We start from the raw sequence: 81,650 nt of genomic DNA, 5'->3' as shown, positions 1-81,650 counted from the left end.
GGCCCCCGTCAATTCCTTTGAGTTTCAACCTTGCGGCCGTACTTCCCAGGCGGGATACTTAATGCGTTAGCTGCGGCACCGGCGGTAACCCGCCGACACTTAGTATCCATCGTTTAAGGCGTGGACTACCAGGGTATCTAATCCTGTTTGCTCCCCACGCTTTCGAGCCTCAGCGTCAGAAATGTTCCAGAGCGCCGCCTTCGCCACCGGCCTTCCTCCCGATCTCTACGCATTTCACCGCTACACCGGGAATTCCGCGCTCCTCTCCCATCCTCTAGCCGAGCAGTCCCCTCCGCACTTTCCGGGTTAGGCCCGGAGATTTCACGGAGGGCTTACCCAACCGCCTACGCTCCCTGTACGCCCAGTGAATCCGAACAACGCTTGCCACCTTCGTATTACCGCGGCTGCTGGCACGAAGTTAGCCGTGGCTGCTTCTGCAGGTACCGTCCGAACGGTTACCCGTTCCATCTTCCCTGCCGAAAGGGGTTTACAATCCGAAGACCTTCATCCCCCACGCGGCGTCGCTGCGTCAGGCTGTCGCCCATTGCGCAATATTCCTTACTGCTGCCTCCCGTAGGAGTCTGGCCCGTGTCGCAGTGCCAGTGTGGCTGATCGTCCTCTCAGACCAGCTACCCGTCGAAGCCTTGGTGAGCCGTTACCTCACCAACAAGCTGATAGGACATGAGCCCATCCAAGAGCGCGATACCCACGGTATCGCTTTCTCTCCCGATCCGCAGACCAGGAGTCGTATGCGGTATTAGCTAACCTTTCGGCTAGTTATTCCCCACTCGAGGGTAGGTTACCCATGTATTCCTCACCCGTTCGCCGCTTTACAAACGTATTGCTACGTCTTCTCGCTCGACTTGCATGTATTAGGCGCGCCGCCAGCGTTCGTTCTGAGCCAGGATCAAACTCTCAAAAATAGGTGTTCATTAAATTTGGACCAAGGGCCACCACTTCAATACACCTTACACCTTACTCAACGTCCTCTATTCAGTTTTCAAAGAACATCCGCGTTCCTCACGCGAGCCGCGCACTATACATTGTGCATCGTCTCGTGTCAAGGGACCCGCTCGAAATAATTTCGCGTAGTTTCCCTTTGGCACCGCACCGTGACTCGCATCTGGCGCGGTCATCAGGCAGGAACACAGTCGCAATCAACGAGTGGGAAGATAACAAGGTATTTCTCAAGAGTCAAGAGGGTGATCCGTGTATAATTTCAAAATTATGACACAAGCGAAAAATAATTGGCCGATGCATCGTCGAACGCTGCTCAAAGCCTTGGGATTGGGAACATTAGTCGGAAGTACCGGCGGCTGTGATGCCGTCGGCGGAATATTCGGACGAATGTTTGCCGTCCCGCCGCGTGAGACGACCTATTTCACCCCAAACGCCAAATTCTATGTAGTCAATTATGCTGATGGCGCCGTTTCCGCCTCCCGCGAGCTGAATATCGAGCAGTGGAAGGTCCACATCACGGGTGCCGTGCAAAAGCCGATGTCGCTCGGCTGGCGCGATATCTTAAACCGTGATTCGTACGATCAGATTTCCACTCTCATGTGCATCGATACCTTGCCCGGTGGCGACAGCCTGGGCACCGCGACATGGCGCGGCATCTCGCTGAAGAAATTGCTCCTCGATTGCGGCGCTGATACCGAGACGGCGCGTGACGTCGTCTTTCGCGGCATCGACGGTTACGACGACAGCATTCCATTCACACGCGCCATGCAGGACGACGTGATGCTCGCGTTTCTCATGAACGGCGAGAAGCTCCCCAAAGAGCACGGCTTTCCGCTCCGTCTCCTGGTGCCGGGTCTCTATGGCATCAAGAATGTGAAGTGGATCGTCGAAATTGAAGTCTATCCTGGCGACTACAAGGGCTACTGGCAGCGCAAAGGCTGGACCGACGACGGAACAATTAAGGTATTTTCACGGATCGATTCGCCCGGACATTATCAAACGCTACGCGGGCCGGAACAGACGTTCCGCGGCATTGCCTTCGGCGGACCGAACAGCATCAGCAAAGTGGAGTTGAGCTTCGACGCCGGCCGCACATGGAACGACTGCAAGATCGAACCACCCATGTCGCCCTATTCTTGGGTGATCTGGACCTACACCTGGCGGCCATCAAAGCCTGGTAAATATCAAACCGTCGTACGGGCAACCGACACGAAGGGCCAACTTCAGATCGCCGAGATCGTCCGCCCTCAACCAGCCGGCGCGAGCGGGTACCACACGATCATTTCGGAAATCAGTGAAATCTAAAGCCCCATGGAGTTGACTCAGGTCTCAAGGCTGGGTCATGTTGGTTCTCAGCAGCTCAGCCGCCGCACGCACAGCAGAAGGAGACGAGAGGGCACTTTCATAAATGCCGTTCGTATCGGTCACGACGACGAGCCGCCATTGCCCTTTATAGGCCGGCTCTTCCCGCACATCCATCACCTCGATAAAGGGAAGAACAACCTCCTGCCCTGTCCACCGATACTGAATCGTGAGATGACCTTCCTGAAGCGTTAGCCGAGCAAATCCGCTCAGCGAGGTGAGTGCCAGCATCGCGAAGACACTTCCACCCACGACGACTCCCAGGACGACGCCCCCACGTCGGCTCACCGTACCGGACTGACCCAGCGAACCCATGGTGCGCAGCTGTGAGAACAGACCGTATACAACCCAACCAATTCCACTCGAAAGCAATGCGAAGAAACTGGCGGCCATCATCCAGCCAGCCTGATCACCAAAGGCCCAACTCAATGACACATGGTCGACCATGCTTCAAGTCTAGCAGAGCACCTTTCGTTGCTACCCGGCCGTCATCACTAAAACAGTTTCTCTAGGAAATGACCCCACTCATTATGAAGCCAAAAGATTGTGCCGCTCGTAACTCGTCAGAGTCGAATGAGTCCCAGACCAGCACCACTTAATGCCGTCGTGTCTAGTCGGCCAGCCGCACCGAACATCAACGGCGGATCGCAGATGTCCCGTTCGAGGAGTAACGTCCCAAACGCGCCTTCTTGCGCGATCACAATACCCCGATAGCTATTTGCGATCGTCAACGCCGCTCGCGTCAAGATACTCGTTTCCCCTACCTGGGCGCCGATGATGACGGGGATGCCGATCTCCTTGGCTCGTTTGGCGACTGCCAGCGCGCGGAGAATGCCCCCCATCTTCGACACACGAATGTTGATGATCCAGGTCGAAGGAGGATCACTCTGAATCAATGCAAACTGATCCACCCTCAGAAAGCTCTCATCAAGAATGATGGGAACCTTCATCTCTCGCGCCAACCAACGACAGCCATCGTAATCCCCGACCTTCAGCGGCTCTTCAATCGCAGTGATCCGGCCAGGAAGTTGCTTGAGGTACGACCAGGCTCTTTCGGCGTCACCCCACAGATTATTGGCATCGAGCCGGACCCGTAGCTTTGAATCTTTGAATGAATGCAATCGGCCCAGTTTGTCGATATCATCCTGCAACCGCCCTGTCACCTTCACTTTGAAATCGGTAAAACCAACCGAACGATATCGTTGGAGCTGCTTTTCAAATGATTGGAGATTATCTGTTCCCAATACCGCCGAATACTGAAACCGACCGTTGAGAGACGGAAGCCCTAACAACGTTTCAATCGGCAGTCCTGCCTCTTTGCCAAACAGATCGAGACAGGCGTTTTCAACCGCACACCAGGCAGCAGGGTTTTGATCGATGATGGAGACATGTTCAGCCACCCACTGCTTCACGTCCTGAACTGATCTGAATGTCATGCACTGTTCGCAATGGGTTTCAATAAAGTCCCGGATCGAGTCGATCGTTTCCCCCGTCACATAGCGGCGGGGACATCCCTCCCCTATTCCTGCTATGCCATCGCCGTTTGTCACCGTAACCAGCACCGCCTCAGTCATGGCACGAACCGCCGATGCATGGACGAAGGCTTGCTTAAAGGGAATATTCAGTGATTGAACGTCGAGCCTCTTTATAGCCATTACGCCCTCTCTCGGATGTGCTGCGAGAAATCGAATGAACAGTCCTGGTTATATTGCAATCGAATCAACTTGAACTGCGCGTCCCGTTGCCCCTTGGCCACACAATGAGCACGGTAGGCGTCTGCAGTATCAGGACGAAGCGGCACAGTGCGAAGCGGCTGCAGCCGACCGCTCTCCCGCTTGGCCTTGTATTCTATATTCATGCGGGCCAGCTGTTCATCGACCTCGCAACCGAACGAACTGGGTACTGCAGCATGTTCAAGATAGAGCGTATATCCCGCAGTGTGAACGTCGGCCAACATCACGTAGAACTCACAGGCGAAACCTGAAGCCCTTAGAGCGGCTTCAACCGCTTCTACCACATGATGCTCATACAGCTTTTCTCCCGTGATATTCGTAACGCCTTTGCCTTTTTGGACAAACCGAATGGTCGGGACCCGATTGAACCAGCCAGTCACTTCCACGATGTCGTTCATGGCGTAACGATACAGGCCGCTCCGTGTCGTCACACAAACCTGGTATTTCTTGCCCTGCTGCAGATCTCCGAGCAGAATAGGAGCGGTCATTTGGTCATCACCATCAGCGACTTCAATGAACTCAAAAACATGCTCCTGAAATGTGGGAATGCATCGATTCTCATGCACATCTACATTCAGACTTCCCAAACATTCGCTGGACAGATAGCCCATCTCGATCACGGCCGTGTCGTTCTGCACGAGGGTGCGTAATTTGGGAATCAGGGCCCCGCAGTTACCACCAGTCCAGGTAATGACCGCTCGAAGTTCCGGCCAAAGTACCGCGAGTGTCAATATTGATGGTGTACCAAGCAACGTTCGAAGATAGGCAAGACGATCAGCCTGGATGGGAATCGGTTCAGTCCAGGCGGTCCCCTGTGACAGGATCGGATGCCGTGGTCCGACTGCCAGCGCTTCCACCAGGAGCGGGAATTCCGAACGGATGATGCCCAATAATTTCAGAAGGGTCGATGGATTGGGCGTGGCAAGCACAGATAATGTTCCCCCCGCCAAGGCACAGGCCGCCATTCGCAGGTATTTGAGCCGATAGTCGGCCACACGAAGGATTCCATCCGGCAGCACGCTCTTTCCCCGAATCGCTTGAGGCACCCCCTCGTTCATCAACCCTGACATCGACCCGTATGGAGCGCCACCGGGCAACCGCCCTTCAACCGGCTGGCCCGCAATGACCAGGACCTGTCCATCATAGATTCCCGGGACACCGACCCATTGTGCGTAAGAAAAGAGCCGTTGATACCGACCGATCCAATCAATCGCCGATTGGGTCAGCGGCACATATTTTGGCTTGCCTGTCGTTCCGCTGGTTTGGACATAGTGGACCGGCTGTTCGGCATTCAGAAGCAGTTCCCCGCTCTGCTCCTGTCCCTCGATGTCCTGCCGAAGATCCTCATACTCGAGCACTGGAACGGCTTGAATAAACTCCTCATAAGAGCGAATCGAGGCAAACCTGTACCGTCGCCCAAACTGCGTATCCCGTTGTGAGGAGAGAATGGTCGACAACAGCCGGCGTTGAACGGTATCCGGTTGCTCGGTGTACCTCAGCAAGGGGAGCCAGTCACGATCCCGAATGAGGCGCATGGTCGACTGGATCGTGGCCTGGTCGATGTGGTCAGCCATACAGAATCACGCTGCCGTCTTGTCCAACTCAGGATGAAACGGGGCCGCCATCTGTTGCATGAACCCAGTGGGGTACCGGCGGTTGACAAGCCCCAGGGCCTCGACCTCACGATCCGAAGGCAGATAGCGAGTCCCGAAGAACCAATCCCAGATAATGAGATGATTGCCGTAATTATTATTGGATTCCTGTGCCCACATCGAGTGGTGCCAACGATGCAACTCGGGACCACTCATCAGATAGTTGAGCCAGCCCAGTTTGACGTCGACATTGGAGTGTTGAAAGAACCCATTCACCGCGTAGAACACGAAATACAGACTGAGGACAGTCGGCGACACCCCCATGAGAATGAACGGCAGCGAGTCGAGCAAAAATTGCAGTCCTTTATCGACGGGATGAAAACGGCCGACGTTCAGCGTGTAGAGCCGGTGCGGTGAATGGTGCACAGCGTGAAAGCGCCACAGGGGTCCCCATTCATGACTAAGACGATGCAACCAATACCGCGTGCTGTCAACCATGAGTGCCATCATGATGGCTTGCATCGGGACAGGCCATTCGCGAGGCCACCATGCAAACGTAGACCAGTCTTGCCCGTTCCAGATGTCGAACAACAGGAAGGCGACCCCCACCGCGAGCAGTTTCGGCCACAGAACATGCACCAGGGCGAGAAATGCCGAATCTTCCACCACGTCCTTCCCGGACGGTTTCCAGGAAGCGCGATAGGGCAACTGCAACTCAAGCCACATGATCAGTAATGAACCAAGAGTAACAGGCAGATAGGTCGAGAGCAGAAATCCCGCTCCTGCCTCCATGAGACGCAGATTGCCCCACACACTACCGAGCAGGATGACAGGATAGGCCCCATATTGAACGATCCGTTTCATGCCGTCTGCTCCAAGTGTCGCGGACCTATCGCAACGGAAGCCCTGTAGTGAAACCAGCCATAGATGAGCACGAATCCCGCGAGCACAAAGTGAAACGCCGTGGGCAGTCTGGCACTGAACCAGAAGTGATCAGTCGCCACCGTCAGGCCGAGAATGAGCCGGACACACATGAGCCCTCCATAAATCCCACCGAGCACAAGGAGGACTTTCCCGGCTTTCATCGACGGCACCACCACCCCTGTGTGCAGTCGCCAGATCACCCTGACACAGACCACAATAATCATGATCTGAGAGGCCACCAACAGCCCGTATGGTAGCGTCCCGCTTGCCCAGGCCTCGAACGGTGGAAGCCATGCCATAGGAGACCAGGCTTGAAGCAGTTGCGCAAACACTCGGCAGCAGAACAGTAACAACAGAATCGTCAGGACCACGACATACCTACGGCGGAAGAATGGCGGAAGTGTCGATTCAGAAACCACGTGATCAATTGTAGGGAAAAGCTGAAGAACGGGCGAGGAAACTCAATAATTTGGCCTAGAAACGGCCCACCAGGTGATTAACTGCGTGAAAGAGAATCCACAGATAAGGGCTTGGCCCAAATAGCTTGGAGGAGCAGCACCAGGAATCCGATCGTAATACACACATCCGCCACATTGAAGATGCCGGTACGGAGGCTACCGATGCCGAGGTTCATGAAATCGATCACACGGCCGTCGTTCATGATGCGGTCGACAAGATTGCTTAGCCCGCCGCTCAGTATCAGACTCCAAGCAACCACACTAGCGAGTGACATCGGTTGAAGGAAGAGAACCATCGCTAAGGCGAGGAGACACAGCGCAGGGAATACTTGAAAGAGAAGGACTCGTGCCCCATCAGAAAAATCTCCCCCGAAACTCAGGAACGCCCCGGCGTTCTCAGCATATTGGAGGCGGATCGTATCGTGAAACCACGAGTGCAGCGGCTGAAGAACCAGATACTGGTGAGCTGCATCTTTCGTGAGTTGATCACATCCTACACAGAGGATGAGCAGGAGAAAAACCAACACACTTCGGGGCTCCCGAAGCGGTCCCCTCCCCAAATCTTCGCGAATCGAGATGTCCTCAATCAAGGACTGCCGTGAGGACGATTAATTTTTGCGTGGGCGTCCGACCGGGAGTTTCCCCTTTCGCTTCTTGAAGCGTTTCCCCTTTTCAAGTTTTGCGAGCGAGGCTTGGATCGCAGATTCGACGACACCGGTCAGCGTCAACTTCGGACTCCAATACACGACGGTTCGCAACCGTTCGACCATGTGGGCCGAGAGAGATAGCGTAACCCTCTCCTTACGTTTTGTCACTTGCTGTTCCCGCTTCATTGGACCATCTCCCTCCCGATGTACTCATCCATACCGTCTTCCCATATACTTGCATAACATGCACTATTCCGCACACGCAAGGGGTATTGGCGGCACCCCAACATGATTGTTTCCTCAAGATACGCATATCTTCTTCCAAACAAGAGGCACGAGTCAAACAGTCGCGACTGATTGACGCCGGTTGTCTCATGATAGAACAATCACGTTCCACGAGCCTACCCCCTCCACGAATCAAACACCTCCCGTACAGTAGAAGAAACATCGACGGGGTCAGTCTGGAGCAGGCGGGTGACAACGGCCCCCAGCTACGTACGGGAAGCGGGCTCAGAGTCTCGACGTGCGGCACAGAGTCCGACTCGCCTCTTCGGGCGGGCAGCCTTGCCGGACGGACTTTCGGAACAGCCTGCGAGAAACCCCGATCAGGGCGGACACCATGCGCCGATCCATTTGGAAAACAGCACGAGGTTGATCAATCCACCGGCAGCCATCACTTTCATTGTATTCCTAATTTGTTCGTACTCAATGCCACGTACAACACGACTTCTCGCAGTACCGTCTTTTTACTAAGCCTTGTTTATTGTGGGTCATTCCCATTAAAAGACATCTCCTGGCGTTTACAAAGCCTCGCCTGCCTCGTCAAAGGGGAGGCAGTCTAGGAACGCCAAGAAACCTCTGCCGGTTCGAAGGAGTGGGTGATGGTCAAACAGAATATGACCCTGTCAGGGAACATCGTCTTAGCCGCATTCCTGGCACTCTTGAGCCTGCCATCTTGCAAGTCGCGACCCGATCTTGTGATTCATCAATCCGACACACTCTCAGTCGTGATCTGCGAACTCCCCGCAGGGTACCCATTGATCATGCCGGCTCACCACCCCTACACAATCCCACCTGAAGCGGTCATCGATATCCTGGAGTCTCTCACCTATGATGCGGGCACGTTGTTGCCGTTTGCCAATGCTCGCCCTCGGAGAGTGTTCACAAAGCCTCAAGCAGAGCGGTTGGCACCAGAATTGTCCAAAGCGTTGAGCCTTGCCCCTCCAGAACGCGTCTCTGCCTTCACCATTGCCGATGTGGAGAAGCCGGATCGGCTGACGACGGGTTTCGTGTTTGTGCTCGACGGTGAGGTGCATCTTATTATCGAACACTTACAACGGCCTCGATATGAAGGAGAACAAACCTCGTATCAACAACCGGTGTCCAACTGGAAACTTCGGCCAACCGGCAATCAACGCCTGTATGCACGCCACCTCAATGGGAAAGGCGAGATGACGAACTGGATCATCTCTCCCCTCCGGTAAAGGATCGGGAGAGACCATGACACAATACCGACCAAAGTTTCAGCGATCCTCTGCTCGCCACAACCCCCTACGAAGTATCGTGGGATTGGTCACGCTCCTTCTCTGTGCACTGGTCCCAAACCTGCTCCTCGCCCAAACCACCCACGTGCCGTCCAAGAGTGAGAGAGACGATACGGTCGAACAGCTGAAAAAGCAGCTCCACCAGATAGAAGAGCACCACCGTAAGGAACTCGCTGATCTGAAGGACCGTCTTGGAGTCGTGGAACAACGACAGAGCAGCCTATCGGATGAACTGGCTCAGAACATCCGAGTCGGTGCCTACGGAGCCGTGATATTTGAAAGTTTTCAGGATCGACGGTCGACCCATGACGGCAACTTCGAAGTCTTGATTTCAGGGCAGTTTCACGACCGGATTCGCGTCTACACCGAAATTGATCTGGGACTTCCCAATGGAACCGCGGATGCGGAACAGGCCTACGTCGATCTTCTCCTGACTCAGGCCTTCAATGTTCGTGCTGGAGTGCTATTGATCCCGTTCGGCAAATTTAATCTTGATCACTTTGACCCACGCAGGGATCTCATACGCCCGCCTTCGGTGGCACGCCTCGTGACCCCTACCACCTGGGGCGATTTGGGATTCAGCGCCTTTGGACTCATACCGATCTCAGATAACGTCAAAGCGACCTACGAAGTTCAGGTGATCAACGGACTCACGGATAAGTTTATGGCCACACCAGGCAACATTCCTGACCCAGGCCTGCAGAGTGCGCGAACAGGATTACGCTCAGACAATAACGGCGACAAGGCCGTCGTCGGACGCGCAACCCTAAAATTCTTTGATCAGTATGAAGTAGGACTTTCAGGATACCGTGGAGACTACAAGACCGGTTCCCAGGACCTGATCACTGGCATCGCCTTCGACACCGAATTCAAGCCTCGCAATGTGAAGATATGGGAAAACTTTCAGCTCAGGAGCGAATTCGCACGGTTTGATATTCAAGGTTCACCGACACTCTCAAGCCTCTGGGGATATTATATTCAGCTGACGTATCGGTTCTGGCCTTCCGCGCTGAACTCCACCATCCTGGGACGCCACTTCAACAATCCGACACTCGCGCTCGTCGGACTCTACGGTCGAACCAAGATGAATACGGTAGCAAGCCCGACCGGGAGTCTGACCGGAGAGCAAATGATCATTGGATTTAACTATCGTCCGGTGGAAGATTACGTATTCAAGATGGAGTATCAGTTTAACAACGGCCAATTCAATCAGTTCCCATCCGACGGATTTCTGACATCCATCGCGTGGATCTTCTGACGGCTATCCCATGAACCGCCCATCCCGTACAGGAACGCGCCCGCAACCGGCGCTGGCAATGACGCTCGCGCTTTGGCTCTACACCGCCCTCGCACATGCTGAGCCCCTCGCCGTTATTGCCAATAAGAATAATCCCAACACCTCACTGAGTACGACCACCGTCGCCAGCATGTACCGAGGAGAGACGCTCCACTGGCCGGGGGGCGACCGAATTAAGCTGGTCAATCGTGAAATCTCCGCCGAAGAGAGGAAGACGTTCTATCTGCGTGTCCTGAATGCAAAGCCGGATCAAGTCTTCTATCGACAAAGTACGCCCGTTCCCGTCCAGAGCGTGATTGAACGGTCGGACGAAGCCATCGTGCGCTTTGTCGGCGTCATTGAAGGAGCCATCGGATACGTCAACCTCTCTGCAGTCAAGGCAATGAAAGATAGTCAGATCAAGATCATGCTTATCATCGAGAGTCGATAGCGTCATCACTATGATGATCCGACGGTGGTTGACACGTTCCCTGACACACAAGCTGATGGCCTTGTTTTTTGCCGTCTTCTTCGGCGCGGTCTGTGGCCTGACCTTCTTCGCCTATACCTCAAGCCGCAATGCCATGTATCAAGAGTTCAAGATCCGCGGAGAGACGCTCGCCAAGACTATTGCATCACAAGCGCGCACGCACTACAGGGAACAGGACATTGAGGGACTGACCACACTTCTCCATTCTCTTGGCGAAGGCGAAGATGTTGTCGCCATTCTTGCGTATCGCCCCTCGAAGGACGTGTGGCTCGAATTTTCCGGAATTCAACTTACCACCGAAGACCTCATCTTGCCGGACCTTGGGGACGTCTGGCAAAGAGATGTGGCCCTCCGGAAGGGATACCGTATCTCAGAGTTCGGACGACTCATCGTCGACGTTCCCAACCAAGGAGAACGGGACAACCTCCTCGCTGCTTCATCGATCGGCTCGGTCAGAATCTTGTTGGATCGGGATGCGCTTGAGCAACGACTCAGCAAATTAGTGAGCCAAACCGTGGGAGCCAGCATGTTCACGCTTCTGCTCGGAGGCGGACTCTTCATCATCCTGCTCAGACAATCCTTGCAGGTCATCGCTCCCCTCACCGAGGCCACGAAGAAAGTGGCCGAAGGCGACCTGTACGCGACCGTGCCCGTGTCCAGCGCCGATGAGTTGGGCGAATTGGCCAAATGCTTCAACAGCATGACCGAGCAGCTCTTGCATACGACCGTGTCGAAAAACTATGTCGACAACGTCATTCGCTCCATGACCGACCTCCTGATCGTGTTTAGTCCGGACGGCACCATACGAAGCGTCAACCATGCGACGCTCAATCTACTCGGATATGAAGAACAGGAACTGCTCGGCCAAGGCGGGGCAATCCTGTTCCCACCCCATGACAACCCACTGGATGGAGAGACCTATCAGAACATGCTGCGGCAAGGCTCGATTCACCAAATGGCGATCACCTGTCTCGCGAAGAACGGGCGGACCTTCTCGCTGTCCTGGTCGGCGGCCGTGATGCGGGGAGAGGATGGTCTCATCGAGGGGATCGCCTGTATCGCCAAGGACAGAACGGAACAGGACCAGGAGGAAGAGCAAATACGACTGCAAGGGACGGCACTCGAATCCGCCGCGAATGCCGTGATGATCATGGACCGCATCGGACGGATTACCTGGGTCAATCCCTCCTTCACGTCATTGACCGGGTATACGGCTGACGACGTGCTCGGCCGGAACATCCGCAGTCTGACCGCTGAGCAACAGGCCCAGCCCTTCTATCAGAACCAGTGGCAAACGATCATGCGCGGCAAGGTCTGGCATGGCGAAAGCACCAATCGTAGAAAAGACGGCAGTCTCTACACGGAAGAGGAAACGATCACTCCCGTCCGTGACCGGAAGGGCGAGATCAGTCACTTCATCAGCATCAGACAAGACGTCACGAAACGAAAGCAGGCGGTGGAGACGATTCAAGATGCCCATCAGAAGTTGAAAGCGCTCGATCAATTACGGTCGCAATTTTTCGCCGACATCAGTCATGAACTCAGGACCCCCTTGACCGTGATCAGGGGAGAAGCTGAGGTAACCCTCAGAGGAAAGGAGAAACCGATCTCCGAATATCGGGCCACGTTGGAACGGATCGTCCAACTATCGAGTCAAATGAATAAGTTGGTCGGCGATATTCTGTTTTTAGCTCGGTCGGAATCGGGCACGTTGCAGATGGATCTCAAGCCGACCTTGCTGGGGCCGATGCTTGAAGAGGTACGCCGAGAAACGGCCATTCTTGCGCGCTCACAGAACATCGCCGTGACGCTGCAAGGGGTGTCGCGCGAGGCGACGGTTCAAGGAGATCCAGAACGGCTCATGCAACTCTTCATGATTCTCACGGACAATGCCGTCAAATACGGACGGAAAGACGGCTCGATTGTCATTCGACAGAACACCTCGGAGCATGAGGTGCAGGTCATGGTCTCCGACAACGGGCTGGGAATTCCCGAAGCGGATCTTCCGCATGTCGTCAAGCGAGCCTATCGTGTTTGGCGGGGCCGTCCATCGGCAGTGGGTGGGGCCGGACTTGGCCTGCCGATCGCCAAGTGGATTGCAGAAGCGCACCACGGGGACATCTCGATCACCAGTACTCTCCACCAGGGCACGACGGTGACCGTTCGACTTCCCCTTCATCCGGTTCCCTCCCCGCAATGTACTCACGAACCTGATCACGCGTCACGCACACCGGAAAGGGTCTAGCCCATGGCAGCCATACATATCCTCGTAGTGGAAGACGACGAGCGGATTTCGACATTCATCAAACGTGGGCTGGAAGCGGAAGGCTACCTGGTGGATGTCGCTCAAGATGGGCAAGAAGGAGTACAGCGAGGCCTCACACCGTACGACCTGATCATTCTTGACCTTGTATTACCGGACACACATGGCCACCAAGTCTGTCAATCCTTGCGCCGTGAGCAGATCGAGACCCCGATCCTCATTTTGACGGCCAAAGATGCCCTGGAGGACAAATTGAGCGGATTCGACCATGGCGCGGACGACTATCTCACAAAACCTTTTGCCTTCGAGGAACTGCTTGCGCGCATTAAGGCCTTGCTCCGACGGCGACCATCACACAACGAAGAAACGGCCCAGGTATTGTGCGTAGCCGATCTCTCGCTCAACCGAAGCTCACGCGAGGTGCGCCGAGGCGACGCGATCATCCCCTTGACTCGGAAAGAATTTGACCTGTTGGCATTTCTTATGTCCCATCCTAATAAAGCGCTCAGTCGCACCTCCATTCTCGAACAAGTCTGGGGCTATCATCACGACACCCTGACCAATACCGTCGATGTCTATATCGGATACCTGCGAAAAAAAATCGAAGGCGGCTCGCAAACAAAACTGATTCAGACCGTGCGAGATTTCGGATACAAGATCTCAGACAATCAATCTTCCTGACCGACCTGCTGAGATACTTCCTACACAACACACATCTTAGTTCTTATCAATTTCTCATCTCGCTCTCAGCCGCCTCTCATCTCGTTCGCGTACGGTAGCCCCTGACGATATTGCGCGTCACGATACTCAGATAGGGAGCGGCTGTGCACATTCTGATCGTGGAAGATGATGAGCGGATTGTCGGTTTCATGAAGCGCGGGCTTGAAGCCGAAGAGCACCGCGTAGAGGTTTCCTCAGGAAAGTCGCAGACATTGGCCCTGACCAGGGCCAATGTCTACGACGTCATCATCCTCGATATTTTTCTGGGGCCTGATGACGGGCTCGACATCTGCCGGACCCTCAGGCAGCGAGGGGTGGAATCGTCCATCCTCCTCATGACGGCGAAAGGGACGGCGGAAATGGAAAAAATGAGTAGGCAGGCCGGCGCGAATGCCTATCTTTCGAAACCATTTTCATTCGATGACCTTCTCGAGACGCTTACACGCTTTGGTGCGTCCGGCATCGTTTCCAACCGTCCGGCGGCGATGATCGAGCAGAACCTGTAACGAATGTGTTTACGAAATCCAATCAGTCTCGTCCAACAAACATGACTGTATCTGAGATGCACATGAGAGGCTGTTTCAACACGAACATGAGCAAACGACGGAAGTGGTCATGAACCGACCGCGCATACCTGGGCGACAAGGAAGAATGAGGCTGAACCGATGTTGATCATGCTCTACTCACACGATAGTTACGGCCTCGGCCACATCCGCCGGAGCCTGGAAATTGCGCAGCATCTGTCTGAACGTATCCCGCATGCCTCTCTGATCATGCTGACCGGATCCATGCAGGCTCACGCCTATGCGTTACCTGAACGTATGGAGTACATTAAGTTGCCAGCGCTCACCAAGGACGCCGACGGACAGTATTGCTCGCGACTGCTTCCACATACAATCGACATCACGCTCAAGCTTCGCCAACGCATCATTCTCGAGAGCGTCCGCAATTTGCGACCCGACATCCTCTTAGTCGACAAGGCCCCGGCCGGCATACGAGGGGAACTCTTACCGGCCCTCCAATTCCTCAAGACCAAGTCGCCCTCAACCAGAATTATCTTGGGGATGCGCGATATCGAGGATCATCCCGATCACGTTCAAACTGAATGGACCAAGTCCGGCATCATCCCCTTGCTGAAGAACACGTATCACGCCATTTTCCTTTACGGCTCACGCACGATCTATGATCCAGTCAAAGAATATGGACTTCCGCGGAGCATTGAGCAGAAGGTTGTCTCGTGCGGCTATGTGGGCAGAACACAACCGGACGTTTCTCGAGAGGACACTCGCCGAGACTTAGCTCTACGGAGCGATCGCTTGGTTCTGGTCACCCCCGGTGGCGGGAACGATGGCTATCCCCTCGTGAAGGCATACGTCACGATGCTCAGAAAACGATTTGCTTCTCGACGGCCCAATTTTGACACCCTCATCGTGACCGGCCCGTTGATGGGCCCTGAGCAACACCGTCGCCTCCAGCAAGCCGCCTCTCCGGAGCTGGCATTAACCGTCCTAGATTTCACCCCACGACTGTACGAGTATCTTGCAGCAGCTGATCTCGTTGTGTCCATGGGCGGCTATAACACCGTCGTTGAAATTCTGACCGCCAACCAACGGGGGATTATCGTGCCGCGAGTCCGTCCGAGACTTGAACAATACATCAGAGCAGAACGCCTAGCAGCGCATGGTCTGATCGACATGATGCACCCGGATCAATTGACCCCTACGAGCCTATTCAAAGCCATCACACAGTCGTTGCAACAGCCTCGGCCCCCTCGCCCGGAGGATATCGGGATACCTCTGAACGGTGGCGCCAACGTCTCCAGGGCCGTGACTCAGTTGTTTATGGAAACACAGCACATGAGGACAAGCACCGCTCTCATCAGTCCCCCATCGGACATTCTCTCGCGGGCGACACTGAGGGCGCACCACTCCACGGTGTAGACCATGCCGACACAATCCACGCCAAGAATCGGATACCTCCTCAAAGTGTTTCCAAAAGTGTCGGAGACATTCATCCTGCAAGAGGTGTTGGACCTGGAAGCGCTGGGACTGGACTTGTCGGTCTTCGCCCTTGAGCCGCCGACCGACCCTATCACCCACGATATGGTCGGCCAAGTCCGCGCATCGGTTACCTATCTGCCCCGCTCGCTCGGCACCTTACACCACAATCCGTTCTGGGCCCATCTTCGGCTCTTCATCAGCTCCCCTCGGCGGTATGTCTCGACCATTCAATTTTGGCGTCGATCCACCGAGCAGCCTTCGTGGCCGAAATTTATCCAGGCCGGTTCACTCGCTGCGGCGCTTCTCAACCAACGCATCGGTCACCTCCACGTCCACTTTGCGAATGCCCCCACGAGCGTCGCTGAACTCGCTCACCGGCTGACAGACATTCCGTACAGCATGACCTGCCACGCAAAGGATATCTTCCTCACACCACCAGCCATACTACAAAGGAAAATGCACCATGCGGAATTCGTCGTCACCTGCACCGAGGATAATCGGCAGTACCTCCAGCGTCTGTCGGACAACGGCACCCCGCTCCTTCGTCTCTACCACGGCCTGAATCTGGCCCGATTCGACCGGCTACGGCACGATCATCCTACTGCACCGTCAGCGACCCCCACAATCGTAAGCGTCGCACGCTTTCGAGAAAAGAAAGGGTTACTCACGCTCCTCCACGCCTGCCATTTGCTGAACGTCCGTGGCTACCGGTTTCACTGCTGCATCGTCGGATTCGGCCCCTTGCAATCCGCCATGGAAGCGCTGATTCAAGAGTTCCATCTCGAACATCTCGTCCTGTTGATGGGACAACAACCACTCGAAGAAGTCGTGGGGCTCTACCAACGTGCCGACATCTTTGCCCTTCCCTGTCAGGTCGCTCAGGACGGCGATCGCGACGGGATTCCGAACGTCCTCATGGAAGCCATGGCATGCCGACTCCCCGTCGTCACGACTGGAGTTTCAGGCATTCCGGAACTTGTCCGACACGATCACAACGGTCTTCTTGTTCCCCAGCGAGACCCTGAAGCGTTAGCGCTGGCCCTCGCTCATCTTCTGGATCATCCGGCAATCCGTCAACGCTTAGGACAAGCCGGGCGTGAGACCATTGAGCAGCAATTTACGTCCAGCCATGCGAGCCATCAACTCAAGACGCTCTTTCTCACGGGAACGGTACCGATAGAAGCAGCCCCATTGCAGACGGCAGACACCTTTCCCCATCCAGACAGAAACAAGACAGAGACCCGCTCGTCCGACGGCAGCATCGGTTATATTATGAAAGGATTCCCCCGTCGATCAGAAGCCTTCATCACCAACGAAGTTATGCTCCTGGAGCAGATGGGGCTTCAGCTGCACCTCTTCTCTGCGTTTCAAGGCGAAGCGAACTGTACCGGACCGCATGGAAAGGCCCTCATTTCACCGCTCACCTATCTGCCCGAAGACAGCGAGAAAACAGACAGCGGATTTCTGTCCTGGCTGATCGCAAACCTTCCACGATATTGTTCGAGTCATGTTCGACTCCTTCGCACCGTTCCGCTCCGATATCTGCATGCTGCATGGGAAGCCTGGACATTGAGCCTGAGCTGTCGGAGCAGCGTCTTCACGTGGCCCAAGAAAGTGTTCTACAAAGATTTTCTTCGTGCCGGGGCGATTGCCGACTCCGTTCTCAAGTCAGGAAACATCCGTCATCTGCACGCCCACTTTTGCCATGGCGCAACAACCATGGCCATGTTCGCAAGCATGCTGAGCGACCTGCCCTTCAGCTTTACCGCCCACGCCAAGGACATTTATCTGCCAAAACTGAACCCCGGCGATCTGCTGTCGCTTAAACTACGTCGAGCGAAGTTCGTCGTGACCTGCACAGGAGCCAACCATCATCACTTGCAGGACGTCTCCTCACAGAGTGCCCCGATCCACACCATCTATCATGGAGTCGATACGACGCGTTTCGCTCCGGCCATTGACCGAGAGACGCCGGCAATCCCAACAATCCTGTCAGTCGGACGCTTCGTCGAAAAGAAAGGGTTTCCCTTTTTGATCGAGGCCTGTCGGCTCATTCATGAGCACGGAATCCCGTTCCGTTGCCGGATCGTCGGTGAACCTGATGAACAGACTGATGTAGTAATGGGCCTGATTCACCGGTATGGTCTTGAGGAAAACATTGCAATCGAACCAGGTGTGACACAAGAGGAGCTCCGCACTATCTATCAGAGCGCCACGGTGTTTGTGCTCCCCTGTCACGTGGTGGACAACGGTGATCGAGACGGCATTCCGAACGTCCTCGCCGAAGCCATGGCCTCTGGAGTCCCGGTGATTTCCACATCGGTCTCCGGCATTCCGGAAATCATTAAAGATCGACGCAACGGCCTGTTGGTCGCACCGCGCGACCCGTTGGCCCTTGCCAAAGCCATCGAAGAACTGCTGGTTGACTCCGACTTCAGGAACAGTCTTGCTCATGCCGGGCGTGAGACGATGTGCCGAATCTTTGACTCGAGTCAGACTACGAAACAGCTGTTCAACCTTTTTCATATGGAAACTGTTGGGACCACCACTGATCACCAGGAAACCCATGCGGCTTGCCACTAGTCAGCACCCTTCGAGTGAACAGATGGACTCCCGGCATCTCTTTGCGGAACCCTTCCAGCGCTTGACCGCTGACGCCTTGCTGAACCATTTCCAGACCAGGACGACGATCCACTATTTCCCGGTCCTGGATGCGGTTGAAACGGCACGCCCGAAGATTGACGACATACTGATGAATCAGTTTGAGTTCAACGGCGAACGTCACATCTTTTCCGGCTCCCCGCTCTGGCTCACCAATCTCAGCAGCGACCAGGAATGGCTGATCCTGCTCCATAAATTCTATTACGCCGTCGGGCTCGGCATGGCCTATCACGAGACGAATGATCCTCGATACGCCAAGGCATGGGTTGACATCACCGGCTCCTGGATTCGAACCGTTCCGCTCGATTTCCTCCCCAGCGACGTCGCAGGACGGCGCATCCAGAATTGGATCTTCGCTCATTACTATTTCGTGAACACGACCCGGGCAAGCTGCGTTACCCCAGACTTCTACCGTTCCTTTCTGTCCTCGCTACACCACCAGGTCTCATATTTACGAGACCATGTCACGCCGGCCAGAAATCATCGGACATTGGAACTCTGTGCGATCTTCCTGGCCGCCGTCGTCTTTCCAGAATTCACCGAGGCTCGCGAATGGCTCGCCTGGTCCAGAACCGAGCTGGTGAGGAACATTCAGTCTGATCTCCAGCCCGACGGAGTCCACTGCGAACAATCCACCGATTACCATCACCTGGTGCTCAAGAACTATCTCTGGATCACCAAGCTTGCGCGCCTCAACCAGATCGAGATGCCGGAGCCGTTTGATCAATTAGTGAAGAAGGCTTTGGAATTTTCACTCTATGCCCACAGACCTGATGGCCTGATCCCCGCTCTCAGCGACGGCGATAGCCGCTGCTTCCTGGACCTCTTGCAGCAAGGCTACGATCTCTACGGAGGGGAAGCTCTCTTGTATGTCGCGTCACGAGGCGCACAGGGACAGCCTCCGACTGTGCGATCAAAAGGATTTCCCCATAGCGGCTATTATGCATTGCGGAGCGGTTGGGGTGATCGGGATCAAACCTATCAGGACGAACGCTACCTGATCTTCGACTGCGGCCCGTTGGGTGCTGGGAATCATGGGCATTTGGATCTGCTCAGTTTCGAAGCCTATGCCTACGGCACACCGCTCATCATGGATCCAGGCCGTTACACCTATGATGAATCAGGACCAGTCAATTGGCGTGTCCGTTTTCGCAACACGGCTGCTCACAACACCGTGCTGGTGGATGGGCGAAATCAAACTCGGTACGAGTGGAAAAAGAGTCGGTTCAAGATTTCAGGTCCCGAACCTGATCGATCGATGGTCGCATTTGTCAGCAAGCCCGGGCTTGACTATCTGCATGGTATAGCTCGTAGCTATGAGTATCCGGTGATTCATGAGCGGAAGGTGCTGTTCATCAACGGAGAATACTGGGTCATTTTCGATCTCCTGCGTGCAGACGAATCCCACCGGTATGACCTTCACTTCCATCTCGCACCACCCGCACAAGGGGAGGTTTCGCTCTCCGTGTCGCACGACACGCTGTCAGTCTATTCACCCAAGCTGGTCCTTGCACAGCCGCTTGTGCCGACCGTACGCCCCTCCATCGAGGAAGGGTTTGTCTCCACATCGTACGGTACGAAAGAGCGGGCGCCGATCGTCCGCCTGACGCAAGATGCCTCGATCACGTGCTTTCTGACCGTCGTGTACCCCTATAAGCACGAGACACCGAAGATTTCCATCGCTGCTCAACAGATCCCAGACCTGGTCAGGCCTGTGGGAGGAAAACATCGGGCAACTGTGTCTATCACCATCACTCACACGAATAGCGATCAGTATTGCGATGAACTGGTCTTTCTCGAGCATCAAATCCATGAGAATGACTCCCTCGTGCCTTCCTGTACCGATCATGTGTGCATCACGCGCACAGGCCGCGATGGTCGACCACTATTCAAACATCACGCCTAGCCATGATGAATACCGCTGTGATCCCAACAACAAAAACATCTCGACCTTCTCAGCGTGATGGACGCGACGACATTCCAATGGATGTCCAGCTTCCACAGCTTTCGATGATCTTAGACGCAGAAGCCATGAGAAAGACGTTGTGGAATGGCATGTTCGAGTCGACCAGTGTTCGAGACCGCTTCCTGATCCGGCAGTGCGACATTATCCAGGTCCGGTACAAGCCGACATCGTCCTGCATGATCAGCTATCGGCTGGACGTCGAGAACGTCGAAACGAGAGAGAGCGGAGAACAGATTCTCTGCGGCCGTGCGTTCCCGAACGGCCGCTCGCTGCCACAATGGGAAAAGGCCTCAACGCAGGCCCTCGTGCAGCCGAGATTCGGGAAACCACTGATCCATCTTCCCGAGATCGAGATGGTCCTCTGGAGCTTTCCAAACGATCGCAAGATACACACGCTGCCGGCCTCCAGCCACGCAGCCTTGAGCACATCGAGCATTCCACCCAACTGGGTCCTGGCGCATGTAGGCACAGGCTGGCAAGTGGCCGACACCAAATCCCGCGTGATGCACTATGTCGGGGAACACACCTGCACGGTGCAGACATCATTTGAACTGATTCATTCATCCCGGGATACGAGGCAGACACTGACGATCTTCGGTAAGACCTATTACAACGAAGAAGGAGCTCAGACAGATCTGGTGATGCAGCAACTCTGGAACAGTGAGGCCCGACGCAGTGGGCGGCTCGGAGTCGCGCGGCCGCTGAGATATGACACGCGCCTCAAAACTCTCTGGCAAGAGGGTATTCAGGGCACCACACTGGAGAACCACTCCATTGAAACCCCAGCAAGCATTCCCCTTCTGGAGAAAGCCGCCCACACCATCGCCACGTTCCATACAACCCCTTTGTCGAATATTCCGCAGATCACCATGGCGGAGCAGCTCAGCAAGCTTGAATCCGTTGCTTCCGTCTTGATGCAGTGCCGGCCAACTTGCCGACCCATACTAGTTCCATTACGGGATCGGTTAATCGAACATGCCAAAATCATTCCGCTTGGGCCTACCGCGACGCTTCACGGTGATCTCCATATGAAGAATCTGTTCCTGACGCAAGACAGGATCGCTTTGATCGATCTCGACAATGTCTGTGAGGGACATCCCGGTCTGGATCTCGGCAGTTTTGTTGCCGGGTTACTCACGGGGGCGTTAGCGAAGCGAGTACCGTTGTCCCAGATGGCAGTTCCGGTACAGAGATTTCTCAACCACTACAATCAGTCCACGCCATGGAAGATCGATCAACGCACGCTCACCTGGTTTACCGCCGTGGCCTTGGTGGTCGAGCGTTCGCACCGATGCATCACTCGCCTGAAACACAATCAGCGAGAGCACCTAAAGGCTCTTTTGAGCCTTGCGGACCGAATTTCGGAATCCCTTTCATTGGAATCACTGGCTGACGGATTGGCCGAAACCCATGACAGGAGCAGGCAACCATGATGAGCCGGACAACATCTCGACCAACCACGATCTACCTGGTTCGCCACGGCGAAAGTCAGTTGAACTTGGAAAAACGAGTCTCTGGCCAATTCGATACGCCGCTGTCACAAGAGGGGATCCGCCACAGTCAGATGCTGGCAGTACGGCTCCTCGGGGTGCCTTTGACCGGGATCTATACCAGTGCCCTCGGACGAACAGTCGAAACGGCCAGACCCACTGCTGCGATGCATGGCCTCCTGATCCAGAGCCACGCCGACTTGAATGAGCAGCATTTTGGAGTACTGGAAGGCCGCTTTCGTGATGATCGGGATCCAGAAGCCCGTGCCTTGTGGGATGCGCGAAAGCACGATAAGCGCACCCATCGGATTCCAGGCGGAGAACGCTTCATTGATCTGGCAGAACGGGTGCAACAGGTACTGAAAGACATTCTTGTTCATGAAGCCGGTGGGACGATCCTCATCGTGGGGCATCGCAACACCAACCGAGTACTGTTCGGCATGTTGATGCGCCAATCGGAAGAGCGCTGGCCGCACCTGACGCTCAAGAGTCAGTGCGTTTATCAAATTACAACCGGCGATCAGCCACAACTGATCACCTACCTACTCAGGGGGGAGCCGTTGGAACTGGCCATGGGTCGAGTCGACTATAGAGATGCAGAAACAGCATCACCTGAGGTCGCATGAACCGTCACTACACGGCTCGCGACATCGCTGAAAGCTATTTCGATGCGGATCGCGTACTCACGAACATCCTGGCACGCGTGAGGCATGCATGATGTCGACCACCCATACACCACTCAACATCGGTCCTGTCTCTAAGCCCATGGTAACACCAGATTGGGGGACTCTACGCCGAACCTTTCAGCGGTTCGCAACTCTCGTGGACGCTGTTCCCATCCTTCGATCATGTGTTCCAGAACTTTCCACCGGCTCTTTCGAAATCAGGGACTGCGTCATTCTGGACGCAAAGCTGAAGACGTACCTCAAGCCGACCAGCAAGAGTAAGTCCACGCTGTCCGCCTGCTATCAGCTCACACTGAGAGAAGAAGCAGCTGGCCCAGGCTGCCAGCGTATCGTTTACTTGAAGGTGTTTCTTGGCGGTCGCAGTAGAGAGGCCTTTCGCCTACTCATTCAGAATGGAATGTCTGACCGGGAATTTCCTAATTCTGTGATCCATGTCCCAGAGCAGGATCTCATCCTGTGGAGATTCCCCCATGACCCAGCACTTCCACATTTGCACCACCTTGTTGATCTCGTGGCAATCGAGCAACATCTCCCGCTAGATGGGCTGAAGCAGATTGGCATACAAGGCACGCCTCAGGTCCTGGCACGACACCTGGTCAATTATCGACCGGAGATTCGTTGTACCAATCGGTATACCCTCTATGATTCTACCCAGGGTCGGATCGACGAACTGTTTGGGAAAACGTTCTGCGACTCACAGGGACGACCGCTCTATGAGCGCCTACAGTTTTTCTGGGACCGGTCCCTGGCCGATCCACAAGCGATGGCCATTGCTCAGCCTCTCGGCTACAGCGCTGCGATCAACACCCTGTGGCAACGCGGCGTTCCTGGGACGCCCCTTATCCAAGTCCTCAATCCATCGAACCATGAACACTACATCACAGAAATCGCACGAGGTTTGGTATCACTTCATACAAGTCAGGTCCCCGGTCTCACCATCCATTCGACAACGGACCATGTCACTGAGGCCCACAAAAAACTGGCCAAACTTTCAGATGCCGTTCCAACTCTCGCGGAAACGTGTATGGCCATGGCCAATGATCTCGAACAGATCCCGCCTCCGGCATCAACCATTCCCCCTTGTCCGATCCATTGGGACTTTCACATTCAACAGCTGCTCACCCATCAGGGACGGCTCGTGTTCTGCGACCTAGATGAGCTGGTGATCGGAGACCCCCTTCAGGACCTGGCCAATTTTATGGTCGATCTGCATTTCCGTGAGCTAGACCAGCAATTTGTGCAAGACCTATCGACTCGGCTGTACCGCACATACCAGCGAGAGGTGGAATGGGAGGTCCCGCTCGAACGATTGGCCTGGCATGCCCGTCTCCAATTCATCAATAAGGCTTACCGGCATTACTTACGATTCGCACCGGGATTCGAGCGCACCGTCGAGCAGATTCTTCAGCTGGCCCAGAAAGGATTCAGGCTATGAGCAACGAGTCGGCTTCCACAACAGATTGTGACAACAAGCCACGCGTCCTCATCTATTGTCAGCACGTCCTGGGGATGGGGCACCTCATCCGAAGCATGGCCATTGCCCGAGCCCTGCGGAATTGCTCCGTCGTTTTCGTGAACGGAGGTGAATCCCTTTCCGGCGTGGATACGCCATCGTGGGTGACGATCGTCAATCTACCTCCGATCACAACTGACAGTGAATTTCAGAGTCTGAACGTCCACGGTGAGAGCACCAGCCTTGAACAGGTTCAACAAGCCAGAAAGCGCACGTTATTCGAGCTCGTCGGTCATGTTCGTCCAGACGTCGTGATCATCGAGCTTTTCCCGTTTGGGAGAAAGCGGTTTGCCTTTGAGCTGTTGCCCTTACTGGCACATATCCGCTTATCAGCACCATCAACCAAAGTCGTCTGCAGCCTGCGGGATATTCTAGTGACCAAACCGGATCACGTTCGTCATGAAGACTGGGTTGTGAGTCTGATGAATCGGTATTTCGACCTACTACTGATCCATTCGGATCCGACCTTCCAGACATTAGATGAGACCTTTTCACGCTGCCACGATCTCCGATGCGAAGTTCAGTACACCGGGTTTGTGACGCAGGGCTCAGATCTGTCGGCGGATGTTCAAACAACAGACGACCAATCAGTTTCCGATGGCAGGCCGCTGATTCTTGCCAGTGTCGGTGGCGGGCGTGTGGGCTACGAACTGCTCGACAGTAGTATTCGGGCCTCCACACTGCTGATTCAAAAACTCCCCCATCGGATGCTCGTGTTCACAGGCCCCTATATGCCCGAGCAGCAGTATGTGGAGCTCCATGAACTTGCAGCCCAGTGCTCACATATCCAAGTCCGACGTTTCACCTCATCGTTTGAATCACTCATGCATCAAGCCACCCTCTCCATCTCAATGGCCGGCTACAACACCTGTATGAATCTGTTGAATACCGGCACACGCGCACTGGTGTGGCCCTTTACCGGTCATAAAAATGACGAGCAAACCATTCGAGCCAAGAAACTTGAGCAGCGTGGGCTCCTCACCCTACTACGGCCTACTGACCTCACCCCTGAACAGCTCGCAGAAAAGATCCTCGCCTCTCTGAGTGCTTCGCACGCTCGCACTCCACATTCCATCAATACTAACGGTGGACGAGAAACGGCTCTGTCGATTGAACGGCTCGCCCAACAGTCGGATAATCGGACCACTCGCTCCGCGTGGGGATCGGTCTCCATGCCTCAACCTGGACAATGGCAAACCGCACTAAGACAGTTCCTGGACGAAAAACAGACCGAAGGTCGAGAACTCCATCTTTTTCTTCGAGACGACGATGTCGATGAAGACGAGGAATCACTGAAGCATCTGCTCGACCTTGCGCTGGCCAGAGGCGTGCCAATGAATCTAGAAATTATCCCCGGTCGGCTGACACCCGCCTGTACGGCCACTCTGAAGAATGTCCTTCGAGCCGACCGTGCGCTGTTAAGCCTGGACCAACATGGGTGGATACATTCGAATCATGAGCCGGAGGGGCGGAAATACGAGTTCGGCCCTTCCCGTTCATTCACGCAACAACTGAATGACATCGCACAGGGGAAAGCGATTCTTGAATCCACGTTTGAGGAGTTGTTTTTCCCGGCCTTCACCCCGCCATGGAATCGCTGCACCACAGACACCTATCGGGCGCTGGATGAACTCGGCTTTCGGGTCTTGTCCAAAGATCGTGGGAAGGACGGCATCACTGGGTACCGGTTCTCCGAGATTTCCACGACGCTGGATCTCTACACCTGGAAAGGCGGGGCCCGCATGAAGGCTCCGCATGAGATTGTCCAGGTCCTGATATCGCAGATGGACATGCTGCCGATGGTAGGACTCCTGCTCCATCACAAGGTGATGGAGCGCGAGGCCTTCGTATTTCTAGACCAGCTCATGGCTGAGCTCACGCGATCCGCAGCAGTACGACTCCATACCTTTCAAACCTTGCTGCCGCTCACACGGGAGTCACAAACGGTGCCACGATGAGACAGACGGAGATCACGCGTCGAGGGCAGGCTCGATTTCGAACCATCATCGCCTCGCACTTACGCTCAGCCTGGCCACATCTGGCTCTCGCGACTGGGTGCCTCCTCGGCGTCACGCTCATGCAACTGATGGCGCCCTGGCCGCTCAAACTTATTTTTGATTACATCCTGCTGCAAAAGTCCTTGCCGCCGTCATTGACCTTCCTCGATCCGTTCATACAGTCATGGCCATTGGCCTTGTTGGGCAGTCTAGCGGCATCGATCGCCGTCATTGCCGCCATGAACGGTGCCTTGTCGTATGCCCAATCATTTGTGACGAGCAAGATCGGCCATCGCTTGGTCTTCACCATCCGGCAACACCTCTTCGCTCATGTCCAGAGGCTTTCACTGTCCTTTCACTCGCAGACCCGTTCTGGTGAGCTCTTGACAAAGCTCGCGGGTGATACCCAAACGTTGAAGAACGCCTTCACGGATATTCCATTGGCCGTGTCCGGCCACATCCTCACGTTCATCGGCATGTTCGTGGTCATGTTTGCCCTCAACTGGGAGCTGAGCCTCATTATCCTCGCCACGATGCCGATCCTTGTCACAGCACTCTTCATCTTAAATCGAAACATTCTTGCAACCACGCGTGATCAGCGGGAGCGGGACAGTCACATGACCTCACGGCTGAATGAATGGCTGTCGTCCATCTCTGTCGTGCAGACCTTCGGGCGGGAACGGGTCGAGCAAGACCGGTTCAACCAGGAAAGTACGAAACACCTTCACACCGGACTTCGTACGGCCAGAACAACTGCCGCAGTGGCGCGGGTGGTGTCGATCATCGGCGCAATCAGTACCGCCGTCACCGTCTTTTTGGGGGCCTGGCAAGTACTGAAGGCCCGCATAACCCCTGGCGACCTGTTGGTCTTCGTCAGCTACATGAAGAATATCTACGGTCCGATCAAGGATATGTCCAAGCTCTCATCCCAATTTTCCCAGGCAATGGTCAGCGCACAACGCATCGCTGATTTGCTCGGCAACGAACCGGACATTCAAGACCGCCCGGACGCCGTTAAGGTCAATCACTTGATCGGCGACATTCGATTGGAGCACATCTCATTCAGCTATCTGGAGGGATGTCCTGTACTGCGTGACCTCACCCTTCAGATTGCACCTGGTCAACGAGTGGCGTTCGTCGGTCCATCCGGAGCCGGCAAGTCAACGCTGGTCAGCCTGCTGCTGCGTCTCTATCAACCGTCCCAAGGAACGATCTTGCTCGATGACAGAAGCCTTGCCGACTACGAGCGCGAATCGCTCCGCCACTCGATCGGCGTGGTGCTCCAAGATACGCTCCTGTTCCAAGCCAGTATCGCAGACAACATTGCATACGGAGTCGAACAGGCAACACGCGAGCAGATTGTCAAAGCGGCTCAAGAGGCCAATGCCCACGAGTTCATCGCAGAGCTACCTGATGGGTATGACACCATTGTGGGAGAGCGTGGCGGCACCTTGTCCGGTGGGCAACGGCAACGGATTTGCCTCGCACGCGCCCTCGTCAAGCAGCCATCGATTCTGATGCTTGATGAACCTACCGCCTCGCTGGACCACCGATCGGCCACCTATGTCCGTGAAACCATCACACGGATCCAGGCCGATCGGACCACGATCGTCATTACCCATCACTTAGTCGGAATGGATCTGTTCGATCGCATTTTTGTTTTAGACCAAGGCCGCTTAGTCGAACAGGGCACACACCGGGAACTGCTAAGCCAGCATGGGCTCTATGCCGGCCTCTACGTGCAGCAGTCAGACCATCTAGTCCATCCTCGATCAAACAATCTGACATAGCACCAAATTATTTTTTCACTGATGTGCGCCAATACCGTCACGTTCACTCGGGCAATCCGTCTAAGATACATGAACCGCAACACTCCAATACGACTCATAATGCTGGTGGCAGTATTGACGCTCTGGCTTGCCAACATCGTACAAGCCGAGACGAAACCCGTCGAAGAGACTAGAAGTCCATTACCATCCTCATCGAACGAGCCTCCCCCAACGAATGGTCTGCTCCTTCCGACGTACAGCCACGCGAACGGTCTATCGAGCAGTCCTCTCGTGGAGCCGTTCGATCCAAACGCACCACCACGAGCGACCATCCCCATCGGTCCCGATTTATTCGTCGGCGGCTATACCTCGCTCGAAGGAGAAACCAATCGTCACTATGACCTCTCCTCGACTTTCGGCAAGGCCGACAGCACCTTGACGCCGATCTTCGCTCCCGCATTCGCGTATGAGCCCAATCAATATTTGCAACTCTATGTGAATCCAGTGCTTGAAATACCGATTGCCGTCGAGGAAATCGAGGACAGGTCACAGACCACCGAGTTGAACATGAATCTCGCCTTTCTTACCGTGAAAAACGTGGTCCCTGGCACACGGCTTCAAGTTGGACGACAACGGTTCATCGACTCCAGACGGTGGTTGTTCAATGAGAACATGGACGCAATCAGGCTGGGCTACCAGTATGAACAATTTTCAGTGGAGCTATCGGTCAGCCAATTGAACCTCGTTCAGCGGAATCTCCTAAGACGGGAAGCTGAAGAGGACGAGGAGGGGTTTGTCAATTATTACGCCTATGCCGACTACAAGTTCGGCAAAAAAAACCACATCGGACTGTTCGCCCTCTATCAGGATCAGCAACGGCTCGGTACAGCTCAACCGATCACAGTCGGTCTCCAGACGAGTGGGCGGCTTTTCGACAACCTAAAATACTGGTTACAAACGGCTGCGGTCCGCGGCTCAGACGGAGGTCAGCGCATACGAGGTGAGGCAATCGACGTCGGGCTCACGCAGGTATTCGACAGGGCTTGGGAACCTTCCCTCACCATCGGCTACGCCTATGGAACAGGAGACAGTAACCCCAACGACAACGTCGATGCGCGATTTCGACAGACTGGGTTTCAGGGTAATTCGGACAAACTGAACGGCGTGGCACGCTTTAAATACTATGGCGAGGTCTTGGATCCCAGACTGACCAACCTCATGGTCTTTACGGGAGGCGTAGGGATCAAACCGCTCTCCAAGACCTCCTTCGACCTGGTCTATCACTATTACCTCCAAGACCATGCCTCGAAACGCATTGGTGGATCCGACCTTGATACGGACCCGACAGGACTCAGCAAGCATATCGGCAGCGAGGTTGACCTCGTCGTGGGATACCAAGGGATCCCGCATCTGCAAACCAAGTTCGTCCTTGGGTACTTTTTCCCCGGTAAAGCGTTTAACGACACCTGGCACGATGGAGCATTTCTGGCCAGTTTCCTCCTCCGATACAACTTCTACTGACCTGAGGAGACCGCAAAAGCCACCCCGCAGCGTTCTCACTTCATTCAAAATCCAATGGCGAATCCCCCACCTCCACCAACGCCGACTCCTGTCCCGCCTCCAAGCCCAATCGAGAATCTAGGCCGTGGTTGCATGTTGCCATACGACGGAGCCGGCCATGGATGGATGTGCTTTATCGTCACAACCGGATACTGATATTCCACGTCATCGAGATAGTCGGTCTTGGCTCCGGACACGTCTCCGACAATGGTCATGGCTGATCCCTCAACAATCGTCGCAGGATCCAGAAAGTCTTGTCGAATTGCCAGAAATCGCCCCTGTGATTGTTGGCGGTTGAGAATTGGTCTTTCGCGTTTATCGAGCGGCAATTGCAGAAGCTCGATCTGTGTACCGTCTTTCAATCGCTTTGCCTTGAGGACCACTCCGCCGAGCACCACGACCTTTCCCTGGTAGGACTCTGGCGCACTCAGTATTTCTGGGAATGTGACGGTTCGGTCGACGAGAGGTTCGAGCGACTCTGGGACCACCCGCTGAGAAGAACAGGCTGCGGCCAAAATGAACGCCGCTACCCACCACAACCTGAAAGAGGCAAGCCCCATAGGCCCACTATAGCGTGAAGCTGATGCCGTTTCTACGTGTCATTGTCCGCGATTAGGGGTTTTCTCTCGATACGTTCTTCAGTTATGATGCAGTGTCGAGCCTGAGCGTTCAGACAGACGCGCATCGTTGATGCACATCCCAAGGGAGAGAGGTGAAGATGTTACGGTTCCTCCTAGCTGCTATCGTGTCAGTTCTGCCGTTGAGCCTCTCCTCCTGCGATAAGGCCTATATGGCCACCATGGAGAAGATGGGCTATGCCAAACGAGATATCCTGAGCACTCGTGTCAAATCAGCGCGGGATGCACAAGAAGACGCCAAGCAAGAAATTCAGACCACACTCGAGCAGTTCGGCAAAGTCGTCGCCTATGAAGGTGGCGACCTCGAAGCCACCTACAAGAAGCTCAATGGTGAACTTGAGAACAGCGAGGACAGTGCCGAAGCGGTCCGAAAGAAAATCTCCGACGTCGAGAGCGTAGCCGATGCCCTCTTTTCCGAATGGGAAACGGAACTCGGACAATACTCCAGCGCCGACCTCCGCCGGAAGAGCCAGGCCAAACTCACCCAGACCAAGAGCCGCTATCGAGAGATGCTGGGTGCCATGAAGCGGGCGGAGCAACGAATCGAACCGGTCCTCAAACCGCTGCGCGATCAGGTCCTCTACCTGAAACACAATCTGAATGCGCGGGCACTCTCCGCCATCAAAGGTGAGCTCGTAAAAGTCGATGCGCAGGTTGATCAACTGGTGAAAGATATGAACCGTTCCATTGCCGAAGCCGACAAGTTCATCCAAACGATGGAAAAGGACTCAGATTGACAGACTGCAGGGAAACCCTTGCTAGCCGTCACACAATGTGACAAAGGGAATCCTCTGGTCAAGCCATAAGAGCCAGCAGGATGGTCAAAAAGGCTGTCCAGCAAGGCCGCAGCGAGCGAAAGGCTGAGGCGTACGCGGTTGGTACGTTGAAGCCTTGAGCGATGCGAGAACGACGCTGGCGGTCTTTTTCAACATCCTGCTCGAGGAGGGCGCTCATGCGGATCGACGACCAACGCGAAAGCGACAATATTGAAGATCGCCGCGGGATGGGGCCTGCCCGCATCGGAGGACGAGGCGGGTTGGGGATCGGCACGATCGTGCTGGCTCTGGCCGTCAGTTATTTCACCGGCATGAATCCACTGACCGTCCTGAATCTCCTGACGGGCGTCCAAAGCGTGACCGAGTCGATCACACCCTCGGCCCCATCGCAGCCAGGGGCGGTCGGAGCGCCAAAAGATCAACTCGGCCGGTTTGCATCCGTCGTCCTCGCCGACACGGAAACAACCTGGCGGGAACTCCTTGGTTCACGATATGAAGACCCACGGATGGTGCTCTTTAGCGGCGCAGTGCAGTCCGCCTGCGGCACCACCTCCTCGGCAGTCGGTCCGTTCTACTGTCCCGGCGACCGTCGGGTCTATCTCGATCTTGCCTTCTTTAATCAGATGGAATATCAACTGGGCGCAGCGGGTGACTTCGCCCAGGCCTATGTCATCGCACACGAAGTCGGCCACCATGTACAAAACGTGCTCGGCGTTGCGGAAAAAGTACACCGCCTTCAGCAGCGGGCCTCTGAAGCAGAAGGCAATGCGCTGTCGGTTCGTATGGAACTCCAGGCCGATTGTTATGCCGGTGTGTGGGGCTACCATGCCAGACGTGGGAGGAACTTGATCGAGCCCGGAGATTTCGAAGAGGGGCTCCGCGCCGCAGCAGCGATTGGCGATGACCGGCTACAAAAAAAATCGCGAGGGCACGTTCAACCGGAAAGTTGGACTCACGGTTCGTCCGAACAGCGGATGACCTGGCTCAAGAGAGGCCTGGAGTCCGGCGACCCAGCAGTTTGCAACACCTTTGGGAACACTCGTCTATGAGCAATCCAGCTCCCGCGGCAAAAAGCAGCTTTCTGGCGAAAACACTCGGCCCTCTGCTGTCCGACCCACCATGGGCAGCCAAATCGTTTATGGCCGCAAGTGCCACAACCGTCGCCGGAGTCGGTGCCTGGCTTAGCGATATGATGTCGCCGGCGCTCGCCCGCGGTGGCGCCAGCTTCATCGGCGGGTTCTTGGTCGGGTGGGCCTTTCGGAAAACGCTCAAAATTGCGCTGTTGATCACCCTCTCCTTGGCGGCGCTCGTGGCCATCCTCAAAACGACCGGCTGGATCCACCTGGAGTGGAACCTGATTCAGAGCGATGTGAATCGCACGCTCGATTGGGCGCGAGGCCAAGCCCAGAGCCTCAAAGAAGTAGCGGTCGGCTACCTCCCCTCTGCCGGCGCCGGTGTGGCCGGCGCGCTTTTCGGATTTCGAAATAAATAGTGACACACTCACCTCTTCACAGCACGCAGACTTTTTCAGTTCTTCTTCACCGATTTCACATCCAACGTCCCTAAATAGTGCCCTTCGACCGTAACCTGATCGCCGTCTTTGAGAAGAACCGGTCCCATCTGACAGAGTGCCGCGTAGCTCGCCTCAATCGCTCCACTGCCATCATCAACCAGAAAACTCTGGACGCACTTCTCCAACTTCGAGCTGGTTCCAATAAAATGATGCATCTCATACCCACTGACCATCCCCGTCACTTGCACGACTTTCATCTTGTACGCTTCGGGATAGGCCTGTAAGGAACTGATCGTGACCGGATCCGCTGCCCAGGTGACAGATACGAGGCACAGCAAGCTGATCGTCGCCAACTCTATCAAGCGTAGGATGCTGTTCATCACGGGACCTCCTCTTCGTACAAGACGTGGATCTTAAGCATGGTGAAATCCTTCGGTCCTACGGAACCTGGCGCAACGCTTGCCCGGTGGCAGCACTGTAGGCTTCAGCCAGGGTATGCACTTCGATGACCTGAATCGATCGCTCTGCGCCGGAGAAACTCAGGTGACTGTTATCCAAAGCATCAGGCACAATCATCGTGGTCTTTCTCAGTTCTCGGCAGCCATTCATCTTGTCGACGAGTCGCCCCACAGCTTGGATTTCTTCGTCCAATTCGATTGTCCCCGACATACAGATGTCCGGGCGGATCGAATCGCCGAGCAGGGCTGCCGCGACACCCACGGCAAAAATCCCGCCGGCACTGGACCCATCCAATCGCGTGGGGACCAAGATACGCACCGTGAGATATCGAGGATCATAGCCCACCGCCTCCGTGGCCACGGCAACCGCAGTCTGAAAGGAAAGGGCGGATCCGAGCATCAAGTTCGAATCACCGAGAATCTCCGGCCCTCGTCCATCGGCTTTGTACCCGACCGTGAGTTGCGCCACGAGTCCCCTCCATGAACCGGTAATGGAACCAACCTTGTCTTGCCCGACACTCAACAACGGCAAGGACAGCGTGACGTCTGAAAACGGCACAGGCTTTCTATGGGATGGCTGTGGTGGACTGTATGAAAGACTGGCATGAGGCACGGATGGCACAGGAGTCACAGACTGTTGGCGAGGCGTTGGTGATATTTCCAATGGTGAATAGGTCTTGGCCTCACCGAGTTGCCGACAGCCTGGGTATTCGCGGTCCGTATACAGATCCGCTCGCCCCGGCATTGAACAGACCCAGGTCTCAGCCCATACGGAGCTGAAACCGAACGAGGCGATAACGCAGAGGTGTAGAAGAACAAAGGACGTAACCTGAATTTGTCGACGGATGGCTTGTGAGTGGGATTGACACATGCCTGACTGCTGAAATGAGCAACATTTGAAGCCTATCGTTCAAACGGGATTTCGTCAAAAAGAAGCGAGACTACTGCGACAGGAAATGGTAAAGATCCATCTAAGCAGACCATGGGAGACCTAACCTAGTCTCCAAATCTCAAAGACCTGGACGAGCACAAAGCGCCTCCCATCTCCCACAGGATGTTCAAAATGACCTTCCAGCGAGGCCGCAGCAAATGAAGGGGCGAGGAGGTACATACCAAGCTTCGCTTGACCCGCTCGCTTCGATCACATGCGAGCGGATAGGTTTTTTGCCATCGTTTTTCGTACGTTGAGGCCTTGAGTGACGTGAGAACGAAGTTGGAGGGCATTTTCAATATCCTACCCCGGCAAGGCCTGATACCAGCCATTGGCTTGTACAAGAGAAATCTTGCTGTCAAAGAGTCCGCTGATCTGATCGCTCGTGAGCAAGGTTGACTTGGAACCATCAGCCACGATATTGCCCGCCTTGAGGAAAATCACGCGATCGATCTCCGGTGGGATTTCATGCAGGTGATGCGTGACCAGCAGCACGGTTTTGCCCTTGGCCATCTGAGCGCGCAACAGATCCAGATATTGGAAGCAGGCCTTGAGATCAAGACCGCTGGTTGGCTCATCAAACACCAAGACCGGGGGATCATGCACCAAGGCTCGCCCCAAGAGAAACCGCCGCTGCTCACCGGTGGACATATGGCCGAAGCGACGCCCAGACAAGTCCATCACGCCCAGCTCTTGCATCACCTCATAGGCTCTCGTCATTTGTGACTTGCTGAACTCTTGATAGGCATAGGTGTCGTTGCTGGCATAGAAGCCGGACAAGATGACGTTCAACCCCTCGGCACAGATCAAGTAATCCCGCTGAAGATCGTGCGACACGATACCGATTTGTTTTCGCACATCCCACACATTCCACCGCTCCTCACCAAAGAGCGCCCACCTGGTCTCGTCCTTCGGCATGGCATGGACTTCGCCTGAGAGCAACTTGAGCAACGTGGATTTTCCTGCGCCGTTCGGACCCAGGATGGCCGCATGCTCACCTTCATGCAGGGCAAACGAGAAATCTGAGAGGACGCAGGTCTCTCCTCGATAGACCGTCGCATGCTGGATCTCGACGATCGGCTTCGTCTTGGCTGATGAACGGGGCGATTCAACAGGGACCAGCGCCGGCCGATTGGCTGGTTTCCCACCTCGGCGTGCCTGCTCAAGGCCAGCTCGAGCTAGCGCATCGACCCGTTCGTTCTCCGGATGCCCATTATGCCCTCTGACCCAATGCCATTCGATCGTATGGCTCGCCGCCAATGCATCGAGCCGTCGCCACAAATCCTCATTCTTCACCGGATCTTTCCCGGCAGTCTTCCACCCTCGTTGTTTCCAGCTATGGATCCATTCGCTAATGCCTTTTTGCACATACTGCGAATCGGTGTAGACCCGCGCCTGCACTGACTGAGGAAACGACTGCAACGCCTCAATGACCGCGAGGAGCTCCATCCGGTTGTTCGTCGTCGCTAACTCCCCACCAGAGAATTCCGTTTCAACGTTCCCATCACGCACCAGGACACCCCAGCCTCCAGGACCAGGGTTCCCGCTGCAGGCGCCATCAGTATAGATCTCGATCATGCGCTTTCGTTCCCAAGGTTTGGGTCAGGATTGTACTACGAGACCTTCACCTTCGACCATCTCTAATACGACAGAACGATGCCTGATGGCGTGACTCAACCAGATGACTTGGGTACAATGACGTGGCAATCACGCTCACATTTTTGAGAGAGTCACACTCTGCGCACACTTTTTCTCATCGGCACCGGTGGGTTCATCGGGTCCATCTTGCGGTACCTTGTGAGTGGCTATGCGCAACAACTCAGTAAGAGTATTCAATTTCCATTCGGCACCTTGGCCGTCAATCTGATGGGCTGTATGCTGGTTGGCTTCCTCGCCGAGCTTGCCGATCATCGAGGCGTCATTCCGGCGGAGGCGAGATCTTTTCTGATCGTCGGAATACTAGGCGGCTTCACGACCTTCTCAGCATTCGGCAACGAAACGATGAACTTGCTGCGTGATGGAGAGTTGTGGTTGGCTTTTGGAAATATCATCGGCCATACAGTGCTCGGCCTTGGTGCAGTCTGGCTTGGCTACTCCACCGCCTATCTAGTCTGGAAATAAACGATGCGCGTTGAACAGGGTTGCCTACTGAGAATCTACATCGGAGAAGGAGACAAACACGCCGGACGCCCCCTCTATGAATGGATCATTGCACAGGCTCATTCCAGGCAACTGGCCGGCGCCACCGTCTACCGAGGACTCATGGGATTCGGCCCCCACACCCGCGTGATCCACACCTTCAAGATCGAGCGACTGGCCGAAGATCTCCCCATCACCGTCGAAATCGTCGATTCACAGAAAAAGGTCGAGGAGTTTCTCGCCTTCATTGAACAACAGATCGTATCTAGCCTCTTTGCCACGGTGCAAACGGTCGAGCTCCGATCCGTTGAGAGACGCCCCGGATAACCGAACCTTCGTTCAGTCAGTCGTCCCAACCAGTTGCTCATCATCACAATCCAGCGGCCGCGCCATGCTCTTTCAACCTCGGCACGCTGGCAGCAACGAGCTCGCTGGCAGTTTTTGCAGTATCTTTGTCATTGTGCCATTCGTAGATTCATGGAAAGATGCGGTTCATGAAACGGAACAAAAAGGCAACGCAGAGCACACGCACTATTGCACTCCTGAGCTTTGATGGTGTCGCGGCGCTCGATATCACCGGCCCCTACGAGGTCTTTTCTCTGCCGACCTACCTCGCACAGGACAAGGCAGTGCCGCCCTATCGCATCGTGCTTCTCGCTGATCAACCTGGGCCAGTTCGCTCATCTTCTGGACTGAGCCTGATCGCAGATGCCTCGTGGCGTAACTTTCATAACACGGTCGACACATTACTGATCTGCGGTGGGCCTGACATGACGGCGCTCCAGCGCGATCAAAAACTCCTGACCTGGCTCCGGACCATGGCGCGCCGCACCAGACGGATCGGCTCGATCTGTACCGGCGCTTTCCTGCTCGCAGAAGCCGGCTTGCTGAAGAACCGCCGCGCCACGACCCATTGGAGGGAAGTCGCACGGCTGGCCCAAGAATATCAATCGATCACTGTCGAGTCAGACGCGATTTACGTCAAAGATGACCACGTCTACACCTCAGCCGGCATCACCGCCGGTATGGACCTGGCCCTAGCACTCGTGGAGGAAGATCTCGGACGTGATGTGGCACTGGCTGTCGCGCGTATGCTGGTCCTGTTTCTGAAACGGCCCGGCGGGCAATCCCAATTCAGCACACAACTCCAAGCCCAGGCCGTCGAGGGCCAACGGTTAGCTGGCCTCTTGAGTTGGCTGGCCGACCATCATCATGAATCACTGACGGTTGAGGAGATGGCGTCACAAGCCGGCATGAGCCCCCGGACCTTTGCGCGGGTCTTCGTCACCGAAACTGGCGACACACCGGCACTCTACTTGGAGAAGCTTCGCCTGGAACATGCTGTGCGCCTCTTGGAAACCACGGGTACATCCCTCGATATGACCGCACAGGCTTGTGGCTTTACCGGGCATGAACAGTTGCGGCGGGCCTTCCAACGACACAAAGGCATCACACCACAAGCGTATCGACAACGGTTCCAACGAACAGGATGCTGAAAAAGTCCGCCAGCGGCGTTCTCGCATCACTCAGAGGCTCAACGTACGAAAGACGATGGCAAAAAACCTATCCGCTCGCATGTGATCGAAGCGAGCGGGTCAAGCGAAGCTTGGTATGTACCTCCTCGTCCCTTCATTCGCTGCGGCCTTGCTGGACAGCCATTTTGAGCATCCTGAGGATTAGGTGAGCTAGCTCAGAACCATACATCACCATGGAGGCAACCATGCAAGACGTACAGGAAACAACGAAATTACAAGTGGCGATCTTATTGTATGACGGGATGACGGCACTGGATGCCATCGGCCCGTATGAAGTGCTCCAAGCCCCAACACTCAACACCGATGTGCGCTTTGTGGCGAGTAAGAAGGGCGTAAAGCAGACGGATTTTGGAAAGCTTCGATTGACGGCAGACTACAGCCTGGATGAGATGCTCTGTCCCGACATTCTCGTCGTGCCAGGAACGGCCTATCCCAAAGCCATCATGGGTGACCCACAAGTGATCGAATGGATCGCCCAGGTGCACAAGACCACCAAATGGACCACATCGGTCTGCACAGGCGCTTTAGGCCTAGCAGCTGCAGGTGTGCTCAAAGGGTTGAAAGCCACCACGCACTGGCTCGCGCATGAGGTGCTGAAGCAATTTGGCGCAACCCCGACAAAAGCGCGCGTGGTTCGCGATGGCAAAGTCTTCACCGCCGCGGGCGTCTCCTCAGGCATCGATATGGCGCTCACATTGGTGGCAGAAGAATTCGGAGCAGAAGCAGCGCAGCTTACCCAACTCTTGATCGAGTACGACCCACAACCACCGTTCGATGCCGGCAGTCCAGACAAAGCGCCATCGGCGATTGTGCATGAAGCACGTGAGGCATTCGCCAAACTCCAAGCAACGGCACAGTGACGGGGCAAGGCTGCTGCTTGAGGAGAGAGCAATCGAAATTCCCGACATGACGGGACGATCACACGGCCTCAAGAACAAATCGTCATACCCGCGAAAATAGGCATCCAGGTGCCGGAGGTTCTGGATTCCCGCTTGGAACCTGCGGGAATGACGAGATGAGCCGTGCTCAACTTCAGAAGTCCGGATAATTGTTTAGATATCAAAGTCTGGCCCTGCAATCTGACTGTCTGTGAATCGACAACCAGTTAGGGAGGGCCTCACTTCGCTGCCTCTTCAATTGAGGCAAGAATCTTGTCGCACGTTGGGGCGTCGAACTCATGGCCATAGAAGCGCAGGAACAGGCCTTTGCGAATCTCCGCCTCCGTGGCCGACGGGTTCTGCACCCGCAAGGATGCTTCTACGAGCTTACGCGCTGTGTCACGCATGGCACATCCCATGATCAGCCGCTCTTCTCCCGTGCGCTGCATCAGCATCGCCCGATACCGTTCTTCTACCTCAGGCGGCGTATCATTCATGCCTGCACCTCGTGATACAGCGCAACCAGTCCCAGGTGCTCCACCCACCGTTCCAAATACCCCTGGTCGAGCGTCTTCACAGACCGGAGCACGTTCCGCACGTCGTCCAATTGCATGGCGCTGCGGCTGTCCTTCGCCCACTCCAGCTTTGAAAGGATGAGGTCCTCAGGAGCGACGACGGAGACCGATTCGCCGTCGAGCGTCATCGTGCGGCGACGGGCAAATTCCTCGCGGCGATACGCAGTCTCTTTTCTGACGACACAGTCGACTTTGACCACCAAATCATTGTGAATCATGTTGAACATGGACCTGTTTCGAACGGCCTGCGCCACCATATCGCGATCAATGTAATACTCCCCCTGAAAGAGACCAACGACACGTGTAACGTCCGCTTCCCATAACTCAACAACCAGATCGATATCGCGCGTCATTCTTGGAGTGGCATAGAAGTTCATTGCCATGGATCCGGTGACCATATAGGCGATCCCGGCGGCCTGTAGCCGCACCGCAACTGATTTCAATATCTCAAGTTCATCGCTCACGATAGCGACAGAGCTTATGCCTTTCGCCGTGAGAAGTCACGCCCTTGCACAGCGAGAGGAATCTAGCCGATACAGCGGAATGTTGATGGAACATATTATGAACGGCGTGCGCTACAATGCTGCCCCTGCTACTCTTTCGCATCGGGCATGAAAACGGTGAGAGGCCCACGCGAGAAAGGATTCTGTGCCACGCTATCACTCAGTGGTTAGGCCAACCATAAAATCATGTTCCAAAATACAAGAAACAAGACTTGACCCCAAATAGGCTTTCGGGACATCCAGGGGGCTTTCTTGCAAACCATAATGGTATTAAGGTGAGAATGTTAGGTGTCTAGATAGTAACCGCACATGCTCCAGGTCTGCTCTTTATACAGCTAAATTAGTTCAAATGGCCATGAACGCAACTCAACAATGCTGAAATTGTGTGGGCGAATCTTACAAAGTCTTGAGAGCTGAAAAGAACTTCCAGTCTCTTTCCTGGTTTTTAATGCAAAATCAGCCCCAACTTCATTCACACTGATCGACAGTCTCAAAAACACCGTTAGAATACTCGCGACCACGTTTCTGATCCTAGGTCGTAGCCATATATCTCTCCACGGCTATTAACTATGAAAAGTGGAACATCATGATTTTTTGAGAATATCTCATGACCTTGGGTTTGAGGATTTATTGTGTCGATGCCTGCCTCCCTACCTTTTGTTACCATAACGCCGTCTTTTCTAAGAAAAGCTGTTCGCTTGAACTCAAGCAATAGCTCCATTTTCCCACCTTTACCAAGTATTAAAACATCGATCTCCTGTGATGTACCACTATGTTCTTTTGTGATACCAGTATATGCGTTGACAAGCACTTTCTTCCCTTTGAATTCGCGGGCAATTGCCTCACCTGCAGCATCACTAGCCTCCGCACCTGCGTTTGAGAGGTCCTTTCTTGAGGCAACTTTTTTCATTTCTCGAACATATATATCGGTAGATTTCAATAAGATATTTTCAGTCTCGGGGTCTAAAACCATGCGTTTAATGCTGCCTTCTTTCGCACGATCCTTTGCCCGTTTCATTCCCCCGAGGGCTATTCCAGGCAATGCGCCCCCAATACTAGATCCTAACCGTTCATTTCTCTCTGAATTGGTAAGCTGACGGCGGGTAACAACGTCTTTGCCAATGATCACTTCCCCTATATCGAATGGGTTTATCGGAAGTATGTCGCCTATCCCAGCAGCCAATGCTCGCGCAGCTGCTCCATCTCCGGCACCTTGTTCAAATGCTTCGCCAGAACGATTCATAAAGCTATGAATTAAGAAGCCTGCCCCAATACCGGCGCCCACTATTGGTCCAGCCGCTACACCGACACCGATGCCTATGCCTGTAAACAAAAGTGCTTTCCCAGCCCCCAAAGCAACATCACCCAAGCTCAACTGAAAATCATCAGGAGCTTCAGATTGATTTTCTGGGCGGTTATTATTTCCATCAGTGGTGTTTGACCTTTGTTCAGGTTGGGGAGGTGGTTGCTCAGATTTCTCGATGGTGTTTGGCTGAATATTTTCAGTGCGGTTATTGTTAGGGTTTTCAGTTTTTGTTCTGTCCTGCTGGCGAGGCTCCTGGGGGGAATTCTTTTTAACGTGTATTTCAAGGGGCTGTTCAATAGTAATTTCCGCTGCAAAATGATCCAGTCTCGTAAGATATCCCTCACCCAGGCTAGCCGCACGTAATTCAGCCTGCTTATGCAGATTGTGCGCACCTGTTGCATTTTCGGTTTCAATACTCTCATGCTTGCGCGAAACTTCTTTCCCATCGCTAAACTGTTGTATATAGATATCTGTGATAAACCCCTCGCGCCAGGGTTTGGTGATAATGTCCACCTCGAATGTATTTGCGCCGGAGTGGAAAGTACCGGAGGAATCGGCGTGGTCTTTCATGGGTCTACAGGTGGTTCCTTAGTCCTTGACTCTCATCAACACCTCGCCCACCAGGCGGGTCTCGACATGCGTGAATGCGTTTGCGGCCACGGCGATCTCGATAGATTCATATCGACCGTTCGGGGTGTCTTCCTGGTCGCTTTGCACCAACGTCGCTGACAGATTGAGCGTGGCGTTTATTTTCCTGAGCTGCCGACCCTGGATTATCGGCCAACCGTCCATCTCAATGAGCTGGTGATCCGAGCATTGACTCAGAAGCTCACTGAGCGAATATATCTCATAGACCGAATTTCCCTTTGCCACCGGCTCCAGCAGGTTAATGGCCCTGAGCAGCGGCGTGCCGATGGAGGCGCCCACCATAACTGTGTGCTTTTCGTACATCGCCGCGTCTTTGCGGACATCCGCTTTGAATTGCAGCTCATACGACGCCACGTTGGATAGGCCCAGTTCTTCACGTTTTCGAGGCTGGGTCGGATCGAGCCCAGGAGCAAGTTCCACCGAATCACGCGGATTCCCGTCTCCATCAAAAGTGTTCAGCGTAATCGTATAGGTGAAATTATCTCTTGGCGTCTTGCGTGAGGCGGCGAGTTCCCACGAAGCATGCTCGATGTGTATGTCCTCCGGCATGCGAAAACGCGGCGACGTCCAGACACAGGTCTCCGTACCGGTGGAAACAATGGTCGGAATGCCGTCCACGTCCATGGCCTTGCAGTTCTTCGCCGTGCCGCGCTCAAAATCGTTGAATCCCGCGATGGTGTGAACGCGGTGGCGGAACGGATCGTTAAACAGCGCCGGAAACATCTCCTTCATCACGCGCACCTCGATCAGCGAGGCGTTTTGCCGGTTAAAGAGGCCGGTCAGGTCGCCGTCCGATTCGATCAGGAGTTCAATACCCAAAATCTCAAGCTGCTTTCCCTTGCGGAGTGACCCCGTGCGCGCCGTTAGTCCAGCGAGGTTGATCCCGTTATCCGTACGAAAATACGCATCATTACCAGCCAATTGGATCCGATCAATAATCATCTCTGACCACCTCTTCGGTAATGTCAAACCAGAAATCAACTGAAACCGATTTGCCGACTCCGCTGCCAAACCGCACGCGGAGTGAATCGTCTACCGTACGAACATGCATCTTGGTCGCAGTCGCTGGTAGCGTGAAATTGAGCGTGATCGCACCGGTAATGATATCCACGATCTCGCCCTGCCACATCACCTCCGCACCACGGACGCGCTGCGTATCGTAGCGGTTGTCTCCTCTTGCCGGAACTTCTCGGCGGGTGATGATGCGCTTCGTCTCGCCTGCGGTTATCGTAGTTTCGGTTTCGGCCTCATCATAGCCTGCGTTGAGGAACTGCGATTTTGAGTACCCGGTGTGCATCGCCTGTCTTGCAATCGTGCCTTGGGTGCCGGACGCTGCATTTTGCGATACCGAAGGCAGAAATGTGCCTGGTGCCGGATTGGCAGAAAGGCCAAACCCCGCAGCCGTTAGACTAAGGCCAAGATTGAGTCCGTTTAGAGTCGGTAGCAGTACCCCCAACTGTGCCGGCGAGTTTGGCATGAAAACAGCCGATAGGCCAAAAACTGCGATTAGTAGGTCACCAAATTTAGTGGGGTCGTTAAAGTCTTTGAAGATATCCAAAAGGTCCTGTAGCATCTCTGCGGAGGTTACCGTGAGTCCACAGGGTGATTGAGTTATCCCCAGTGTGCCTGTAACCTTCAGCCGATCAGTGTCTATGCCACGCCAATACCGTGAGAAGTTTCTTACGAGCTGATGAACCCCGTTGTTGTCATCTGCTCGATAAGTGCGCAAAAGCAGGTCACTACTGTTGCCGGTTAATGCAGCATCCAATAACTGGCCACCGTTATAAACCACGGTCAAACCATTTGCGAAAAGGGCAGCCGATCCCCACTCAGGGAGCGAAGCGTCAGGGAAAAGGATGTTAGAATGTGTCCTTATTTGCTGACTCGAATAATTTTCAAACGTACCTGGTGCGTTCTTTTTGTCTGTCCAGTCGTACTTATCTGCTACCTCTTGGTCGATCCCGTCACCTGTTTCACTTCGCCGCCATCCGTCCACCCGTGATTCTGATTTCCGGCGTTCATAATTCGGCGTAAACCTATACCCTCCATCCAAAGTAAATTCTCCAGGGACAAAATACTTGACGGCATCATCTTCAAAAGCGGGGTATATTTCTGACTTCTCAAACTCCACTGCTCGCCGCCTCACATTGCTAAAGATCTTTGCCGCGCCGGTATGAAGCAGATCGAGCAGGCTGTTGGCCTTAAATAACACCGATTTCCTTTCTCCGGCGATAAGACGTTCGATGCTAAAGTTGAATCCTTCCTCGCCAAGTTTGGCGTAGTCCCCGGCAAGGTCGGCGCCGATGACGCGGAAGTTGAGTGTCTTCACCTGCTGCGTGCGAGCCGCGCGCGGGTGGATCGAGACGTGTGCCGACTGCATCAGCCGGAGCGCCTTGATCACGAATTGCGACGATTCGTTGTCGCGGTTCGTCAGCTCAATCGCGAAATACTTGGCGTTCGACGGCCGGGTAAACTTTATGCCGTTGAGAAAGGTTGCGTGTAGAATTTCAGAACTGGTATCAATCTCCTGCTCGGCAAGGAGCGTCGCGTATTTCTCATCCGGGTTTACGCTCACAGGCGACACCCCCTCGGGCGGGTCAATCTCGAACACACGGACGCCGATCTTCTCGCAGAAATTTATGTCGGGCGGGATACGAAGAAATCCGCGCAAGAAGGCCTCGAGTTCCTCGCGTGCCGAAACTTGGTCATTCGGATCATCATTGCCGAACAGTTCGTGGAATGTGTCGACGACACCTTCCATTACATCCTGAGAAAACTCTGCTTCTGGAATGAACGGCATCAACATGGTCAGGCCAGCAATGCAACGTGCATGGTCCTCACCCTGCTCGATGTAGAGGATCAGCTTGTCGTCCTGCTTAATTGGCGTGGAGATAAAACATTCTTTCGCGTGCAGTCTCTCCTTATACTGTCGCTGCTGGCCGAAGACGCTGGCGGCTGTGTAGTCGTAATACCAGCCTTCCGTATCGGTATTGCCAGGTGAATAGCAGTGATCGGAATTCAGCAAAGAAGAAAATTGTCTAAGCAGATCGCCCGGAGGCATATCCGACGCGTCAGCACCTGTTGTCGGAGGCTGAAAATCACCACGTTCAACTGTCGACAACCCTCCAGGCGACAATATACGAGGGTGGAGAGGCCTCTTTACGCCTAGAAGCCCGCCTGAAACCTGCGGTCTGAATCGCGTGCGCTCTTCGTATTCATAGACATAAAAGTAGGGAATGATAAATCCGTAAAACAAGTCTGGACTGTGTTCGGTCATATCGACGTGGCGCAGGATCAACGGGTAATCCGAAAATCGCACTTCAATGAGGCGAGTCTTGACCGGGTCGGTTGCGAGGAAATGGAACCCTGAATGGGAAACGACGTCCTGTTTCGTGGTTGAGTACTCGGAATCGAGGAATTCGAAGGCCGCACCGTTGGATTTCCTGTCCCCGGTCTCTCCCAGACAGAGCAGTCGTACCTCACGCGGTAACCCGAAATTGGCGGAGTTCATTCCTGTTTTCTGCAAGTATCTGTTTGAGTACGGTAGATATGGGTAACCGCCAAAGCAGATACCACCCACTACATGCTCTTTTCCTAAATCAATCCGGAAGGATGACGAAAGTCGGCGGGAAATATCATTGGCTAAGTCGGCACTCTTATTGGTATACGCGAAAAAAGAGAGCACTGGATCTTCCGGCAAAAAAGGCAGCGCGGCGGGCGGCATAAAGGCAGGCAGGAGACCAAACGGCGGCGCCGGAACGGGCAGCCTGTCCATTCCATCACCGGCCGAAAATGTCACCCCCCCCCGCTTCATAAACCGGGAGGTAGTCCCGGTAACCGGGATGTGCAGGAGTGCCGTCTCCAGGATGGCTTTCAGTCTCTGCAATTCGCGACTTGACCGCAAAATCGTACTTTATTTCCTCTCTTCCGGATTGGGGAGATTGGCCAATCAGCCGGATGTTGCCTGGTTTGCCGACAGGAATGGCACGCCCGACACAGGTTCTCAGCGGGTAAATGGACGTTTGGTACATAGATTGGCCTCGCTCCTAGAGTTTCGTTGTATGGACTGATATTGCGATACGTGTGTTGACGACGATGGTCGTCTCGCTCGCCAAGTCATGGCATCAGCCTCGGTCAACTATATGCAGACGCAGCAAACATTCAGCACACGAACAAAAAGGAAACAGTGGGTCAGTTGGAGGTGCTACCTGAGGGCACATGTCTTTGTTACTCGCCTCCGATTGCCGATTGTTACCTAACTATTGAATTTTAAGCGCTCAGCACCTCCGGTCCCTCAGAAATCAACGTCGAATTGGCGACTGACTTCTGATCCCTGAGACATTCAGCGGGCCGGATTGCGAGCGGGAGTGCTCGCTCTTGACGGGCATTTGCGTAGGTGGCCGTGTGAACTGTCGGCATTTGCCGGAACCAATTTGAAGCCACCAAGAAGGCTACGCAGGGTGGTGAGTGTCCCAGGTCCCAGGTCCCAGGTCCCAGGTCGCATGCACGCCTTGCTGGGTGCATCCGATCAGAATAAACGCGTCCGTAGATATGCATACGATGAGCTAATTTTCTTAAAAGCATTGGGAAGGCCCTGATTAAGAATTTGGTTGGCCGATCCCATCAACTCCCCATCCAGGTTCCCAGAAATTGCAGTTGTAAACCATACATCGTGAAATCCTGCACGAGTATTACGTTGAACAATATCAATAAAATCTGTGTACCATGAAAAGCCACCAATCCTTCCAGACGCAGAAAAGTACTCTGCGATTGCTGTGGCATATGCTTTAATTGCCTCCATATCATCGTTTCTTATCCCTACCTTTTTCAGCTTTGCGAGATTATTCGCCAAATCATTTGACAGCTGCCGTTCATGCTCATTCTCTCTGCGACGTTCATAAAGAAATTCCAGTAACTCAGGAGTTGGTTTTTCATGAGTTTTTAAGATGCGTTTAACTTCCTCAAACCCAGCAATGTAGTCTTTATGAATCGCCGACATTCTTACTTGCAATGGCTCAACATGATTCTCGAAAACTTCCTTCTTCTGCGTCGTAAAGCCCTTGGCCACTGCCTCGAGCATGCTCCATAAAAGTTCAATTACTCCTAGAGGCTCAATACCCATTTTGAGGTGCTAACAAGATTTGTGGTTGCCGCCGAACTATTTTGTGAACTGTCCACTACCCTGGAATAATCGCACGATATCGATGATACCCGGATGTGTCCTAGGTCAGCATCCTGGGGCCTGGAATGTGTATTAACTCATCTTGGTAACTGTAAACATCCGATGCGAAGTTCAGGTTTGTACCCGTCGTGACCATTGATCTATCTGAAAGATCGTCGTTGCCCGTGCAGAGTAGTGGCCAACCTTGCCTTTAGGCAATGCAAATGCCTGGTCTATTCTGAAAGCTGCCTCACTAGATTACCAGCCAACTGCTCATCCAGGAGTGATCATGTCTGCTTCGCCCGCGAGGAAGGCTGCGCAGTCCGATGTGACGACCAGACCATCGCATCACCAGGAGATGACGCGATGCTTATAATGGATTGCGGGCCAATCGCACTAGATCCATTCAGCCCCATGATCGCATTCTCGGGCCGTCCCGCTCGTTGACGCATGGGCTGCCGACGAACTTTTCCGTACTGGACGCATTCAGCAAGGATCAGGCCGCAAAACACATCATAGGAAATGGCGAAAATCCTGAAGATTTGTGGCTTCCTCACTAATAAGTACCTCCACGAGGTGAATCTTTTTCGATTCACTGAATCTAATTGGATTCAGTAATGAGGGAGAGATGTGGTGGTTCAGTCCGTCCAGTGAGATGACGAGGCATGGGTCAGTCTTCTGGATTTGGCAGCCGTCGGTGGGATCGAGACGAATCCACGACAGATCGCCTTTGGAATACAGGCCGAGGAGAAGGTTGAGGTTGAGCGTCGAATGGGTTGTCCTCCTCCTAGCCTTTAACCTATTTCTTGACCGATCCAGGAATCTTCGGCGTGGCGATTGTCACATCCACATTCTGTGCCCGATGCAGCAACGCATGGTCTATGAGGACGAGGGCCAGCACAGCCTGTTCGGCACAATCACGCGACATGCGCCTGAATACAGCGGTCGATTTCAGGCCCGATCGTCCGTTTGGCCATGCGTAAATCAAACTCTCCTTGGAGTCCCATCCAGAGGTCCGACGAGGTCTTCAAATACTTGCTCAATCGAAGCGCGGTATCAGCCGTGATGGCACGCTTCCCATTCACAATGGCACTGATCCGCCCCGGTGATACACGAATGTCACGAGCCAGCCGGTTAATACTGATGCCCATCGGCTTCATAAACTCTTCCAGCAAGATTTCGCCTGGATGAATCGGCTCAAGCAACCGTTTCCGTCCCATCTGCCCATCTCCTCCTTAATAAGACCCTTTAGTAATCACGTAGGTTACGCCATCTTCACCCTCTCCTTCCACGAGGGAGAGGGGTGAGGTGAGGGTGGGATAGGGCCAATTCAATCGCCTGCAACACTGAGTCACACTTGGCTAACACGTCGTGATCCCAAAACCGGAGTACCCGATAGCCGCGCTGCATGAGGAAAGCCGTTCGTTGTTCATCAGCACGGATCTGCCCAGCATGGTGACCACCATCGAGCTCAATCACGAGTCGGTAGGCAGGACAACAGAAATCGACGATGTATGGACCGATAGGGTGTTGTCGACGAAACTTGGTCTGAAGAAACTGCCGGTCACGCAAATGCTGCCAGAGAACTCGCTCACTATCGGTCTGTCTCCGGCGCAACCCTCGGGCACGTCCAGAACTCCTACCCCCCTCACCCTTCCCCTCTCCCCCATTGGGGGCGAGGGAGCCTTGGTGCCGTCGCTCCATCGGACTTCTCCATACCAAAGCCTCAAGAACTCCTTGTTCTTTATTCTTTCGAAGCTCGTCTGATCGTAACAGAAGAAGTCTAATTGACTGATCCAGGAATTTTCGGCGTGGCGGTCGTGACATCGGCATTCTGTGCTCGATGCAGCAATGCATGGTCCATGAGGACGAGGGCCAGCATGGCTTCGGCGATCGGTGTCGCGCGGATCCCGACGCAGGGATCGTGGCGGCCATTGGTTTCGACCATGACGGGCTTACCTTGTTTATCGATCGACTTGCGCGGAATGCGGATACTGGATGTCGGCTTGATGCCGATGTTGACAACGATATCCTGCCCAGTCGAAATGCCGCCGAGAATTCCGCCTGCGTTGTTGGAGAGAAATCCCTCTGGCGTGAGTTCATCTCCATGTTCAGACCCCCGCTGTGTCACAGAAGCAAAACCTGAGCCGATTTCGACGGCCTTCACGGCATTGATGCTCATCATGGCCGCAGCCAGATCCGAGTCTAACTTTGCGTAAACCGGCGCACCCCAGCCCACCGGTACCTGTTCAGCGATCGTCGTGATCTTGGCACCGACTGAATCACCGGCCTTGCGCAGCTCGTCCATGAAGGCTTCCAGTTTAGGGACGACATCTGGATCAGCAGAGAAAAATGGGTTCTCACTGACCACCTGCCAACTTTTAAACTTCATCTCATGCGGCCCTAACTGACTGAGATAACCCCGAATCACGACCCCATACTTTTCGGTGAGCCATTTTCTGGCAATGGCCGCCGCTGCGACACGTACTGCCGTTTCACGGGCCGAGGCTCGTCCACCACCTCGGTGATCGCGAATGCCATACTTCTGCCAGTAGGTATAGTCGGCGTGGCCAGGTCTGAACGTGTCGATGAGGTTACCGTAGTCTCGACTGCGCTGATCTTCGTTGCGAATCAATAAGGCGATAGGCGTGCCGGTGGTCTTTCCTTCAAACACCCCGGAGAGAATCTCAACCGTGTCCGACTCCTGCCGTTGTGTGACATGGCGGGACGTACCAGGCTTTCGTCGGTCGAGATCTTTCTGAATATCTTCTGCGGAGAGGGCAAGACCAGGTGGACAGCCATCGATGACGCAGCCTATTGCTGGTCCATGGCTCTCGCCGAACGAGGTAACGGTAAAGATTCTGCCGAATGTATTACCGGCCATATGGCGGAACACTCCCTACTCGACCAGATCCAGCTTGATACGCAGTTCTTTCAACTGATTCTGATCCACAGTTGATGGCGCATCGGTCAGTGGACATTGCGCCTTCTGTGTCTTGGGGAATGCGATGACGTCGCGGATGGAATCGGCATTGCCCAGCAGCATCACCAAGCGATCCAGCCCAAAGGCGATGCCTCCGTGTGGCGGGGCCCCATACTCCAAGGCTTCGAGGAGAAACCCAAACTTGACCGCTGCGTCTTCCTTGCCGATCCCCAATAGATCGAATACTTTGCTCTGGATATCTCGGCGGTGAATACGAATGCTGCCGCCACCGATTTCGCTTCCGTTGAGCACCATATCGTAGGCCTTCGCTCTCACTTTGAGCGGGTCGGTGTCGAACAGCCCCAGATCTTCATCGAGCGGCGCCGTAAAGGGATGGTGGATGGCCACGTAGCGTTTTTGCTCCACATCATAATCCAGCATGGGGAAATCGACCACCCACAAGGGCTTCCAAGCTGTCATATCGATCAGCTTCAACTCTTCACCCAACAGCAGCCTAATCCGCCCCATCACATCGTGGACGACCGCCGACTTGTCGGCACCGAAGAGGACCAAGTCTCCTGGCTTCGCTTCCGGCAAGGCTGCTGCAAACGCCTTCGCATCCAAGAACTTCGCGATGACGGACTCCAGCTGGCCTTCCGCTGTCAACTTCAGCCAAGCAAGGCCTTTTGCCCCAAAAATCTTCGCCGTGTCTCCCAACGCATCGATTCGCGTACGAGACAGGGTCGCGCCACCTTTGACGATCAAGGCTTTGACAATCCCGCCCTTGGTTGCTGCATCTTTAAAGACCTTGAATTCGCTCGCTGCACCGAACGCCGTCATGTCATGGAGCTGCATCTCGAACCGGAGATCCGGCTTATCTGAGCCGTAACGGCCCATCGCCTCCGCATAGGTCATTCTGGGGAACGGTGTCGGCAACTGCACGCCACCCACCTTCTTGAATATCGTGACGATCATCCGCTCCATCAGGCTCATGACCTGTTCGCGATCGACAAACGACATCTCCAGGTCGATCTGTGTGAACTCAGGCTGCCGATCGTTGCGAAGGTCTTCATCCCGAAAACATCGGGCGATTTGGTAGTAGCGATCGACGCCGCTGACCATGAGCACCTGCTTAAACAATTGCGGTGACTGTGGCAGCGCAAAGAACTGCCCGGCGTTCACGCGGCTCGGCACGAGATAATCCCGAGCCCCCTCCGGTGTACTTTTCGTCAGAATCGGTGTCTCTACCTCCAGAAATCCTTCGGCATTCACAAATTCCCTGGTGGCCTGCGTAATGCCGTGACGGAGACTCAACAACTTTTGCATTCTGGGGCGCCGAAGATCCAGGAAACGATACTTCAACCTGATCGACTCCGTCACGTCCGCGTCGTCTTCAATCAGGAACGGCGGTGTCTTCGCCTCGTTGAGAATTTCCACGTCGTCGACAAAGATCTCAATCTCACCGGTCGAAAGATCGGGATTCTTTGATTCATCTGGCCGTGCCATGACCTGCCCGGTCACAGACACGACACATTCGCTGCGGAGTGTGTGAGCCGCTTGATGGCACCGAAGATTGCGCTCGGCATTGAACACCACTTGTGTGATGCCGGTCCGGTCTCGCAGATCGATAAAAATCACCATGCCATGGTCGCGACGACGCTGCACCCAGCCATTCAAGACGACGGTCTGCCCTATCTGTTTCGACGTCAACTCGCCGCAACGATGTGTGCGGATCTTCATACCCTTCTCGCTTTCTTTCCAACATACTTCTTGGCCTTCACCGGTCTGGCCCAACCCTCTCGCCTGACCAGCCGCTTGGGACCTGGCATTGCCTCTTCTCCCCGCTCAACCGAGGCCACGCGCTGTTCCACCAGTTCGCGCAAAGCATTCGCTTCATAATCGCTAAGGAAACGAAACTCGCCTGGCTCCAGATTGCCGAGCGCCAGCGGTCCCATCCTTATGCGTATAAGCTTGATCACCATATGCCCCACGGACTCCAACATCCGTTTCACTTGATGCTTACGACCTTCCCGAATCGTGACCTCCAGCCAGGAGTTCGCCTCGGCTCGCTTCACTTTTTTTACGACCGCCGGGCCTGTCATCCCGTCCTCTAGTTTGACTCCCCGTTGAAGCTGAGCGATCTCACTATCTGTCAGCACGCCTTTGACCTTGATCAGATAGGTTTTGGGCACATGATACCGCGGATGCAGTAGGGCCTGGGCCAGATCACCGTGATTCGTCAACAACATCAACCCTTCACTATCGAAATCCAATCGCCCGACGGGAAATACGCGAACAGAAACACCCCTCAAGAAATCCTTCACGGTGTCCCTCCCACCAGGGTCGTCCAAGGTCGACATCACGTTTTTGGGTTTATTCAATACCAGATACACAAACGGCTGCGCCGAGGTGAGGTGTTTGCCATCGACCTTCACATGATCGCGCCCCGGATCGACCTTCGTGCCGAGTTCGGTCACGACCTTGCCGTTGATCGTTACACGACCGCTGGCGATCAGCATCTCCGCCTTCCGGCGTGAAGCCAGCCCGGTACTGGCGATAAGCTTTTGGAGACGGAGTTCCATAAGATGCGTAAAACTCAAGAAGTGCAAATGGTTTTACTTTTGACTTCTTACCTTTTACTTCTCACCTTTCACAGTTCACTCCCATTCAATCGTACTCGGTGGTTTCGAACTGATGTCGTAGACGACTCGATTCACACCCTTCACTTCATTGATAATCCGGTTCGACATGCGGCCCAGCACCTCATTGGGAATCTTCGCCCAATCAGCGGTCATGCCATCCACACTCGTTACGGCACGAATGGCAATCACATGTTCATATGTCCGTTGATCACCCATCACGCCAACCGTGCGAATCGGTAACAGCACGGCAAACGCTTGCCAGATTTCCCGATAGAGCCCAGCGCTCCTGATTTCCTGATCGACGATGGTTTCCGCCGCGCGAAGAATGGCCAATCGCTCAGCCGTCACCGCACCCAACACGCGAATAGCCAACCCTGGTCCTGGAAATGGTTGGCGCCAAATGATCTCATCCGGCAATCCCAGCTCATGCCCTAGTACTCGCACTTCGTCTTTAAAGAGCTCTCGCAGCGGTTCGATCAGTTTGAGTTTCATCCGTGCCGGCAACCCGCCGACATTGTGGTGCGTCTTGATCGTGGCCGAAGGCCCTTTGAAACTGACACTTTCGATCACATCAGGATAAAGTGTGCCTTGGACCAGAAACTTCGTCCCCTTAAGCTTCTTCGATTCGGCGTCAAAATGTTTAATGAATTGCCGGCCAATGATTTTCCGCTTTCGCTCTGGATCCGTCACACTCTTTAAGGCCGTGAGAAACGGCTTCGTCCCATCGAGCACTCGAAGATTCAGGTGGAGTTGCGAGGCAAAGGTTTTCTGGACTTGCTCCCGTTCCCCCGCTCGCAAGACACCATTGTCGACAAAGATACAGGTTAGCTGATCCCCGATCGCCCGATGCGTCAGCGCTGCGGCGACGGAAGAATCAACCCCACCACTCAAGGCACAGATGACGCGCTCTTTGCCGACCTGTTCACGAATCTGCTTCACCGCGGTGTCGACATAGGACTGCATGGTCCACGTCGGTTTGCAGCCGCAGATTTCATAGACGAAGTTGCGTAGAATTTTCGTGCCTTCGGGTGTGTGGGCGACCTCTGGATGAAACTGCAGACAATAGAGCCGCCGCTTCGCGTCATCCCGCTTCATGGCAGCAACGGGCGAGTTACTCGTATGCGCGATCGATCGGAACCCCGGCGGCATCCGCTCAATACGATCACCGTGTGACATCCAAACCGTGGTCAACTGCTTGACACCCACTCCCTTAAAGAGATCACTCGCATCGTCGATCGCGAGCTCAGCGCGGCCATATTCGCGATGAGTCGACTTGGCGACTTCTCCTCCGGAGAGATGCGTCACCAGCTGCATGCCGTAACAAATGCCAAGGATGGGGATATGCTGATCGAAGAGTTCTTTAGCAATGGATGGCGCTTTCCTCTCATAAACACTGGATGGTCCGCCGGACAACACAATGCCCTTCGGCCGATAGGCAAGAATGGTCGCCAATGAGGCCGTACAGGGAAAAATCTGCGAGTAGACTTGTGCCTCGCGAATGCGGCGAGCGATCAACTGCGTGTATTGAGACCCGAAGTCGAGAACGAGAATTCTATCGTGCCAGAGTTCCATGATTGAGAAGAGTGTATAGCTTATAGCTGATGGCTAATGGCCGGAGATAGGTAATGCAGAAGGCGAAGGAGCATCAGCCTCCGGCGTTTCTGCTATTGGCTATACGCCACACGCCATGGACTTCCATCCTATTCCCAATCCATTCGATAGTTCGGCGCTTCTTTGGTGATGATGACATCGTGAACATGACTCTCTCGGAGACCGGCAACCGATTGCCTGATAAACGTGGCGTTTTTCTGAAGATCGGCAATCGACTTACACCCGCAGTATCCCATTCCCGATCGGACACCACCGACCAATTGATAGACCACCGCCGCCAAGGGCCCTTTGTACGGCACACGCCCTTCGATCCCTTCCGGAACCAACTTCTGCGCCGGGCGTCCCCCCTGTCCGTACCGATCGCCTCCCCCGCGCTCCATCGCCCCAATGGACCCCATACCGCGATAGACCTTGTACGTCCTGGCCTGATAGAGCACTGTCTCTCCTGGAGACTCTTCTGTTCCAGCAAACAACCCACCAAGCATGACCGATGACGCGCCAGCCGCGAGCGCTTTGGCAATGTCGCCGGAGAACTTGATCCCGCCATCCGCAATGACCGGTACGCCGGTCCCACGGAGGACCTTGGCACAGTCAGCGATGGCTGTCAGCTGCGGCATGCCGGCTCCCGACACGATCCTGGTCGTACAAATCGACCCGGGTCCAACTCCCACCTTGACCGCATCGACTCCGACTTTCAGTAAATCCTTCGCCGCCTCTGCTGTGCCGATATTCCCTGCCACCAACTCCAGGTCAGGATAGAGTTTCTTGATCATCTTTGCAGTATTCAACACGGCCTGTGAGTGGCCGTGGGCGGTATCGATCACCAAAAGATCCACGCCTGCCTTCTTCAAGAGGGTCACACGCTCTTGAGTATCCTGCCCGACACCGACCGCCGCCCCGACTCGCAAGCGTCCATGCCCATCCTTGCACGCATTGGGATACTTGATCCGCTTTTCGATATCCTTGATGGTGATGAGCCCCTTCAATTCAAACTGTTTGTTCACGACCGGCAACTTTTCGATCCGGTGTTCGTGAAGAATCTCCCGTGCTTTCTCGAGACTGGTGCCTTCCGGCGCGGTTACGAGCCGGTCCCGCTTCATCACCTGCGACACTTTCAGGTCCATTCTGCTCTCAAACCGCAGGTCTCGATTGGTCAGGATCCCCACCAGCTTGCGCCCCTTGGTCACGGGAATCCCGGAGATGCGATATTTGGCCATGAGCTGGTGTGCGTCTCGAATGGTTTCATCGGGCGAAATGGTGACAGGATCCATGATCATCCCGCTCTCAGACTTCTTGACCCGATCTACCTCCATGGCTTGATCAGCCGGAGACAGAACCCGGTGCATAATGCCGATCCCCCCTTCACGGGCCATCGCGATCGCCAACCGCGACTCTGTCACCGTATCCATCGCCGCACTGACCAGTGGGATATTGATCCGGATGTTCCGCGAGATGAAGGTGCTCGTATCGACTTCATTGGGCAGAATCTGTGACTTAGCCGGCACCAGAATCACGTCGTCGTAGGTCAGTCCCAGTCGCGGCTCTTTATCAAGCATCGTTCCCTCGTCAGACCTTCTGAGTTCGTTGCGCTTTTTCCAACTCGGCCAGATCCTCTGCCTCGTCTTGCAGCCGCTCACTCCCCTCTTCCGCCGGCATGAACTGCTGCACGCGGGTGTTGCCGCTGTCGATGACAAACACACTGCCTTTGGCATCAACGGCGACCCCGTACGGGAAATTAAATTGCCCGTCACCGTTGCCGAACCCGCCCCACTGCGTGATGAAATTGCCCTCGCGGTCGAACTTTTCGATCCGATGATTTCCCGTATCCGTCACATATACATCACCGGTTCCATCCACGGTGATCCCCCAGGGCGAGCGGAGTTGTCCCGCTTCCTGCGCCAAGGAACTACTGGCATGCCCGGCTGCCGGACTGCCTCCCCATTTCGTCAAGAGCTGCGGCAACACGTTGGTACTGGTGTCGAATTTCTGAATACGGTGATTACCCATATCGACGACGTAGACCGTTCCATCCTCCTGGTCGACCGCCACCCCGCGGGGGAAATAGAACTGCCCGTCTCCGTTACCGAAGCTGCCCCAGGCCATGATGAACTCGCCCGCCATATCGAACTTCTGTACCCTGAAATTGGCGCTGTCGACCACATACACATACCCTCGCACACGGTCGACGGCAATGCCCCAGGGTGCATTGAACTGGCCCTCGCCGTTCCCGCGTGAGCCGAATTTCATCAGATAGCCACCGAGTTTTCCGTCGAACTTCTGCACGCGATGGTTGTTGGTATCGACCACCCAGACATCGCCCTTCCCGTCACAGGCGATCCCGGTGGGATTATGGAAGTTGGCATTGGCGGAGCCGAAGCTCCCCCACAGGATAATAAAGTTCCCGGCGCTGTCGAATTTCTGCACGCGATTGTTGCCGTTATCCACGACAAACAGGGACCCCTGCTGATCCACGCAGAGCCCGTACATCGGCGCCATGAATTCCCCGCCGTGTAACAACGACGCACCGCGACCAGGCTTCCCCCATTTTGCGACACAGAGATAGCCCGAGGTATTGACGAGAATGGTGGTACTCGCTGGAGTCGAGACATTGTTCCCAATGTCCTTAAACCACACATACACTGTCTTCTGGCCGTCGGCCGGAGACAGAATGAACGGAATCGTCGCTCCAAATTTGATCGCCGGCGTCACATCCACCCACCCCGGCGTACCGGCCATGGGCGTCAATGGACTCTCGGAAATGAAATAGGCCCCGACGCCCGTGTCCAAATCCGTCGCCGAGATTGTCACCACCACATCCGGCGAATTCGTCATGAACGCCCCGTGGTTGATCACGGCATAGGGGTTCTGCGGCGCCGTGATATCGATCAGCACGGGCATCGCCGTCACCTCTTCGGATAACCCGCTTTCCGTCCCATCCTCGAACGATGCCGTCACGGCGTAAAAGTAGGGAGTATCGTTGGTAAGACCTTCATGCGTATAGGGATTCGTCACGCCTTCGATCTTCGTAGCCCCCTCAAGTGTAATGTGGGGAGAGGTACTAAAATAGAGGTTGTACGACTGCGCGCCTGACACCTCCATCCAGCTCAGGAAGACCTCCGTATCGCCTGCCTTGACGGCAAGGCTACGAGGCGGCTGCACGACTCCGGCATCTGCAGCCTGCGCAGGCTGCTCTTTGCCGCGGTTCAACTCCTCTTCCGTCGGCACATACTTGAGAATGCGATTGTTGCCGCTATCGACGACAAATACACAGCCTTCTTTATCCACGGCGATCCCGTAGGGGAAGTTGAGCTGTCCCTCCGTCTTCCCTCGGTTTCCAAACGAGCAGAGAAAGGTCCCGTTCCCATCAAACTTCTGAATCCGGTGATTGCCGCTATCGACCACGTAGACATTGCCCAGTGCATCACAGGCAATCCCCCAGGGAGATCTGAATTGCCCGGGTCCACTCCCCTCACGCCCCCACTTTGTCAGAAAACTTCCACGCGTATCGAATTTCTGAATACGGTTATTGCTCTCATCGGCCACATAAATATTCCCGACAAAATCCACCGCGACCCCGCGCGGGAAAAAGAAGGCACCATCGAAGCTGCCGTCTCGCCCCCACTTCAACAGCGGCTGCCCGTCGGCTTGAAACTTTTGAATCCGTGCATTGCTCGTATCGGACACATAGACGTTGCCGTCCTGATCCGTTGTAATGCCCCACGGTACGTCGAACCGCCCCATCTCAGCGCCGCGCCAGGCAAACCCGAACTTCCCCCAGGCCTTCTGGGCGTTCCCTTCGAGATCGAACTTCTGCACGCGGTTATTCCCGCTGTCTGCCACATAGACGACATCGTCCGGTCCAACAGCCAACCCGCGGGGATAATAGAATTGCCCTTCCTGCGAACTAGGCTCACCTCCCCATCGGGCCAGAAACTTCCCCGTCTTGTCGAACTTCTGAACGGAATGATTGTCGGTATCCGCCACATAGAGATTCCCCTCTTTGTCGAGCGCAATACCCGTCGGAGAACTGAGTTCACCATCATCGACGCCCTCGCATCCGATCACCATGGCGAGGAGATAGGGCGATGGAATCGCCATGACTTCTTGAGATTCGAGACTTTCGCCCTTCGGCGTCACCACCGTGACGACATAGTGGTAGCAGGTACCATTGGCGAGGTCGTCATGGATGTAGGGACTGGAGGCCCCTTCCAAGCAAGTCGCCTTGTCCTTCTTGACCCCGATGACGCTCTTAAAATCTTCTGGACCCGCAATAGGGCGGGTCAACTCCGAGAACTTGATCTGCACGCCCTTGGTTGTCTGGAAGTAGAGGTTATAATACATGGCATCCGGAACCGGATCCCACGTAATGGTAATCCGCCCGTTCCCAGACTTGGCATGGACATTTTGCGGAGGCAGCGGCAGCTCTTCTTCTTCAGCGACCGGATCTCCACCACCCCATTCTCCTGGGAGCCCATCGATACATAGGCGACGATTATTGAAGCGCTGCGAGTCATCACACAACCAGGCGTTCATCACAATGTTGCCTCAGTGTTACTTGTGAAAATGGTTCAGAAACGGCGGAACTTTCAAATATTTAGATTGGCTGATCACTCTAGCAAAGCGATGGAAATAGAGTCAAGGTAACGACTGGATGACCATCCGAATATCTCCTCCTCAGACGAGACAAGCCTCTATGGTATCTGAGGCCGAATCGATTACAATGCCCTGGCTACCCGATTGGACTCTCGTGCAAGAGGTGACCATCCCCTCACACTAATACTGCTGAATGCTCGCTACGCCCAAACCGAAAGGAGCCTGACAGAAAAGCGATGTGGAATTTCATACTCGGTGTGATAGTCGGTACTGTTCTCACGGCAATGCTGGTCCAAGCCGCTGGGAAAGATGGAACCGGAGGGAATACACGGCCTCTAGGCCTGAACGACGAACGGGAGCGGCATTTTCAGCTTCAACTCGAACAGATGCGGCAACAGACTGAATTAGAACAGAAACGGATGCAGGGGAAAAAGAAGCCCTGCTAACGAACCATCAGACCACCAGACGGATCACGGCTCCGTCGACTTCGAATAGAACGGAGAGCCCACAGCTCGTGATTGGATGGCAGAGAGACCACATATTCAAAGGTGAATCAATATGAGGATGTTTCAAATCAAACACACGGTGAGCTATGAGCTCACTCTGGCTGCGGGAACGGAGCAGGAAGCCATTCTCAAAGCGAAAAGCATTCCACTGCCTCAATGGACTGTTGAGTCGGATGAAGTGACAGCGGAGATGCTCGATGAAACCGATGAAATCGATGATTACTAAACGATACTCTTTCCACACTCCCGCATGAACAGTCGGTGATCATGCTTCGCAAAACACGATCAGAGGGAAACGCAGAGGAGGGAACGGGACCATGCATATAACCGGAGTCATCTACGTTGTCACGTTGTGCTTCGTGCTTGTCGCTACCGGAGCCTTCGCTGGTGAACAGCCCAGGGTGAGTGGTCAACCACAGGCTTTGGATAGGAAGACTGCAGACCATGCACGGTATATCATCAAGATCGCCGGTTGTAACGATTGTCACACGACCGGCTATGCGGAGGCGGCAGGGAAAATCCCCGAAAAAGACTGGCTCAAGGGCGATGGGATGGGATGGCGAGGGCCCTGGGGGACAACCTATGCGAGCAACTTACGGCTCTTTATGCACAATCTCTCTGAAGAACAGTGGGTTCGGATCGCTCGCTCAGTCGAGTTTCGTCCCCCCATGCCCTGGTTCGTCCTTCGCGAAATGAAGGAGCGGGACTTGCGCGCCATTTACCGGTTTGTCAGATACCTAGGACCAGCTGGTGAACCAGCGCCCGCCTATGTCCCACCGGATCAGGAACCGAAGCCACCGTTTATTCTGTTTCCTGCAGCCCCTGAAGCCGCTCAATAGACATGCAGCTTCTCTTACAACAGCATACTCGGATGAGCCATCAGTCGGCCATGAGGACGATGCGAGACTTCAGGCCCATCACATGTACCATGGAGCCAGGACCTACACGGCTACGGAACGCTCACGAGGTGAATAATCCAACATGTAGCTTGGAAGCGAGTTGGACGCCACGCCATTCAGGATCACATGGATGGGTTTTTGCGCCCGTAGTGAGCTTACCGCTTGCTTGACCGCCTGCTTTGACGTCACATTTGCCCGTACGACAAGCAGATGCAAATCGCAATGGCTTTCCAGCACATTCATCGTTGCCACGGGAAGGATGGGAGGTGCATTCAGCAGGATATAATCAAATTCATCCCGTAACTGTGACAATACTCCGTTTAGTTGGCCAGCCCGCAGCAATTCAGTTGAACCAGCCACCGATTTGCCCGCAGGCATAATCCAACAGGAGACATCAGAAAAGGCCCCCATTGCTTGCTGTGGAGAGACATCGCCCCTCAAACAATCAATGAGTCCGTATTCGACAGGCGCCTCTAGAAACGCCGCCATTTCAGGAAATACAAAGTCACAATCCACCAGCAGCACTCGCCTTCCAAAATCTCGAGCAAGTGTATACCCCAGATTGATGACGGTTGTTGTTTTCCCCTCACCCTTGATTGCACTCGTCACAGCGACGACAGCCGGTCCACCCGCTTCATTGGCGAGTTGTAACCGTGCCGCAGCCACGCGATATTGCTCAGCCGCCATGGAACGCGGGAAGAGCTTCGTGATAAACCTCCGATCAAGCTCCTGGAAGCTCGATTGACCAACGGCGGACCGATTGCTCACCGCAAGCTCAGATCGAGAGTTCATGGTCATACCCAGAGACGGCCTCGGTAATGCCGGCCTTTGCAATGAATCCGAACCATTTCCCGTATGCCATAAGGATGCAAAATCGGGAATGGCGGCCAATAATCGAGGACCTGCCAGAAGAAATTCCACATCTTCTGGGCTTCGAAAATGTTCCGTCAGTCGTTCGCGCAGGACCGCCAACCCGCCCCCCAATACACATCCGAACAAGAACCCCAGTACCAAAACCCGTGGAGTGTTTGGAATGGCCGGCACCGTCGGCAAATTGGCCTTGTCTATGATGCGATACTTCCCACTTTTTTGTCGTTTTTCAATATTTTCTTCGACTCTCGTGTGCAGCCGCTTATCAAGGAGCATCGTGTAATTGTTCTTCAATGTATTGTAATCTCGTTCAAGAATCAGGAGTTCCTGCTCCACGATGGGGCTTCTTTCTAGCCGCTTTTCAAGCTCTTGCTTGCTGGAATGGAGCTGCTCGAGACGCCGTTGGAGAAGCGCTAGTTCCGTTCGCACCTCACTCTGCAGCTTGGCCAAGTCCTGAAGGTACGGATCAAGCGGTGCCTTGTCCGACCGGATTACATCCCGACCATACACATTCACGAGTTCGTCCTCTACTTGTCGAAGTTGTTCCTTGACTAACACGACCTCAGGATACCCATCCCAGAACTCAGCCCTCAGCTTCACAAGTTGTTCTCGCAGTTCTCGAAGCCGATTAAACAACGGATCTGGTGCCATGGATCGTGAGGTCGCAAAACCGGGGCTCTGTTGTCCAGACGCTCGGTACTGCTGCACCGCTTGATTCAGCATGGCAAGCTTCTCGGAGTGACGTTGCAGGTCCTCTGTCGTCCTCGTGATATCAGCCTCTATACGATCAAGCGACCGCATATTGGTCTCTGCCTGACTGGGGAGACCGCCCACATGAGATTTCTTGAAGCTACTGAGATTATCTTCCTTCTTCTCCAGCTCACGCTTCAACGCTCGCAGCTCTTCATCGAGGAATTCCCCCGTACCTTCGACGTCCCGCTCACGTTCTCGGTTGTTTTCTTGAATGAACCTGTCTGCGATCCCAGCAGCTACCCGCCTGGCTGTTTGGGGATCCTGATGAAACACGGAAACCACGAATCCATCAAGCAGGTTCAGCTGGCTTTTGCCTCCAGCAGGGTCGATCATAGCTCTCTCAACCATGACCCCACCGGCTAATTCATCCCAGTCAATGACCGCTGATGTTCCATCGCGACCCTCAACGTGCTCACTAAACTCCTTTTCCAACCCCCTTAAGAAGTCTCGGCTTCTGATCTGTTTCTGAATAAGAAAGAGACGTTTCTCAAAAAGTCGATCCGTATTCTCTCCTGTATCCAGAACATTGTCGATTCCTTTGCGGCCTTCTTCCACTATTAACGTTTGCGATTGATAATACTTAGGAGCAATCAGCAGGTACATCCCGGCCAGTATCAGTGAAAGCGCAATCGCACCTGCAATGATCCATTTGTTGCGGGATACGATGAGGACATACTCGTGGACCTGGGCGAAGCCTGTTTGTTCCGGTGAAGCAGCTAAGTCAGGATATTGCATGGTTACTCCCAGATACCGTAAAGTCAAACACCGTGAATTCAGGGGAAAAGGCGCCTTGATGGCTTGTTAGCCTTTCGCATCACCTTTCTCTATCCTGCTTAGATTTGTGCCGATCCTGTCATGACCCCAGCAGCCTCTGTATCCGGTACCGACGTTTGGAACATCGGAACGATCCCCTTCAATTGTTCCAATATCACATCCGGCTCATCGTGAGAGCTGGCCGCTTCCAGCGCTGATAGCTTTTCTCGAAACACGTCGAAGTCGAGAGGATTGACCGTCCGGATTTGCAAAATCTTCTCCAGCGGAGAGCTAACCGCAATCTCTCCCTCACCGACTAATTCCTCATACAATTTTTCTCCGGGACGAAGCCCTACGAATCGAATAGGAACATCTCTACCGGGGACAAGCCCGGACAAGCGGATAAGGCTTCGAGCAATATCGAGCACTTTGATTTGTTCTCCCATATCGAGAATGTAGGTCTGACCTTGTTCTCCGATAGTTGCCGCCTGAAGAACCAGCTGAACCGCCTCCGGAATCAGCATGAAGTAGCGTCGGATTTCCGGGTGCGTGACCGTCACCGGTCCACCGGACCTGATCTGTTCCTGGAACCGGAGCAAGACACTCCCACTACTGCCGAGAACATTGCCGAACCGAACAAGTAAAAATCGCGTCCGGCTGGTTCTGGCAATATCCTGGATAACGAGCTCCGCCACCCGTTTGGTCGCACCCATCACACTCGATGGATTGACGGCTTTGTCGGTCGAAATATGAACAAATTGCTCTACGCCATAAAGACTGGCCGCCTCAGCCGTAATACGCGTACCCATGCAGTTATTCTTCACTGCTTCAACGGGATTCGCTTCAACCAGTGGCACGTGCTTATGCGCCGCCGCATGGAACAAAATCTGCGGGCGATATCGCTCAAACACAGACGAAAGCCTTTGCACATCCGTAATATCCCCGATCAGGGGAATAATGGGAAAGGAATATTTCTTATCATCAAGTTCCTTATGGATATTGTAGAGACTGTTCTCGTGACGCTCATACAACAACAGCTCCTTTGGCTCGAACGACGCAATTTGGCGAGCCACTTCGGACCCAATAGACCCGCCCGCACCAGTAATCATGACTGTTTTATTTCTCACTAACTGCCTCGTGGCACGATTGTCGAGATTCACCGGGGCACGTGACAAAAGATCAGGGATGGACACATTTCGGATCTGACTGACGGCGCTTTGATCCGTAAGCAGCTCCTCTTTCCCAGGCAATGTCTTAATTGACACATCATATGGCTCTAGCTTAATAACCAGGTCTCGAAGGAACTCAGGTGTCGGATTGGGCACCGCCACTACAACAACTTCTGGCTTGAGCGCTTCCATGAGTTTGGGGATATCCTGCATGCCCCCCAGTACGCGGACTCCGTGAATGCGCTGATTGAGGAGCAGACTATTGTCATCAACAAGCCCAATTGGCTGGCAGTTGAATGCGCTGCGCGTCTTCATCTCTCGCACAACCCGCTCGCCGGAATCTCCAGCACCAATCACCAACACCCTTCGTCTTTTCTGAAATATTACTTTATCCCGCAAAACTCTCGACGACAATCTCACGCCGGCAAGAAATCCCACAACGAGTATGGCATCGATCGCAAAGATGGAACGAGGATAGCTGCTAATCCCCATTACCCAATAAACCCAGCCCACAAATGCTACCGTACTCACCAAAACGCCCTTCAGAATATTTTGAAGATCCCAGAGACTAGTATACCTCCACAGACCTTCGTTCAAGCCATACAAAGCAAATGCAACTCCTCTCACGGCAACCAATCCCAGGACCGTCTGCTCGAAGACATAGCGATCGCTCTGAGGAATATTTCCATCGTATCGCAGGAAAAAAGCGAGGTAGTTAGCCAGAATGATAAGCCCTACGTCGACGACAACGATAATAGGCCGCCTCCATCTGGTAATGAAAGCAGACAGACCTGCCCATGGAGAATCTACTGAAACCTCCACTGCAGCCCTAAGTTCCGGAAGCGTAAGAACTACGAGGGGCAATCTGGCAATACGAAGCACTGTTTGCAAGATAATGGCGAAATCAAGCCGCAACGACATATGGCGGACATAGAGCTTCGCCAGCCGTAGCTTTTCCGGAAGAACTTTATTTTGATACTCTTCTTCAGGGTTCGTCGAAACGGCGAGAATCGCGGCCTCATCAATATACTTCAACGAAGCCAAATCCGTAATCCCCGGTCGCACCGTAAGCACCTCGGCAAATTCTGCACGTGCCCGCTCCACATAACGAGGCACTTCCGGTCTTGGCCCCACAAGGCTCATATCCCCCAGAAGGACATTCCATAACTGCGGCAATTCATCGAGTTTAAGCCCCCGCAAAATATGCCCGACTCTGGTGATGCGACAATCCTGCCCAACGGTGATAAGAGAGCCACCTGCAGAGTCATTCGCGACCATGGTCCGAAACTTCCGAATCGCGAATGGGCGGAATCCTTGCCCAACGCGAATCTGCCGGAAAATCACGGGCCCGGACGAGTCCAGTTTGATCAACACAGCAATAATAGCCAGAAGCGGCAAGGTGATGATCAATCCAAGAGCTGCCAAACAGATATCGCAGGTGCGCTTCATTAGCGTCGGCTCCTCTTCACAAGATCGCGAACGATCCCGATGACACGATCAATCTCGTCCTCCGTCATTTTTGAGTACAGCGGCAGCGAAACGATTCGCTGGAACACCCTGCTCGAAACTGGGAAATCTTCAGGTCGGTAACTTCCCTTATCTCGGTGATAGGGATGCAGATGAAGAGGGATGAAATGTACACTGCACCCAACACCAGCTTCCTGAAGTTGACGAATGAACTCATCACGGCTGATCCGTAAGCGATCCAACTCTAATTGGATCACGTACAAATGCCATGCATGTTGCACGTGCGCGTCAGTTTGAGGGCAGGCAATCTCAGGCAGATCCTTAAACCCTTCCGCGTACCGAGCCGCATATTGCTCTCGCCCCTTCCAAAACCGATCGCACTTCTTCAACTGAGCCAAACCGAGGGCAGCAGCAATATCCGTCAAGTTATACTTAAATCCAGGTGACAGAATTTCGTAATACCAGGACCCCTGCGATGAATAGCGGTTCCATGCATCGCGGCTGAGTCCATGTAAACTCATCATCCGCATACGGGCAGCCCACTCAGCGTTATCCGTAGTAATCATCCCGCCTTCGCCGGTAGTAATATTCTTTGTCGCATAGAATGAAAAGCATGTGATGTCAGAGATGCTCCCAATCATTTTCCCGTGATATCGTGCCGGCAACGCGTGTGCCGCATCTTCGATCACATGCAAGTTGTTTGCTTTTGCAATCGCATGAATAGGCTTGAGATCGCAGGGATGCCCGGCAAAATGGACAGGAATGATCGCTTTTGTCTTCTTTGTAATGGCTTTCTCAATCAAATCCGTGTTCAGGTTCAAGGTACTTTCGGTACAATCCAGTAGCACCGGCTTGGCCTTAAAGTACGTCACCACCTCGGCCGTCGCCGCGAAGGTCATGGTTGGAACCAGAACCTCATCACCTTCACATATGCCAATCGCCTCAAGCGCAAGATGGAGTGCAGCCGTACAAGAATTCACAGCAATGGCGTGCTGGGCTCCCACCATCGCAGCAAACTCTCTCTCGAATTCTCGAACTTTAGGACCCGTCGTCAGCCAGCCTGACCGGAGAACTTCAACGACCTCAGCGACTTCCTCTTCACCCACATCAGACCTATGAAACGGCAGAAAGTCTTTCATTCGCTGAACTCCTCTCTGGTTAAAGACCGCTCACCAAACAAGACACACTTTCCCATAACTTCAAAAAATCACAATCCGTCTTTGGGGGGGGCAATAGAAACACGGCTATCCTGAAAGGCGGCGCATCCGAACGGCACTTAACCAATAATATTATACAATAATGGGAAACTTAAGGCTACACAGAGAATACCGAGATTAAAGCTTTATAATCCAGGATTTGACGATTAACACCTTACGGTGTAACCATATCCCCCTGTCAACCCAGGAGGACCTTGGAATAGAGATAGTGTACTCACCGGTAGCTTGGCTTTAGAGGATGACCTTGAAGGTGCGGAATTCGTTGCATCTGGCGACTTGGACCGTGGAACCGAGAGTGTCATCCACGGCGGTGGCGGACGGTTCTCCTATATGACTGCAGCTGTCAAATAGTGGACGCTATGGATTGCCGCCTCATGCCATCGGCTGTTAGGGACCCTGGCGTCTGTCGGTTTTAGGATAGGCTCTAACCACACTGTCCGAATTTCCGGATCCCCCTCTGTATCCTACAATTTCAAGAAACGCCTCAACCACCAACTATCTATAGAATGTGGCGACAGCGTCGACGACCTCAGCTTGCTGGGCTAGTGTCAGTTCCGGATAGATCGGAACTGCGACGGTCTCGTTGGCCGCGCGTTCCGATTCAGGGAAATCACCTTCCTGATGCCCCAAATATCGAAAACATTCTTGCAAATGAAATGGCACCGGATAATAAACCTCCGTTCCAATTCCTTTCTGTTTGAGATGAGCCATGAGATCGTTCCGTCGCTCCACGCGCAGCACGAATTGATTATAGATGTGGTAATGCTTCACACCGGAGATTCGATAGACAGCTTCTGGCAACTGCACTTTTCCCTTCTGGATCAGACCACTCTGTTGAAACAACTGCTTATAACAGTCAGCATTTTCCTGTCGACGTTGAGTCCATTGGTCTAGATATTTCAGCTTTACGTTGAGTACCGCGGCCTGAATGGTATCAAGCCGGAAGTTCCCACCAATCAATTTGTGGTAGTACTTCGGCTTACTGCCGTGGGTACGAAGAACTCGCATCCGTTCCGCGAGATCGGGATCATTGGTCACAACCATCCCGCCATCTCCTAAGCAGCCGAGGTTCTTACTGGGGAAGAACGAGAAGCAACCAATGGTCCCAATACTGCCGACGCGTCGGCCGTCGGTATACTCGGTCCCGATCGCCTGAGCGGCATCTTCGATTACGGCCAGCTGCCGGCGGTGTGCAAGATCCATGATCGGTCCCATGTCGGCCGACTGTCCATAGAGGTGGACAGGGATGAGGGCTTTCGTTCGCTGCGTTATGGCCTTTTCGATCTTACCAGGATCCAGATTGAACGTGCGGGGATCGATATCGACAAGCACCGGCTTGGCGCCGAGCCGAACCACAGCTCCGGCAGTGGCAAAGAAGGAATAGGGCGTCGTAATCACTTCATCTCCCGGCCCCACACCCAGGGCCATCAACGCGATCAGGAGAGCGTCGGTCCCTGAAGTCACCCCGATCCCATACTTCGCTTGGCAGTAGGCGGCGATTTGTTCTTCTAATTTTCCCACTTCAGGCCCTAAAATGAAGGTCTGACTCCGGAAGGTCTGCTCTATCGCCGCCATAATCTCCTGATGAAGCGGCTCGTGATGCGCTTTCAAATCAAGTAGTGGAACGCCCATGCCGATCTCCTAGTTGAATGCTGGTCAATACCCGCCGAAGTAGGAAAGGCCGAAATGTAGTACAGCCAAAGCATGTATGTAATCATGCGCTTAACGAGTAATCTGCCGATCGCGGGGCAGGTTAAACAATCATGAAGGTTGGCTTGACCACACTACCGATTAGGCAAATAAAGGAATCAAGAACGTGCAAAATTCCTGTGGTGGCAAGATATCACGTACGAAGTCCGGACTCCAGCTTTTTAGCGACCAGTAATCAGTGGGGCTGAGACCCCGAGCTAAGGGTTTCGTATAGAGGCGGAGGCCCATCGCCAACGGCCTCTGCGTGAGACCAAGCGGACGCGCAATCGGACCAAGTCGAAAATCCTGGCAAAAGTGGAACCTGCGGTCTTGGTGCTGAAGCGGATCTTCGGATGGGCCAAAGTCCGCTAGTCGCCGCGTGTTGGCCTGGCGGCTCTCCAATACGCTGACCACGGACTTCTTCCTTGACGCGGTGCGAGAGGCGATCGCGCAGTTTGGCTGCCCGGAGATCTTCAACACCGATCAGGGTTGCCAATTGACCAGCCTGGAGTTCACGACCGTACCGAAAGACCAGGGCATCCAACGCAGCATGGATGGTCGCGGCTGTTGGCGGGATAACGTCGTTGTGGAGTGCCTCTGGCGGAGCCGCAAATATGAAGAGGTCTATCTGCGCGCTTACGAGACTGTGCACGACGCCCACCAGGGGGTGGCGCGCTACGTGACCTTCTACAATCAGATCAGGCCACATCGCGCGCTTGACGGACGCACGCCCGATCGCGTGTACTGGAAGAACCGGCCCGCACAGCTTTCCGCTGCGTAGGCCCTCACTGCTAGGCACCACTTATGGACCGGCAGAGTCTGTCCAATCAAGTGGCGCCACCTCTCTTCTTTCAGGCAACGCCTATCCAAACTTCACCTTGCGGATGAGACAAAAAGTACAACTGACGATAGGCTATCCTCCACCATTTTTTGACACCCCAGACGGAGTTGACTTACCCCCCCCGTCATCAACAGATAGATTCCCCTCTGCGACCACTCCCGATCTCTTCAGCTGTCTAAGCCAATTGGGGACAATGGTATTCCATGAAAATTCACGCTCGACAAGCTTGCGACCTGCCACCGAGAACGCATCGCGACGTCCTGGCGCATCCACCAACCTGCGCACGGCATCAGCGAGAGACGCAGGATCCTCTGGAGGAACCACGATACCACAGTCATTGTTCAGAATGATTTCCGCCGATTCTCCAACTCCTGCGTAAATAACCGGCACGCCGCACGCCAACGGCGGAAATATTTTCGAAAGACGCATCTTCTGCGCCACTGGAATGTTACGAAGAACAGCGATAAACGCATATGTAACCGACATCAACGAGGATCTCTCTTCGAACGGTGAATCCTTAAAAAGCACGTTGGAAATACCCTCGATTCTCGCCCGATCAATCAACCGTTGTCTTTCAGGCCCTTTCCCCACCATTAGGAACACGATATCCGAACGATCCTTTAACCGTTTTGCCGCATCCAAGATGAGGTCGAGCCCCTGGTAATCAGCATGGGTTCCAGCATAAGTTAGAACCTTCTTGCCGGTCACGCCCATCTGCTCCGCACATTGTGCATCATACGGTAGAGGATGAAGCTGTTCTAAGTCCACGCCATTGGGGAGGAAACTCAGTTGCTCCCTAGGAATACCTCGAACACTGACAAAATGCTCGATGAAAGCAGGTGTGACAGTGGCCACGCTATATGCGTGCTCCATGAGAAATGTCTCGATCATGGTCGCCAGCTTCACGAACGATCGACCAACCCAGGCCCGCTCACCTGCAATCTCCACCTGTAAATCTGGAGTGTTATAGATATATGGCACTTTAAGAAACCATCGGGCTAACAGGCCATATAGCGCAAGCGAGAGAGGCTGCGCTTCGATGAAGATAATTTGTTTATCGCGGGCAAGCCCTAGGTAAAACAGCGCGTGAAACGTGAAACTCAAATAATTCATTAGACGCTGAAATACTTTTTTCCCACCAGCCGGGTATAACCAAATCCGCTTGATCTTAATGCCGTCAATCTCATCGTTTAGACTAAACTTACCCCGATAGCCTTCGTGGATCACGCCTTCTGGATAATTGGGCATCCCCGTCAAAACAGTCACTCGGTGACCTAACCGCGTCAACTCTTTTACCAAGGCCCTAAGACGGATCTGAGGTGCTCCTGTCTCTGGATGGAAATACTGCGTGACAACCAGCCAATCGTGGAACTCGGAAGGCTTCCTTTGTATGGAGTTCATGAGGCTAGATGATTGCAATGGAGTTCTCACCATTCTTGAACCTTCCCACAATCCTCATAAATCATACACAATCTGATCTGTTGCCACTCTGGAAAGGATCTCCCTGAACTCATCGTGGCAGTTCGTAATGGCAGTAACCTCGGATCCCTTGAGGAGAACATCCGATGAAGGCACTGCGGAGCAGATGAATGTGATTCTTGTCCGTCCCAATCGCCTCCAGCTCAATTGGAAATCGCTCCGCAAGCTCGGTCGCTGTCTCCCGAATAATGGCGGTCACCTCGTCATCCTGCAAGGCCTTGCGATATTTCATCGGAAACACAATGTGGTAGTGGACTTGCCACGCACAGTACGCCCCTCTCTTCACCTCCTCTTCTCTTTGATCCTCCATGCACCAGAGGGTACCAGAGAGACGGATCCCCGTAGCGAGCTACGGGGGATCACAAGTTGAAAAATAGTGGACAGTGCGGGTCTCACGGAAAAATTCGTGTTAGAAACAAACATGAACACCCTCGCGTTCCCTCTTGCTATAAAAAGATGCGTATCTGCGCAGCCCCAATAAGGCGGAAATAGTAATTCAGCAGAAGGATGCGCGGCATAAATTTTTAAAACCAGCTTGAGCGAATAGTCCTTTCCTCACATCCGTGCTATTAGCCTTACCTTATAAGAACATATAATGTTAATTATCACCTAATCTTTTTTAATTACAGCAAGATAATGCGTATTACACAGTCGGATTCGTTCAAGGGCATAACAGCCCCACCAGGTATAGGGCGCAAGTAAACGACACAATGGCGGTGCTAGGGAGACCCGATAGCAGTCAACATGACAGTCTGGGAATAGGTGAGCGATCTCACGCTTTGGTATGCCTCGCACATTGGGATTCGACGGATTGTTGAGGAAGAAGTCATACCAAAAAATCAGGCCGCCCTCCTTCAGCACACGAAGCATTTCGCGAGCGACCATTTCTTTCACCGGCATATCCGGGATGGAAGAGAAGACGGTAAACTGAAAGACGAGATCAAAATTGGCGTCACTAAACGAAAGTCTCGCGGCGTTGCCATGGTGAATTTGCACTCCTGAAGGGCATAATTGCCTGGCTTTGGCAACGCGGTCGGTAAGAATATCGATTCCTGTCACACTATCTGGACTTGCTCCCCATTTAATAAACTCGCGAAGCCACTGTCCAGTTCCACATCCGACCTCGAGAATCTTTTTATCTTGAAGATGGCTGAAATTTCTTGATCTCAAAACCGCCAAGATGTTCCGCTCCAACTCCTGAACGCGGTAAAGATGCGCTTGGTTGAACCACGAATATCGGAATGCACCCTGCCGCTTCGCGTAAACCGATTCAATGCGCGTCTCTTCCGACTCTAGGTCAGCCTCGGGTTGATCCATTATTGAGCTTCTATAATCTTTTCGGCGTTCCTGAGCATGCAGTTAATAGACATCACAATTCAGTCTTACTTATACCGTGAAGTATTTTCGTGTCCAGCCCTGACAACCTGGACTGCGTCTCTTTAGGATCAAGAAATCTAGCGCGGGCTAGTTTTCCCCTTAAAACTCTATCCTTGACTGGGAAGTTAGCACTGCATATCATACCACAGGAGCAATTGCGTTTTGTCTAATATGTATGCGTCAACAGAGAGTGCTTATTGTCTGCATGCCTAATACTAGTGGATCGAGAGAGCATTATTCGATGGATGTATGTGAACAACGTTGATTACGACTGAGGATATGTTTATATGGAGTCTGGTCAGGAAATAACTAGTCGACCGCTGCAGCACCTGGATTATTTCATGGAATGGGGAGGGAAGGCATGGCAACGTCTCATGGCACATGCCTTTCAGGACTTCATAGGAACGGATTTACACGACCAACTGATACTCGAAATTGGCACGCGCTATGGGAAAATGGCATGCTTGTTTGCGCTCCTTGGCGCCAAAGTTGTTGGCCTTGATATGAATAAGAAGTCCTTGGGGATTGCACGGGAGGAAGCAACTGAATTGAATGTCGCGGACATGATATTGTTTGTTCGAAGCGGAGGTGACTTGGCACCTGTCAGTGCTAACGCCTTTGATATGGTATTCTCTAAAAGCGTCTTGGTTTTAGTTCCGGATTTGGTTCGTTTTCTAGAAGAGGTCAAGGAAAAGTTAAAGCCTGGCGGGAAGGTTGTGTTTTTGGAAAATGCGAAGGGACCTTGGTGGATGCATCTCCTACGCACATTCCGACATGAGAAATGGGACTATACGAAAGCGCGGTATTTCACTTCGCATGAAATACAAACAGTCTCTGAAGTTTTCGATGACTTCGTCGTGAGAAGTTGGGCATTTCCTCCGATTGTTCTCATCATGGCACGCAAGCCACATTCTGACAATCAGACATGAAGCGCGATAAGGAAAACCATCATGGTCATATGCCTAACCTAGTCTCAGGGAAGGCTCATGTCAATAAATAACAGCATTTCAATGGCCCTTTAATTGCCCACTGAAATTCCTCCTTCTTGCCAAGATAGACAAACAAAAGTCCACCAGTAGACTAGGATTGATCATCGTGCCACTCGCAGGACCCAGTCGTTGATAAGACTCCACCACTTCACGGTAGAAACTCCCCAGATGCCGGGCAGTCTGCTCCAAAGAAAGCGACCGCATCTTTGTACGGCCTGCTATGCGCCTCTTGTTAGCCGCCACCAAGCTTAGCTTGACCCCCAAATCCTCTGGATCTGGCGGCGCGATATGACATCCCGCAATCCCATCAATTCTTTCACGCACATCCCCCACATCCACTGAAACGACCGGGAGATCACACGCGAGAGCTTCTTTGATGATATTTGGCGATCCCTCATGTAAAGAGGTCAACAGCACCACATCGCTGGCATTCAACCAGATAGAAACGTCTCCATGGGGCACTCCACGAAGTTGATGCAACTCTGCATTCAGTCCCGATCGGTTAGCTTTGTCGACTGCCGCTTGTGCCAAGTAGAGACGTTTTCGAGGGTCGCCACCGGCATTCGTGGGGAATAAAACATGAAACCTGTTTGGATCCCATCCTAACTTGTTGCGACAGTCCGCCTGGTCGAGCGGTCTGAACCGCTCAAGATCAATGCCGCTGGGAATGATTCGAACCTTGGATCGACTAATGGTAGCAGGAAGTGCTTCTTCAAGATTCCGAGATTTGACCACAATACCAACAGCTCGTCTCGCAGCAATATGCGACGCCAAAATCCCATATTCACTGCTGACTCTTCTTAGTAATCCCGATAGATATTCTCCTAACAAGTCAGACCCACAGAATGAAACCACCGTCGGCCTATCCACAACGATTCCTGTCACGCGCTCTGCCAGGACCCCCCCATACATAGCATGAACCACATCGGGACAAAACTGCTCCATACGACGTCGAAGCTCTACTCCCATGGTAAAATAGGAGCGCATGCCTCTCTCAAAGCGATCAACAAGCATCACGTCAACATCCAGACCGCTACGTTTTAGCCCAACGACTTGCTGTTCGACGAAGGTACCCAACGTCGGAAACCTTGTTGTCGGATAGATATTGGTCACCGCCAAAACGCGCATGGAATTCTTTCGGGAGACTAGTTGCCGAGCACCTGAACAGATTTAGGTTTTTGGAGAACCAACAAGACACCGCTTGTTAGGGCGTCGGGTTCGCTCATTTTTGAGAATCGCCGGGCCAGAGCCGATGCGTCAAGTCCATGCGGTGCTTGATCTCGCTGCGTTAGGAGGAGCTCAAAACCCACTTTCTTGGCGAGAGTAAGATGTGTGCTGAGCGGCTCACGATTTAACAGAAATTCCCGTTTTCCCCGGACCAGTTTCCACTGCCGATCGGAGTAGGCCCGATGACCGTTCCAAAACGGCGACCGACCATGAGCCCTAAAATCGATCACATGCGATGAGTAGCCGCCGGGCTTCAGCCAGGCAAACATAGCCCGATACGTCTCCTCAAGACTGTCAACGTGCTCAAGCACGGCCTGCGAGAAAATTAAGTCCAGAGAGGCTTCATCAATCTGCGGCAACGACATCCACGGAACTCTGTACCCGAGAAGAAAACCGCTGTCGAGCCCGCTTCCGAGCTGAGCGCGAATCTCTTCGGCTTTAGTGATGACATTCCCCCGATCAACTGCATGACGTGGATACTCCCACGAATCGATCCGGGGTCGAACGGAAGGAAATTCCTTGTCGTCCGGCACCTGCGCCTCCTTCATATACATATCCAGCAGCTCATCAAGCATCTTGTTCAAATCAGCCTTCGCTGAATAGGGGACGATATCCAATCCCACGTATCGGCCCGCACCGGAGAGCAAGGCCGAAAGGCCGATACCAAGACTGTCTCCTGGACCCAGCTCACCAATGTTCGCCCCCCTAACATTGAAACCATACCGGTTGAGCGTGATTAAGTGACGAAACCAAACGGAATAGCAGTATCGAGCCGAGTCAGATCCTCCGGTCGAGGCATGGCGTTGACGCCATGCATTCAAGATAGGCACCCATGTCAACATCCCCAATAGGATGTGTCGGGCCTTCCACATTTGCATCACATTACCCCCCCCCATGTTCTTGCTTTTTCTCCCCCGATCGACATGCGATAAGGTAACGAACTCTCTCGTTCGCACAGGCATTGCGTGCAAAATCCCCTGGCTCAAACATCCACTCGGAGCTCCCTGCCTTTTGTACAAACCTCCCCGCTATCCCGTCTTTTCGCATCTGATCCACCGAATGACTCGCCCCGAAGACCGCTTGTAGTTCATTGACAAGCAATCGACCATCTGTAGTTTCGAACGCATCAACGTCCATACTTCGAAACCCTCCCTTTTCGGTAACGTCCAAAAGAAAATTAAGATGCCGTTCTTCAGGAACATCCCACTCAACGACTCCGGAGCCACTGTGGAAACCGCCGACGCAACCTTTTACGTGGCCGAAAAATGAGTCTCCAATCCTGACCAATCTCCATTCTTTGAGCACGGAAATGTACTCCTGAAGGAGCACGGTCCCCCATTGCCTGTCGCGGCGATCGAAACCATTGGGCAGAATACCTTTTTGAAAAACCTTGCCTACAAATCGCCGAAGCTTATCCCGATCATGAAATAACCTTACTCCGGAAGCCACCGCGCCGAAACTCGCTTTAAAAACTACGGGCAGGTCACACGAAGCAACAAATTGCCGACACTCGTCCAGATCATAGAACACCCAGGTCCGCGGATGGGGAATCCCATTGGTTGCCAGCCAATAGGCCAACCGGCGCTTGTCCTCGTAGAACCACATTTCACGCGTGGTGGGAAAGACCGGGATTCCCATTTCGCGATCGAGAATTTCGATTCGGTCCTTGATCATCGAGTTCCAAATACTTAAATAGGGCTCCCCCCAAACGAGTATAGCCTCGCAGGAAGATTCCCGTACTCGGTCAAGCCAGTCAGATTTCGTGATATCGATAACCCTAAACGGCACTCCCATTTCCAGACATGCGGCCACATAACTTCCATGTGCCTGCATAGAATTCTTGATGATTCCAATACGGAAAGGGATACCACTTGAATTATTATCACTTGAAAGAATTCCAGAATGAGAAGATAGTTCTTCGTTCCACCGCAATTTGAGCGGAGTAAGACAGATATATCGTTGCACCCAATATCGAACATTCTTAGGAATCCAACGTCTCACCAACGAGATCCACTGACTCTGCTTCACTGAGAAAGCACCCTCCTTCCGTCTTTACAAGCCTTGACAATATGTGAATCAGAGATAGATCAGAGACTCAACTCACCACAATACGAAAACCACAGGCCATTCCTCGACCAAGGTATTTGGAACTTCTCTCTGTACAGAGATATGAATAAGAGTATCGGCTCTCTGATCCTCATCAACAACGGACTCCGAAACATTTCATGAGGGACACAACGGGGGTGCAGCTGAAAAACGGCCTCCGCGTTGGTTCGAAGATCACACACATTACTTCACAAAACAAGAGAAAATACTGATCCTGTTGACTCCGAGGTACAGCATCGACTGGAACACAGCCATTAACATAAGTACGCCGCCAAGAGCCGTGATTTCAGCAGGATGCGCGTATGGTGCAGCACAATCCCGGATGTCATCGAAATAGCCAGTGTCTCTTTCCACCTACATTACTTACAGCCTAAGTACATCCATCCCAACATCTTTCTTCCAATTTATTATGCACTTATAAAAGTTTCCATTTGGGCACGATTACTGCTTATCATTGTTTGAACGAGGCATTACTGGTCCTGATTTCTGGCATACTTCACCCTAATTTACCAGAAACCTCATCGGTTGAGGGTTACTACACATACATAAGGTATTAAAGGAGTTTTCACATGTCCCCACTCAAATTGGCAATTAGCGTATTATTGTTGGCTACTGGCTTCCTACCCGCGATGGTTACCCACGCGGCGACGTACTATGTCGCCACGAGCGGAGACAATGGCAATCCTGGCACAAGCTCTCAACCGTGGCGGACCGTTGGCTATGCGGTGTCCAAAATGATCGCAGGTGATACAACCTACGTAAAAGGAGGTACGTACAACGAGTCGGGCATTAAATTCAGGAGATCTGGCACCAGCGCATCTCCGATCAAGCTGTTGAATGTCCCCGGCCAGTTCCCAATCATTAACTGCGCCTCCAAAAGTGCAACCTCAGCTAATTCAGTCCTCTTCCAGAACGGCTCGGGTTACAAATATGCAATCGGGTGGATCACCCTTGAAGGGTTTGAGATCCGGAATTGTTACAATGGAATCCTGCTCTATAACCTTCACGATTCCGCGATCCGACGCAATTGGGTCCACGATAACATTAATCAAGGCGTTTTGGGGAATGGCACTAGGATTCTTTTTGACCGTAACAGAATCAATCATAACGGACCGTTTGCGACAAAACCAGACAGTATTAAGGCACACGGTATCTATCTGAATGGAAGCGCAATTACGGCCACGAATAATCTGATCTATGACAATCTCTCATATGGGATCACGCTGAACGGGGCCAGCGGTTCTGTGTATGATACAACAGTTCATGCAGGCCCAGAATTCGCGGCCTCGAATAATTGGGTCATCGCCAACAACACCTTTGCCTACAGTAGAAACCGTGGTGGCATCGTCGTCTGGGGTTCAACCGCTAAGAACGCACGGATTGAGAACAATATCTTCTATGAGAATAGTGTCACATTGCCATCTTACCGTGGGCAAGGAATTGAGTTTCTAGGTTCCGGTACAGGGAATACAGTTAGAAATAACCTCGCTTTTGCGAGTGGGTCTGGAGGCACAAAATTTATCGAAGGGGGGACCCAGGGGACCCAATACACACAGTCCGGCAACGTAGTGAACACGGTCAATCCGGCATTCGTCAACGCACCCTCCACACGGCCATCAGCACCGAATTTTGCCCTTACCTCAGGAAGCCTAGCCATTAATAAGGGCTTGACCACCTCCGCGACGAAGACCTCGTACACGAACGTCACTCGACCACAACAATCTATCTATGACATAGGTGCCTTTGAATTCTACAGTAGCAGCACTAGTCTCGCCGCGCCAACATCACTCCAGCTTGCTAACTGACGTCATGGATCCCACGGTTCGTATCGTATCCACCACCGCGCTGCTGACGCAGCGCGGTGCCCTTATCCTATAACCACACCTCCTCCGTCGTTATAGCTAAGCCCACAATTATAGATAGACATGAAGGCCGACTCGCGCGATCATGGGGGCATGAGATGCTCAACTGATTTGCGCCAGCGGGTGGTGGATTTTGTCCGCAGTGGGGGCAGCAAGGCCGAGGCCGCTCGGCGATTCAAGGTGGGAGAGGCCTGTGTGTACCGATGGCTCAAGCCCGGTGGTGTGGCGTACCAGCGACCTGGCCCGCAAGGGCCTCGTAAACTGGATTGGGACGCGCTGCACCGTCATGTCGCTGCGCATCCTGATCAGACCCAAGCAGAACGGGCGCGGCATTTCCAGGTCTCCCGGCATTGCATCTGGCACGCACTCCACAAACTGGCCGTGACCCATAAAAAAAGGATGGGCTACCACGAACGTGATCCGCAGCAACGGAAACAGTTCCTGCGCCTGCGGGAACGGTTCTTTCGCCGTGGCAAACAGCCCGTTCATATCGATGAATGCGGCTTTGCCACATCGACGGCGCGACGGTATGGGTATGCGCCGAAGGGCCACCGCGTGGACGGTCTCGTCTCCGGGCATCGACGGCCACGGACCTCGCTGCTTGCCGCCCGTATGGATGGACGACTCGAAGAACCGCTGCTCTTCGAGGGCACCTGCGATACGGCGATCTTCAACACCTGGCTCCAAACGAGACTATGCCCGCGCCTCAACGCCCAGCATCTCGTCATCCTCGATAATGCCTCGTTTCACAAATCGCCCGAGACGGCGCAGCTCATCGCCGCCACCGGCGCCACGCTGCTCTTCCTGCCGCCGTACTCGCCCGACTTCAACCCCATTGAGCATGACTTCGCCGCTCTCAAGAAGCGCCGCGAGTATCAGGACCAAGCCACCCTCGACGACATCGTGAGAGGCTATCACTGATTGTGGGCTTAGCTATATTCCATACCATGACTCATCGCCATTGATGGGCGACATAGAGGTGGCTCCGTGATTCCGTCTCGTTCGTTTCATTGCCTCGCTCCTTTGTGTCGCCACCTTCCGATGGCGTTGGTGAAGCCAGGCTGCCACTTATCACACTGTCCGAATTTCTGGAGCCCCCTCTCATTGCCAGCTCTAGCATCAGCCATAGTACCCGATGGCATAGGAATCAGAGCAACCAGTTGCCAAAGTCCTTTTCGGCACACACTAGTTACAGCCCGTGAACGGTTTTGAACGGCCTGGACTGATTTTTTACAATTTCTTCTTTATTTTTGCCAAACCCGTGAATGTCCAATTTGGCATGATTGCTGCTTGAGCATGTGGTGCGAACGCTCATGTCTGTGGAGCCATCTCAGCATAATTATAGACTATAAGAGGCTAAATATGATCATTCGACTCACACGAGTCAGCGGTGCCTGCATTTTCGCGAGTGCCCTCTTGACAACCATTGCGAGTTGTCAGCACTACTTTGGTGTGGCCCATGCGGCAACATATTACGTCGCCATAACCGGAAACAATAGCAATCCTGGCACAGAAAGCCAGCCCTGGCGGACGGTGGCTTATGCAGTTTGGACGATGGTGGCAGGAGATACGACATATGTCCGGGGTGGGGCGTACAACGAGGGTGAGATTCGGTTCCGTAATTCAGGCACATCGGGTGCGCCCATTCGCTTGCTCAGCTACCCAGATGAGGCCCCCATCATACAGTTCATCGACCCTCATAGCACCTCAAACCGAATACTGATCCAACACGCCAATGGGTATAATCGCGCCATAGGCTGGATTACGATTGAAGGATTCGAGATACGGAACGGCTATGAAGGGATCAAGTATCATAACCTGCACGACAGCACGATCCGGCGCAATAGGATTCGTGACAACCTAGGGCAAGGGATTCTTGGGGTCGGCGGAACAAGGGTTTTGATTGATCGAAATATCATCAGTCACAACGGCGACTTCGCACTATGCGCCAGTACCCCTTCTGCGTGCAATAAAGAGCATGGTATTTATGCGAACGGCTCCGCCATGACGATCACGAACAATCTCATTTACGACAACCTGTCCTACGGCATTACGTTTAATGGGTCGTCCACTTCCATTTACAATCCTGCCAAGTTTGCCGGACCGGAGTTTGCTAATTCAACGAATTGGGTCATCGCCAACAACACCTTTGCCTACAATAGATACCGTGGGGGGATTGTCGTATGGGGAACAACCTGTAACAACGCGAGGATTGAGAACAACATTTTCTATGAGAATTCCGTCTTGGTGTCTTGGGCACCGCAGGGGATTGAATTCGTCGGCGCCAGCCTAGGTTCGTCACGTATGACTATCCGCAATAACCATTTTTATGCGTCTGGCAGTGGGGGGACCCTTGCCATAGAGAGTGGTGGTCCACTAGACCTCGTATCGAGCGATAATATTATCAATGTAAATCCACCGGCGTTTGTGAACGGCGGATCGAACACATTGCCTGCCTCACCCGATTTCCGCCTGACTGCACGAAGCCCAGCCATCGACAAAGGCTTGCCTCCCGCTGATGAGCCCCCAGGTGAGACTCTTCGTACAGCTTTTGACGACGCTCTTTGGAAGGCTCGTCGTACAGACTTCGCCGGTACGACTCGCCCTCAAGGGCGTGCTTATGACATCGGCGCCTATGAATACCGCGCTGATGGCGACTCCCAATCACCCACCACGGTACAGGGCGTTCAAATACGCTGAAGATACTTTGGGTGATTACACGCTTACAGTTTCGGGGCAGGTTCTTGAGGTACAAGAGAATAAGGGGCTGGCATAGCTAAGCGCTAGTGCCTGGTTGATTTGTACCAGGATTTAAGCTGCTTCAGCAGCTGTTGATGATTGCCGCCATTGAGGCGCCACTCACACTCCTTCAAAAACCAGTAGAAATGGTTCGGTGTGATGCCATTGAATCGACGCAAATGCCGCTTCGCTTGGTTCCAGAAATTCTCAATCCCATTGATGTGATGGCCCCGTTTGGTGACGAAGACCTTGCTGTGATTGACGCGTCGATGGTGAAACTCTGAGACATCCAGCACATCATACGCGGTGAAGCTATCCGTTTAGACGATGCTGTCTGGTGGCACCTGCTCACGAATGATGGGCAGCCGCGTTCTCGACTGGGCATTCGGAATAATCGCGGTAAACTGACCTTCCCCCGATTTCACAGACACCTGTATAAGGAGGGATGTGATGAAATTGGAGGAAGGAATGACCACGAAAACCAGACGGCAGTACACGAACGAGTTTAAAGCAGAAGCGGTTCGGTTGGTGCGCGACTCGGCACGGCCTGTCGCTGAAGTCGCCCGAGACCTCGGTATCGCCGACCATCTGCTGTACCGCTGGCGGGCCGAGCAACAGCAGGCAGAGAGCCACGGGCACTCCCGCCAGTCGATGCGCGAGGAACAGGAGGAGCTTGTGCGGCTAAGGCGAGAAAACGTGACGCTGAAGCAGGAGCGTGATTTTTTAAAACGTGCGGCGGCGTTCTTCGCGAAGGAGTCGCGATGAGATACCGAGTGATCCAGGAACACGACCGTCGCTATCCAATCCGCTTGATGTGCCGTGCCCTTGCCGTCTCGGCGGCGGGCTACTACGCGTGGCGGTCACGGCCGGAGAGTGCCCGCTCCATCCAGACGCGTATACTGCGTTCAGCCATTCGCATGATCCATCAAGAGTCGCGGCACACCTATGGAAGTCCACGCATCTGGGGGCGTGTAAGATTAACTGTGTAACTGGTTATCATGCTTCTTCTAGAGAGGAGGGAGGGTTTGATGACCAAGCCAGATACCCAAACGGATGCGTTGCTGGATGAATTACTACAGGGCTGTGAGTCCCCGGAAGAGATTCTTGGCGAACATGGATTGCTGAAAGGCCTCACGAAACGGTTGGTGGAACGCGCCCTGGCCGCCGAATTGACCACCCATCTTGGGTATGCGCCTCATGCCCGCTTGCTTTCGAAAGGAGACAATGCTCGGAATGGCAGTAGTCCGAAGACGGTACAGACCGAGC

The 81,650-nt window shown here is 53.7% G+C and carries 67 protein-coding genes, 1 rRNA gene and 5 pseudogenes; 33 read left to right on the top strand and 40 right to left on the bottom strand.

The annotated features are described in order from the left end of the window. A 16S ribosomal RNA gene (locus ACMTNU_RS12305) occupies positions 1-923 on the bottom strand; the annotation flags it as partial. A gap of 286 nt (positions 924-1,209) precedes the next feature. Here ACMTNU_RS12305 and ACMTNU_RS12300 point away from each other — a divergent pair. Beyond that, complete coding sequence (locus ACMTNU_RS12300) at positions 1,210-2,265, top strand: molybdopterin-dependent oxidoreductase (RefSeq protein ID WP_413935552.1); 1,056 nt, start codon at positions 1,210-1,212, stop codon at positions 2,263-2,265. A 24-nt stretch (positions 2,266-2,289) separates the two neighbouring features. On the opposite strand, the gene ACMTNU_RS12295 is transcribed toward ACMTNU_RS12300, so the two are convergent. From ACMTNU_RS12295 to ACMTNU_RS12265, 7 genes are all read right to left on the bottom strand, one after another. Next, positions 2,290-2,769, bottom strand: coding sequence for a hypothetical protein (locus tag ACMTNU_RS12295; RefSeq protein ID WP_413935551.1), 480 nt, complete (start codon positions 2,767-2,769; stop codon positions 2,290-2,292). Positions 2,770-2,885: 116 nt separating this feature from the next. Continuing rightward, a complete protein-coding gene (locus ACMTNU_RS12290) occupies positions 2,886-3,977 on the bottom strand; it encodes a mandelate racemase/muconate lactonizing enzyme family protein (RefSeq protein WP_413935550.1) in 1,092 nt (363 codons plus the stop codon). Continuing rightward, on the bottom strand, positions 3,977-5,629 hold the full coding sequence (locus ACMTNU_RS12285) for a GH3 auxin-responsive promoter family protein (protein ID WP_413935549.1): 1,653 nt from the start codon (positions 5,627-5,629) through the stop codon (positions 3,977-3,979). The genes ACMTNU_RS12290 and ACMTNU_RS12285 overlap by 1 nt, the downstream gene beginning before the upstream one ends. A 6-nt stretch (positions 5,630-5,635) precedes the next feature. Beyond that, positions 5,636-6,511, bottom strand: a complete 876-nt coding sequence (locus ACMTNU_RS12280) for a sterol desaturase family protein (protein WP_413935548.1) — start codon at positions 6,509-6,511, stop codon at positions 5,636-5,638. Next, a complete protein-coding gene (locus ACMTNU_RS12275; protein ID WP_413935547.1) occupies positions 6,508-6,942 on the bottom strand; it encodes a hypothetical protein in 435 nt (144 codons plus the stop codon). Before ACMTNU_RS12275 ends, ACMTNU_RS12280 begins: the two co-directional genes overlap by 4 nt. Positions 6,943-7,067: 125 nt before the next feature. Next, a complete protein-coding gene (lspA, locus tag ACMTNU_RS12270) occupies positions 7,068-7,556 on the bottom strand; it encodes a signal peptidase II (RefSeq protein WP_413935546.1) in 489 nt (162 codons plus the stop codon). Between the two features lie 81 nt (positions 7,557-7,637). Then, the gene (locus ACMTNU_RS12265) at positions 7,638-7,862 is read right to left on the bottom strand and encodes a hypothetical protein (protein ID WP_413935545.1); all 225 of its coding nucleotides are present in this window, start codon (positions 7,860-7,862) and stop codon (positions 7,638-7,640) included. Positions 7,863-8,557: 695 nt separating this feature from the next. Here ACMTNU_RS12265 and ACMTNU_RS12260 point away from each other — a divergent pair. The 15 genes from ACMTNU_RS12260 to ACMTNU_RS12190 all read left to right on the top strand — a co-directional run bounded on the left by ACMTNU_RS12260 (position 8,558) and on the right by ACMTNU_RS12190 (position 29,572). Further along, positions 8,558-9,160, top strand: coding sequence for a hypothetical protein (locus ACMTNU_RS12260; RefSeq protein ID WP_413935544.1), 603 nt, complete (start codon positions 8,558-8,560; stop codon positions 9,158-9,160). A gap of 16 nt (positions 9,161-9,176) precedes the next feature. Beyond that, positions 9,177-10,478 (top strand): hypothetical protein, encoded by a 1,302-nt coding sequence (locus tag ACMTNU_RS12255; protein ID WP_413935543.1) that lies wholly within the window; start codon positions 9,177-9,179, stop codon positions 10,476-10,478. Positions 10,479-10,488: 10 nt separating this feature from the next. Continuing rightward, positions 10,489-10,947 (top strand): hypothetical protein, encoded by a 459-nt coding sequence (locus ACMTNU_RS12250; RefSeq protein WP_413935542.1) that lies wholly within the window; start codon positions 10,489-10,491, stop codon positions 10,945-10,947. A 10-nt stretch (positions 10,948-10,957) separates the two neighbouring features. Next, complete coding sequence (locus tag ACMTNU_RS12245) at positions 10,958-13,231, top strand: PAS domain S-box protein (protein ID WP_413935541.1); 2,274 nt, start codon at positions 10,958-10,960, stop codon at positions 13,229-13,231. A gap of 3 nt (positions 13,232-13,234) precedes the next feature. Then, complete coding sequence (locus ACMTNU_RS12240) at positions 13,235-13,930, top strand: response regulator transcription factor (RefSeq protein ID WP_413935540.1); 696 nt, start codon at positions 13,235-13,237, stop codon at positions 13,928-13,930. 143 nt (positions 13,931-14,073) lie between these two features. Then, positions 14,074-14,475 (top strand): response regulator transcription factor, encoded by a 402-nt coding sequence (locus ACMTNU_RS12235; protein WP_413935539.1) that lies wholly within the window; start codon positions 14,074-14,076, stop codon positions 14,473-14,475. A 159-nt stretch (positions 14,476-14,634) separates the two neighbouring features. After that, positions 14,635-15,909: a glycosyltransferase family protein gene (locus tag ACMTNU_RS12230; protein ID WP_413935538.1), complete on the top strand. Its 1,275-nt coding sequence runs from the start codon at positions 14,635-14,637 to the stop codon at positions 15,907-15,909. A gap of 3 nt (positions 15,910-15,912) precedes the next feature. Beyond that, positions 15,913-18,552 carry a glycosyltransferase gene (locus ACMTNU_RS12225; RefSeq protein ID WP_413935537.1) on the top strand — a complete coding sequence of 880 codons (2,640 nt, stop codon included), beginning with the start codon at positions 15,913-15,915 and terminating at the stop codon, positions 18,550-18,552. Then, positions 18,536-20,536: an alginate lyase family protein gene (locus ACMTNU_RS12220; RefSeq protein ID WP_413935536.1), complete on the top strand. Its 2,001-nt coding sequence runs from the start codon at positions 18,536-18,538 to the stop codon at positions 20,534-20,536. The genes ACMTNU_RS12225 and ACMTNU_RS12220 overlap by 17 nt, the downstream gene beginning before the upstream one ends. Positions 20,537-20,661: 125 nt before the next feature. Then, positions 20,662-22,029: a phosphotransferase family protein gene (locus ACMTNU_RS12215; RefSeq protein ID WP_413935535.1), complete on the top strand. Its 1,368-nt coding sequence runs from the start codon at positions 20,662-20,664 to the stop codon at positions 22,027-22,029. Next, positions 22,026-22,712 (top strand): histidine phosphatase family protein, encoded by a 687-nt coding sequence (locus tag ACMTNU_RS12210; protein ID WP_413935534.1) that lies wholly within the window; start codon positions 22,026-22,028, stop codon positions 22,710-22,712. The genes ACMTNU_RS12215 and ACMTNU_RS12210 overlap by 4 nt, the downstream gene beginning before the upstream one ends. Positions 22,713-22,800: 88 nt before the next feature. Then, a complete protein-coding gene (locus ACMTNU_RS12205; protein WP_413935533.1) occupies positions 22,801-24,207 on the top strand; it encodes a phosphotransferase family protein in 1,407 nt (468 codons plus the stop codon). Next, the gene (locus tag ACMTNU_RS12200; protein ID WP_413935532.1) at positions 24,204-26,243 is read left to right on the top strand and encodes a glycosyltransferase; all 2,040 of its coding nucleotides are present in this window, start codon (positions 24,204-24,206) and stop codon (positions 26,241-26,243) included. The genes ACMTNU_RS12205 and ACMTNU_RS12200 overlap by 4 nt, the downstream gene beginning before the upstream one ends. Continuing rightward, the gene (locus tag ACMTNU_RS12195) at positions 26,240-28,072 is read left to right on the top strand and encodes an ABC transporter ATP-binding protein (protein ID WP_413935531.1); all 1,833 of its coding nucleotides are present in this window, start codon (positions 26,240-26,242) and stop codon (positions 28,070-28,072) included. The genes ACMTNU_RS12200 and ACMTNU_RS12195 overlap by 4 nt, the downstream gene beginning before the upstream one ends. Positions 28,073-28,171: 99 nt before the next feature. Beyond that, on the top strand, positions 28,172-29,572 hold the full coding sequence (locus ACMTNU_RS12190; protein WP_413935530.1) for an alginate export family protein: 1,401 nt from the start codon (positions 28,172-28,174) through the stop codon (positions 29,570-29,572). A 44-nt stretch (positions 29,573-29,616) separates the two neighbouring features. Here the strand turns inward: ACMTNU_RS12190 and ACMTNU_RS12185 are convergent, their stop codons facing one another. Beyond that, positions 29,617-30,171, bottom strand: coding sequence for a Slp family lipoprotein (locus ACMTNU_RS12185; RefSeq protein WP_413935529.1), 555 nt, complete (start codon positions 30,169-30,171; stop codon positions 29,617-29,619). A gap of 158 nt (positions 30,172-30,329) precedes the next feature. Here ACMTNU_RS12185 and ACMTNU_RS12180 point away from each other — a divergent pair, with 158 nt between their 5' ends. The 3 genes from ACMTNU_RS12180 (at position 30,330) to ACMTNU_RS12170 (ending at position 32,517) form a co-directional block, all read left to right on the top strand. Next, a complete protein-coding gene (locus tag ACMTNU_RS12180) occupies positions 30,330-30,986 on the top strand; it encodes a DUF2959 domain-containing protein (RefSeq protein WP_413935528.1) in 657 nt (218 codons plus the stop codon). A gap of 215 nt (positions 30,987-31,201) precedes the next feature. Further along, on the top strand, positions 31,202-32,074 hold the full coding sequence (locus ACMTNU_RS12175) for a neutral zinc metallopeptidase (RefSeq protein ID WP_413935527.1): 873 nt from the start codon (positions 31,202-31,204) through the stop codon (positions 32,072-32,074). Beyond that, a complete protein-coding gene (locus tag ACMTNU_RS12170) occupies positions 32,071-32,517 on the top strand; it encodes an FUN14 domain-containing protein (RefSeq protein WP_413935526.1) in 447 nt (148 codons plus the stop codon). Before ACMTNU_RS12175 ends, ACMTNU_RS12170 begins: the two co-directional genes overlap by 4 nt. 35 nt (positions 32,518-32,552) lie before the next feature. On the opposite strand, the gene ACMTNU_RS12165 is transcribed toward ACMTNU_RS12170, so the two are convergent. The 4 genes and pseudogenes from ACMTNU_RS12165 to rnhA all read right to left on the bottom strand — a co-directional run. Next, complete coding sequence (locus ACMTNU_RS12165) at positions 32,553-32,918, bottom strand: hypothetical protein (RefSeq protein WP_413935525.1); 366 nt, start codon at positions 32,916-32,918, stop codon at positions 32,553-32,555. 58 nt (positions 32,919-32,976) lie between these two features. Next, complete coding sequence (locus tag ACMTNU_RS12160; protein WP_413935524.1) at positions 32,977-33,741, bottom strand: S16 family serine protease; 765 nt, start codon at positions 33,739-33,741, stop codon at positions 32,977-32,979. A 489-nt stretch (positions 33,742-34,230) separates the two neighbouring features. Next, positions 34,231-34,944 (bottom strand): annotated as a pseudogene (locus ACMTNU_RS12155) (ABC transporter ATP-binding protein); the annotation flags it as partial. A gap of 126 nt (positions 34,945-35,070) precedes the next feature. Continuing rightward, positions 35,071-35,505: pseudogene (gene rnhA, locus ACMTNU_RS12150) on the bottom strand (ribonuclease HI); the annotation flags it as partial. A 159-nt stretch (positions 35,506-35,664) separates the two neighbouring features. Here rnhA and crcB point away from each other — a divergent pair. From crcB to ACMTNU_RS12130, 4 genes are all read left to right on the top strand, one after another. Further along, positions 35,665-36,048: a fluoride efflux transporter CrcB gene (gene crcB, locus ACMTNU_RS12145; RefSeq protein WP_413935554.1), complete on the top strand. Its 384-nt coding sequence runs from the start codon at positions 35,665-35,667 to the stop codon at positions 36,046-36,048. A gap of 3 nt (positions 36,049-36,051) precedes the next feature. Beyond that, entirely contained in the window at positions 36,052-36,393 is a 342-nt protein-coding gene (locus ACMTNU_RS12140) for a DUF190 domain-containing protein (RefSeq protein ID WP_413935523.1), read from the top strand. 167 nt (positions 36,394-36,560) lie between these two features. Then, a complete protein-coding gene (locus ACMTNU_RS12135) occupies positions 36,561-37,562 on the top strand; it encodes a GlxA family transcriptional regulator (protein WP_413935522.1) in 1,002 nt (333 codons plus the stop codon). A gap of 224 nt (positions 37,563-37,786) precedes the next feature. Beyond that, positions 37,787-38,461, top strand: a complete 675-nt coding sequence (locus ACMTNU_RS12130; protein WP_413935521.1) for a DJ-1/PfpI family protein — start codon at positions 37,787-37,789, stop codon at positions 38,459-38,461. A 257-nt stretch (positions 38,462-38,718) separates the two neighbouring features. Here ACMTNU_RS12130 and ACMTNU_RS12125 read toward each other — a convergent pair whose 3' ends face one another. The 16 genes from ACMTNU_RS12125 to ACMTNU_RS12050 form a co-directional block, all read right to left on the bottom strand. Beyond that, positions 38,719-38,976 (bottom strand): hypothetical protein, encoded by a 258-nt coding sequence (locus ACMTNU_RS12125; RefSeq protein ID WP_413935520.1) that lies wholly within the window; start codon positions 38,974-38,976, stop codon positions 38,719-38,721. Next, positions 38,973-39,482 (bottom strand): hypothetical protein, encoded by a 510-nt coding sequence (locus ACMTNU_RS12120; RefSeq protein ID WP_413935519.1) that lies wholly within the window; start codon positions 39,480-39,482, stop codon positions 38,973-38,975. The genes ACMTNU_RS12125 and ACMTNU_RS12120 overlap by 4 nt, the downstream gene beginning before the upstream one ends. 577 nt (positions 39,483-40,059) lie before the next feature. Beyond that, on the bottom strand, positions 40,060-41,433 hold the full coding sequence (locus tag ACMTNU_RS12115) for a hypothetical protein (protein ID WP_413935518.1): 1,374 nt from the start codon (positions 41,431-41,433) through the stop codon (positions 40,060-40,062). 18 nt (positions 41,434-41,451) lie between these two features. Continuing rightward, a complete protein-coding gene (locus ACMTNU_RS12110; protein ID WP_413935517.1) occupies positions 41,452-42,453 on the bottom strand; it encodes a hypothetical protein in 1,002 nt (333 codons plus the stop codon). After that, positions 42,443-45,310, bottom strand: a complete 2,868-nt coding sequence (locus ACMTNU_RS12105) for a hypothetical protein (RefSeq protein WP_413935516.1) — start codon at positions 45,308-45,310, stop codon at positions 42,443-42,445. The genes ACMTNU_RS12110 and ACMTNU_RS12105 overlap by 11 nt, the downstream gene beginning before the upstream one ends. A 729-nt stretch (positions 45,311-46,039) precedes the next feature. Next, complete coding sequence (locus ACMTNU_RS12100; protein WP_413935515.1) at positions 46,040-46,633, bottom strand: hypothetical protein; 594 nt, start codon at positions 46,631-46,633, stop codon at positions 46,040-46,042. Positions 46,634-47,185: 552 nt separating this feature from the next. Beyond that, positions 47,186-47,395: a type II toxin-antitoxin system PemK/MazF family toxin gene (locus ACMTNU_RS12095; protein ID WP_413935553.1), complete on the bottom strand. Its 210-nt coding sequence runs from the start codon at positions 47,393-47,395 to the stop codon at positions 47,186-47,188. A 76-nt stretch (positions 47,396-47,471) separates the two neighbouring features. After that, positions 47,472-47,600, bottom strand: coding sequence for a hypothetical protein (locus ACMTNU_RS12090; protein ID WP_413935514.1), 129 nt, complete (start codon positions 47,598-47,600; stop codon positions 47,472-47,474). After that, the gene (locus ACMTNU_RS12085; protein WP_413935513.1) at positions 47,590-47,892 is read right to left on the bottom strand and encodes a HigA family addiction module antitoxin; all 303 of its coding nucleotides are present in this window, start codon (positions 47,890-47,892) and stop codon (positions 47,590-47,592) included. The genes ACMTNU_RS12090 and ACMTNU_RS12085 overlap by 11 nt, the downstream gene beginning before the upstream one ends. Positions 47,893-47,947: 55 nt before the next feature. Further along, positions 47,948-48,376, bottom strand: coding sequence for an endonuclease domain-containing protein (locus tag ACMTNU_RS12080; RefSeq protein ID WP_413935512.1), 429 nt, complete (start codon positions 48,374-48,376; stop codon positions 47,948-47,950). A gap of 79 nt (positions 48,377-48,455) precedes the next feature. Beyond that, the gene (aroC, locus tag ACMTNU_RS12075) at positions 48,456-49,556 is read right to left on the bottom strand and encodes a chorismate synthase (RefSeq protein WP_413935511.1); all 1,101 of its coding nucleotides are present in this window, start codon (positions 49,554-49,556) and stop codon (positions 48,456-48,458) included. Positions 49,557-49,571: 15 nt separating this feature from the next. After that, positions 49,572-51,335 (bottom strand): aspartate--tRNA ligase, encoded by a 1,764-nt coding sequence (gene aspS / locus ACMTNU_RS12070; protein WP_413935510.1) that lies wholly within the window; start codon positions 51,333-51,335, stop codon positions 49,572-49,574. Beyond that, positions 51,332-52,177, bottom strand: a complete 846-nt coding sequence (locus ACMTNU_RS12065; protein ID WP_413935509.1) for a pseudouridine synthase — start codon at positions 52,175-52,177, stop codon at positions 51,332-51,334. Before ACMTNU_RS12065 ends, aspS begins: the two co-directional genes overlap by 4 nt. A gap of 75 nt (positions 52,178-52,252) precedes the next feature. Further along, complete coding sequence (gene guaA, locus ACMTNU_RS12060) at positions 52,253-53,809, bottom strand: glutamine-hydrolyzing GMP synthase (protein ID WP_413935508.1); 1,557 nt, start codon at positions 53,807-53,809, stop codon at positions 52,253-52,255. Between the two features lie 128 nt (positions 53,810-53,937). Next, positions 53,938-55,404: an IMP dehydrogenase gene (gene guaB, locus ACMTNU_RS12055; protein WP_413935507.1), complete on the bottom strand. Its 1,467-nt coding sequence runs from the start codon at positions 55,402-55,404 to the stop codon at positions 53,938-53,940. Positions 55,405-55,414: 10 nt separating this feature from the next. After that, positions 55,415-58,381, bottom strand: a complete 2,967-nt coding sequence (locus ACMTNU_RS12050; protein ID WP_413935506.1) for a 6-bladed beta-propeller — start codon at positions 58,379-58,381, stop codon at positions 55,415-55,417. Between the two features lie 296 nt (positions 58,382-58,677). Here ACMTNU_RS12050 and ACMTNU_RS12045 point away from each other — a divergent pair, with 296 nt between their 5' ends. From ACMTNU_RS12045 to ACMTNU_RS12035, 3 genes are all read left to right on the top strand, one after another. Beyond that, positions 58,678-58,887 carry a hypothetical protein gene (locus ACMTNU_RS12045; protein ID WP_413935505.1) on the top strand — a complete coding sequence of 70 codons (210 nt, stop codon included), beginning with the start codon at positions 58,678-58,680 and terminating at the stop codon, positions 58,885-58,887. A gap of 112 nt (positions 58,888-58,999) precedes the next feature. Further along, positions 59,000-59,173: a hypothetical protein gene (locus ACMTNU_RS12040; RefSeq protein ID WP_413935504.1), complete on the top strand. Its 174-nt coding sequence runs from the start codon at positions 59,000-59,002 to the stop codon at positions 59,171-59,173. Positions 59,174-59,264: 91 nt separating this feature from the next. Further along, complete coding sequence (locus tag ACMTNU_RS12035; protein WP_413935503.1) at positions 59,265-59,786, top strand: cytochrome C; 522 nt, start codon at positions 59,265-59,267, stop codon at positions 59,784-59,786. A 102-nt stretch (positions 59,787-59,888) separates the two neighbouring features. Here ACMTNU_RS12035 and ACMTNU_RS12030 read toward each other — a convergent pair whose 3' ends face one another. The 4 genes from ACMTNU_RS12030 to ACMTNU_RS12015 all read right to left on the bottom strand — a co-directional run bounded on the left by ACMTNU_RS12030 (position 59,889) and on the right by ACMTNU_RS12015 (position 67,707). Continuing rightward, positions 59,889-62,204, bottom strand: coding sequence for a polysaccharide biosynthesis tyrosine autokinase (locus ACMTNU_RS12030; protein WP_413935502.1), 2,316 nt, complete (start codon positions 62,202-62,204; stop codon positions 59,889-59,891). A 98-nt stretch (positions 62,205-62,302) separates the two neighbouring features. After that, positions 62,303-64,840: a polysaccharide biosynthesis protein gene (locus ACMTNU_RS12025; RefSeq protein ID WP_413935501.1), complete on the bottom strand. Its 2,538-nt coding sequence runs from the start codon at positions 64,838-64,840 to the stop codon at positions 62,303-62,305. Beyond that, positions 64,840-65,997: a DegT/DnrJ/EryC1/StrS family aminotransferase gene (locus ACMTNU_RS12020; protein ID WP_413935500.1), complete on the bottom strand. Its 1,158-nt coding sequence runs from the start codon at positions 65,995-65,997 to the stop codon at positions 64,840-64,842. The genes ACMTNU_RS12025 and ACMTNU_RS12020 overlap by 1 nt, the downstream gene beginning before the upstream one ends. 573 nt (positions 65,998-66,570) lie before the next feature. Then, positions 66,571-67,707, bottom strand: a complete 1,137-nt coding sequence (locus tag ACMTNU_RS12015; protein WP_413935499.1) for a DegT/DnrJ/EryC1/StrS family aminotransferase — start codon at positions 67,705-67,707, stop codon at positions 66,571-66,573. A gap of 424 nt (positions 67,708-68,131) precedes the next feature. On the opposite strand from ACMTNU_RS12015, the pseudogene ACMTNU_RS12010 reads away from it, so the two are divergent. After that, positions 68,132-68,545: pseudogene (locus tag ACMTNU_RS12010) on the top strand (transposase); the annotation flags it as partial. Between the two features lie 132 nt (positions 68,546-68,677). Here ACMTNU_RS12010 and ACMTNU_RS12005 read toward each other — a convergent pair. From ACMTNU_RS12005 to ACMTNU_RS11995, 3 genes are all read right to left on the bottom strand, one after another. Next, on the bottom strand, positions 68,678-70,006 hold the full coding sequence (locus ACMTNU_RS12005; protein WP_413935498.1) for a glycosyltransferase family 4 protein: 1,329 nt from the start codon (positions 70,004-70,006) through the stop codon (positions 68,678-68,680). 109 nt (positions 70,007-70,115) lie between these two features. Next, positions 70,116-70,370, bottom strand: coding sequence for a transposase (locus ACMTNU_RS12000; RefSeq protein ID WP_413935497.1), 255 nt, complete (start codon positions 70,368-70,370; stop codon positions 70,116-70,118). Positions 70,371-70,693: 323 nt separating this feature from the next. After that, a complete protein-coding gene (locus ACMTNU_RS11995) occupies positions 70,694-71,401 on the bottom strand; it encodes a class I SAM-dependent methyltransferase (RefSeq protein WP_413935496.1) in 708 nt (235 codons plus the stop codon). A gap of 347 nt (positions 71,402-71,748) precedes the next feature. Between ACMTNU_RS11995 and ACMTNU_RS11990 the strand changes: the two genes are divergently transcribed. Then, positions 71,749-72,390: a class I SAM-dependent methyltransferase gene (locus ACMTNU_RS11990; RefSeq protein ID WP_413935495.1), complete on the top strand. Its 642-nt coding sequence runs from the start codon at positions 71,749-71,751 to the stop codon at positions 72,388-72,390. 78 nt (positions 72,391-72,468) lie between these two features. Here ACMTNU_RS11990 and ACMTNU_RS11985 read toward each other — a convergent pair whose 3' ends face one another. The 3 genes from ACMTNU_RS11985 to ACMTNU_RS11975 are packed head-to-tail and all read right to left on the bottom strand — an operon-like array spanning position 72,469 to position 75,351. Then, entirely contained in the window at positions 72,469-73,578 is a 1,110-nt protein-coding gene (locus ACMTNU_RS11985) for a glycosyltransferase (RefSeq protein ID WP_413935494.1), read from the bottom strand. A 17-nt stretch (positions 73,579-73,595) separates the two neighbouring features. Further along, complete coding sequence (locus tag ACMTNU_RS11980) at positions 73,596-74,555, bottom strand: methyltransferase domain-containing protein (RefSeq protein WP_413935493.1); 960 nt, start codon at positions 74,553-74,555, stop codon at positions 73,596-73,598. Between the two features lie 4 nt (positions 74,556-74,559). After that, positions 74,560-75,351 carry an ATP-grasp domain-containing protein gene (locus tag ACMTNU_RS11975; protein ID WP_413935492.1) on the bottom strand — a complete coding sequence of 264 codons (792 nt, stop codon included), beginning with the start codon at positions 75,349-75,351 and terminating at the stop codon, positions 74,560-74,562. A gap of 1,001 nt (positions 75,352-76,352) precedes the next feature. Here ACMTNU_RS11975 and ACMTNU_RS11970 point away from each other — a divergent pair. The 3 genes from ACMTNU_RS11970 (at position 76,353) to ACMTNU_RS11960 (ending at position 80,345) form a co-directional block, all read left to right on the top strand. Next, positions 76,353-77,588 carry a right-handed parallel beta-helix repeat-containing protein gene (locus tag ACMTNU_RS11970; protein ID WP_413935491.1) on the top strand — a complete coding sequence of 412 codons (1,236 nt, stop codon included), beginning with the start codon at positions 76,353-76,355 and terminating at the stop codon, positions 77,586-77,588. A gap of 150 nt (positions 77,589-77,738) precedes the next feature. Continuing rightward, positions 77,739-78,566 (top strand): IS630 family transposase, encoded by an 828-nt coding sequence (locus ACMTNU_RS11965; RefSeq protein ID WP_413935490.1) that lies wholly within the window; start codon positions 77,739-77,741, stop codon positions 78,564-78,566. A gap of 441 nt (positions 78,567-79,007) precedes the next feature. Next, positions 79,008-80,345, top strand: coding sequence for a right-handed parallel beta-helix repeat-containing protein (locus tag ACMTNU_RS11960; protein WP_413935489.1), 1,338 nt, complete (start codon positions 79,008-79,010; stop codon positions 80,343-80,345). An 83-nt stretch (positions 80,346-80,428) separates the two neighbouring features. Here the strand turns inward: ACMTNU_RS11960 and ACMTNU_RS11955 are convergent. Further along, a pseudogene (locus ACMTNU_RS11955) lies at positions 80,429-80,788 on the bottom strand (IS1595 family transposase); the annotation flags it as partial. A 64-nt stretch (positions 80,789-80,852) separates the two neighbouring features. Here ACMTNU_RS11955 and ACMTNU_RS11950 point away from each other — a divergent pair. Next, positions 80,853-81,346, top strand: a pseudogene (locus ACMTNU_RS11950) (transposase); the annotation flags it as partial. A 66-nt stretch (positions 81,347-81,412) separates the two neighbouring features. Further along, the coding region (locus tag ACMTNU_RS11945; RefSeq protein WP_413935488.1) for a transposase at positions 81,413-81,650 on the top strand (238 nt) is incomplete at its 3' end.

The sequence above is a fragment of the Nitrospira sp. BLG_1 genome (assembly GCF_047338595.1).
GTDB lineage: Bacteria > Nitrospirota > Nitrospiria > Nitrospirales > Nitrospiraceae > Nitrospira_D.
Note: the sequence above shows the minus strand (reverse complement) of the source record. Positions and strands in the feature narration are given on the sequence as shown.

Coding starts and splice junctions, on each gene's coding strand:
- ACMTNU_RS12295 (WP_413935551.1), bottom strand. CDS start 2,769: ATGGTCGACCATGTGTCATTGAGTTGGGCCTTTGGTGATCAGGCTGGC.
- ACMTNU_RS12290 (WP_413935550.1), bottom strand. CDS start 3,977: ATGGCTATAAAGAGGCTCGACGTTCAATCACTGAATATTCCCTTTAAG.
- ACMTNU_RS12285 (WP_413935549.1), bottom strand. CDS start 5,629: ATGGCTGACCACATCGACCAGGCCACGATCCAGTCGACCATGCGCCTC.
- ACMTNU_RS12280 (WP_413935548.1), bottom strand. CDS start 6,511: ATGAAACGGATCGTTCAATATGGGGCCTATCCTGTCATCCTGCTCGGT.
- ACMTNU_RS12265 (WP_413935545.1), bottom strand. CDS start 7,862: ATGAAGCGGGAACAGCAAGTGACAAAACGTAAGGAGAGGGTTACGCTA.
- ACMTNU_RS12260 (WP_413935544.1), top strand. CDS start 8,558: ATGGTCAAACAGAATATGACCCTGTCAGGGAACATCGTCTTAGCCGCA.
- ACMTNU_RS12255 (WP_413935543.1), top strand. CDS start 9,177: ATGACACAATACCGACCAAAGTTTCAGCGATCCTCTGCTCGCCACAAC.
- ACMTNU_RS12250 (WP_413935542.1), top strand. CDS start 10,489: ATGAACCGCCCATCCCGTACAGGAACGCGCCCGCAACCGGCGCTGGCA.
- ACMTNU_RS12245 (WP_413935541.1), top strand. CDS start 10,958: ATGATGATCCGACGGTGGTTGACACGTTCCCTGACACACAAGCTGATG.
- ACMTNU_RS12240 (WP_413935540.1), top strand. CDS start 13,235: ATGGCAGCCATACATATCCTCGTAGTGGAAGACGACGAGCGGATTTCG.
- ACMTNU_RS12230 (WP_413935538.1), top strand. CDS start 14,635: ATGTTGATCATGCTCTACTCACACGATAGTTACGGCCTCGGCCACATC.
- ACMTNU_RS12225 (WP_413935537.1), top strand. CDS start 15,913: ATGCCGACACAATCCACGCCAAGAATCGGATACCTCCTCAAAGTGTTT.
- ACMTNU_RS12220 (WP_413935536.1), top strand. CDS start 18,536: ATGCGGCTTGCCACTAGTCAGCACCCTTCGAGTGAACAGATGGACTCC.
- ACMTNU_RS12215 (WP_413935535.1), top strand. CDS start 20,662: ATGAGAAAGACGTTGTGGAATGGCATGTTCGAGTCGACCAGTGTTCGA.
- ACMTNU_RS12210 (WP_413935534.1), top strand. CDS start 22,026: ATGATGAGCCGGACAACATCTCGACCAACCACGATCTACCTGGTTCGC.
- ACMTNU_RS12205 (WP_413935533.1), top strand. CDS start 22,801: ATGATGTCGACCACCCATACACCACTCAACATCGGTCCTGTCTCTAAG.
- ACMTNU_RS12200 (WP_413935532.1), top strand. CDS start 24,204: ATGAGCAACGAGTCGGCTTCCACAACAGATTGTGACAACAAGCCACGC.
- ACMTNU_RS12195 (WP_413935531.1), top strand. CDS start 26,240: ATGAGACAGACGGAGATCACGCGTCGAGGGCAGGCTCGATTTCGAACC.
- ACMTNU_RS12190 (WP_413935530.1), top strand. CDS start 28,172: ATGCTGGTGGCAGTATTGACGCTCTGGCTTGCCAACATCGTACAAGCC.
- ACMTNU_RS12185 (WP_413935529.1), bottom strand. CDS start 30,171: ATGGGGCTTGCCTCTTTCAGGTTGTGGTGGGTAGCGGCGTTCATTTTG.
- ACMTNU_RS12180 (WP_413935528.1), top strand. CDS start 30,330: ATGTTACGGTTCCTCCTAGCTGCTATCGTGTCAGTTCTGCCGTTGAGC.
- ACMTNU_RS12175 (WP_413935527.1), top strand. CDS start 31,202: ATGCGGATCGACGACCAACGCGAAAGCGACAATATTGAAGATCGCCGC.
- ACMTNU_RS12170 (WP_413935526.1), top strand. CDS start 32,071: ATGAGCAATCCAGCTCCCGCGGCAAAAAGCAGCTTTCTGGCGAAAACA.
- ACMTNU_RS12165 (WP_413935525.1), bottom strand. CDS start 32,918: ATGAACAGCATCCTACGCTTGATAGAGTTGGCGACGATCAGCTTGCTG.
- ACMTNU_RS12160 (WP_413935524.1), bottom strand. CDS start 33,741: ATGCCGGGGCGAGCGGATCTGTATACGGACCGCGAATACCCAGGCTGT.
- ACMTNU_RS12140 (WP_413935523.1), top strand. CDS start 36,052: ATGCGCGTTGAACAGGGTTGCCTACTGAGAATCTACATCGGAGAAGGA.
- ACMTNU_RS12135 (WP_413935522.1), top strand. CDS start 36,561: ATGAAACGGAACAAAAAGGCAACGCAGAGCACACGCACTATTGCACTC.
- ACMTNU_RS12130 (WP_413935521.1), top strand. CDS start 37,787: ATGCAAGACGTACAGGAAACAACGAAATTACAAGTGGCGATCTTATTG.
- ACMTNU_RS12125 (WP_413935520.1), bottom strand. CDS start 38,976: ATGAATGATACGCCGCCTGAGGTAGAAGAACGGTATCGGGCGATGCTG.
- ACMTNU_RS12115 (WP_413935518.1), bottom strand. CDS start 41,433: ATGAAAGACCACGCCGATTCCTCCGGTACTTTCCACTCCGGCGCAAAT.
- ACMTNU_RS12110 (WP_413935517.1), bottom strand. CDS start 42,453: ATGATTATTGATCGGATCCAATTGGCTGGTAATGATGCGTATTTTCGT.
- ACMTNU_RS12100 (WP_413935515.1), bottom strand. CDS start 46,633: ATGGGTATTGAGCCTCTAGGAGTAATTGAACTTTTATGGAGCATGCTC.
- ACMTNU_RS12090 (WP_413935514.1), bottom strand. CDS start 47,600: ATGTCGCGTGATTGTGCCGAACAGGCTGTGCTGGCCCTCGTCCTCATA.
- ACMTNU_RS12085 (WP_413935513.1), bottom strand. CDS start 47,892: ATGGGACGGAAACGGTTGCTTGAGCCGATTCATCCAGGCGAAATCTTG.
- ACMTNU_RS12080 (WP_413935512.1), bottom strand. CDS start 48,376: ATGGAGCGACGGCACCAAGGCTCCCTCGCCCCCAATGGGGGAGAGGGG.
- aroC (WP_413935511.1), bottom strand. CDS start 49,556: ATGGCCGGTAATACATTCGGCAGAATCTTTACCGTTACCTCGTTCGGC.
- aspS (WP_413935510.1), bottom strand. CDS start 51,335: ATGAAGATCCGCACACATCGTTGCGGCGAGTTGACGTCGAAACAGATA.
- ACMTNU_RS12065 (WP_413935509.1), bottom strand. CDS start 52,177: ATGGAACTCCGTCTCCAAAAGCTTATCGCCAGTACCGGGCTGGCTTCA.
- guaA (WP_413935508.1), bottom strand. CDS start 53,809: ATGGAACTCTGGCACGATAGAATTCTCGTTCTCGACTTCGGGTCTCAA.
- guaB (WP_413935507.1), bottom strand. CDS start 55,404: ATGCTTGATAAAGAGCCGCGACTGGGACTGACCTACGACGACGTGATT.
- ACMTNU_RS12050 (WP_413935506.1), bottom strand. CDS start 58,381: ATGAACGCCTGGTTGTGTGATGACTCGCAGCGCTTCAATAATCGTCGC.
- ACMTNU_RS12045 (WP_413935505.1), top strand. CDS start 58,678: ATGTGGAATTTCATACTCGGTGTGATAGTCGGTACTGTTCTCACGGCA.
- ACMTNU_RS12040 (WP_413935504.1), top strand. CDS start 59,000: ATGAGGATGTTTCAAATCAAACACACGGTGAGCTATGAGCTCACTCTG.
- ACMTNU_RS12035 (WP_413935503.1), top strand. CDS start 59,265: ATGCATATAACCGGAGTCATCTACGTTGTCACGTTGTGCTTCGTGCTT.
- ACMTNU_RS12030 (WP_413935502.1), bottom strand. CDS start 62,204: ATGCAATATCCTGACTTAGCTGCTTCACCGGAACAAACAGGCTTCGCC.
- ACMTNU_RS12025 (WP_413935501.1), bottom strand. CDS start 64,840: ATGAAGCGCACCTGCGATATCTGTTTGGCAGCTCTTGGATTGATCATC.
- ACMTNU_RS12020 (WP_413935500.1), bottom strand. CDS start 65,997: ATGAAAGACTTTCTGCCGTTTCATAGGTCTGATGTGGGTGAAGAGGAA.
- ACMTNU_RS12015 (WP_413935499.1), bottom strand. CDS start 67,707: ATGGGCGTTCCACTACTTGATTTGAAAGCGCATCACGAGCCGCTTCAT.
- ACMTNU_RS12005 (WP_413935498.1), bottom strand. CDS start 70,006: ATGAACTCCATACAAAGGAAGCCTTCCGAGTTCCACGATTGGCTGGTT.
- ACMTNU_RS11995 (WP_413935496.1), bottom strand. CDS start 71,401: ATGGATCAACCCGAGGCTGACCTAGAGTCGGAAGAGACGCGCATTGAA.
- ACMTNU_RS11990 (WP_413935495.1), top strand. CDS start 71,749: ATGGAGTCTGGTCAGGAAATAACTAGTCGACCGCTGCAGCACCTGGAT.
- ACMTNU_RS11985 (WP_413935494.1), bottom strand. CDS start 73,578: ATGCGCGTTTTGGCGGTGACCAATATCTATCCGACAACAAGGTTTCCG.
- ACMTNU_RS11980 (WP_413935493.1), bottom strand. CDS start 74,555: ATGCAAATGTGGAAGGCCCGACACATCCTATTGGGGATGTTGACATGG.
- ACMTNU_RS11975 (WP_413935492.1), bottom strand. CDS start 75,351: ATGATCAAGGACCGAATCGAAATTCTCGATCGCGAAATGGGAATCCCG.
- ACMTNU_RS11970 (WP_413935491.1), top strand. CDS start 76,353: ATGTCCCCACTCAAATTGGCAATTAGCGTATTATTGTTGGCTACTGGC.
- ACMTNU_RS11965 (WP_413935490.1), top strand. CDS start 77,739: ATGAGATGCTCAACTGATTTGCGCCAGCGGGTGGTGGATTTTGTCCGC.
- ACMTNU_RS11960 (WP_413935489.1), top strand. CDS start 79,008: ATGATCATTCGACTCACACGAGTCAGCGGTGCCTGCATTTTCGCGAGT.